Here is a 112873-nt window from a genome sequence, read left to right on the forward strand (position 1 = left end):
CACGGCTCTGACGACGCGCGGTCGGACCCGGCCGCCGACACGCGGTGGACGCGGCTGCTGCGCGGTCGCAGGGGAGGGGAGGCCTGATGGACTCGTTGACGTGGGGCGTCGTGGTCGTCGCGGTGTTGCTCGGTGTCGCCTGGTACCTGTCCTACAGCGCAGCCCGGCTCGACCGGCTGCACACGCGCGCAGAGGGTGCGCTGTCCGCCCTCGACGCCCAGCTGGTCCGCCGGGCCGAGGCGACGTTGGAGCTGGCCAACTCGGGATCGATCGACCCGGCCAGTGCGCTGATGCTCGCGGGTGCCGCGTCCGGGTCGTTGGAGGCCCACAACGAGCGGGCCCTCGAGGAGGACCTGCTCGACGGCCAGAGCTTCGGCGCCAGAGAGGTGCTCGAGAGCGACCTGACCGAGGCCCTCCAGGCGGCGCTCACGGCAGATGTGGTGGCTGACCTCCGCGGTGGCCACGCCGACGCCCTCGGGGCGAGCAGCCTCCAGCGGGTCGAGGCAGCCGGCGTGCGAGTGCAGCTCGCCCGGCGTTTCCTGAACGACGCGGTGACCGACGTGCAGCGGGTCCGGCGCAAGTGGGTGGTGCGGTGGTTCCGCCTGGCCGGCCACGCCGACCTGCCCCGCACCGTCGAGTTCGACGACGAGCTGCCCCCCGCCGTTCGCGACTGACCCCTGCCCTTTCCCGACTTGTTGCCGCCTGGTGGTCACCAGACCGCCGAAACGGGGGTCTGGTGACGTGCAGGAAGCAACAAGTCGCAGGTCATCGCGGCCTCGTCGGGCGGGGGCTGAGGCGCGGTCGGGGGCCCGCGGCATACCAACTAACATTGGTGCTGAAGCGCGTTCCCTGCGCTGCGCCCTGAACAGATCTGGAGTAGGTCCGCCATGTCCGCCGAGAGCAACCCCGTCGACAACATAGCCACGCAGCCCACCACCGGCACGTCACGCGTCAAGCGCGGGATGGCCGAGATGCTCAAGGGCGGCGTCATCATGGACGTCGTCAACGTCGAGCAGGCCAAGATCGCCGAGGACGCCGGCGCCGTCGCCGTGATGGCCCTCGAGCGGGTCCCCGCCGACATCCGCGCCCAGGGTGGCGTGTCCCGCATGTCCGACCCCGACATGATCGACGGCATCATCGACGCCGTCTCGATCCCGGTCATGGCCAAGGCCCGCATCGGTCACTTCGTCGAGGCACAGGTGCTGCAGTCCCTCGGTGTCGACTACATCGACGAGTCCGAGGTGCTGACCCCGGCCGACTACGCCAACCACATCGACAAGTGGAACTTCACGGTCCCCTTCGTCTGCGGTGCGACCAACCTCGGCGAGGCCCTGCGTCGGATCACCGAGGGCGCGGCGATGATCCGCTCCAAGGGTGAGGCCGGCACCGGCGACGTCTCCAACGCCACCACCCACATGCGCCAGATCCGCCAGCAGATCCGCAAGCTCGCCAACCTCCCCGAGGACGAGCTGTTCGTCGCGGCCAAGGAGCTCCAGGCTCCCTACGACCTGGTCAAGGAGGTCGCCGAGCTCGGCAAGCTCCCCGTCGTGCTGTTCACCGCCGGTGGCATCGCGACCCCGGCCGACGCGGCGATGATGATGCAGCTCGGCGCCGAGGGTGTCTTCGTCGGCTCCGGCATCTTCAAGTCCGGCAACCCGGCGCAGCGCGCCGAGGCGATCGTCAAGGCCACCACCTTCTTCGACGACCCCGACGTGATCGCCAAGGTCTCCCGTGGCCTGGGTGAGGCCATGGTCGGCCTGAACGTCGACGAGATCCCCGAGCCGCACCGGCTCTCCGAGCGCGGTTGGTGACCCACCCCCTTTATCGGGTTTAGCAGGAAGGTTGACCTTCACCCGACTTCGCAAGTCGGGTGAAGGTCAACCTTGTCCCTAGACCCGATAAAGGTAGGGAAGTGGCGGGGTCAGGTGACCTGGCTGCGGGCGCGGAACTCCTCGCGCTCGAACTCGCGTCCCTCGAGGACCGCCGCCAGGTGCTCCGCCGCCGCGACCACGTCGGCGTGCGACAGGTAGAGCGGGCTGAACCCGAGCCGCACGATGTCGACCTCGCGGAAGTCGCCGATCACGCCGCGCGCGATGAGGGCCTGCACCACGGCATACGCCTCGGGGTGCCGCAGGCTCACCTGGGAGCCGCGCCGCGCGTCCTCGCGGGGCGTCGCGAGGGGGAGGTCGACGCCGAGGGCGTCGAGCGCGTCGATGAACAGGGCCGTCAGCGACAGCGACCGCGCCCGCACGTCCTCGATCGACAGGCCGTCGTATGCCGTGAGCGCACCTTCCAGCGTGAGCAGGCTGAGCAGCGGGGCGGTGCCGACCCGGGCCCGGGTGATCGTGGCCGCGGGGTCGTAGTCGGTCGACATGCCGAACGGGTTCGCGTGGCCCTGCCACCCCGCGAGGGGGTTGTCGAAGGCGGCCAGGTGCTCGGCCCTGACGTAGATGAAGGCCGGCGCCCCGGGGCCACCGCTGAGGTACTTGTAGCCGCACCCCACCGCCAGGTCGGCGCCACCCTCGTCGAGCCCGACAGGCATGGCTCCGGCCGAGTGGCACAGGTCCCAGCAGACCAGTGCGCCGACGTCGTGCGCGGCTCGGGTCAGTGCGGGCAGGTCCCACTGCTCACCGGTGCGGTAGTCGACCTGGGAGTAGGCGGCCAGGGCGAGCGACTCGCCCAGCTCGTCAATGCGCGCGGGAGCCTCGGGGGTCGGGACCAGCTCGAGGGTCAGACCGAGCAGGTCGCACGCCGAGCGGGCGATGTAGACGTCCGTCGGGAAGGAGTCAGGGTCGGTCAGCACGGTGCTGCGACCGGGGCGCATCCGTGACGCCGCGACGATGGTCTTGAAGAGGTTGACCGAGGTCGAGTCGGTGACGACGACCTGGCCGGGAGCGGCACCCACGAGTGAACCGATGCGGTCGCCGACGCGTTCGGGGGCACCCCACCAGTCGGAATCGTTCCACGCCCGGATGAGCTGCTCACCCCACTGCCTGGACACCACGTCAGCAGCCGTCTCTGCCGCGGCGACCGAGAGAGCGCCGAGGGAGTTGCCGTCGAGATAGATCACGCCCTCGGGAATGCGGAAGGCGCTGCGTCGGTCGGTGGCGGAGTGCTGCGCTTCGAGGTCGCGAGCGCGGGCGGCGAGGTCGGTCATGTCCGCAACCTATCGGGGCGGCGGCCGGCGACGTCAGGGCCCTGCGGCACCTTTCTCAGGTCAGCCGGGCAGCACCATGAACAGCACCGGCAGGTGGTCGTCGGGGAGCCACCAGGGACGGCCCTCGCCGACCACCTGCCACCCGGTGCGTCGGTACAGCTCGACTGCCGAGGCGGTCTCCTGCACGACGTCGAGGACGGGCGTGCGGCCGGACGCACGGATCGCAGCAACCGCCTTCGCCAGCAAGGCCTTGCCGACACCCTGGCCGGCCACCGTGTGGTCGACGAACAGGACCGCCACCGCCGCCAGCTCCTCCCGGGGTCGGCCGGTGCCAGCGATCCAGATGTCCGCCTCCAGGCCGGGCTCCACACGCGCGACTGCGACGTGCCCGACGACGCGCCCGTCGAGCTCGGCGGCCCACGCGGCGTCCTCGTCCGAGCGCGCGATGAAGTCCGCCACGGAGAAGGGCAACGGCCAGTTCTGGGGATAGCCGGAGTGCGGCCGTTGGGCGGCGAGCACGTCGGCCAGCACGGGGATGTCCTCCCGGGTGCGCTCCCGCACCACCACCTCATTGAGGGCGCCAGTCATGGCGCCACTGTAGGTCGCGGGCGGGCCGGGGCGGAGCGACCGTCCAGCCGGTCGTAGCATTCCGGGCGTGACCGACCAGCCCACCATTGGTGTCCTCGCCGTCCAGGGCGACGTGCGCGAGCACCTGTATGCCGTGCAGCAGGCGGGCGCGCGCGCCACCACCGTGCGTCGCACCAAGGAGCTGGACGCGGTCGATGCCCTCATCATCCCCGGTGGCGAGTCGACGACCATGGACAAGCTGGTCCGTGCCTTCGACCTGCGCGACCCACTGCGCGAGCGGCTGGGAGCCGGCATGCCGGCATACGGGTCCTGCGCGGGCATGATCATGCTCGCCGACCGCATCGCCGACGCCCGACCCGACCAACAGACGCTCGGCGGCCTCGACATCACGGTGCGTCGCAACGCCTTCGGCCGGCAGGTGGACTCCTTCGAGGAGGACCTGCACATCCGGGCCATCGGCGGTGCGCCGATGCGGGCCGTGTTCATCCGTGCGCCGTGGGTCGAAGAGGTGGGCGAGGGGGTCGAGGTGCTGGCCCGCGTCGAGGACGGACCCGCCGCAGGTAGGATCGTCGCCGTTCGTCAGGGGTCGCTGATGGCCACCTCCTTCCACCCGGAAGTGACCGGTGACCACCGGTTCCACCAGTTGTTCGTCGAGATCGTGAGAGGCAACGCATGAGCGGCCACAGCAAATGGGCAACCACGAAGCACAAGAAGGCTGCCATCGACGCGAAGCGGGGCAAGCTCTTCGCCAAGCTCATCAAGAACATCGAGGTCGCGGCGCGCACCGGTGGCGGTGACCCCACGGGCAACCCGACGCTCTACGACGCCATCCAGAAGGCCAAGAAGACCTCGGTCCCCAACAACAACATCGACAACGCGGTCAAGCGCGGGTCCGGTGCGACGGCCGGTGGCGCCGACTGGGAGACCATCACCTACGAGGGCTACGCGCCCGGTGGTGTCGCCGTCCTCATCGAGTGCCTGACCGACAACCGCAACCGGGCCGCTGCCGAGGTCCGCACCGCGCTGACCCGCAACGGTGGCCAGCTGGCCGACCCCGGTTCGGTGTCCTACGTCTTCGACCGCAAGGGTGTCGTCGTGGTCCCCAAGGGGGACAAGACCGAGGACGACATCCTCGAGATCGTCCTCGAGGCCGGCGCCGACGAGGTCAACGACCTCGGCGACGCATTCGAGATCATCTCCGAGGCGACCGACTTCGTCGCCGTCCGCAAGGCCGTCCAGGACGCCGGGATCGACTACGACTCGGCCGAGGCCTCGTGGGTGCCGAACCTGAAGGTGCCGCTGGACGCCGACGGCGCGCGCAGGATGATCCGCGTCATCGAGGCGCTCGAGGACTCCGACGACGTGCAGGACGTCTTTGCCAACGGCGACATCAGCGACGACGTGCTGGCCGAGATCGAGGACGACGACGAGTAGTGGCGTGTTGCTGCGCTCGCAGGTGCGGACCGGTGTGTAGCGTTCTACCGAACACCTGTTCGGACATGAGGGAGCTGCAGTCGTGCGCGTACTCGGGGTCGATCCCGGCCTGACCCGGTGTGGCGTCGGGGTGGTGGAGGGCGGTCGTGGTCGCCAGGTCCGTCTCGTCGCCGTCGGTGTGGTGCGTTCCCCGGCCACCGAGCCCACCGCCGAGCGGCTGCTCTACCTCCAGACCGAGCTCGACACCTGGCTCGACCGGTTCGAACCTGATGCGATCGCGGTGGAGCAGGTCTTCGCCGATGTCAACGTCGCCAGCGTCATGCACACCATGCAGGCCTCGGCGATCCCGCTGCTGGCCGCGGCTCGCAGGGGGCTTCCGGTCCAGCTGCACACGCCGACCTCGGTCAAGGCGGCGGTCACCGGCTCCGGCCGGGCCGACAAGGCCCAGGTGACAGCCATGGTGATGCGGATCCTGCGGATGGAGTCCGCGCCGAAGCCCGCCGATGCCGCGGACGCCCTCGCCATCGCGATCTGCCACCTGTGGCAGGGCGCAGCCGCCAACCGGCTCGAGGACGCCGCCCGCGCGGAACAGGCGCGCCTTCGCKCGGCCGGCCGMGCGGCGGTGGCCCGGTGATCTCCTCGGTCCGCGGACCGGTGCGGCACATCGGTCTGGACCGCGTGGTCGTCGAGGTCGGGGGAGTCGGCATGCTGCTGCACACGACCCCGGCCACCGCGTCCTCGCTGCACCTCGGTCAGGAGGCGCTGCTCGCGACCACGCTCGTCGTCCGCGAGGACTCACTGACCCTCTACGCCTTCACGTCCGACGACGAGCGTGACATCTTCGAACAGGTGCAGACCGTCTCCGGCGTCGGACCTCGGATCGCCCTCGCGATGCTCTCGGTCCTGGCCCCCGACCGGTTGCGGGCAGCGGTCAGCAGCGCCGACCTCGCGACGCTCACCAAGGTGCCCGGCATCGGCCGCAAGGGTGCCGAGCGCATCGTCCTCGAGCTGCGCGACAAGCTCGGTATGCCGTCCGGAGCGCCCGGTGCCGCGGCGGCTGGCCCGGCCGTGGGCGCCACCGCCTGGCGTGACCAGGTGGCCGAGGCGCTCGTGGGGCTCGGCTACTCCGCCAAGCAGGCCGACGACGCCGTGTCGCGGGCCGCCGAAGCAGCCCCGGCCGGGGCTGACGTCTCCGCGATGCTCCGTGCGGCCCTGCGAGAGCTGGGGCGATAGGAATGGCTGACGGGTTCTCCTCAGAGATGTTCGAGGACTCCTCCATCGACGCCACGGCGCGCGTGGTCGACGCCGAGGGCGATGCCGACGAACGCACTGTCGAAGCAGCCCTGCGACCCCGCAGGCTCAGCGAGTTCACCGGGCAGACCCGGGTGTGCGACCAGCTGTCCCTCGTGCTGGAGGCAGCCCGGCGACGCGGGACCCCGCCCGACCACGTCCTGCTGTCCGGGCCGCCAGGACTGGGCAAGACCACCCTCGCCATGCTGATCGGCACCGAGCTCGAGCGCCCGATCCGGATCACCAGCGGCCCCGCCATCCAGCACGCAGGCGATCTCGCGGCGGTGCTCTCCTCGCTCATGGAGGGGGAGGTGCTCTTCCTCGACGAGATCCACCGCATGTCGCGTTCGGCCGAGGAGATGCTCTACCTCGCCATGGAGGACTTCCGGGTCGACGTCATCGTCGGCAAGGGCCCGGGCGCCACGGCCATCCCGCTGGAGCTCCCGGCCTTCACGGTGGTGGGCGCCACCACCCGGGCGGGGCTCCTGCCCGCGCCGCTGCGCGACCGGTTCGGCTTCACCGGACACCTCGACTTCTATGCCCCCGAGGAACTGGTCACGATCCTCGAGCGGTCGGCGCGACTGCTCGAGGTGTCGGCCGACACCGACGGCATCACCGAGATCGCCCGGCGGTCCCGTGGCACACCGCGCGTCGCCAACCGGCTCCTGCGACGGGTTCGCGACTGGGCCCAGGTGCACGGACGCCACGTCGTCGACGAGGAGGCGGCACACGCCGCGTTGGCGCTCTTCGACGTCGACGACCGCGGCCTCGACCGCCTCGACCGCGCCGTCCTCGACTCCCTCTGCAGGCGGTTCGGAGGGGGACCCGTGGGTCTGTCGACCCTGGCCGTCGCCGTGGGGGAGGAGGCCGACACGGTCGAGACCGTCGCCGAGCCGTTCCTCGTCCGTGAGGGCTTCATCACCCGCACGCCCCGTGGCCGCGCCGCGACCGCCATGGCGTGGGAGCACCTGGGCCTGACGCCTCCCCACGGCCACCAACCCCAGCCCAGTCTGCCCCTCGACACCGGTGAGGGTCGCTTCGGCGGGTGACCCGCTCGTGCGGCGTGCCCACGGCATACCCGCGAGGTGCTCGCCGTGCGCGAGGCTCGGCTGGCGAGGGGAGAGCAAAGGTCACAATTGGAACGCAGCCACGGTGGGGCACGTTGGTCGGTATGCCGTGCGTCACCTACACTCGGGCGGTCCCCCGGCTGGAGCCGGGGACTTGCGCGTGCCCGACTGCGTGGCGCCGCACCCAGACTGCCCCAACCGTGAAGGGACTGCTCCATGTCGAATGGCGGCTCGCCGATAGCCAGCCTGCTGATCTTCGCGCTGCCGGTGCTGCTCATCATCTTCATGGTGTTCAGCCAGCGTCGGCGCCAGCGCGAGGTGCAGTCACTGCAGGCAGCCCTGGCTGTCGGCGACGAGGTCTGCACGACCTCCGGGCTGTACGGCACGATCATGTCCCTCGACGACAGCACCGCCACCCTGGAGATCAGCCCCGGGGTCACCGTCCGCTTCGACCGGCGCGCCATCGGCACCAAGACGGTGTCCAGCGGGCCGGCCGCACCCAGCACCACCGAGTAGAGGTCCCCGCACGTGGCAATCAATCCACACAATCGCAAGCCGCTGAAGGTCCTGTCGGCGCTGGCGGCTCTCAGCCTCGGCCTCTACGGCCTGCTCTTTGCCGTGACCACCTGGGGTGACGCCCAGTGGCAGCCCAAGCTCGGTCTCGACCTCGACGGGGGCACCCAGCTGGTGCTCAAGCCCGTCCTGGTCGGCAACAGCAAGGTCACCAACGAGCAGCTCACCCAGGCGCGCGACATCATCGTCCAGCGCGTCGACGCCAACGGCGTCGCGGGCGCCGAGGTCACCACGCGCAACGGCGAGGACATCGTCGTGAGCGTCCCGGGCACGAGCCTGGACAAGACGACCGAGGACGCCATCCGCAAGTCCTCGCAGATGCGCTTCCGCCCCGTGCTCGCTGCCGCGCCCGGAGTGAACCAGCCGACCCCCACGGACACGGCCACCGGCACCGCCACGCCGAGCAGCAAGGCGCCCAGCCCCTCCGCCACGGCCACCGGCTCGGCGACCTCGGCCGGCTCGGGCCTGCCCGGGGCGTTCGTCAAGGCCACCACGCCCCCCACGCCGACCGACTCGACGACGGCCGGTGCGACGGGTACCTCGACGGCCCAGCCCACGGGTTCGACGGCCGCGCCAAAGAACGGCAGCGACCTCGCCTGGGTCACCGACGACATCTCCAAGGCCTTCCGGGCGCTGGACTGCTCCGACCCCGCCGTGGTGGACAAGATCGTGGACGACCCCGCCAAGCCGCTCGTGACCTGCAGCGACGACGGCGCCGAGAAGTACATCCTCGGGCCGGTCGTGGTGAACGGCGACCAGATCAAGGACGCCGCAGCCGGTTACCGACCGCTGTCCAACGGGCAGCCGTCCAGCACGGTCGAGATCACGCTGAGCTTCAAGTCCGAGGGCACCAAGGCCTACGCCGAGGCGAGCAAGCGGATGGTCACCCTCGAGACCCCCCGCAACCAGATGGCCGCCACCCTGGACTCGCGCGTGATCGTCGCGCCGTACTTCCAGGCGGCGATCCTCGACGGACAGGCCAGCATCTCCGGCCAGTTCACGATCCAGTCGGCCCGCGACCTGGCCAACCAGCTCAAGTTCGGTGCCCTGCCGCTGTCGTTCACGCTGCAGACCCGTGACCAGATCAGCCCGACCCTCGGCAGCGAGCAGCTCCGGATGGGTCTGATCGCCGGCGTCATCGGGTTCGCGCTGGTCTTCATGTACTCCCTCGCGCAGTACCGCGCCCTCGGCCTGGTCACGGTGCTGTCGATCGTCATCGCAGCGCTGCTGACCTACGTCGCGATCGCCCTGCTCGGCTGGTCGCACAACTTCAGACTCGACATGGCGGGCGTGACAGGGCTGATCGTGGCCATTGGTGTCACCGCCGACTCCTTCATCGTCTACTTCGAACGCATCCGAGACGAGGTGCGTGAGGGCAGGCCGCTGCGTGCCGCCGTCGACACCGGGTGGCGCCGGGCTCGGCGCACCATCCTGGCCGCGGACGGCGTGAACTTCCTGGCCGCGTTCGTCCTCTACCTGCTGGCGTCCTCCAACGTGCGCGGGTTCGCCTTCACCCTCGGCCTCACGACCTTGATCGACCTGCTCATCGTCGTGCTGTTCACCCACCCGCTCGTGGCGATCCTGTCCGGCACCAAGTTCTTCGGTGGTGGCCACAAGTGGTCGGGTCTCGACCCGGAGCGGCTCGGGGCCAAGGCCCACAAGCCCAGGTATGCCGGGCGCGGACGGGTCGCGATGCCGACCACCGCCTCTGCCGTGAGCGATGGGAGCGCGCTGTGATCAACTTCGCCGCACTGGGCAACGACCTCTACACCGGCAAGCGGTCGATCGACTTCGTGGGTCGCTACAAGCGGTGGTACGCCCTGTCCGGGGTGTTCTTCCTCATCGCGATCATCGGACTGGTCTGGCACGGCCTCAACCTCAGCCTCGAGTTCCGTGGGGGCTCGGAGTTCCGGGTCTCGTCCGTGGCCAACTCCGCGGACTACGAGGCCCGGGCCAAGGACGCCGTCGGCAACATCCCGAACGCCGGCGCCGCCGAGGTGACCAAGGTCGGCACCGGCACGATCAGGGTGCAGACCGAGCAGCTCGGCGAGTCCGAGATCCGCGCGGTCCAGACGGCCCTGGCCACCGAGTTCAAGACCGACGTCAACGACGTCTCGGCGTCGTTCGTCGGTCCCTCGTGGGGTGCCTCCGTCAGCCAGCAGGCGCTCCAGGCCCTGGCCGTCTTCCTCGCGCTGGTGTCGATCGTGATGGCGATCTACTTCCGCACCTGGAAGATGGCCGTCGCCGGGCTCGTCGCGCTGCTGCACGACCTGTTCATCACCGTGGGTGTCTACGCGTTGGCCGGCTTCGAGGTCTCGCCGGCGACGATGATCGGCTTCCTCACGATCCTCGGGTACTCGCTCTACGACACCGTCGTCGTCTTTGACAAGGTGCGCGAGAACACCACCGAGGCACTCGGCAACGGCCGCCTGACCTACTCCCAGGCGGCGAACCTCGCGGTCAACCAGACCCTGGTGCGCTCGATCAACACCACGATCGTGGCCCTGCTGCCGATCGCGTCCATCCTGGTCATCGGGTTCCTCTTCCTCGGCCCCGGCACCCTGCTCGACCTGGCCCTGGCACTGTTCGTGGGCATTGCCGTCGGCGCCTACTCCTCGATCTTCATCGCCACGCCACTGCTGGTGCACCTGCGCCTGAAGGAGCCGGCCGTCATCGACCTCGAGAAGAAGGCGACCCGCTACCAGGCGCGTCATGGCGGCGCCATCTCCGCCTCCGATGCCGCTCCGGTCCCGCACGAGCCAGATGCCGAGGAGCTCGCTGCAGCCGACACTGAGCGCGAGTCCGTCTCGGCAGCGACCCGTTCCGGTGGCGTGGTGCGTGAGACGCACAAGTACGCCACCAGCGGACCGCGCAACCAGCCGAAACGCCCCCCGAAGTCTCGTCGATGAAGGCAGTCTCATCGGTGATGGCAGCTCGTCGATGAACACCCTCGCCGAGCGGGTCTCGGCACGGTTGCGGGACGTCCAGGACTTCCCCAGCCCGGGGATCCTGTTCAAGGACGTCACGCCGGTCCTTGCCGATCCTGAGGTCTTCGGTGCCGTCATCCGCGACATGGCTGACCGGCGCAGGGGCAGCATCGACCTGGTCGTCGGTATCGAGGCGCGCGGCTTCATCTTCGGTGCCGCCCTCGCCTACGAGCTGGGGGTCGGCTTCGTCCCGGTGCGCAAGGCGGGCAAGCTGCCCGGCGACACGGTCGGACTGACCTACGACCTCGAGTACGGCACTGCCACGATCGAGATCCATGCCGACGCCTTCGTGAGTGGTGAGCGGGTCCTGCTCGTCGACGACGTGCTCGCGACGGGCGGCACCGCCGAGGCGGCTTGTCGGCTGTTGGAGCAGGCCGGTGCCACGGTCGTGGCTTTCGAGACGCTGGTCGAGCTGGCCTTCCTGCCCGGCCGTGAGCGGTTGGCCGGGCGTGAGATCCACGCCACCGTGGTGGTCCCGTAGGCTTTCGGCATGACCGAGGACGTCGTCACCGGACCGGTGCCCACCGGTGCCTCCTCGGCGAACCGCGTCCGCGCCCGCCTGGCCCGTTTCGGCAGCCGCGGTGGTCCGATCAACCCGGTTCTCGAGCCCCTGCTCCAGACTGTCCGAGCCACCCACCCCAAGGCTGACCTGACGGTCATCGAGCGGGCCTACGTCGTGGCCGAGGAGGCGCACCGGGGCCAGACGCGCAAGTCCGGCGACGCCTACATCACCCATCCGCTCGCGGTGACCACCATCCTCGCCGAGCTCGGCATGACGCCAGCCACCCTCGCGGCGGCCCTGCTCCACGACACGGTGGAGGACACGGAGTACAGCCTCACGCAGCTGGAGAAGGACTTCGGGCGCGAGGTCGCGATGCTCGTCGACGGTGTCACCAAGCTCGACAAGGTGACCTATGGCGACGCGGCGCAGGCCGAGACGGTGCGCAAGATGGTCGTGGCCATGGCCCGCGACATCCGGGTGCTGGTGATCAAGCTGGCCGACCGGCTGCACAACGCCCGCACCTGGCGCTACGTCTCCGTGGAGTCCGCACAGCGCAAGGCTCGCGAGACGCTCGAGATCTACGCACCGCTGGCCCACCGGCTCGGCATGAACACCATCAAGTGGGAGCTCGAGGACCTGTCCTTCGCGACCCTCTATCCCAAGGTCTACGACGAGATCGTGCGACTGGTGGCGGAGCGGGCCCCCGCACGAGAGGAGTTCCTCTCAGGGGTCCGCGACCAGGTCAGCGAGGACCTCAAGGGCGCCAAGATCAAGGCGACGGTGACCGGTCGGCCCAAGCACTACTACTCCGTCTACCAGAAGATGATCGTGCGCGGCCGCGACTTCGAGGACATCTACGACCTCGTGGCGGTGCGGGTCCTGGTCGACTCGGTCCGTGACTGCTACGCCGCTCTCGGTGCCCTGCACGCGCGCTGGAACCCCCTGCCGGGGCGGTTCAAGGACTACATCGCGATGCCCAAGTTCAACATGTACCAGTCCTTGCACACCACCGTGATCGGGCCCGAGGGCAAGGCCGTCGAGATCCAGATCCGCACCCACACCATGCACCGCAGGGCAGAGTACGGCGTCGCCGCACACTGGAAGTACAAGGAGGACGGCACCGCCCCGGCCCAGGGCGCCAAGGACGGCGAGACCGGCCCCATCAACGACATGGCGTGGCTCCGCCAGCTGCTCGACTGGCAGAAGGAGACTGCCGACCCGGGGGAGTTCCTCGACTCGCTGCGGTTCGAGATCAACGCCCGCGAGGTCTACGTCTTCACGCCCAAGGGCGAGGTCGTGGCCCTGCCGGCCGGCGCGACTCCCGTCGACTTCGCCTACGCCGTGCACACCGAGGTCGGGCACCACTGCATCGGCGGTCGCGTCAACGGCAGGCTCGTCCCGCTGGAGTCCACCCTCGAGAACGGCGACGTCGTCGAGGTGCTCACGTCCAAGGCCGACGGCGCCGGACCGTCGCGCGACTGGCTGACCTTCGTCAAGTCGCCACGGGCCCGCAACAAGATCAAGCAGTGGTTCTCCAAGGAGCGCCGCGAAGAAGCGATCGAGACCGGCAAGGACGCGATCGCCCGCGCCATGCGCAAGGAGGGGCTGCCGCTCCAGCGACTGCTCACCGTCGAGACCCTGACCGGCCTCGCTTCCGAGCTGCGCTACCAGGACATCGACGCCCTGTATGCCGCCGTGGGCGAGGGGCACGTGTCCGCCCAGCACGTGGTGGGCCGACTGGTGGTCTCGCTGGGAGGCGAGGAGGGCGCGTCCGAGGACCTCGCGGAGGCGACGACGCCGACCCGGTCGATGCGGCGACGCACGGGCGATCCCGGCGTCGTCGTGGTCGGCACGGCGGACGTCTGGGTCAAGCTGGCCCGCTGCTGCACTCCAGTGCCTGGCGACCCGATCATGGGCTTCATCACCCGGGGCAACGGCGTGTCCGTCCACCGCACCGACTGCACCAACGCCGAATCCCTTCTGTCCCAACCCGATCGGATGATCGAGGTCGAGTGGGCGCCGTCGTCCGCGTCGGTCTTCCTCGTCCAGCTCCAGGTCGAGGCGCTCGACCGCAACCGCCTGCTGTCCGACGTGACTCGGGTGCTGTCCGACCAGCACGTGAACATCCTGTCGGCCTCGGTGCAGACCTCGCGCGATCGGGTGGCCATCAGCAAGTTCACCTTCGAGATGGGTGACCCGAGCCACCTCGAACACGTGATGAAGGCCGTCCGCAAGATCGACGGGGTGTTCGACGTCTACCGGATCACCGGCACCAAGGCCACCGCCGCCAAGGCCTAGCCCCGCGGCATACCCGCGAGACAGAACAACCGCGGTCTAGGAACCGAACTCGTCGACGTTGCCGCGAGCCTGGGCCAGCCACTGCTCCTGGGCCTCGAGCTTGGCCTGGGCGTCCTTGACCTTCTTCTCGTTTCCGGAGGCCTGCGCCTTGGCCAGGTCGTCCTTGAGCGAGGAGACCGAGGCCTCGAGCTGGTCGACCATGCTCTGGGCCCGTGCCGCGACCTCGGGGTTGGACTGCTTCCAGCGCTGGTCGTCGGCGTCGCGGACGGCCTGCTCGATCCGGCGCATCCCCTTCTCCATCCGGTCGACGTCACCGCGGGGCACCTTGCCGGCTGCGTCCCACTTGTCCTGCAGCGTGCGCAATGCAGCCTTGGCGGTCTCGAGGTCCTTGACGGGCAGGATGCCCTGACCCTCCTTGAGCAGCTCCTCCTTGACGGCGAGGTTGCCGCGGAACTCCTCGTCCTCCTTGGCCGCGATCTCGTCCTTGGCAGCGAAGAACGCGTCCTGGGCGGCCTTGAACCGCTCCCATAGCGCGTCGTCGTCGGATCGGGAGGCCCGCCCCGCCTGGCGCCAGCGGTCCATCAGTCGCTTGAAGGCGCCGGCCGTCTGGCCCCAGTCGGTGCTGGCCGAGAGGGCTTCCGCCTCCTTGACGAGCTCCTGCTTCGCGGCCTTGGCCTCGGCCTGGGTGCCTTCGAGCTGGGCGAAGTGGACGCGGCGTGCCTTGTCGAAGGAGTTGCGGGCCTGACTGAACCGCTGCCAGAGCGCGCCCTCGGTCTCGCGGTCGAGCCGCGCACCCTCGCGCTGGTGCTTCTTCCAGCCGTCGAGCAGCTCGCGCATCCGGGCGCCACTGCTCTTCCACTGGATCTTGGCTTCGGGCTGTCCCGCGATCTTCTCGGCCTCGGCCACGATGGCCTCGCGTTCAACCGTCGCCGCGGCCCGGGCTGCGCTGCGTTCGGCGGACTCGGCTGCCTTGCGCGCCCCGACCAGGGCCTCGATCTCGCCCACCTTGGCATCGAGCCCGGCGAGGTCGCCGACGACGTTGGCCTCGGCGCAGTGCTCCCGCAGCTTGGCCAGGCCTTCGGCCGCGTCCTTCGCGGACAGGTCCGTGGTGGTCAGGCGCTGGTGCAGCAGGTCTGCGGAGGCGTAGAGCTCGTCGTACTTGCGGGCGAAGTAGTGCAGGGCCTCGTCGGGGGTGGCTCCCGGATAGGCACCAACCTCCCGCTCGCCGTCTGCGGTCCGGACGAACACCGTGCCGTCCTCGGCCGCGCGACCGAAGGTCTCGGAGGGCGGTCCGGGCGGCGCCGCGACGGTCAGTGCGGCGGGCTGGGCGTGGGCCACCTTGCGGACCGCTGCGGGAGTGGGCACCGGGCCCGGCTTCGGAGCCGGTCGGGGGACCGGCTTGGGTGCGGGTGCGGCTTCGGGCGCCGCTTGCGGCTCGGACGCAGCCTCGGCTTCGGACGCAGCCTCGGCTTCGGGCTCTGACCCTGCCTCGGGCTCGGGCGCTGCCTCGGGCTCGGGCGCTGCCTCGGGTTCGGGTGCAGCCTCGGGCTCAGGTGCAGCTTCCGGCTCGGGCGCCTTCGCCTCGGCTGCTGCGACGGGCTCGTGTGCAGGCTCGGGCTCGGGCTCGGGCGCCTTCGGCTCGGGCTCTGCTTCAGTCGGCGTCGCTGCCTGTGGCTCGGCTGCGGCGACGGTTTCGGGCTCGGGAGTGGGTGCGTCGGCGATGGTGCTGGGCTCGGAGTCGGGCTCGGTTTCGGCCGGGGGCATCTGCTCGGTCACGGGTCAGGCCTTCTTCTCTGTCACAGCAACCTTGAGGATGCTGATGGGTGCAGCCGGGGCGCCATCTGTGGCGCCTCCGTTCACACCTGCTGCGGCGATCTTGTCGACAATATCGATTCCACCGGTCACCGTGCCGAAGATGGAGTAGCCCGCGGGCACACTGCTCAGGTCGGTGTCCTTGTACACGATGAAGAACTGGTCGGCGTTGGAGTTCGGGTCGGTCGTGCGTGCCATGGCCAGGCTGCCCCGCGGGTACTTGCCGTCCTTGGGGGCGTTCTCGATGCCGTAGCTGTAACCGGGGCCGCTGCCGGCGCCGCCCAGCGGGTCACCGCACTGGAGCACGAACAGCGGGTCCTGCGTGGTGATGCGGTGGCACGGTGAGTCGGCGAAGTAGCCGGCCTTGGCCAACCCGACGAAGGACGCCACGGTCTGGGGCGCCTTGGCACCATCGAGCTGCAGCGTGATGTCGCCGCAGTTGGTCGTCACGACGGCGGTGAAGGTCTTGCCGGCCGCGGTCGCCTTGTCGGGCTTCGCGACCTTCTTGGCCGAGCTCGGGGGAGTGGGTGGCGCGGTGCAGCCTGCGACGGTCGGCGTGGTGGCGGTGGTCGTGGCTGCCGGAGGAGTGGCGGTGGGAGTCGGGTCGTCCTTGAGCTGGGCAGCCAGGAACACGAAGCCGGCAACCACGGCCAGCACGGCGAGCACGACCACCACGACCTGGCTGTTGCGGGCTGCCTCACGTTCCTTCTGGGCCTGCTTGGCCTCGAGCTTCACGGCACGGCGGCGCGCAGCGGCGCGTTCCTGTTCCCTCGTCACGCGCGCCAGTCTAGGCAGCACGGCGCTGTGGCTAGGCTGCGGGCCGTGCTCACCGTTGCATTTCCTGCCGCTGCGTTCGACACCAACTGCTATGTCCTGGCCCCTGCGGCCGGCGAGGAGTGCGTCATCGTCGACCCCGGCATCGGGGTGGAGGAGACCCTGCGTGAGGTGCTCACCCAGCACCGGTTGCGCCCAGCCGCGGTGCTGCTCACCCACGGCCACATCGACCACGTGTACTCGGTGACGCCGGTCTGCGGAGCCGACACCGCGGCATACATCCACGCGGACGACCGCTATCGGCTCGTGGACCTGCTCGGGAACGTCAACCCGGGTCTGCTCGGCATGCTCGAGCAGCAGTTCGGCACCAAGGCGACGTGGAGCGAGCCCAGCACCGTCGTCGAGATCGGTGACCGGGCCACGCTCGAGCTGGCCGGGCTGGGCTTCGAGGTGCTGCACGCGCCCGGCCACACGGAAGGGTCGGTCATGTTTGCGGTGGATGCGGTCCCAGACGGGATCGCCAACCAGGTGGACGTCGATCGCACGCTCGTCAGCGGCGATGTGCTCTTCGCCGGGTCGATCGGTCGCACCGACCTGCCCGGCGGTGACCCGGCGGCGATGAACCGCTCGCTGCGCGACGTCGTCCTGCCCCTCCCTGACACCACCCTCGTGCTCCCGGGGCACTACCAGGCCACGACGATGGACCGCGAACGGGCGACCAACCCCTATTTGCAAGGATTGGCCCCGTGAAGATCACCCCGATCAGCGGCTTTCCCGAGTACCTCCCGGCCCAGCGGATCATCGAGCAGCACTTCCTCGACGTCATCCGCGAGACCTTCGAGCTGCACGGGTTCCCCTCGATCGAGACCCGCGCCGTGGAGCCCGTCGACCGGCTGCTCGGCAAGGGCGGCGACGCCGACAAGGAGATCTACGCCGTCACCCGGCTCGCCGACACGTCCGAGGGGCGCGCCGAGACGGATGCCGAGCTGGGGCTGCACTTCGACCTCACCGTGCCGTTCGCGCGCTACGTGCTGGAGAACGCCGGGCACCTCGCCTTCCCGTTCCGCCGTCACCAGATCCAGAAGGTGTGGCGCGGCGAACGACCCCAGGAGGGCCGCTACCGCGAGTTCACCCAGGCCGACATCGACGTGGTGGACGTGGGCGAGCTCGCGCCGCACTTCGAGGTCGAGATGCCCCTGGTGATCGCCGAGGTCTTCCGCAAGCTGCCAGTCGGCCAGATGGTCATCCAGGTCAACAACCGCAAGATCCCCGAGGGTTTCTACCTCGGGATGGGGATTGGTGCGGACGACGTCACCGAGATCCAGCACACCCTGCGCATCGTCGACAAGCTCGACAAGATCGGTCCGGCCAAGGTCAAGGACCTCCTCGTCGAGGCCGGACGGACCCCCGAACAGGCGGACCAGTGCCTGGCCCTGGCCGCGATCCGCACCGAGGACCTGTCCTTCGTCGGGCAGGTGCGGGCGCTCGGAGTGGAGCACCCCACGCTCGACGAGGGACTGGACGCTCTGGCAGCCGTGATCCAGGCCGGGCTCGACAACGCCCCGGGAGCACTGGTGGCCGAGCTCAAGATCGCACGCGGCCTGGACTACTACACCGGCACCGTCTACGAGACCCAGCTGGTCGGCTACGAGTCCTGGGGCTCCTTCTGCTCCGGCGGGCGCTACGACTCACTGGCCTCGGACGGCAAGACGACCTACCCGGGCGTGGGCATCTCGATCGGCGTCTCCCGCCTGCTGGGGCTGCTCATCGGCAAGGGGTTGCTCCGGTCCAGCCGGTCGACTCCAGCCTGCGTCCTCATCGCGGTCAACGACGAGGCGAGCCGCGCGGGCTCCACCCAGGTGGCGACGCAGCTGCGCGCACGCGGCATTCCGTGCGAAGTGGCGCCGAAGCCCGCCAAGTTCGGCAAGCAGATCCGCTATGCCGAGCGGCGGGGGATCCCGTACGTCTGGTTCCCCGGCGCAGCGGGCGACGAGGGCAGCGCGGGAGGCGACCAGGTCAAGGACATCCGGTCGGGCGACCAGGTCGACGCCGACGCCGCGTCGTGGGAGCCTCCGACCCAGGACCTGCGCCCGCAGATCATCCGCGCGGAGAGCTGAGCACCCATGGACGCCACCCGACCGCTGACCGACACCCGCGCCAGCGGCGTGCAGCTGCACATCACCTCACTGCCCGGTGGCCGTCTCGGCCAGCCGGCCCGCGACTTCGTGGACTGGCTCGTCGAGGCCGGCCAGTCGGTGTGGCAGGTGCTGCCGGTGTCGATCCCCGACAAGCACCGATCGCCCTACAAGTCCCCCTCGGCCTTCGCCGCGTCACCGGCGCTGCTGGAGGACCCGGACGCACCGGTGAGCCAGCAGGAGATCGAGGACTTCGCCGCCCGGGAGGCCTACTGGGTGGATTCCTGGACGTCGTTCGGTGGAGACCTCGCCGACCAGGTGCGCTTCGACCGCGAGTGGTCGGCGCTGCGCGAGTACGCCCACGACCGCGGGATCAGGATCCTCGGCGACGTCCCCATCTACGTCGCCCCCGACGCGGCGGACGAGCGCGCGTGGCCGCAGTTCTTCCGCTCGGACGCCGTGGCCGGCTGCCCCCCGGATGCGTATGCCGCGACCGGCCAGCTGTGGGGCAATCCGCTCTACCGCTGGGACGTGCTGCGTGACGACGGCTATGGGTGGTGGATCGAGCGGCTGCGACGGACGTTCGCGTTGTTCGACCTCGTCCGCGTCGACCACTTCCGCGGGTTCGCTGCCTACTGGGCGATCCCGGCGGGCGCCGAGACCGCGCTGGGTGGGCAGTGGGAGCAGGGGCCGGGACGAGAGGTGTTCGACGCGGCGCTCGGCGCCCTCGGCCCCCTGCCCGTCCTCGCCGAGGACCTCGGGGACATCGACCAGCCCGTGATCGACCTGCGCAAGGCGCTCGGGTTCCCGGGGATGGCGGTCCTGCAGTTCGCCTTCGAGCCGGCCTACGAGTACAACGCCCACGACCCCCAGAACCACGAGCCCAACCAGGTCGTCTACACCGGCACGCACGACAACGACACGGTCTGCGGCTGGTGGTGGGACCTGCCCGACCACCGTCGGCAGCTGGCCCGAGACGCCTGTCGTCAGGCCGGGGTCGGCGTCGACGTCGACGCCGAGCCGTCATGGGGGTTCATCGAGCTCGCCCTGCGAGGACCATGCGGGTTGTCGATGATGCAGGCCCAGGACGTGCTCGCCCTCGGCTCGCAGGCGCGGATGAATGCGCCCGGCATCGAGGGCGGCTGGTCGTGGCAGATGGCGCCCGGCGCGCTCACGTCGGACCATGCTGCCCGGTTGCGCGCCCTGACCGAGTCCTCAGGCCGCGCTGCTCGCTGAGGCGGGAGGACGCAGGCCGGTGTCCCGCAGCTCGAGCAGGGCCAGCGACCGGATCGTGGCCTCGTCGCCACGCCGCCAGGCACCGGTGGGGTCCGACGAGATCGCGGCGAGCTTGCGCATCGGCTGACCTGCCATGGCACGCAGGGCGAACAGGTCGAGGTCGGCCGCGTTGTCGATGAACCGTTGCGCGGCGCTCGCCCGGCGAACGAAGCGCCCGCGCAGCACCAGCCACACCAGCCCGACGATGAGGATCGGGACGAGGGCGGTGACCCAGCCCAGGATGTTGGCGAGCTTCGTGACGGCGTCGACGAGGTCGGTACCTGCCTGCTCGATCGTCGTGCCCGCGCCGCTGACCTGCCGGAACGGCGCCGCGATCTTGTCGCCCACCAGCGGCAGATCGCGCACGGAGTCTCCGGCGCTGGTCATCTGGTCACGGAACCCCGAACCCGCCGTCTGCAGCTGCCGACCGGGCGCAGCGAGCTCCAGGGTCGTGTCGTGCACGAGCCGTCCCACCCACCCCCACAGGCACACCCAGGCGAGGATCCCGAGGTCGGCGAGGATCTGGACGGTGCGGCGGCCCGGCAGGTCTGCATAGAGCTTCATGCCGCCTAGACTCCCATCCGTGCCACCCTCGAGCGCGGTCGAGCGCGCCGTCCGCGGCTGGCTCAACCACCTGGACGTCGAGCGCGGCGTCGCCGCCAACACCCTCACGTCCTATCGGCGCGACCTGGCCCGCTACGCGGCATACCTTGCTGCACTGGGGGTGAACGACCCCGGCGCCATCACCGAGGCGCACGTCGCCGAGTTCCTCGCCACGCTGCGCGAGGGGACCGCCGACCACCCCCCGCTCGCAGCCTCCTCAGCCGCGCGGACGCTGGTCGCGGTGCGTGGCTTCCACCGGTTCCTCGTCCTCGAGGGCGACCTGCCCACGGACCCGGCTTCGGCGGTCAGCCCGCCCCAGCCTCCCGCGCGCCTGCCCAAGGCAATCAGCATCGAGGACGTCGAACGCCTGCTCGAGGCCGCCAGCGTGGGGGACACGCCCGGGGCGCTGCGCGACCGGGCCCTGCTCGAGGTCCTCTACGGCACCGGCGCCCGCATCTCCGAGGCCGTCGGCCTCGATGTCGACGACATCGACACGCAGGAGGGCGTGGTGCGGCTGTTCGGGAAGGGCAGCAAGGAGCGCATCGTCCCCCTCGGTTCGTATGCCGCGCAGGCACTCGGCGCGTACCTCGTCCGGGGGCGCCCCACCTTCGCGGTCAAGGGGAAGGGGACGCCTGGGGTGTTCCTCAACCAGCGGGGCAGCAGGCTCTCCCGCCAGTCGGCCTGGGCCGTGCTGCGCGCCGCGGCCGAACGCGCCGACCTCGGCGGACACCTGTCGCCGCACACCCTGCGGCACTCGTTCGCGACCCACCTGCTCGACGGCGGTGCGGACGTCCGGGTGGTCCAGGAGCTGCTGGGGCATGCTTCGGTGACCACGACCCAGATCTACACGCTGGTGACAGTGCAGCGTCTGCGTGAGGTGTATGCCCAGAGTCACCCCCGTGCCCGCTGATAGGGTCGTGCCGATCAGCGCGAGGCTGACCGACGAACGCCAACTCACCGGGAGTGAAACGCCTGTGGAATCTGAGGTGACCACGCAGGAGCAGTCGCCGCCCACCTATTCGGGCGCCACCTCCGAGTCGGCCCCCAACGGTGCTGAACGCGACCACGTCCACCTGCCCGGCACCGAGTCCGCAGGCGCCGGACAGCTCGGTCCGACAGGGCGGCCGATGCCGGTCTTCCCTGACCCGCAGCCGCTTGCCGCCCACGGCCCGGCCCGCATCATCGCCATGTGCAACCAGAAGGGTGGCGTCGGCAAGACCACGACGACCATCAACCTCGGTGCGGCACTGGCGGAGGTCGGCCGACGCGTCCTGCTCGTCGACTTCGACCCGCAGGGTGCCCTGTCGGTGGGGCTCGGCGTCCGCGCCAACGAGCTCGACGTGACCATCTACAACCTGCTCGTCGAACGTGGCCACGACGTCCGCGACGTCATCCAGCCCACGGCGACCGAGAACCTCGACGTCATCCCGGCCAACATCGACCTGTCCGCCGCCGAGGTGCAGCTCGTCGGTGAGGTCGCCCGCGAGCAGATCCTGGCGCGGGTGCTCCGGCCGGTCATGGACGACTACGACGTCATCATGATCGACTGCCAGCCCTCGCTCGGGCTGCTCACGGTCAACGCGCTCACGGCGGCGCACGGTGTGGTGATCCCGCTCGAGTGCGAGTTCTTCGCCATGCGCGGTGTCGCCCTGCTCGTCGAGACGATCGACAAGATCACCGACCGCCTCAACCCGCGCCTGCAGGTCGACGGCATCCTGGCGACGATGTATGACTCGCGCACCCTGCACAGCAAGGAGGTCGTGCGCAGCGTCGTCGACCACTTCGGCGACCAGGTCTTCCACACGGTGATCAGCCGCACGGTGAAGTTCCCGGACGCCACGCTCGCTGCCGAGCCGATCACGACCTACGCCTCGACGCATGCCTCCGCCGCGTCCTACCGGCAACTCGCCCGAGAGCTGATCGCCCGTGGTGGGGCGGCCTGACGAGGTGAGCCAGGAGGCCATCGCCACTGCCCCGGGCGGCGCGGTGCAGCTCGACCACGCCGACGATCAGGCGACCATGACGCCGGGAGGCGTGATCACCCGACGCGGGGGGTCCACGCCGTTCCAGGTCCACCTCGACAACTTCTCCGGGCCCTTCGACCTGCTCCTCGGCCTGATCAGCAAGCACAAGCTCGACATCACCGAGATCGCCCTCGCCAAGGTCACCGACGAGTTCATCGCCCACATCAAGGCGGCGCAGTCGTCGCACACGGAGTGGGACCTCGGCCAGGCGTCGGAGTTCTTGCTCATCGCCGCGACCCTGCTCGACATCAAGTCCGCGCGGCTGCTCCCACAGACCGGTCCGCAGGACGAGGAGGACCTCGCCCTCATCGAGGCGCGCGACCTGCTCTTCGCCCGGCTGCTGCAGTACCGCGCCTTCAAGGACATCGCCTTCACCTTCGGTGAGCGGATGGCCACCGCGGGCCGGATGACGCCACGGCAGGCGGGTCTCGAACCCCAGTTCGCCAGGCTGCTGCCCGAGCTGATCATGGGCATCACGCCCGAGCAGCTGGCCATGATCGCAGCCAGGGCGATGGTGCCCAAGGTGGCGCCGAGCGTCGGTCTGGACCACCTGCACGCCCCTCAGGTCAGCGTGCGCGAGCAGGCGGGCATCCTCGGGGTCCGGCTCCGCGCCGAACGCGTCTGCTCGTTCCGGGCGCTGGTGGCCGACGCCGACTCGACGCTGGTCATCGTGGCCAGGTTCCTGGCGCTGCTCGAGCTCTTCCGCGAGGCCGCGATCGCCTTCGAGCAGGCCGAGGCGCTCGGCGAGCTGACGGTGCGCTGGACGGGCGACGACGAGGGCGAGATCGAGGTCAGCGACGAGTTCGACGAGTTCGACGACGTTGAAGCCGCTCATGAAGCCGACGAGACTGATGACGTAGCAACCGATGGGAAGGCCGACGATGAGTGACCTGGAGGTCGTGCCCGACCGCAACCCAGACAGCGATCCTGAGCTCGAGCACGACGAGGGCGTCGTGGTGCCGGACGGCGGTGCCGCGGACGAGCAGTTCGCCTTCGACGTCAACGACTTCCCCGGTGGAGCGCGCAGTGCCATCGAGGCGGTCCTCATGGTCGTGGACGAGCCGATCACCGAGATGTCGCTCGCCTCGGCGCTGGAGCTGCCCGTCGACGACGTGCTCGGCCACCTCACCCACCTCGAAGCCGAGTATGCCGCGCAGCAGCGTGGCTTCACCCTCCGGTCCGTGGCGGGCGGGTGGCGGATCTACAGCCGGTCCGACTACGCCCCCGTCGTCGAGAAGTTCCTGCTCGACGGACAGCAGGCCAAGCTGACCCAGGCGTCGCTGGAGACCTTGGCCGTGATCGCCTACCGCCAGCCCATTTCGCGGTCACGCGTCAGCGCCGTCCGCGGCGTGAACGTCGACGGGGTGGTGCGCACCCTGCTCAACCGCGGGCTGATCGAGGAGCTCGGGTCAGACGGCGACGGTGGCGCGTTCCTCTACGGCACCACCGACTACTTCCTCCAACGCCTGGGTCTCGGCAGCATCGACGACCTGCCCGCCCTCGCGCCCTACCTCCCCGAAGTCGACGTGCTCGACGAGATCGCAGAACAAGGACGCCGATGACACCCCCACGCAGCAGAGGCCCCGCAGGATCCGGCTCGGACCGAACTGGGGGTGGGCGTGGTCGCGCCGGTGGCCAGGGCGGGTCACGCGCCGGTGGCCAGGGCGGGTCACGCGCCGGTGGCCAGGGCGGGTCACGCGCCGGTGGCCAGGGCGGCAGCGGCCGCCCCGGCGCACCAAGAGGCGGGGGCCCGACCGCGTCCGAGGGAGGCCGCCCCGAGCGGCCCCAGCGCGGAAGCTCAGGCACGACCAAGAAGAGCCAGCCGACCCGGGTGCCCCGTGAGCGGGTGACCCCAGAGGTCGACATGCACGACCCCGACGGCATCCGGCTGCAGAAGCTCCTCGCCGCTGCCGGCGTGGGGTCGCGACGGGTGTGCGAGAACCTCATTACCGCTGGCCGCGTCGAGGTGGACGGAAACATCGTCACCGAGCTCGGGGTACGCATCCGTCCGGACCAGACCGTCCACGTCGACGGTGTCAAGGTCCAGCTCGACGAGACCCGCGTCTACTTCGCCTTCAACAAGCCGCTGGGCGTCGTCACGACAATGAACGACGAGCTCGGGCGGATCAGCATCGGCGACTACGTGGGGGACCGCAACGAGCGGCTCTTCCATGTCGGCCGCCTCGACGCCGACACCGAGGGCCTGTTGATCCTCACCAACGACGGTGAGCTGGCCCACCGCCTCCAGCACCCGCAGTACGGCGTGCTCAAGACCTATCTCGCCCAGATCCGTGGGCCCGTGCCGCGTGACATCGGCAAGCAGCTGCGCGAGGGCGTCCAGCTCGAGGATGGACCGGCGTCGGTCGACTCGTTCAAGGTGGTCGACTCGCAGCCGGGCAAGGCGCTCGTCGAGGTGATCCTCCACGAGGGACGCAAGCACATCGTGCGTCGTCTGCTCGACGCGGTCGGCCACCCCGTGATCAGCCTCGTGCGGGTCCAGGTCGGGCCCATCTACCTCGGCGACACCAAGCCGGGCAAGATGCGCAAGCTCAACAAGGCAGAGGTCGGCCAGCTCTACTCCGCCGCTGGAATGTGAGCGCACGGCGTCCCAGCCGTCGGTAGCCTTCCCGTCGTGACCACCAGCGTCCGCATCGTCGGCACCGGCCTCATCGGCACCAGCCTCGGCATCGCCCTGACCCGAGCCGGCTATGCCGTGGTCCTCGCCGATCCCTCGCCCACGGCGGTGGCCCTCGCCCGTGACCTCGGTGCCGGTGTCGTGGCAGGCCAGGACGACGCTGCCCCGGACGTCGTCGTGGTGGCTGCTCCGCCGGACGTGGCGGGTGCGGTGGTCGCCGACGAGCTCGGCGCGTGGCCCGACGCCGTCGTGACGGACGTGGCGTCGGTCAAGGTCGCCGTGCTCGAGGACGTGCGCCGACGCGGCGCAGACCTGGCTCGGTATGCCGGGTCGCACCCGATGGCGGGCCGCGAGCGTTCCGGTGCGGTGGCCGCCCGGGGTGACCTCTTCGACGGGCGTGCCTGGGTGGTCGTGCCGAACGACCTCTCTTCCGGCACCGCGGTCGCCGCGGTCAAGGAGCTCGCAGCGGCCGCCGGTGGCACCGTCTCGACGATGAGTCCTGAAGAGCACGACGCTGCAGTGGCTGTGGTCTCCCACGTGCCCCAGCTGGCGTCGTCGCTCGTCGCCGGTCGGCTGCGAGACCTCACCGATCCCGCGGTGGCGTTGTCAGGTCAGGGAATTCGCGACGTCACGAGGGTGGCTGCCAGCGACCCACAGCTGTGGACCCAGATCCTCGCCGGCAACGCCGTGGCCGTCCGCGAGGTCCTTGCCCAGGTCCACGCCGAGCTCACGGAGGTCATCGGAGCCCTCGACGTCCTGGCGGACGGCGACGGCGTCGGCGCCCGTGAGGTGCTGGCCCGGATCGTGGCCCAGGGCAACGCCGGCCACGCCCGGATCCCGGGCAAGCACGGCGCTGCCCCCACGGCATACAGCGTCGTCGTGGTGCTGGTGCCCGACCAGCCCGGCGAGCTCGCCCGGTTGCTGCACGACGTCGGCGACGCAGGCGTCAACCTCGAGGACCTGCACCTCGAGCACGGCATGGGGCAGCCGTTCGGGCTCGCGGAGATCTCCGTGCTGCCCGCAGTCGCCGAGAGGCTGGGCCACGAGCTGACCACTCGAGGGTGGCGACTGCACGGCTGAGGGGTGAACGACTTCGCGGGCGAGGGCGGGTGGCCAATAGGCTTGCCCGTCATGAACAGCAAGCACCTCGTCGTTGCCGTCGACGGGCCCTCGGGTTCGGGCAAGTCCAGCGTGTCCCGCGCGGCGGCCGAGGCCCTGGGAGTCGGCTACCTCGACACGGGTGCGATGTACCGCGCCGTCACCTGGTGGTGCCTCGAGCAGGGCGTGGACCTCGTCGACCAGGAGGCGGTCGCGCAGGCCACCCGCGACATCCCGCTGGAGATGGGCACCGACCCGACCAGTCCGAGCGTGCAGGTGAGCGGTCGCGAGATAGAGGACGACATCCGCACGACGCGCGTGAGCGAGGCCGTGTCCAAGGTCGCCACCAACACCCTGGTGCGCCCGATCCTGCAGCAGCTCCAGCGCGACCTCATCGACCAGGTCGCCACCCGCACCGGGGGAGTGGTGGCGGAGGGGCGCGACATCACGACGGTCGTCGCCCCGGACGCCGATGTGCGCATCCTGCTGACCGCCAGCGTCGAGGCGCGGCTGCGCCGACGGTCCAAGGAGCTGCACGGCCACGCCGCCGACCACGCGGTCGAGGCGACCCGCGACCAGATCGTCCGCCGCGATGCCGACGACTCCACCGTGTCCGACTTCATGGAGGCTGCCGAGGGCGTGACCTTGGTCGACACCTCCGACCTCGACTTCGGGCAGAGCGTCCAGGCCCTGCTCGACGTGGTGCGCAGCGAGGCGCCGGACAAGGTCCCCGCGTGACCGATGCCGGGCGCCGGACTGGTTCCGGGGCACGGGTCGATTCACGACCGCCGGGGCCACCGCCGTCCTGGCGGGTCCGCATCAACATGGTCGTCGGGCGGGTCCTGTTCGGGGTGCTCTACCGCGTTGCCGTCGTGGGGCGCGATCGGGTGCCCGCCGACGGGCCTGTCGTCTTCGTCGCCAACCACGCCGGCTTCCTCGACGGGCCGATGCTCCCCGCCCTGGCTCCGCGTCCCACCTCCGTCCTCGTCAAGCGGGAGATGTTCACCGGCCCGCTGGGGGCGTTCCTGACCTTCGTCGGCCACATCCCCGTCACCGGGAACTCCGGTGACCGGCAGGCCCTCCTGGCGGCTGTCGCGATCCTGCAGGCCGGGGGAGCGGTGGGCATCTTCCCGGAGGGGACTCGCGGGCGCGGCGMCGKCGCCGCCGTCCAGCAGGGGGCCGCGTGGCTGGCGCAGCAGGGTCATGCCCAGGTGGTCCCGGTGGCGTTCCTCGGCACCCGGGCCACCGGCGCGTCCAAGGGCTCGCTGCCGCGGCTGCGCACCCGCATGGTGGTCGAGTTCGGGGAGCCGCTCGAGCTGCCCGCGGACCCAGGCCGCACCGGACGGCAACGGCTTGCGGGCGCCAGCGACCGCGTGCAGACCGCCCTCGCCACGCACGTCCGGGAATCCGAGCAACGGCACCAGGTGTTCCTCCCTGCGGACGACGGCCGGCGAGGCGCAGAACCCGCGGCCTGAGGCTGCTGTCCCGACCCACCTCAATTGTGCGCGACAATGGATGGCGGCCACGCGGCATACCTGCTCGCGGTCCGGCCCCCACGAACAACGCAAGGAATCCCTGAAGTGAGCGAGAACCTGACCGACGACTCCACCGTCGAGCGCGCCCTGCGCGTCGGACTGGACGAGTTCGACCTCAGTGAGGAGGACCGCTCACTCATCGACGGTGAGTACGACGAGGACGGGTATGCCGTCGTCGACGGTCCGCTGCCGGTCGTCGCCGTGGTGGGTCGCCCGAACGTCGGCAAGTCCACCCTGGTCAACCGCATCCTCGGCCGGCGCGAGGCCGTCGTCGAGGACGTCCCCGGCGTGACCCGCGACCGCGTGGCCTACGACGGGGAGTGGACCGGTCGCCGGTTCACCCTGGTCGACACCGGTGGCTGGGAGATCGACGCCACCGGCATCCACCTGCGGGTCGCCGAGCAGGCCGAGGTGGCCGTGGACCTGGCCGACGTCGTGATGTTCGTCGTGGACGCCACCGTCGGCGCCACCGACGACGACGAGGCCGTGGTCAAGCTGCTGCGCCGTTCCGGCAAGCCGGTCATCCTCGTGGCCAACAAGGTCGACGACCAGCGCACCGAAGCAGACGCCGCGGCCCTCTGGAACCTGGGCCTCGGCCAGCCCTGGCCCGTCTCCGCCCTGCACGGGCGCGGGAGCGGCGACGTGCTCGACGCCGTCCTCGACGTGCTGCCCTCCATCTCGGCCAACGCCGACGCCTACCAGCGCGGTGGCCCCCGTCGGGTCGCCCTGGTCGGCCGGCCCAACGTCGGCAAGTCCTCGCTGCTCAACAAGCTGGCGGGCGAGGACCGCGTCGTCGTCGACAACGTCGCCGGCACCACGCGTGACCCGGTGGACGAGTTCATCGAGCTCGGCGGCAAGACCTGGCGCTTCGTCGACACGGCCGGCATCCGTCGTCGCGTGCACCAGGCCCGTGGGGCCGACTTCTACGCCTCGTTGCGCACCCAGACCGCGCTCGAGAAGGCCGAGGTGGCGGTCGTCCTCATCGACGCCGAGCAGTCCATCGCCGAGCAGGACGTCCGCGTCGTGCAGCACGTGATCGACGCTGGTCGCGCCCTCGTGGTGGCCTACAACAAGTGGGACCTGCTCGACGAGGAGCGTCGCCACTACCTCGAGCGCGAGATCGAGCGCGAGCTGGTCCAGGTGCCGTGGGCGCCGCGCGTCAACATCTCCGCCAAGACCGGGCGTTCGGTCGAGAAGCTCGTGCCCGCGCTGGAGCGTGCCCTGGAGTCGTGGGACTTCCGTGTGCCCACGGGTCGGCTCAACGCGTTCTTCGGCGAGATCGTGGCCGCCCACCCGCACCCGGTGCGTGGCGGCAAGCAGCCCCGCATCCTGTTCGCGACGCAGGCCTCGACCCGGCCGCCGCGCTTCGTGATCTTCGCTTCCGGCTTCATCGAGGCGGGCTACCGACGGTTCCTCGAGCGCCGGTTGCGTGAGGAGTTCGGTTTCGAGGGCACCCCCATCGAGGTGTCCGTCCGGGTCCGCGAGAAGCGCAAGCGCCGATAGCCGGCAGCACGGCATACCGATTTCAAGCGGAGGTATGCCGTGCGCTAAGGTTTCGTTCGCTCCCGCGGTCCTGCTTCGGCTGGATTCTGCGTGGGCAAGCCACGGGCTGTGGCGCAGCTTGGTAGCGCACTTGACTGGGGGTCAAGGGGTCGCAGGTTCAAATCCTGTCAGCCCGACTAACGGGGTCCGACTTGTCCACACACTTCGGGCCCCGTTTTCATGCCCCAAGCCCCTCGGCCCAGGCACCTCGAGACCTAGGACTGCTGGCTGATTCGGGTTGCCCTGAACGGAGCAGCCACGAGCTCGATGATCGGGGCATACACACCGGTCTCGGTGGCCTGTCGCACCGCGGCCGCCTGTGCCTCTGCGGACTCCCACTCGGCAATCTCGACCAGTCCGTCGGGGCTGTCGAGCATGTCGTACTGCGTGCTGCCGAGGAAGCCGGATACCTGCGGCCCAAAGGTCGCCGAGATGTTCGCGAGCAGGCTCTTGAGCTCGGCCCTGGCGCCCGGTTTGGCCTGGAACTCGACGACGACCTTGATGGGCATGAGTGCCTCCTCCGGTTCCAGGCTCCGTCGGGACGTCCGGGAAGGCTGGGCGGGAGGGCTCGGCGGGATCCCGTCGCTCCCGAGGGGTCAAGTCTGCTCCTGTCACTGACGCAGTGGCAATGTGCTCGAGGGTCTACGGTCAGCCCATGAAGGCGGCGGTCTACACGGAGTACGGCGGACCGGACGTCGTTCGCGTGGTCGAGGTCGAGGCGCCCACGCCGGGACCACACGACCTGTTGGTCCAGGTCCACGCGACGACCGTCAACCGGACCGACTGTGCCTTCCGCGCCGGGACGCCCACGCTGGCCAGGGTCGTCTACGGGATCCGCGGTCCCAAGGCAAAGATCCTCGGGTGCGAATTCGCCGGGACAGTGGTCCAGACGGGTGGCTCGGTCTCTGCGTTTGCGGTGGGGGACCGGGTGTTCGGCTACACGGAGGGCCCGTTCGGCGCCCATGCCGAGCTCCTCGTCGTGGGGGAGCGCGCCTCCGTCGCCCGGGTCCCACCCGGCCTCACGTTCGAGCAGGCCGCGGCAGGCACCGAGGGTGCGCACTACGCCCTCGGCATGATCAAGGCTGCCCGGGTGCAGGCGGGCGACCCCGTGCTGGTCAACGGCGCAACGGGAGGGATCGGGTCGGCCGCGGTCCAGCTGCTCCACGCGATGGGTGCGGTCGTGACCGCCGTCTGCTTCGCCGAACACGGCGACCTCGTGCGCGGGCTCGGTGCGGACCGAGTCATCAACTGCACCACGGACGACTTCACCCGCGACGCCTCCCGCTTCGACGTCGTCCTCGACGCAGTGGGCAAGAGCACCTTCACTGCAGCGCGCCGAGTTCTCACGCCACGGGGCACCTACGTCTCCTCCGAGCTCGGTCCGTGGTTGCAGAACCCCCGGCGGGCCGTCGTCGCACCGCTGAGCCGCGGCCGGCGGGTGCTCTTCCCCATCCCCTCCCACAACCAGTCGATGATCGAGGAGCTGGCCGGGCTCATGGCCACCGGCGCGTTCCGCCCCGTGGTCGACCGCACCTATCCTTTTGCCGAGATCGTGCAGGCCCACCGGTATGCCGGCAGCGGCCGGAAGGTGGGCAACGTCATCGTCAGCGTCATGATGCTCAGGTCATCGGACGGTGGCGGTGACGCACCAGGCTGACGCATCGACCGTGAAGGCTCCGTCGGGCACCCTGCGTCGGCACTCGTCTCGCAGCGCCTCGCGACGCGAGTCGTCGAGACCGAGGACGTACTGCCCCGCCGGTCCCACGCCCAGCGTGTAGGGCTCCCACCACTGGTCGAACGACTCGAAGGGAACGTGCACGGTCAGGATGGACTCCTCGAGCGCATCCAGCCCGGCGGCGACGAACAGTCTGGCGAGGTCGCCCTCCCTCACGCCCGCGAAGTCGCCTTCTCCCTCCGCCTGGGGATCCACCGCGCGCACCGCTCCCCAGAACAGCGACAGGGGACCGGCACTGGCGGCGTGGTTCCACACGGCGGCCGCGACCACTCCTCCCGGCCGCGTCACCCTGGCCATCTCGCGAAGGCCGGCGACCGGGTCGCGCATGAAGTGCACCACGAGCTGGGCCAGCGCCGCGTCGAAGGTGTCGTCCTCGAAGGCGAGCGACTCCGCGCGACCCACCTCGATGTCGACACCGGGAAAACGTTCCTTGGCCGCCGCCACGAAGGGTTCGGAAGGATCGACGGCACTGACGCCCCCTGCGCCGACAACGCCCACCAGGCGGGCCGTGAGCGCCCCCGGCCCACACCCGACATCCAGGGCGCGCTGACCGTGGGCCAGTCGTCCGACCTCGACGAACTGGTCGGCCAGCGGCTCGGAGAACCGCCCCATGAAGCTTCCGTAGGCCTGCGCCGGTACCTGGAAGCTCATCTCCCCCTCCCGCGAGGCTCATCGATGGGAACGTTGGTCAGCACCCACTCAGTGAGCGGGCGAATCGCCGTCCAGGCCGACCGCACGTGATCGAGGGCGGCGGGTTTCGACAACCAGTCAGGCGAACCGACGCGGTTCAGCGCCATGATCTCCTTGCGACGCAACAGCTCCAGCCGCGGATGGTCGGCGTCGAATCCCTTGGGCCGCGTCTTGAGCGTGGCGCCCTCCAGGTCGAAGCCCGCACGGACGAGCTCGCCCACGATGCCTTCGAACTCGACACCTGACCCGTCAGCGGCGATGGCCCGGCGGAAGGACTCCGTCTGGGCAGGGGAGTGGCTGCGGAAGCCGCCACCGACCGCGAGGCCGTCACCGCTGAGCTGGACGTAGTAGCCCACTCCGGCAGCCGGACCAGCGATCGCGCCCAGGTGGGTCTTGTAGGGCGACTTGTCCGCGCTGAACCGGATGTCGCGGTGGGGCCGGAAGAGCTTTGCCGGCCCGAACTCGTCCTCGAGCGCATCGACGAGGGCGAGCATCGGCTCCCGCACCTCGCGTTCCCACCGAGCCTTGTTGGCCGCCCAGAACTCCTTGGTGTTGTTGTCTTCGAGCTCCTGGTAGAAGGTCACACCCCAGGGCGGAAAGCCCTCGAAACCCGCATGGTCAGCCATGGGGCCAACTCTGGCACACGCCGTCCGCCATGGGGCCGGCAAGACAAGCAGCCCGGGAATGGGAGGCTGGGGGCATGTCCGTGCGTGTCAGCGTCGTCATTGCCACCTACAACAGCGGGTCGGACCTGGACCGCACAGTCGAGTCCGTCCGGAGCCAGAGCCTGGGTCTGGACGCCCTCGAGCTCATCCTCGTCGACGACGGGTCGACCGATGGACAGACACCGCAGCGGGTCCGCGCGCTGGGACAGGAGCACTGGATCACGGCCCTGGAGATCCCGAACTCGGGATGGCCCAGCCGACCACGCAACACCGGGCTCGACGTCGCCCGCGGTGACTACGTCCTCTTCATGGACCACGACGACCTCCTGTATCCCCGGGCCGTCGAGCGCATGCTGGCCGCAGCCGACGCCAACTCCGCGGACATGGTGCTCGGCAAGGAGGTTCGGACCGGTGCCCGCACGATGGGGCTGGAGTCGTTCCGCGCCAACGTGTCTCGCGCGCACGTGATCGACGACCACGTGATCGACATCCTGACGCCCCACAAGATGTTCAGGACGCGGTTCCTGCTCGACCACGACGTGAGGTTTGCCGAGCACCTCAGGCGCCTGGAGGACCACCACCTGCTGGCTGCGGCCTTCGTGCACGACCCGGTGGTGTCCGTGGTCGCCGACTACCCCTGCTACCGCTGGGTCATCCATGACACGAACAACTCGATGCGGCACCCTGACCCGGGGGAGTACTTTGCCGCCGTCCGCGAGGTGCTCGACCTCGTCGACAAGTGGCCGTACGGCGAGCGCGTCCGCGAGGACGCCTACCGGCTGTGGGAGCTGTCGGTGGTGCTCAACAGGTTCGGCGCCAACGGGTTGCGCACCTGGCCGGCGGAGTACCAGCGCGAGTTCTTCGCGGCGATCGCGGCGGTGATGTGCGAGCGGTTCGACGAATCCCTCGACGCGGGACTGGCGGCTGCCGATCGGGTCCGTGCCGCGCTGGTCCGAGCGGGCGATCTGGGCGCGGTCCTGCGCTACGTGGATGCGGACAGCGCGGTGACCACGAGGGCGGAGGTCGTCGAGGCGACGCAGGACGGGCAGGCCCTGACCTTGCGGTTGCGGGTCCGTCTGGAGGGTGCCGCGGGCCCCAAGACCTTCCACGAGCGGCAGGGACGTGTCCTCATGGATCCCTCGTCACCACTTGCCGACGACGTTGCCCTGAGGGCCTTGGACGTCACGCCGGACGTGGGCGACGCAGGGGTCGAACTGCTCCTCACGCATCGCTCGACGAACGCCGAGTGGTTCCAGCCGACGGCGGTGAGCGGTGGACTGACAGATTCTGGTGACGGGCTCGTGTGGGCTGCGGAGGGGTCGGCCACCATTGCGCCTGCCACCGCACTCCTCGGGGGAGCCGTCACCCCCGGGACCTGGGACGTCAAGGCCCGGACCACCGCCTTCGGGTACGACTCCAGGGTTGCGGTGCGCATCGACCCCGACCACGTGCCGCAGCCCTTCACCGACGCTGGGGTCGTCATCAGCCCTTACGTCACCAAGGGTGGCCGTCTGGCGCTCAAGATCACCAAGGCACCGTCCCCGGCCCGCAGGAGCCTGGCACGCAAGCTCGCTGCGCGGGTGCGCAAGAGGCTGTCCTGAAGCCGCCACGCGGCATACCCTCGCGGTCATGGAGTTCACCGCGCAGGTGCAGCAGGGAGGCGGCACGGCCACGGGTATCGAGGTGCCGCCGGAGGTCGTCGAGGGACTCGGTGGCGGCAAGCGCCCCAAGGTGTCCGTGACGATCAACGGCAAGACCTACCGCAGCAGTGTCGCCGTGATGGGCGGGAAGTTCATGGTCGGTGTCAGCGCGGAGAACCGCGCCCTGACGGGGGTCAGCGGCGGAGACGTCGTCGAGGTGACCCTCGAGCTCGACACGGCACCCCGCGAGGTCGAGGTGCCGGAGGACTTCGCCGCGGCGCTCGAGGTCGTCCCCGATGCCAAGGCGGCCTTCGCCCGACAGTCCTACAGCCACCAGCGGGCGCACGTGGACGCCATCAACGGCGCCAAGACTCCCGAGACGCGCCGCCGACGCATCGACAAGGCCGTGGAGATGTTGCAGGCGAGGACCTAGAGCGAGGCGGCGATCCGGCGCACTGCCTCATGCAGGATGTCGGGTGAGGTGCCGAAGTTCAGTCGGGCGTGGCCGGCGCCCCCCTGGCCGAAGCCGGGCCCGGGATGCAGCGCCACCCGAGCCCGCTGCCGCAGCACCGCAGCCGGATCGGCGCCGAGCCCGAGCTCACCGAAGTCGAGCCAGGCCAGGAACGTCCCCTCCGGGACGCGGTAGCCGACCTCCGGCAGGTGCTCAGCCAGGAGGCTGGCAAGCAGGCGACGGTTCTCGTCCAGCCCGGTCAGGAGGGCGTCCAGCCAGGCCCCGCCGTCGAGGTAGGCGGCGCGGTGCGCGATCACTCCGAGGTGGCTCGCTCCGTGCGACACCTCCTCGGGCATCCGAGCAAGGTCGGCGACCGCGTCCGGTCCGGGCACCGCCATCGCGGCCTTGAGCCCGGCCAGGTTGAACGCCTTCGAGGCCGACATGACCGAGATCGACCGCGACCCCGCAGGCAGTGAGGCCACCGAGGTGAAGCTCGCGCCGGCCGGGACCACTGGTGCGTGGATCTCGTCGGCCACCACCCGCACGTCGAGGGACTCCGCCAGCTCGAGGGCGGCCGTGAGCTCCTCGGGAGTGTGCACGGCGCCTGTCGGGTTCTGCGGGTTGCACAGCAGGTATGCCGCGCGGCCACCACCGCGCGTGGCCTCCGCAAGGCCCTGCTCCAGGGACGCGAGGTCGATCCGGCCGTGGGCGTTCAACGGCGCTTCCACCACGCGACGGTCCAGGTGCCTCACGAAGTCGAAGAACGGTGGGTAGACGGGGGAGTTGACCACGACCGGATCACCGGGACCCGTGACCAGCTTGAGCACCTCGACCACACCGAGCATCACGTCGGGGACGATCTGCATCGTGGCCGGGTCCGGCTGCCACGCCCACCGCTCGGAGGCGAAGGAGGACAGCGCCTCGGCGTAGTCGGCAGCCCACGGGTAGCCGGTGTCGCCGCGCTGCATCGCCTCGGTCACGGCTCGCTGGATCGGCTCGGCCGGCACGACATCCATCTCGGCGACCCACAGGGGCAGGATGTCCGGGTCGTAGAGCCGCCACTTGACGCTGCGCCGCTCACGGAGGTGGTCGAGGCCGGGACCGAGGAGCGGGTTGTCGACAAGCGGGTTGCCCATGCCTGCGAACTCTACGACGGGCTGGCAGTTAGGCTGCCTGCGTGCCAGCACAACGCAATCGGGGGAGGCGAGATCAGGGGAGGCTCGTGAGTGAGCCCGTCGTCTCCGACCGTGTGGTCACCCTGCCCAACGTGCTGTCGGTGTTGCGACTCGTCGGCGTGCCGATCTTCCTGTGGGCGATCCTGTCCGAGCACGACGTCATCGCCCTCGTCACGCTCATGCTGTCGGGCGTCAGCGACTACCTCGACGGCAAGATCGCGCGTCGCTTCGGGCTGGAGTCCCGTCTGGGGCAGCTGCTCGACCCGTTCGCGGACCGGCTCTACATCGCCACCACGCTGCTCGGTCTGGCCCTGCGCGACATCATCCCGTGGTGGCTCGTCGTGGCCCTGGTCGGCCGCGAGGTGTTGCTGGCAGCAGTCCTGTGGCGGATCCGTCGCTACGGCCAGACCGGTCTGCCCGTGCACTTCGTCGGCAAGGCGGCCACGTTCAACCTCCTCTACGCGTTCCCCTTCCTGCTCCTGGGGGAGGGCACCAGCACGTTCGCCGAGTGGGCGCTCCCCATCGGCTGGGCGTTCGCGTGGTGGGGCACCGTCCTCTACTGGATCGCCGGGGTCATGTACATCGTGCAGGCCCGGCAGGTGGTCGCCGCACACACGGTGCCGGCCAGATGAGCCCCGGACCCACGTCGCACCGCGGCGAGCCGCCACCGGTCACCACACCCGGCAGGCGCCCCGACGAGTCGATGACACTGCTCATCTCGATGATCGAGCGGCCCCTCGACCCCGGGTATGCCGCCGCGGCGGCCGAGCGCGAAGCCGCCGGACTTCCGCCGAGCACCGGCACGCGGACCCCGACCGTCGTCGCCGCCGCGGTCGTGGCCGGACTTCTGCTCACCCTCGGTGCGGTAGCACTGCGCACGCCGTCCTCGTCCGCCATCAAGGCCAAGGCCAACCTGGTCAGCCAGATCGAGACCCGGCGCGCGGCGGTCGAGAAGCAGGGGGCTTCCCTGCGCGCCGTGCAGGCCGAGGTGGACCGGCTCCAGGCTCAGGCTCTCGGACAGGACGAGTCGTCGCTGCAGACCCGGCTCGCGGCGCTGACCCTGGCCTCGGGTGCCCAGCCCGTCACGGGCCCGGGGATCACGGTCCAGCTGGACAACGCCCCGGGCAGTGGTGACACCAGCGCCGACGGCAACCCGCGCACCGATGCGAAGAAGGACGACGGCATCGTCTTCTCCAAAGACCTGCAGATCGTCGTCAACGGCCTCTGGGAGGCAGGTGCCGAGGCGATCTCGGTCAACGGCCAGCGGCTGACGTCCACGTCGGCCATCCGATTCGCGGGCGAAGCGATCCTCGTCAACTACCGCCCGCTGGCCAGGCCCTACACGATCAGCGTCATCGGTGACCCCGACGACCTCCAGGTGGAGTTCGCGGACAACGACGGCGGTGCCTACGCGCGCGCCCTCAAGGACAACTACGGCATCCGTGTTTCCATAGACGCGGTGGACAAGCTCGCCCTGCCCGCCGCCACGTCCCTCACCGTGCGTGAGGCGACGGTCCCCAAGCCCCAGACCGGTTCACCGGCCCCGACCGGTTCCAGCTCGCCCAGCCCGACCGGTTCCAGCTCGCCCAGCTCGACCAGATCGTCCACCCCGTCCACGTCGGAGAGTTCACCGTGATACCCCTGCTCGGCCTGATCGGCGGCGTGCTGGTGGGACTCCTCTGGGGTCCCGACGTACCCGTCGCCCTGCAGCCCTACCTGCCCATCGCGGTCATCGCGGCGCTCGACGCGGTCTTCGGAGCGGTCCGGGCCGTCCTCGACGGCATCTTCAACGACAAGGTCTTCGTCGTGTCGTTCCTGGCCAACGTGGTGGTCGCCGCGTTCATCGTGTTCCTGGGGGACCAGCTGGGCGTGGGCTCACAGCTCAGCACCGGTGTCGTCGTCGTCCTCGGGGTGCGGATCTTCTCCAACGTCGCCTCGATCCGCAGGCACCTGTTCAAGGCATGAGTGCTGACCGTCCGGAGACCCCGGACTCGTCGTGGAGGACGCTGTTCCGGATGGCCCGACCGCGGGCGACCCGGGCGAACGCCTTCGCCGCGCTGCTGGCGATCGTGCTGGGCTTCGCCATCGCCACCCAGGTGCAGCAGACCAACCAGAGTGGCCTGGAACAGCTGCGCGAGGACGAGCTGGTGCGCATCCTCGACGACGTCAGCCAGGAGCAGGACCGGCTCGCGTCGGACTCCCGCGAGCTCGAGGTGAGTCGCGACCGACTGATCTCGGGGGTCGACTCCAGCGCCGAGGCGCTGAAGTCCGCCCAGGAGCGGCTCGACACCCTGGGCATCCTCACCGGCACGTCGCCGGCCACAGGTCCGGGCGTCGTCATCACCATCAACGACCCGGACCACAAGATCACCGCCGCCAGACTGCTCGACGCCCTGCAGGAGCTGCGCGACGCCGGCGCCGAGGCGGTGCAGATCGGGGACGTCCGTGTGGTGGCCGACACCTGGTTCGCCGACGTTGACGGTGCCATCGAGGTCGGGGGAGAGCGCGCCGCGCCGCCCTACGTCATCAAGGCCATCGGCGACAGCGCGACGATGGCCTCGGCGATGGAGATCCCCGGGGGCGTGAGCGAGTCGGTCCGCGGAGACGGTGCGCTGCCCACCGTGCGGCAGTCCGACGATGTCGCCGTCACCGCATTGCACAGTCTGAGCGAGCCTCGTTACGCTCGGCCCGTCCCGGCGCCGTCACCCTGAGTAGCACCAGCGTGGCCCGCTGGCACCGCAGTCGCCGACGGGTCCGTCCCACCATCATCCACCGAGGAGCATCATGAGCGAGCTGGAGTACCCCCAGGACCTGCGTTACACGGCCGAGCACGAGTGGGTGCGGTCGGGCGACGACGGCACGGTGCGGATCGGGATCACCTCCTTTGCGCAGGACTCCTTGGGTGACGTCGTGTACGTCAGCCTTCCGACGGTGGGCGACACCGTGGCCGCCGGAGACGCGTGCGGCGAGGTCGAGTCGACCAAGTCGGTCAGTGACCTGTACGCGCCGCTCGCCGGTGAGGTGACGGCAGTCAACGACTCCCTCGACGCCACCCCCGAGCTGGTCAACAGCGACCCCTATGGTGAGGGCTGGATGTACGAGCTGCGCCCGTCGGACGACGCAGCCGTCGCCGCCCTGCTCGATCCCGCGGCATACCAGGCTCTCCTCTGACACGCGCGACGCTCGTTCAGACAATTCGCTGCAGACGACACCGGCGTCCCTTAGGGTTTGTGCTTTGCTAGAGGGGGCGGACAGAACCACCACGAGGAGTGCGGACCTGATGAACGGCACCGAGAACGACGACCAGACGTCGCGTCCGCACGAGCCGACGACGATGCGGTTGCCCGGCATCCACGACCTCGAGCAGGTCGACACGAGTGCCGAGGTGGAGATCGCCCTCAGCAAGGCCGACCAGGCCACCGTGGACGCGCTGCGCCCCGGGACCGCGCTCCTGGTGGTCCTGCGTGGCCCCAACACCGGCGCCCGGTTCCTCCTGGACGACGACGAGGTGAACTCCGGTCGGCACCCCGACAGCGACATCTTCCTCGATGACGTCACGGTGTCGCGCAAGCACGCGAACTTCCGGCGTGAGGGCAACACCTTCGTGGTCCGCGACGTCGGCTCGCTCAACGGCACCTACGTCAACCGCGAGCGGATCGACGAAGCCACGCTGCAGACGGGCGACGAGGTCCAGATCGGCAAGTTCCGACTCGTCTTCTATGCCGGCAAGGCCTGAGCGAGCCTTCCCGACGAGGAACCCAGGCTCCTGGTGAGTGCTCGCACGACGCGACAGTCCATGACCATCGGTGCGGTCCTGGCTGCCCTCAAGCAGGACTTCCCTGGCGTCACGATCTCCAAGATCCGCTTCCTGGAGGCTGAGGGGCTGGTCACGCCGGCTCGCACCGGGTCGGGCTACCGCACCTACGCCGTGCAGGACCTCGACCGGCTGCGCTACATCCTCACCGCCCAGCGCGACCACTTCTGGCCGCTCAAGGTGATCGCCGCCGCGCTGGATGCCATGGACCGTGGTCTGACACCCGAGCGCACGGACACCGGTATGCCGCGTCCCACGGTCCCGGCTCCGGTCGCCGACCCTGAGGTGCCGAGCGCCGAGGCGCTCACGTCGGTCGGGTCGCTGCGACTCACCCGGGCCGAGCTGGCGACGTCCTCGGGGCTGGAGGCCGCCACCGTCGACGCCCTCGAGAACTACGGCCTGCTGCACCCTGACGTGACCGGACACTTCGGGGACGCGGCACTCACGGTGGCGCACGCGGCTGCCGAGCTGGCGGCATACGGGCTCGAACCCCGCCACCTGAGGCCGTTCCGCACCGCGGCCGACCGCGAGATCGGTCTGGTCCAGCAGGTCGTGACTCCCCATCGTTCGGCGTCCACGAAGGCGGCGCGGGGTGGCTCCACGACCGATCCGACCGGTGAGGTCCTGCGCCTGTGCATCGCCTTGCACACTGCACTGGTGAGGGACGGGCTCCAGCGCGGCTGAACCGGGTTAAGGTGGAACGGTGAAGGTGCTCGAGGTCCTCGGCGTCCGGGTGGAGATGCCCACCAACCACCCCATCGTGCTGCTGCGCGAGCGCGATGGCGACCGCTACCTGCCCATCTGGATCGGCGCGGCGGAGGCCACTGCCATCGCCTACGCCCAACAGGGCATCGAGCCGCCCCGACCGCTCACCCACGACCTGATGAAGAACGTCATCGAGGGACTGGGCCACCGGCTGACCGAGGTGCGCATCGTCGAGCTCCGCGACGGGGTCTTCCATGCAGCCCTGATCCTCGACGGCACCACCGAGATCTCCTCCCGCTCGTCCGACGCCATCGCCCTGGCCCTGCGCACCGGCACCCAGATCGTCGCGGGGGAGTCCCTGCTCGAGGAGGCCGGGGTCGCGATGTCCGGCGAGGAGGACAAGGACGACGAGGTCGAGCGGTTCCGTGAGTTCCTGGACCACGTATCGGCCGAAGACTTCGAGACCAAACCGGACGAAACCGGGACAACTGGCTAGGCACAAGTGTCGTGTTCGTGCTCACAACCATCACCCTCAACTGAACATCGAGAGTATGCCGTGAGGCCGCGACACGCCGAAGGGCGAAGGTCGAGTGGTTGTTGACCTTTGGTTCCGCACGGCCGTACCTTCGGCACAGACCCGTAATGCGATCGGTGTAACTACACCGGCTCGGCATTGCCCGCAGAGGTATCAAGTAGAAGTTTCCAGGAGGTGAGCGCTGTGAACCCGAGCAACGAGGCTCAGCACGGCCACACGAGCGTGCCGGCTTCGGCACAGGGGCTGTTGTTCACGGACGACCTTCCTGAGCTGAGCGACGACATCGGCTACCGCGGCCCGACCGCGTGCAAGGCAGCCGGCATCACCTACCGTCAGCTCGACTACTGGGCCCGCACGGGTCTGGTCGAGCCATCCGTGCGTGGGGCCACCGGCTCCGGCACGCAGCGGCTCTACGGCTTCCGCGACATCCTCGTGCTCAAGGTCGTCAAGCGCCTGCTCGACACCGGCGTGTCACTCCAGCAGATCCGCGTGGCGATCAACCACCTGCGCGAGCGCGGCGTGGAAGACCTGGCCCAGATCACCTTGATGAGTGACGGGGCCTCGGTCTACGAGTGCACGTCCGCCGACGAGGTCATCGACCTCGTCCAGGGTGGTCAGGGAGTCTTCGGCATCGCCGTCGGTCGCGTCTGGCGCGAGGTCGAGGGAGAGCTCGCCTCCCTCCCCAGCGAGCGCACCGATGACGACGTGCCCGCAGACCACCCCGGCGATGAGCTGCGCGAGCGTCGCGCGGCCCGCCTGGCCTGACTCGTCCGAACGTCCATCACTGCCGCCGTTCCCTCGGGAACGGCGGCAGTGTTGTAGATTGGCGGCGCTGAACATCCCGCGCGGGAGAGTCCCCGCGTGCACCCTCACGGGTCGCACGGCGGGGCGCCGAAGGGGCAAACTCCCCGGAACCTCTCAGGCGCCAGGACCGCGTGGGACAGGCACCTCTGGAGCGTCCATGGCGTGACAGAAGGGGAGGCGATCCGAGCATGCCGACGTTCAGGAGCCTCATGTCCGCCCAGTTCACCACCGACCTGCCCGAGTTCGCCGGGCGCCACATCGGCCCGTCCGATGCCGATGTCGACGCCATGCTCGCGGCCGTCCGGCACAGTTCACTCGATGCCCTGGTGGACCACGCCCTGCCGGGTGCGATCCGCACCGACGGCCCGCTCCGCGTGGAGCCTGCGGCGTCCGAGGCGGCCGTCATCGAGGAACTGCGGGCCCTGGCTCGTCGCAACCAGGTGATGACCTCCATGATCGGGCTCGGCTACTACGGCACGCTCACCCCGGCAGTCATCCAGCGCAACGTCCTGGAGAACCCCGCCTGGTACACCGCCTACACGCCCTACCAGCCCGAGATCTCCCAGGGCCGGCTCGAGGCGCTGCTGAACTTCCAGACGGTCGTCAGCGACCTCACCGGGCTGACCACGTCCGGGGCATCGCTGCTGGACGAGGGAACCGCGGCCGCCGAGGCCATGACGCTGATGCGTCGCTCCAGCAAGGCAGCGGCCGACGCCGTGCTCGTTGTCGACCGGCACGTCTTTCCCCAGACGCTCGCCGTGATGCAGACCCGGGCCAAGCCGCTCGGCCTCGGCGTCGTCGTGGCCGACCTCGACGGGGTCGACACCGCCGACGCCCTGCGCGCGGCGGCGGGGGACCGCGCCGTCTTCGGCGTCCTCGTGCAGTACCCCGGCGCGGACGGCGAGCTGCGCGACTGGCGCGCGCTGGCCTCGGCCGCCCACGACGCCCGTGCGCTCGTGACCGCGGCCGCGGACCTGCTCGCCCTCACCCTGGCGACCGCACCGGGGGAGTGGGGAGCCGACGTCGCCGTCGGCACCAGCCAGCGTTTCGGCGTGCCCATGGGCTTCGGCGGTCCCCACGCGGGTTACATGAGCGTGCGCGCCGGTCTCGAACGCTCCCTGCCCGGCCGACTCGTCGGGGTGAGCGTGGACACCGAAGGTGCCCCGGCCTACCGGCTCGCCCTCCAGACGCGGGAGCAGCACATCCGGCGCGAGAAGGCGACGTCGAACATCTGCACCGCCCAGGTGCTCCTGGCCGTGATGGCCTCAATGTATGCCGTGTACCACGGTCCTGCGGGACTCGCGGCGATCGCGCGGCGAGTCCACGGCCACGCCGAGACCCTGGCCGCCGGACTGACGACTGCCGGCATCGACGTCGTGACCACGAACTTCTTCGACACCATCACGGTGTCGGTGCCCGGTCGGGCCGACGAGGTGCTCAGCGAAGCGGCACAGCGAGGGGTCAACGTCTGGCGCGTCGACGCCGACCACGTCTCGATCAGCCTGGACGAGACCACCGACCTGCGCGACCTCGAGGCCGTCTGGAGCGCCTTCGGCGTTCCCGGACCGACCCAGGTCACCATCGCCGAGCTCTCGTGGCCGGAGCACCTGGTCCGGACCAGCGACTACCTCACCCACCCGGTGTTCAGCAGCCACCACAGCGAGACCTCGATGCTGCGCTACCTGCGGCGACTGTCCGATCGTGACTTCGCCCTGGACCGCGGCATGATCCCGCTGGGGTCGTGCACGATGAAGCTCAACGCGACCACCGAGATGATCGCAGTGACCTGGCCCGAGTTCGCCCACCTGCACCCCTTCGCCCCGGCCCACCAGACAGAGGGCATCCGCGACCTCATTGCTGAGCTGAGCGACTGGCTCTGCGAGATCACCGGCTACGACGCGGTGTCACTGCAGCCCAACGCGGGTTCGCAGGGCGAGTTCGCCGGACTCCTGGCCATCCACGCCTACCACGCGGCGAACGGCCAGTCGCAGCGCGACATCTGCCTGATCCCTGCCAGCGCCCATGGCACCAACGCCGCCAGCGCGGTGATGGCCGGCATGAAGGTGGTCGTCGTCAAGACCGCCCCAGGCGGTGACATCGACATGGACGACCTGCGGGCCAAGGTGGACCAGCACCACGACAACCTCGCGGCCATCATGGTGACCTACCCGTCGACCCACGGTGTCTTCGAGGACACGATCACGGACCTATGCGCCCTCGTGCACGACGCGGGTGGCCAGGTCTACGTCGACGGTGCCAACCTCAACGCCCTGGTGGGGCTGGCCCGACCTGGCAAGTTCGGTGCCGACGTCTCGCACCTGAACCTGCACAAGACGTTCTGCATCCCCCACGGTGGTGGCGGTCCCGGCGTCGGTCCGGTGGCGGTCCGCGCGCACCTCGCGCCGCACCTGCCCAACCACCCGCTGGCGGCCGAGGCCGGACCGGAGACGGGGGTCGGACCGATCTCGGCCGCACCCTATGGCTCGGCGAGCATCCTGCCGATCTCGTGGGCCTACGTGCGCCTCATGGGCGGCGCCGGCCTGACCCGCGCCACGCAGGTGGCCGTGCTCAACGCCAACTACATCGCCGCCCGGCTTCGCGAGCACTACCCGGTGCTCTACTCCGGTCACGACGGCGTCGTCGCCCACGAGTGCATCCTCGACCTGCGCGACCTCACGAAGCGCAGCGGCGTCAGCGTGGACGATGTGGCCAAGCGACTGATCGACTACGGCTTCCACGCACCGACGATGTCCTTCCCCGTGGCGGGGACCCTGATGGTCGAGCCGACCGAGAGCGAGGACCGCTACGAGATCGACCGCTTCTGCGATGCGATGATCGCGATCCGTCACGAGATCGCCGAGGTCGAGTCCGGTGAGGTGGCCGTCGTGGACAGCATGCTGCGCAACGCTCCGCACACTGCCAAGGCGCTGGCCGGCAAGTGGGAGTACCCCTACGAGCGGTCCGCGGCGGCGTTCCCGGTCGGGGTCGAGGCGGCCGACAAGTACTGGCCTCCGGTGGCTCGGATCGACGGCGCCTACGGCGACCGCAACCTGGTCTGCAGCTGCCCTCCGCCCGAGGCGTTCGAGAGCTGACGCTCAGGAGGCCTGTCGCGACTTGTTGCTCTCCGGAGGTCACGAGAGCGCCGACTGGTGCTCCGGTGACCACCAGTCGGCAACAGGTGGCGGCGGCTGGCTCGCCTCGAGCCACCTAGGCCGCGGGCGCGGGTTCGTCGGTGCTGGTCACCTGCACGTTTGAGACCAGCACCGACGAGCCGCGCTCGGTCTTGCGAACCACGATCTGGCTGGGGATGCGGGTGCGCAGCTCGGCGACGTGGCTCACGACCCCCACGGCGCGACCACCCTCGCGCAGGTCGTCGAGGACCGACATGACCTGCTCGAGGCTCTCGTCGTCGAGGGTGCCGAAACCCTCGTCGACGAAGAGGGTCTGCAGGTCGAACCCACCGGACTCTTCGCGGACGGCGTCGGCCAGTCCCAGAGCCAGCGCCAGCGAGGCCATGAACGACTCACCGCCCGACAGCGACGCGGTGTCGCGGGCCTGCCCGGTCCACAGGTCGAGCACCTCGAGCCCGAGGCCGCTGCGTGCCCCGCGGGCCGCCAAGTGGTCCGTGTGCCGCAGCTGGTAGCGACCCTCTCCCATGCCGGACAACCGTTCGTTGGCGAGGGTGGCGACCTTCTCCAGCCGGGCCGCGAGGACGAATGCCGACAACCGCATCCTCAGGGCGTTGTTCGCGCTCGTGCCGGCCACGGTGTCGGCGAGCTCACGGAGCACCTGATGCCTCGCCTCCGCCGTGACGATCTGCCCACACCGGCGGGCGATGGAGCCCCGGACCCGGTCCAGTCCGGCCAGGGTGCGCCGCACCAGGGTGTCGGCGGCCACTGCCGCCGTGTATGCCGCGTGCGCCGCGTCGCGGGCCCTCGCCAGGGTGGCCACGTCAGGCTCCGGCGCCTCCATGGCTTCCTGGACGCCGGGTTCGGCAAGGGTGGTCTGGGCCACGAGGACGGCCTTGTCGTGAGCGACCACCGCGCTGCGAAGGCGGGTGACCTCGGCCGCCGTCAGGCGTCCTGACCGCGCCTGCTCGGGGTCAGGGAAACCGGCTGCCCGGAAGGACTCGTCCGTGGCGGCGACGACGTCCGCGTGGTCGCGGGTCGCCCGGTCGAGCTCGCGGACACTGGCAGCGTGCGCTGTGGCCGCGGCGGCTGCCTCGGAGTGGGCCGCGGCCGTCAAGTCCAGCTGATCAGGGTCGCGCAGGGTCCGGCCCAGCGACTCGAGCGCTCGACCCCACTGTGCGCAGGGACACGAGTCGGCGTGCTGGGAAACCGCTGATGCCAAAGCTTCGCGCTCGGTCTCGAGCTCGGACTCGAGCGCGCCGATGCGTGACCCCACGGTGACCGCAAGCTCGCGCAGTGCCGTCAGCTGCGCCGACACCGAGTCCACGGCCAGCCGCACCGCCTCCGCACGGTTGCGGGCTCCGTCGAAAGCCGCCGCCGCCTGACGGGCCGCCGCGAGCTCACCCTTCGCCTCCGCAACAGCCACGCCCAGGGCCACCTGGGTGCGGCCCTCGTCGCCCAGCCGGTCGCGCAGCTGCGCGGCGGTGGCCTCCAGGGCGGCGACGGTGCGCTCGGTGGCGCCGAGCGCGGTGGCGGCCGCCTGCCACGCCGCCTCGGCCTTGGAGACCTCAGTGGGTGTGACCAGGTCGCCTGTCGGCGCAGGGGCCGGGTGTTCGGCGGCGCCGCAGACGGGGCACGGCCGGTCCTGCTCCAGCCCTGTGGCCAGCTCGCCGGCCATCGAGTCGAGCCTGGCCTGGCGTCGGTCCTGGTAGAGGTCGCGCAGGTCCTGTGCATGGGTGCGCTGGGCGCCCACCGCCGCCTCGCACTCGGCGAGCCGGACCAGCGTGGCGTCGAGCGTGGTGCGCGACTTCAGCAGCGCCGAGATGCGCTCCAGCGTGGCTGTGGCGGTCTCGAGCTGGGCGGCGCCCTGCTGGGCCAGGGCGAGAGCCTCGGCTGCCTCGACCGCCTCGGTCCGGTGCGTCGACAACGTGGTCGTGGCCTCGTCGAGCCGGCTCGTTGTGGCGGCGAGCTCGTGCACCAGCCTCGCGTGGGCACGGTCGCGCTCCGTCACGGAAGCCCGCAGACGCGCGGCGGTCGTCAGCGTCCGGTCGCCGGCGGCCAACCGGTCCACGACACGGTCGATCGCCGCCGCACTGGCCTCGGCCAGGGCCCAGCCCGCGACGTCGGGCTCCGTCGACGCCACGCGTCGCCGGGCGGCCGCCAGCGAGAGCGCGACGCGTTCCAGCGCCTTGAGGTCACCGGCGACGGACCCCGCACGCTCGGCCAGCTCGACGCGGACCAGGGCGGCACGGTGGGCTGGCTGCTCGGCCTCGAGCGCGCTCAGGGCCTCCTGAGCCCGCACGCCACGCAGGCGCCGGGCAGCCGTCTCCGCTGCTGAGGCGTAGGTGGTCGTCGCGGCGGCGTCGGCGAGCCGGGTGGCGTCCACGGTGGTCAGCCTGGCGACGGATCCCGCCTCCAGCGCTGCGCGGGCGGCATCGAGCGCGGACGGCAGCTCCGCCAGCGGCAGGTCGGACCAGTCCTGCGCACCGCCCTCGATCGTCGGGGCGTCGGCCAGCACGTCCGCCAGCACGGCAAGGTCGGCGTTCAGGGCCGCCCTGTGCTCGGCCACGACCATCGCGGAGTCCTTGCGCTGCACGGCGAACCACTCCTCGATGCCCGCGAAGGCCGACACGTCGAAGAGCCGCCCGAGTAGCTCGCGGCGCTGCTCGGGCGTGGCGCGCAGGAACGCCGCGAAGTCACCCTGGGGCAGCAGGACGACCTTGCTGAACTGCTCGAGCCCCATGCCGAGGACGTCCCCGACAAGGTCGGCGATCTCGTCGTGCCGGGTGCTGAGGGCCACCCACTGACCACCGCGGCGTTCCCAGAGCACCGCTTTGGCCTGCACCTTGGTTTCGCCGCCACCGCGGGACCTGGGGCGGTGGAACTCCGGCGAGCGTTCGATCCTGAGCCGCCGCCCGGTGGCGGTGAACTCCAGGGTGACCGAGGGGACCGTGCCGCGCTCGGCATGGTCACTGTGCAGCTGCTTCTTTGAGCGGGCTCCGGGGACATCGGCGTAGAGCGCGAACGCCACTGCGTCGAGGAGACTCGTCTTGCCCGCGCCCGTGGCACCACGGATGAGGAACAGGCCACCGGCCGACACCGCGTCCAGATCGACCTCGACGGTGCCGGCGAACGGCCCGAAGGCGGTGACCTGGAGTCGGTGCAACCTCACGCCGCACCCTCCCGCTCGGTCGGGACAGCCAGCGGCAGCTGCCCCTCGTCGTCGCGGTCTGCGCGCTGGACCCGCACTGCCTCGACCGCCGATGCCAGGACAGCCTGCTCCTCGATAGTGGGCCCGTGCCCCGCGCGGACGTGGGTGAGGAAGGAGCAGCACACATCGAGGTCGGACTCGGAGGTGGTTCGTTGGGCATAGCTGCGCACGGACACCGGCGCGCCCTGGGGGTCGAACTGCAGGACCAGCGTGTGTGGGAAGCGTCGCCGCAGCTGCTCCATCGCGCCCAGTGGTCGAATCGGGTCGGTGAGGGTCACCTGGCACCACGCCTGCTCTGCCCGTGTGTGGGCAGGGTCGGAGAGCAGCGCCTCGAGGTCGCCCCTGAGCACGGCCAGCGGCCGCTCCACCGGCGAGTCCACGCCCTCGACGTGCAGTCCCGCGTCACTCAGCTCGACCAGCCAGGAACCCTTGGTCTGGGTGGCCTCACTGAAGGACAGAGCCACGGGGGACCCGCTGTAGCGCACTCTGTCGCTGACCTCTTGTCGTCCGTGCAGGTGGCCCAGGGCGACGTAGTCGGTGCCGGCGAAGACCCTCGGGTGGACAGCCGACACCCCACCCACGGAGATGTCGCGTTCGGAGTCACTGGTCGCCCCGCCGGTCACGAAGGCGTGCGCCATGACCATCGAGCGCCCACCACGCCGGGCCCGGTCGGCTTCCACCCTGGCCATCGCGGCACGCAGCACACCGGCATGCGAACGCTCACCGGTGCCCAGCGGGTCTGCCGCCACGGCGGGCTCGAGGTAGGGCACGGGGTAGACCGCGACGTCGCCGACCATGACAGGCACGCCGATCGACTGAGCCGCCGTGCGGATGTGCAGTCCCGAGCGCGCGAGCAGGTCGCTGGCGAACCCCAGCCGGATGGCCGAATCGTGGTTGCCGCTGGAAAGGACCACCGCGGAACCTGCGTCGATCAACCGGGTGACGGCCTGCGAGAGCAGGTCGACGGTGTCGGGCGAGGGGAGGGCGCGGTCGTAGACGTCTCCGGACACCAGCACGGCGTCGATCCGCTCGGCGCGAACCGTTTCGACGAGGTGGTCGACGAAGCTCGCCTGGGCGCCGAGCAGTCCCACCTGGTGGAACGAACGCCCCAGGTGCCAGTCGGAAGTGTGGAGAAACCGCACCCCTGCAGGCTAGGAGTGCGCACCGACAGCCGTTGGCAGGCGCGCCCTGCACGTGGTTAGGTCATCACAACACAGAGGAGGTGCCGTGGGCGAAGAGGTCAACGCGCAGAGCTACACGCGCGAGCAGCGCCAGCGTTACCGCGAGAAGGTGCGCCAGAACCTCGACGTCTTCGAACGGATGCTGGCGACCAGCCAGTTCGAGTTCGACCGGCCGATGACCGGCATGGAGATCGAGCTCAACCTCGTCGACGACGCCTACCAGCCGAAGTTCGCCAACGCCGAGGTGCTCGAGGAGATCGCCGACCCCGGCTACCAGACCGAGCTCGCCCAGTACAACATCGAGCTCAACGTGCCGCCCCGCCCGCTGCCGGGTGACTCGGCCATCGAGCTCGAGGACGAGATGCGGGCCTCGCTCAACGCCGCCAGCGCGGCCGCGGAGAAGCGCGGCGCCCACATCGTGGCCGTGGGCATCCTGCCGACCATCATGCCGGAGCACTTCGAGGGCGACTGGATCAGCGCCAACAACCGATACACCGCCCTCAACGACTCGATCTTCTACGCGCGCGGCGAGGACATCTACCTCGACATCGAGGGCCCGACGGGGGAGCGGATCGCCACGTACTGCGACTCGATCGCCCCCGAGTCGGCGTGCACGAGCGTGCAGCTGCACCTTCAGGTCGCACCTCAGGACTTCGCCGGTCACTGGAACGCCGCCCAGGCCCTCGTCGCGCCGCAGATCGCGCTGGCCGCCAACTCGCCCTACTTCTTCGGCAAGCGGCTGCACGCCGAGACCCGCATCGAGCTGTTCAGCCAGGCCACCGACACCCGCAGCATCGAGCTGAAGAACCAGGCCGTCCGTCCGCGGGTCTTCTTCGGCGAGCGGTGGATCACCTCGATCTTCGACCTCTTCGAGGAGAACGTCCGCTACTTCCCGGCCCTGCTGGCCGAGGTCAGCGACGAGGACCCGGTGGCCAAGCTCGCGGCGGGCGAGGCGCCCAACCTGGCCGAGCTGCGCCTGCACAACGGCACCGTCTACCGCTGGAACCGGCCGATCTACGACGTCGTCAACGGTACCCCGCACCTGCGCGTCGAGAACCGCGTCCTCCCGGCCGGCCCCACGCTGGTCGACGTCCTGGCCAACGCCGCCTTCTACTACGGCGTCATCCGTAAGCTCGCCTCAGACGACCGGCCGATCTGGAGCAAGATGAGCTTCGCCGCCGCCGAGCAGAACTTCCACAACGCGGCTCGCGACGGCATCGAGTCGCGGCTGTACTGGCCCGGCTTCGGTGAGGTGCGCGCCGAGGAGCTGGTGCTGCGCCACCTGCTGCCGATGGCCCACGAGGGACTGGCCGACTGGGGCGTCTCGGAGGCGGTCCGCGACCGCTACCTCTCGGTCATCGAGGGCCGCTGCAAGACGAGCACCAACGGCGCCACCTGGCAGACCGACGCCGTGGAACGCTTCGAGCAGGCGGGGATGGACCGCCAGAAGGCCCTGGCCGAGATGCTGCGCCTCTATGCCAAGCACATGCACAGCAACGAGCCCGTGCACACCTGGCCGTTGCCCTGACCAGAAGGCCGGTGTGGGCGTGCGCTGGGCCGAGGTATGCCGCGCGCCCCGCCCGACGGCATACCTCGCCTCCCGCACCCGCCGAGCTCGGCGCTGTCCGTCCGGGACGCTATGGTGGTGGTCGGACTTGACGCCCTTGACGCACTGGGAGGCACCGGATGACACCACGGACGCGCACCACGACAGAGGTGGACGCGCTCACCGAGGCGGTGCGCACGAGGATCGAGCTGCGCGCCGCTGAGCTCGCGGCCCAGGGGCGGCTGCTCGACCTCGGCGATGTCGACGAGCTCGCGGATCGCATGCTCGCCGCCCTGCCCACGGTCCATCCGCTCGACCGGCCGCTCGGCCCGTTCTACGACACCGCTGGGCTCGTCGCCTGGCTCGGCATCTCTCGCCAGGCCCTGTTCGACAGGATCCGGCGTGGGACCGTGCTCGCCTGCCGCACGGCAGACGGTCACCTCCTCTATCCCTCGCTGCAGTTCGGTCGCAACGGTGCCGTCCGACCCGGGGTGCAGGACGCCGTCGGCGCGTTCAGCCGCAGGGGAGTGGACGGTTGGTCGATCGGGGCCTGGCTCACGACCCCGTCCGCCGTCTTCGACGGGCACAGCGCGGTCGACTACCTCGTCGTGCACCGGTCGTCACCGACGGCCGTGTCCAGAGTGGCTTCGGCTGCGATCGCCGACGCGTCCCAGTGGGCCGCGTGACGCCGCGGGAGCGCACGGCACTGGGCCCCCCACCGGCGTCGCTGGCCGGCTTCCCGACCTACCTCGTGGACACCGAGACCGACCTGTTCCGCGCCCACGGCGTCGACCTGGGGCCGTGGTGGTTCGGCAACGACGGCGGCGGGCGGTTCGACCTGAGGCCGCCGCGAGGCACCTGCTACGTCGCCCTCGACCCGCTCAGCGCACTGCGCGAACGCCTGGGTCCGGTCCTGGGCGGCTCGCAGGCGGTGCCCGAGAGCCTGCTCGAGGCGTCTGTGGTGTCGCGGTTGCGGCTCACGGCGCCTCGTGAGGTTGCCGACGTGCAGGATGGTCGAGCAGCCGCCTTCGGCGTCACCCGTGAGCTGGAGTCGATGGTTCCGTATGCCGTGCCCCAGGCCTGGGCGCGCGCGTTCGACGAAGCGGGCAGTGGGGGAGTGAAGTACGGACCGCGCTTCACGCCCGGCGGCTCCAGTGCCGTCGCGCTGTTCGACGACGAAGGCGCGGCGGACTGGCCAGTCGATCCCGATCCCGTTCCAGCGCAACAGGTTTCGGGTGCCCCGAGGGCATTGCCGACTCCGCGTCGAGCGGATCTCACCGTCGTTCGCCCGCCGCGCACACGCACCACGCGCGACTGACGCGGCCTCCGCCGTCGTCAGCGCCGTCAGCGCCGTCAGCGCCGTCAGTGGCCGCTGACAGCCGGGCCGTGGTTCCACACCCGGATGGCCGGCTGCTCACGCTCGAACTGCAGGACACTGACCGATCCGGCGTCCAGGAGCAGCTGGGCGCCCAGCCGAGGCTCCTGGCGCAGGAAGACGCTGGCCAGCACCCGCAGGCAGTGGCCGTGCCCGACCAGGGCCACGTCGCCCTCGGCCATCGCCGCCACGGCGCGCTTGACCACGCGCGACGCGCGGGCGGCGACCTCCTCCACGGTCTCGCCGGGGGTTTCCCCGGCCGGCACACCGTCGCGGAACACCGTCCAGTCATAGCCGAGCTGCTCGCGGATCTGCGGCGTCGTCAGGCCCTCGTAGCCGCCGTAGTCCCACTCGAGCAGGTCGTCGTCCACCTCAGGCGTCAGGCCGGCGAGCTCGGCGGTGCGGCGGGCCCGCTGCAACGAGGAGCTGAGGGACAGCACGAAGTCGTAGTCGGCGACGAGTCGGCCCGACTGGCGGGCCAGCTCCTCGCCGTGCGGTGTGAGCGGGATGTCCGTCCGTCCGGTGTGGCGCCCGGACTTCGACCACTCGGTCTCGCCGTGGCGCAGCAGGACGAGCCGGCCGGCCGGTGGCGCTGGCGGAGAGGTCACGGGGCAAGCATGACAGAGTGTGCGCATGCGCCTGAGGTACCGGTTGCTCAACGTCTTCGCCCTGACCTCCGACCCGTTCTCGGGCAACCCTTTGTGCGTCTTCGAGGACGGCTCCGGCCTGTCGGATGACCAGCTGCAGGGACTGGCTCGGCAGTTCAACCTGTCCGAGACGACCTTCCTCGTCCCACCGCGCGACGGGGCGGACGCGGGGGTTCGCATCTTCACGACGACGTTCGAGATGCCGTTCGCCGGGCACCCGACGCTCGGCACCGCCCACGTCGCGCGCGATCTCCACCGACTGGGTGACACGCTCGGGCTGTCCATGCCCGCCGGGGTCATCCCTGTCGAGGCGGACGGGAACCGGTGGACGCTGACCGCCAACACCGGCCGGATCGAGGCCGAGCTGGCGATCGACGACCTGGCGCAGGCCATCGGACTCGCACCGGACGAGCTGGTGGGACCCGTGCAGCAGGTGAGCGTCGGCACGTCCCAGGTCATCGCACAGGCGGTCTCGGTCGACGCAGTGCGGCGGGCCCGGGTCCGACCCGAGCTGCTCGCCCGGTATGCCGGCATGGGCGCCAGCGGCGGCGAGACCCTCGTCTACGTGTGGTCACCGGCAGGGGAGGGGCGGATCGAGGCGCGGGCCCTCATCAGCGACGGGCACGCCGTCTCGGAGGACCCCGCCACGGGTTCGGCGTGCTCCAACCTCGGCGCGTGGTTCGTGGGCCAGGGTCGATCAGGTCGGTGGACGGTGAGCCAGGGCGCCCAGGTCGGGCGGCCGTCGCTGCTCGACCTGATGGTCGAGGACGACGGCACGGTCCGCGTGGGTGGGCTGGTGCGTCCGGTGGGTGCTGGCGAGGTCGAGCTCTGATGCCCGGCTATGTCGTCTTCCTGCGGGCGGTGAATGTGGGCAAGCGGCAGCTGAAGATGGCTGATGCCCGAAAGGTGCTGTCCGACAACAGTTTTGACGATGTCGAGACCTACATCCAGACTGGCAACGTCTTCGTCACGACTCCCATGCGAAGCGTCCCGAAGGTCGAGGCGGAGGTGGGTCGACTCCTCGGTGAGCACGCGGGCTTCGACGTCGTCGCGATCGCCAGGAAGTCCGCGGAGCTGCCGGCACTCGTGCAGGCGATCGACGGCATACCGGAGCAGTTGCCGCACGAGGCGAGCCGTTATGTCAGCTTCTGCGTCACCGCGCCGACCGCCGCCGCCACCGCCGAGCTGCAGGCGTGGGAGGTCGACGGAGAGCGCGCCACCGTCATCGGCAAGGATGTCCTCCTGGAGCTTTCCGTGCCGTTCAACGAGGTCAAGCTGACCGGCGCCCGCATCGAGAAGATTCTCGGGATCCCGGGCACGGCCCGGAACCTGACCGTCGTCCGCGCCCTGGCGCAGAAATGGGGAACCTGAATGGCCGAAGAGACTGGTGGCACCGGACTGGGCCACCGCTCGATCAGCATGGAGCGGGTCTCCAAGGGTGTCTTCGAGGTGACCAACGTCCGTGGTGGCACGATGCGCATCGGGGGAGGGGACGACGCCGACTTCACCCCTGTCGAGCTGCTGCTGACCGCCATCGCGGGGTGCAGTGCCGTCGACGTCGACTTCATCACCGTCAAGCGGGCCGAGCCGGAGAGCTTCACCGTCACCGCTGAGGGCGACAAGCTCCGGGACGAGAACGGCAACCACCTGGGCGACATCACGGTCCGCTTCTCGGTGGACTTCCCCGAGGGGGAGTCCGGCGACTCGGCGCGCGACATGCTGCCCAAGGCGATCGCCATGTCGCACGACCGGTTGTGCACGGTCAGCCGCACCGTGGTGATCGGCACGCCGATCGACAGCGGCGTCGCGCAGGACTAGCTCAGGCGAGGCTGTCGCGAGCTGCCGTGAACGCCGACACGCAGGTGCGGACGTCGTCCTCCGAGTGCCCGGCAGACAGCTGGACGCGGATGCGCGCCTTGCCCTGTGGCACCACGGGGTAGGAGAAGGCGATGACGTAGACGCCCTGCTCGAGCATGGCGTCGGCGACCTGGGCGGCCAGTCGGGCGCCGTCCTCACCGGGGAACATGACCGGGGTGATCGGGTGCTCGCCGGGGAGCAGGGTGAACCCTGCATCGGTCATCAGGGTGCGGAACAGGGCCGTGTTGGACCGCAGCCGGGCGCGCGCCTCCTGGGAGCCCGCCGCGATCTCCAGCGCCTTCAGGGAGCCCGCGGCGACGCTGGGAGCCACGGCGTTGGAGAAGAGGTAGGGACGGGAGCGCTGGCGCAGCAGGTCGACGATCTCCTGGTGCGCACTGACGTAGCCACCGGAGGCGCCTCCGAGAGCCTTGCCCAGGGTTCCGGTGATGATGTCGACCCGGTCCATCACGCCGAACCGCTCGGGGGTGCCCCGCCCCCCGTCGCCGACGAACCCGACGGCGTGGCTGTCGTCGACGAGCACCATGGCACCGAACTCGTCGGCGAGGTCGCAGATCTGGTCGAGCGGGGCGAGGAACCCGTCCATCGAGAAGACGCCGTCGGTGACGATGACGGTGCGTCGCGCACCGCCCTCAGCGGCAGACTCGAGCTGCGTGCGCAGGTCGGTCATGTCGGCGTTCTTGTAGCGGAACCGCTTGGCCTTGGACAGGCGGATGCCGTCGATGATCGAGGCGTGGTTCAGCTCGTCGGAGACGATCGCGTCCTGTGCCCCGAAGAGCACCTCGAACACTCCGCCGTTGGCGTCGAAGCAGGACGAGTAGAGGATGGTGTCCTCCATCTGGAGGAAGTCCGAGATGGCCCGCTCGAGGTGCTTGTGCAGCTCCTGAGTGCCACAGATGAATCGCACGCTGGCCATGCCGAAACCCCAGTCCTGCAACGCCTTTGCGGCGGCAGCCTCGACCTCGGGGTGGTCGGCCAGGCCGAGGTAGTTGTTGGCGCAGAAGTTGAGCGACGCGGACCGCAGCCCATCGGCTCTGGCCGTCGTGATGTGGGCGGACTGCGGGGAGCTCAGCTCGCGCTCGTGCTTGTAGAGCCCGGCGTCGGCGATCTCCCGCAACGTCGTGGCCAGCTCGTCCTTCACGGTGCCGTACATCGGGTCAGCTCCAATCCATGATGACCTTGCCGCACTGGCCCGAACGGGCCGCGGCGAAGGCGTCCTGCCACTGTTCGGCAGGGAGGCGGTGGGTGATCACCGAGGCGATCCGGTCGCGCAGCACCGGTGAGTTGCCGAGCATCGAGCTCATGGCGTACCAGGTGTCGTACATCTCGCGGCCGTAGATCCCCTTGATGGTGATCATGTGCGTGATGACCCGGCCCCAGTCGATCGGGAAGGGATCCTTCGGCAGACCGAGCATCGCGACCCGGCCGCCGTGGTTCATGTGCGCCAGCATGTCCTCGACGGCGCTCGGCACTCCAGACATCTCGAGGCCGATGTCGAACCCCTCCTTCATGCCCAGGGACTTCATCGCCTCGCCCAGGTCGGAGGTGCGGGCGTTGACCACGAGGTCGGCTCCGGCGTTCTTGGCCAGGTCGAGGCGATAGTCGCTCAGGTCGGTGACGACGACGTGGCGGGCGCCGACGTGGCGGGCCAGCGCGGCGGCCATGACACCGATCGGTCCGGCGCCCGTGATGACGACGTCCTCCCCGGCCATGGGGAACGACAGGGCGGTGTGGGTGGCGTTGCCCAGGGGGTCGAACACCGCACCGAGGTCGGGGTCCAGGTCATCGGGCTGGATCCACACGTTGGAGGCCGGGATCACGACGAAGTCGGCGAAAGCACCGTCGCGGTTCACGCCGATGCCCTTGGTGTGGATGCACATGTGGCGCCGACCAGCCCGACAGTTGCGACAGGTCCCGCAGACGATGTGCCCCTCTCCGGAGGCCCGCTGCCCGACCCGCACCGAGTCGACGTCCTCGCCGACCTCGACCACCTCGCCGTAGAACTCGTGCCCGATGGTCATGGGTGCCTTGACGGTGGAGGCGGCCCAGTCGTCCCACTGCTCGAGGTGCAGGTCGGTGCCGCACAGGCCCGCCCGCAGGACGCGGATCTTCACATCCGTGGGTCCGGGCTGTGGTTCGGGGACGTCCTTGAGCTCGAGTCCGGGGCCGGCATGGGTCTTCACGAGTGCGCGCACGCCGAACAACATAGTCGGCCGGGGGAGAGGGGAGGTATGCCGTGGCGCTGCGGCGCGTGCGCGCGGCCGCGACCCCGCGGCATACAGTCACCACATGGCCCGCTATCTCGACGTCCACCCCGTTGACCCGCAGCCACGGGCGATCGGACAGGCCGTCGCCCTGATCCGGGACGGCGGGCTGGTGGCCTACCCGACGGACTCGGGCTACGCGCTCGGGTGCGCCCTCGGCAACCAGGAGGGCAAGGAGCGGATCGTGCGGATCCGGCACCTGGACGACAAGCACCACTTCACCTTGGTGTGCGCCGACTTCGCCCAGCTCGGGCAGCTGGTGCACATCGACAACCGCGTGTTCCGGGCCATCAAGGCGGCCACACCGGGGCCTTACACGTTCATCCTCCCGGCGACCAAGGAGGTGCCACGGCGGCTGCTGCACCCGAAGAAGAAGACGGTCGGCGTGCGCATCCCCGACAACCGCGTCGTCCAGGCCCTGTTGGCAGAGCTGGGCGAGCCCATCCTCTCGAGCACCCTGATCCTGCCCGGTGAGGAGGCTCCGATGACCGAGGGGTGGCTCGTCAAGGAAGAGCTCGACCTGCAGGTCGATGCAGTCATCGACGCGGGGGAGTGTGGCACCGACCCGACGACGGTGATCGACTACTCCGACGGGACGCCTGAGGTGACCCGCGTCGGCGCGGGGGACCCGGCGCCGTTCGAGTAGCTACATCTCCTCATGGGTGTCGGGGTCGCCGCCGAACAGGCGCCCGTCGTCGCGCCCCAGGGCGGTGATGGCAGCCATCTGCGCCTCGGTGAGCTCGAACCCGAAGACGTCGAGGTTCTGCCGCTGCCGCTCAGGCGTGGCGGACTTGGGCAGTGGGAGCGAGCCCAGCTGGACGTGCCAGCGCAGGATCACCTGACCCGGGGTGACATCGTGCGCACCTGCGGCGTCGGCCACTGGCGGCTCGTCGAAGGGTGCCTGTCGCTTGCCCATCGGGCTCCACGCCTGCGTGCGGATCCCGAGCTCCTCGTGGACCGCCCGCATCGCCTGCTGGGGAAAGTACGGGTGCAGCTCGATCTGGTTCACCGCCGGCGTCACGCCGGTCTCGTCGATGATGCGGCTCAGGTGATCCGCCGAGAAGTTGCTGACACCGATGGTGCGGACCAGGCCCTCGCGTTGGGCGTCGACCAGCGCCTGCCAGGCCTGCGGATAGAGGTCGTGGCTGGGGTTCGGCCAGTGGATGAGCGCGACGTCGAGCCGATCGACACCCAGACGGTCGGCTGAGTCCCGAAGGGACTGCAGTGCAAGGGATTTCGAGTGGAAACGGCCGGGGATCTTCGTGGCCATCGCGATGTCGTCGCGGGGGACTCCGCACCGGCGAACGGCCTCGCCGACCTCCACCTCGTTGCCGTAGTTGACGGCCGTGTCGAGCAGCCGGTAGCCCGCCTGGAGTGCGCTCACCATGGCCTCGATGCCCTGGTCGCCCTTGAGCGGATAGGTGCCGAAGCCGATGGCCGGCAGCGACGTGCCGTCGTTGAGCGCGTAGGTCAGGTCGCCGGCTGCCGATGTGTCAGTGCCCATGCCACCACCGTAAGGGAGGCTTCCAGAATCGCTAGATTGACATAATGTCGATTATCGGCGTTTATTCACACCGGAGTGACGGCCTGCCAAGACGACAACGTGGAAGAGCGCAACGCTCCCTTCCACTCTCAACGTATAACGCACCCACCAGGGGCTTGCGGCAAGGCCCTGGGTGTGCCGCAGAATCGTCGGCCGATGACAATGACCAGCGCCTTCGACCTGTCCGCCCACCTCACCGCCAAGGCCGATCCGAGCCTGATCGCCGGCGACGAGCAGCATTTCGCTGCGATGGCCGCGAGCCTCGAACAGGCGATCGAAGACCTGTCCCACCGAGAGCGACCCGATCGTGGCCGGCCTCAAGTCGTCGGCAGACCTCGTAAGGGCGATCGAGACCGCCGTCCGGTTCTACGAGGAGGCGCCCACCACAGGGATGACCGTCACGACTCCCTGGTCCGATGTCTGGGTGGGGGCCGACGACTGGGCGGCGGCGTTCGAGGCCCCCGATCCCGGCACTCCGCACAACGAGGCACGCGACCAGATCTGGGAGGAGCTGCTGACGATCCTGGTCGACCGACTGGACGCCGACCCCGAAGGTGACCTTGACGACGGCGAGGTCTCCCCCGAGCTGCTCCGCGGTTCGCTGCAGCAGAACCGGGAGCTGCTGACGATCCTCAACAGCGCGTGGCCCTTGATCGAGGCGGCCGACCTCGTCGGTGACCTCTGGTCGGTGCCCGCCTACCTGCGGATGTGCGCGCCGTGGCTCAGCCCGGACGAGATCCGGGCACTCCAGCGCGCGGATGCCCAGGCGTGGACCGTGTCCGACCTGCCCCTGCTGGACGCGGCACGTCAGCGGCTCGGCGACCCGGAGGCCTCACGCCTCAGGCACCGGCACGACGCCGCTGTCGCCGCCGAACGCGAACGGATGGCCCGGGTCGTCGACGAGCTGATTGCTTCGGACGACTCGGAAATGCATGTGATGTCGATGCTGCGTGGCGAGGACCTCCAGGGAGCGATGGTCGACGAAGCGGCCCTCCCCCACGCCGATCCCGACCTGCTCGCGGGGCCGTTCGCCCACATCGTCGTCGACGAGGCCCAGGAGCTGACCGACGCGCAGTGGCAGATGCTGCTGGCGAGGTGCCCGTCCAAGAGCTTCACGATCGTCGGGGACCGCGCCCAGGCCCGGCACGGGTTCACCGAGACGTGGCAGCAGCGGTTGGAGCGGATCGGGCTCGAGCGGTTCGACGTCGCGTCGCTGAGCATCAACTACCGCACCCCGGTAGAGGTGATGGCCGAAGCCGAGCCGGTCATCCGGGCGGCCATCCCGGACGCGAACGTGCCCACCTCCATCCGCAGCACCGGTGTCCCGGTCGTCCACGGCGCGGCGTCCGAGCTGGCCGCGACCCTCGAGGGCTGGCTCGACGCCAATGCCGAAGGGATCGCCTGCGTCATCGGCGCCACGACGCTCCGGGCGACCTCCCGCGTCCAGTCCCTGACGCCGGAGCTGTCCAAGGGACTCGAGTTCGACCTCGTCGTCCTCGTCGACCCCGAGTCGTTCGGCACGGGTATCGAGAGAGCGGTCGATCGCTACGTCGCCATGACCCGAGCCACGAGGCAGCTCGTCATCCTCACGAGCTCCTGACGTAGGACGCCAGGTGCTCGCCGGTGAGGGTCGAACGGTCGGCGACGAGCTCGGTGGGCGTGCCTTCGAACACGACCCGGCCACCGTCGTGGCCGGCACCCGGGCCGAGGTCGATGATCCAGTCGGCGTGCGCCATGACCGCCTGGTGGTGCTCGATGACGATGACCGACTTGCCTGAGTCGACGAGCCGGTCGAGCAGCCCGAGGAGGTTCGCGACGTCGGCCAGGTGCAGACCGGTGGTCGGCTCGTCGAGGACGTACACGTCGCCCTTCTCGGCCATCTGCGTGGCCAGCTTGACGCGCTGCCGCTCACCGCCGGACAGGGTCGTCAAGGGCTGGCCGAGGGTGAGGTACCCCAGGCCGACATCCACGATCCGGTCGAGGATCTTGTGCGCGGCCGGCGTCTTGGCCGCGCCGTCGCCGAAGAACGCCTCCGCCTCGGTCATCGACATCGCCAGGACCTCGGCGATGTTGCGACCGCCCAGGGTGTACTCCAGCACGGACGCCTGGAAGCGCCGACCCTCGCACTCCTCGCAGGTGGACTCGACGGTGGCCATGACGCCCAGCTCGGTGAAGATGACTCCCGCACCGTTGCACGTCGGACAGGCGCCCTCGGAGTTCGAGCTGAAGAGGGCAGGCTTCACGTCGTTGGCCTTCGCGAAGGCCTTGCGGATCGGTTCCAGGAGCCCGGTGTAGGTCGCCGGGTTGCTGCGGCGTGACCCCTTGATCGCGCCCTGGTCGACGACCACGACGCCGTCCCGGCCGGCGACGGAGCCATGGATCAGCGAGCTCTTCCCCGAGCCCGCGACGCCCGTGACGACGCAGAGCACGCCGAGCGGCACGTCGACGTCCACTCCCTGGAGGTTGTGCGTCGAGGCTCCCCGGACCTCGAGCGTGCCCGTCGCGGATCTCACGGCGTCCTTGACGGTGGCCCGGTAGCCGAGGTGGTGGCCCGTGATGGTGTCGCTCCCCCGCAGTCCTTCCACGCTGCCCTCGAAGCAGACGCTGCCGCCCTCAGTGCCGGCCCCAGGACCGAGGTCGACGACGTGGTCGCCGATGGCGATCGTCTCGGGCTTGTGCTCGACGACGAGCACGGTGTTGCCCTTGTCGCGCAGCTGGAGCAGCAGCTCGTTCATCCGCTCGATGTCGTGGGGGTGGAGTCCGATCGTGGGCTCGTCGAAGACGTAGGTGACGTCCGTGAGGGACGACCCGAGGTGACGGATCATCTTGGTGCGCTGGGCCTCTCCCCCGGACAGCGTGCCCGCCGGCCGGTCGAGGGACAGGTAGCCCAACCCGATCTCGGCGAACGAGTCGAGCAGGTGTTGCAATCCCTTGAGCAGCGGGGCGACCGAAGGCTCGTCGAGCCCGCGGACCCACTCGGCCAGGTCACTGATCTGCATCTCGCAGAGGTCGGAAATGTTCTTGCCCTGGATCCTGGAGGAACGGGCTTCCTTGCTCAGCCGGGTGCCCTCGCAGTCCGGACAGGCCTGGAACGTGATGGCGCGTTCCACGAAGCGCCGCACGTGCGGCTGCATGGCCTCGACGTCCTTGGAGAGCATCGACTTCTGGATCTTCGGGATGACCCCTTCGAAGGTCAGGTTGATGCCCTCGACCTTGATCTTGGTCGGCTCGGCATACAGCATCGTCTCGAGCTGCTTCTTGGTGAACGCGGCGATCGGCTTGTCCATCGGCAGGCCCATGCCCTCGAACAGCCGGCCGTACCAGCCGTCCATCGAGTAGCCGGGCACCGTCAGTGCACCCTCGGCGAGAGACTTGGTCTCGTCGTACAACGCCGTGAGGTCGAAGTCGCTGACCGCTCCCATGCCCTCGCAGCGCGGGCACATGCCACCGAGGTAGACCACGTCCCTGACGACGTTCTTCTCGACCCGGCCGCCGGCCTTCTCGGTGCTCATCACCCCACTCGCCTTGCGTGTCGGGACGTTGAACGAGAACGCGGTCGGCGGCCCGAGGGAGGGCGCGCCCAAGCGGCTGAAGAGGATCCGGAGCATCGCGTTGGCATCGGTGGCGGTGCCGACGGTCGAGCGGGGGTTGGCGCCCATCCGTTCCTGGTCGACGATGATCGCCGTGGTCAGCCCCTCGAGCACGTCGACGTCGGGCCGAGCGAGGTTCGGCATGAATCCCTGCACGAACGCGCTGTATGTCTCGTTGATCATCCGCTGCGACTCCGCGGCGATCGTGGCGAAGACGAGCGAGCTCTTCCCCGAGCCGGAGACCCCGGTGAACACCGTCAGTCGTCGCTTGGGGATCTCTACGTTCACGTCCTTGAGGTTGTTCTCCCGAGCACCCACCACGCTGATCGTGTCGTGGCTGTCGGCTGCGTGCGGCGCTGTCGGCTGGGTGTCCTTGGCTGTGGCCATGCTCGTTCGGGTCTCCGTCCGTGGGGGGATGCCCGGCGTCCGTGTCCGTGCGCGGGCCGGGGCGAGGTGCGGGCTTTGCTGCGGGAGCCTGCGGGGCGGCTCAGCCCTGCTGGATGCGCAGGAGGTTGCCGGCGGGGTCGCGGACCGCGCAGTCCCGAACGCCGTACGGCTGGTCGGTGGGTTCCTGGACGATGTCGGCGCCGCTGGCCGCCACCCGCTCGAAGGTGGCGTCGAGGTTGGCGGTGGCCAGGAGCATGGTGGCATAGGTGCCCTTGGCCATCATCTCGGCGATCGTGCGACGTTCCTCGTCGGTGATGCCCGGGTCGACGGCCGGCGGGTGCAGCACGATGGAGGTGCCGGGCTGGTCGACGGGGCCGACCGTGATCCATCGCAACCCGTTGTAGCCGACGTCGCCGCGGACCTCGAAACCGAGGGTGTCGCGGTAGAAGGACAAGGCAGCGTCCGGGTCGTCCTGCGGCAGGAAGCTCGCGTGAATGGTGATGTCCATGTCGTTCAGGCTAGTTGCGCCTCAGGGGCCTGCGCTTCTCGATTCCTGATCGGCCTTGTCACCTGTTTCGAGACACATGAAGGCATCTCCGGCGTGGGCGTCGCCATCTGCCGCCGGTAGGTGCTCGGTGGGACGCCGACCAGCTCCGTGAAGCGTGTGCTGAAGGTGCCCAGCGATGAGCAACCGACCTCGAAACAGACCTCGGTGACGCTGAGCTCGCCGAGACGTAGGAGCGCCATGGCGCGCTCGACGCGCCGGGTCATGACATAGCTGTAGGGCGACTCCCCGTAGGCCTGCTTGAACTCACGGCTCAGGTGCCCGGCCGACATGTGCGCGCCACGGGCAAGCGCCTCGACGTCCAGCGGCAGCGCGTACTCGCGGTCGATCCTGTCGCGGACGCGGCGCAGCCTGGCAAGGTCGCGCAGGTGCTGCTCGGCGGCGGGACTACTGGTCACCTCGAGATCGTGCCACCTGGCGCGCGACCCTGCCTAGCGTGTTGGGGTCAGGGCCTATTCGCCGCATTGCGCCCGACTCCCCGATCCCCTCCCCCGATCCCTACCCCGGTGCACGACGCATCCGGGTCAGCTGGTGCGCCTCGACCTCGTAGCGGCTCGCGGTGGCCGCCCCGGCCCGGAAGAAGCGGCGTCGCAACGCACCCGCGACCTCGACCTGGTCCCCAGCGGCCAGCCGTCGAGCAACCTGACGGGTCCGTCCCGTCCAGCAGGCCACGTCGATCGTGTCGACGGTGGCGCTCCCACGACCTCGACCCGCCGGACGCGGCACCACGAGGCGGAGCGCGGCGACGACGTCGCCACTGGGCAGCTCGCGCTCGTCCACTGCACCGCTGACCTTGCCGACGAGTCGCACCTCGTTGACCCACTCCCCTGTGTCATCCATGCGACCACGCTGCCCCGAGCCCTCCATCAGGTCGAGGGTCCAGGCCGCCGGCTGTGGACGACGGCATCGGCGGCCTGCGGGAGTGGACACGGCGGGCCGTCACCGGGCCGAAGCGGCGCGGAGCTCACCTCCGCGCCGCCTCAGATCGTGGGTGGGCGTACTGCCAGGGCGGTGGGACTAGGGCAGGTAGTACGTCGGGTTGGGCAGCTTGATCGCGCGGTCCGCGGATCCTCCGATCAGGTCGCTGTACTGGTCACCGAAGTTGGCGATGATGTCGAAGCCCTGAGCCTCCACGTGCGCTCGCGTCTGCGACTTGTACTCGATCGTCGTGCACCGAGGCGCCAGGACGCAGGTCGCGTACGACGGGATCGGCTCGGTGGACGTCCACTTCGTGTAGTAGTTGTCCGGGCTGAAACCGGTGTACCCGACCTTGGCGAGGTTGCCTAGCGTGGCGTCCCGCTGGGTCGTGTTGCGACCGGTCAGACCGACCAGGGTGCAGCCGGCCTCGGCCGCCGCGTTGGCGAAGGACACCATCCCCGGCGTGGCGGGGAAGCGCTGCGGCTGGACCCACTCCCGGTCCTGGACGGTCGGGTTGAACACGAAGTGCATGGCCGCGACCTCCATGTCGTAGGTCCACAACGTCGTGTCATCGGCATCGAGCACGATGGCCGGGTTGCGGCCCTGCTTCGTCTCGGTGCGGCACTGCTGGAGCAGCTGGCGACTGTGTCGGTCGATGAGCCGGGTGAACTCCGAGATGTAGGGCGACGAGACCTTGTTGGAGATGCCGCTGCCGGTGTCGCCGTAGTAGACCGCAATGGTCTTCTTGACCACGTCGATGTTGGGGATCGCTTCGCCACCCGCGGTCAGCCCGCTGGACCCGTCAGGTTTCATCGTGAAGCGCGTGCGCGCCAGGCGCGGCTCGCTGACACCGGGAAGGTTCGGCGAGGGCAGGTAGTAGGTGGGGTTGGGCAGCTTGAGTGACCGGTCGGCATACCCGCCCTGCAGGTCTGACCACTGGTCACCCACGTTGAGGACGATGTCGTAACCGAGGTCCTGCTCGATGTGCTTGCGCGTCCCCGCCTTGTACTCGACGGTGTTGCAGGTGGGCGCGGCCGCGCAGGTGAGGTAGCTCGGCGGAGTCGTGCCAGAGTTGTACTTGGTGAAGAACCGGTTCTCCGGGAAGGCGGTGTAGCCGACCTTGGCCAGGTTGCTGACGGTGTGCGCCTTCTGGCTGTCGCTGCGCCCGGTGAGCCCGAAGACCGTGAAGCCCATCGCCTGGGCGTCGTTGACGAAGGCCACCATCCCGGGGACCGCAGGGAATCGTTCCTCGTTGACCCACGGAGCCTGGGCGGCGGGCGTGAACACGAACTTCATGTCCCCGACCTCCATCTGGTAGGTCCAGAGGGTCGTGTCGTCGGCATCGAACACGATGGCCGGCCTCTGGTGGTGCCGTTCGGCGTCGGCCAGCAGGCGCGGCAGCGCGCGGCGTTGCGCGTCCAGGATCGAGGTCAGCTCCGAGATGTATGGCGAGCTGGTCGGGTTGGCTGCGCCGGTGCCGGACGGGTCGCCGTAGTAGGCGTAGATGGTCTTCTTGACCGAGTCGATGTTGGGGATGCCCTCTCCTCCGGCGGTCAGCCCGCTCGAGCCGTCGGCCTGCATGGTGAAGTGCGTGCGCGGGGCCAGCCGGCTGTCCGTCCCGTGGGCTGTGGCCGAGCCTGCGCCCGCGAGGGTGGCAGCGGCGAGGGCCAGCACTGCCACCCCTGCCGTCACCGCCGTCCTCCGGACCTGGGTGGCGATGGGGCCACCCCTTCTGCTGTGGACGGGAATGGCCATGGACGCACGCTCCTGGAGATGGGGGTGGTGACTGCGGGAGGTTACGTAACCCCTGACCTCGGCGGAAGTGACAACTGTCATGGGTGGCAGACTCTGCCCATGGCGGCTCCGGAAGTGCTGCGCCCGATGGCCGACAGCGACGTGCCCGACGTGCTCCAGCTCAACGCAGACCACGTCGAGCTCCTCTCGCCCCTCGCCGCGGCTCGTCTCGGCGAACTGCGCCGGTGGGCCTCGCGCGCGGACGTGATCGTGTGCGACGGGCAGACGGCCGGCTTCGTCCTCGTCTTCGGACCGGGCACCGACTACGACTCCGCGAACTACCGCTGGTTCGGCGAGCGCTACGGGGACGCGTTCGAGTACCTCGACCGGATCGTCATCGACGACCGCTTCCGGCGTCGCGGACTGGCGACGGCGGTCTACGACGCGGTCGAGGATGCTGCCCGAGTCCGGGGGCGACTCGTCCTCGAGGTCAACATCGATCCCCCGAACCTTCCCTCCCTGGAGTTCCACCGGCGCCGGGGCTATCGCGAGGTCGCCCAGCTGGGCGATCCGGGTCATCGGGTCAGCCTGATGACCCAGGTGCTCTCGCACTAAAGGACGAGAGAAAACGTGACCTATCGCGGTTATGGTGCGTTGAGGAGTTCAGAGCTGCCCTGAGGGTGGCAGGAGAGGGAGTTGGCTTACCGTGCTTGGGCTCGCAGGAAGAGCTGGCGTAGCCGCAGGCGCCCTGACCGCCGCGGTGCTGGCAGGGTGGACACCGGCCTACGCCAGCAGCACGGCCCCACCCGCACCATCGGCCACTTCGTCCACACCCGCCACCTCGTCGACGCCCGCTCCTTCGACCACGTCGAGCAAGGCTTCTACCTCACCAACCGACCCGAGCGACGGCCTGTCCGGGCACCCGACGGACGGCCTGACAGCGGGCAGCGGGACGGTCACTGCGGGAGCGACGGCGACCCCCGGCGCTGGCGGCGAGGCAACGCTCAGCCCCGCTGAGCTGGCCGCGCAGATCGCCGCTGCCGATGCGCTCACGAGGGATCTCACCGCCTCGAACGCCGGCATCGCGGCCGCCGCGACCAAGCTCGACAGGCTCGCCCTCGAAGCCAACACCCTCCTGCAGGAGTATGCCGCGGCACGCGACGCGGAGCGCGCAGCGCGCGAGGAGGCCAACCGCAACGTGCTCCTCTACCAGCAGCTCAGCACCCGCCTGGGCGAGGACCGGCGGGCCCTGGGCCAGTGGGCCTACCTCGCCTACGCCGGAACGGGCGGCACCATCAGCGACATGGGCACCCTCCTCGACTCCCTCGCGAAGTCGGCGAGTGAGGCGAGCGACACCGCCGCCCAGCTGTCCTACCTCACCGACCAGCGCACCGGGCAGATCGAACGAGTCCAGAACCAGACCCAGCTCCAGCGCACCATCGCGATCAAGGCAGTCGAAGCCAGCACCAGGGCCACGGAGGCTGCGACCCAGGCGGCGGACGCCAAGGCGAAGCTCGACGTGGTCGTCCAGGAGCAGAAGGCCCAGCTGGACGCGACCAGGCAGCTGCACGCCGAGCAGGTCGTCAAGGCTGGTCCGGTGGCCGGTCTGCTCCTCGGCAGCGGCAACGCCGCCGCGCTGGAGGCGTCCAGGCGACTGCGCGCTGCGCTCGTCGTGCCGGGCGTACTGGCCGACGGGTCGGTCAAGGCCTGCAGCACCAACGAGACCGAGTACCCCAATGGCAAGATCCCGGTCGCCGGTCTGTGTCCGCTGGTCGGCGCGGCTGGGCAGAGCCTTCGCCCGGGCGCTGCCGCGGCCTTCAACGCGATGAGTCTCGCGTACGAGAAGGACACGGGCTCCCCCATCTGCGTCACCGACTCCTACCGCTCGTACGCCGAGCAGATCGCGGTGAAGGAGGTCAAGGGCAAGTGGGCTGCCACCCCAGGGCGCAGCGAGCACGGCATGGGGCGGGCCGTGGACCTCTGCGGTGGCATCAACAGCTTCGGCACGCCCGCGCACCTGTGGATGAAGCAGAACGCGCCCCTCTACGGGTGGTTCCATCCGGACTGGGCCGAACCCACCGGTGGGCTGCCCGAGCCGTGGCACTGGGAGTATGCCGGCTAGTCACCGCGAGGCCCCGACTCGCCATCGCTCTTGGGTAGGAATACCCATCTGCACGACTGCTCGTTATGCCACCCTTCACGCATGACAACAGAGGCGGCCGCGGCCCAGTCGACGTGGGCTGAGCACGAGCACTACAAGAAGCCCTGGTACTGGTACGACTGGGCGAACTCCGCCTTCGTCACGACCGTCGGCACGGTTCTCTTCGCGCCCTACCTCACGACGGTCGCCAAGGAGGCGGCCTGTCCCGGACTCGACGACGACGCGAGCTGCCACGTCGACCTGCACGTCGTCCCGGGTGCGGCCGACCTCCCGAGCGGGGTCTGGCAGGTCGCGCTGGCACTCACGCTCCTCGGCCTTGCCGCGCTGGTGTTCACCGTCGTCCAGATGGTCCGCAACAAGCCGGCGCTGATGCCGACGGCCATCCCGCTGGCGGTCGCCGCCGTGGGTGCCCTCGTGCTCGTCCTGACTGCTCCGCTGGACCCTGGGTCGGTCGCGTCCTACACGGTGACCCTGGCGACCATCATCTCGGCGGTACTGCTGGTCTTCGTGGGAGCGATCGCCGACCGCACCCCGCGCCCGGCCAGACTGCTCGGTGGCTTCGCCTGGGCGGGTGCCGTGGCCGCGTCCCTGCTGTTCTTCCTGCACGGGTCCAACTGGCGCTTCGGTGCGCTGATGATGATCCTGGCCACCATTGCCCTCGGTTCGTCCCTGGTCGTCTACGACGCCATCCTGTGCCGGATCGCCTCCCCCGACGATCGCGACGCCGTGTCGTCGCGCGGCTGGGCGCTGGGCTATCTCGGCGGTGGGCTGCTGCTCGCGGTCAACCTGGTCATCGTCTCCAAGCCCGACCTCATCGGCGTCGACAAGGGCATGGCGGTGCGGATCAGCATGCTGTCGGCGGGGCTGTGGTGGGGGCTGTTCACCCTCATTCCCGTGCGTGGCCTGTGGGACCTGCGCGGTGGGGAGATCGCCCGCGTCGACCAGCCCTCCTCCGGCATCGTGCGCGGCAGCTACGCCCAGCTCGGTCACACCTTCCGCGACCTGCGGACCTACCCGCACACCCTGATGTTCCTGTTGGCCTACCTGTTCTTCAACGACGGGATCCAGACCGTCATCTCCTCGAGCAGCCTCTACGGCGCCGAGGAGCTCAAGTTCGCCCAGGAACAGCTGATCGCGTTGATCCTGCTGGTGCAGTTCGTGGCGTTCGGCGGGGCGCTTCTCTTCGGCCGGTTCGCCCGCAGCTACGGGGCGTGGCGCACGATCCTCGGGTCGCTGGTGGCCTGGGCAGGCATCGTCATCGCGGCCTTCTTCGTCCCGGAGAAGGCGTTCATCCCGTTCATCGCCCTCGGCGTCCTCATCGGAATCGTCCTGGGTGGTAGCCAGGCGCTGAGCCGGTCGCTGTTCAGCCAGCTCGTGCCCAAGAGCCGGGAGGCCGAGTTCTTCGCCTTCTACCAGGCCATGGAGCGTGGCACGTCGTGGTTCGGCACGCTGCTCTTCGGCCTGGTTCACCAGCTGACTGACTCCTACCGGCCCGCGATCGTCGCGTTGATCGTCTTCTTCGTCCTTGGCTTCGTGCTCCTGCGCTGGGTCAATGTGCGCCAGGGGATCCTCGACGCGGGCAATGAGGTCCCCGCGATCGTCTGAGTGTGATTTGCGTCACAACTGCCAACGAAACGGACGTCTCCAACGTCGGAACATTGCACGGGTCTACGGCGTTATGCCGAGTGAATCCCCGAGCCCCCACCCGAGCGGGCAGGGTACCAAGCACGTTGGGAGAACCCCGTCATGGCAGAGCGCACCCTCCGGGGCAGCCGAATGGTTTCGCACAGTCTCGAGACAGACGACCACGTCGTCCCGAGCGAGCGACAGATCACGTCCTACGTGTGCCCACTGGGCCACCGGACCGAGCTGCCCTTCTCGATCGAGGCGGAGATCCCGTCGACCTGGGAATGTCGTTGCGGCGAGGAGGCCCGTCTCGTCGACGGCCCCGAGCCCGAGGTCAAGCAGGTCAAGCACGTCCGCACCCACTGGGACATGTTGCTGGAGCGTCGGTCCATCCCTGAGCTCGAGGAGCTCCTCGAGGAGCGTCTGGTGCTCCTGCGCGAGTCACGCGGCGAGAAGCCGCGCCGCAAGCGCACCGCCTGAGCCGCAGAACCACGAAGGCCGCGKCCCGATCATGGGACGCGGCCTTCGTCGCGCCCGGTATGCCGCGTGGTGAGGGCTAGAGCACCTCGCCCTCGATGACGTCCGGCCCGCTGGGTGGCTGTCCCCCAGCGCCACCGGAAGCCCCAGGGCCACGCCCGCCGAAGACGCCCCCGAGGAGCCTCTTGGCGACCACGGCCTCGAGCAGGTTCCGGGCGATGGGCCGCGTGAACGGCAGGATGAAGAAGAACCCGACGAGGTCGGTGAGGAACCCCGGGGTGAGCAGCAGGGTCCCGCCCACGAGGACGAGCGCCGCGTCCGCGAGCTGCCGGCTGGGCATCTGCCCCGTGGTGAGAGCCGTGGTCAGCGCCCTCCAGGCGCGAGCCCCTTCGCGTCGGACCAGCCAAGCGCCCAGGGCCGACTCGACCAGCAGCAGGACGAGGGTCTGCCAGCCACCGATGACTTTGCCGACCGCGACGATGGCCGCGATCTCCAGGACCGGGACGACGAGCAGGAGCACGAAGGCAACGGCCAGCCAGCGCGGCCGCCGTCGCCGCGCATAGGGCGTGCGTCCTACAGCCGGTGCCACGTGGGTTCCCTGCGGCCGAGCCGTCGCACCTGCTCGGCTCGGTGCGCCAGTCCCCAGGACGTGATCCGGTGCAGGGACTCGCGCATGATGTCACCGCTCATCTTGGAGTCACCAATCTCACGCTCGACGAAGGTGATCGGCACCTCGACGACGCGCAGCCCGAGCCGGACGGCCCGCTGCGTGAGGTCCACCTGGAAGCAGTAGCCCTGCGACGCCACGTGGTCCAGCCCGATGGCCTGCAGGGCGCTGGCGCGGTAGACGCGGTAGCCGGCGGTGGCGTCGTGGACCGGCATACCCAGCAGGGCCCGGGTGTAGATGTTCGCGCCGACGCTGAGCGCCTTGCGGTGCAGCGGCCAGTTGACCACGCTGCCACCACGCACCCACCGCGCGCCGATCACCAGATCTGCGTCGGTGAGGGCCGCCAGCAGAGCGGGCAGCTGCTCGGGCTGGTGCGAGCCGTCGGCATCCATCTCGACGATCGCGCCGTAGCCCTGTTCCAGGGCCCAGGCGAAGCCTGCCAGGTAGGCATTGCCGAGCCCCTGCTTGCCGGGTCGGTGGAGGACGTGGACCTGCGGGTCCGCTGCGACGATCTCGTCCGCGACCTGGCCCGTACCGTCGGGAGAGTTGTCGTCGAGCACGAGGACGTCTGCAGTCGGAACTGCGGCCCGCACACGCTCGACGATGCGCGGCAGGTTCTCGCGTTCGTTGTACGTCGGGATGCACACGAGCACCCGGTCGATCTGGTCAGACAACACGATCTCGTCAGACAACGACAGGATCCCTTCGTGGTTGTGCCGGTGCGGTGGGCCCGTCCGTGGCGCGATCGACCCTAGCGGTCCGACGCCGCAGCCACAGACCGAGCGCCAGAAGTGTGACGAACGCCAGCCCCGCGGCATACTCCGGCAGCGGTCCCAGGCGATCGGACACGGTGACCTCGGTGCGCACCACCGGCGACCCGTATCGGGCCGCTGGCGTGAACAACGTCGTCTTGTCGACGTACGTTCCGTCGGGGTTGATGAACCCGCTGACGCCGACGGTGGAGACGTGCACGACGGAGCGGCCGTGCTCGATGGCGCGGATCCGGCTAATCGCGAACTGTTGCTCGGACTCTGCGGTGTAGCCGAACGTCGCGTTGTTGGTCTGCACGGCGAGGATGCTCGCGTCCCGACCGGGCTGCAGGGTCGAGTCGCGCATCAACCCGTCGTAGGCCACCTCGAAGCAGATGGTGGGGATGATCCAGTAGGACCGCTCCCCCACCACCGGCACCTCGAAGCCGCCCGCCTTGTTGCCCTTGGTGAAGTCCCGGGTGACGAGGTCGACCTTGTCGGAGAAGTTGCGGAAGAAGTCGCGGTAGGGGATGTACTCCGCGAACGGAACAGGGTGTTGCTTGACGTACCGCTCCGGGTCCGGGTCGCCGGGGCGGTAGAACAGGCTGGCGTTGGAGATGTAGGGGTCGGGGCCGTTGAGGACCGCGCCGACGAGGATCGGCGCCTTGACGGTCTCGACGGCGAGTCGGATGTCGGCGGCCGCGTCTGCGTTCTCGAACGGGTCGATGTCAGAGGAGTTCTCCGGCCACAGGACCAGGCTCGGCGCCGGATGTCCCGTGGCGACTGCCCCGAGGGTGCCCTGGACGTGGTTGTCGAGGACCTTGCGGCGTTCGGCGTTGAAGTCCAGGCCCGGCTTGGGCACGTTGCCCTGGACGAACAGCACAGACACCTTCCGCCCGTCCGTGGGGGGTGTCGTCGCGACGGCGAGCGCGAGTGGCGCGAGCGCCACGAGCGCGAGGCCCACGACAAGAGGCCGGTATGCCGCGGGCTGTGCCCGGCGGGGTCGGCCCAGCCGGTGGGTGAGCTCGCGGGCCGCCAGGTGCAGCAGGACGCCCAGGGTGGCCACGGCGAAGGTGAGACCGGGGGCCCCTGCGTACCTCGCCAACGGCGCCAACGGGCCGTCGGCCTGGCTGAAGGCGAGCCGCGCCCACGGGAAGCCGCCGAAGGGCGTCGTCCCGCGTGCCCACTCCTGCAGCACCCAGGCCAGGGGAACGGCGGCATACGCGAGAGGGCGGAGCCTGGAGACGAGCAGGGGACGCTGCGCCGCGGCCGTCATCGCGCACATGGCTGCGATGTAGAGGGCCTCCAGCGTGGCCAGGGCGATCCACGGGAGGTTGCCGACGTAGACGCCCGTCCACGACAGCGTGGGGAGGAAGAAGCCCAGGCCGTGGGCCAGCCCCAGCACCAGGGCCAGTCGCCATCGGGCGCCGAGCACCGCCGCGGACAGCAGTCCGACGCCGACGGGGGCGAGCCACCAGAGATCGTGCTCGGGGAAGGCGTACGACGTGAGCAGGCCGGAACCCAGAGCGGCGAGGAGTCGCGCTCCCCCGCGGAGGCTGATGGTCGGCTTCGGCACGGGACCACGGTAGGACACGGAACGGCCCGCACTGCCGTTGGGACCAGCAAGGGGTCGACTGGGTGCCGACATTCTGCTGTTGTCTACTAAGCGCGCGGGCCGAGCCGCCGTCCACCACCGCCGAGAGGCGGGGCACCAGTTCGGTCATACGTCACTGCTGGCAAGCGGTGGCTGCGCGCGCTAGCCACCGGGCAATGCGTACGTCTCCGGTCTGGATTCCCCCTGGTCGACGGTCTTGCGGTGATACAACCGTGGGCAAACTTACCCCCGACGCGAGGGCTGTCAACCCCGCGCTCACCGGTGTGAGACGCCGTTTGGGCCGGTTGCGTGCTCATGCCAAATCCGTTGTGCTGCAAGGCAACATCGGGCAATCGGCGAACGGTCGGCGTGTCGCGCGCGACACGCCGAAGGCGCGTCAGGCGGTCGATGCCGGAGGCGGAACCACGACGACCCCACAGGCCGTGGTGGCCACCACTGGCGGGTCCAGCAGGTCGGCCGCGGACTCGCCGCGTTCCGGGGCGCCCCGGCCGACGACGCGCACCTCGAACTCCATCTCTCGGCTGCGCGTGCCGGCCCGAACCAGCCGGGCCTCGATCTCGATGACGTCGCCCGCCCGGACCGGCGCCCTGAACTGCACGTCGGAGTACGACGCGAACAGCCCTTCGTCGCCGTCCGTCCGGATGCACATCTCGGTGGCGACGTCGCCGAACGCAGCCAGCGAGTAGGCACCGTCGACGAGGTTGCCGGCGTAGTGCGCGTGGCTATAGGGGACGTAGCGCCGGTGGGTGACAGTGAGGCCGACGGTCGCTCCGGTGGGGGCGGTCATCACTTCTCCTTCGGGCTGGGGTTCTGACGGGAGGGCGCGGGGGCCAGGGCGTGGACGAGGTAGCTGGCGACCTCGCCGGGGGTGGTGCCGCGGCCGAAGATGCGGTCCACCCCCAGCTTGGGAGCCGAGCCCTCCTCGAACCGGGGGCCACCGACGACGAGCAAAGGGACCTGACCGGCAGGGTAGGCCTCACGGAAGGCGGCGCTCATCGTCGTCGTGTTGTGGATGTGGGCGTCGCGCTGGGTGACGACCTGGCTGACCATGACGGCGTCGGCCTTCTCGGCCCTGGCGCGGGCAACGAGCTCGGGGACGAGGACCTGGGCGCCGAGGTTCACGACCTTGATCTCGCGGTAGTACTCCAGGCCCTTCTCCCCCGCGAAGCCCTTGATGTTGAGGATCGCGTCGATCCCGACCGTGTGGGCGTCGGTGCCGATGCAGGCGCCGACCACGACAAGCTTGCGTCGCAGCCGGGACTTGACCGCCTTGTTGACCTCGGTGGGGCTCAGCAGGGGGAACTCGCGTTCGACGACGACCACGTCGCGCAGGTCGACGAGGTGGGTGGCGCTGCCGTAGACCACGAAGAAGGTGAAGTCCGGACCCATCGGCTTGGCGTGGACGAGCAGGGCCGGCTCGAGACCCATCTTGGCCGCGAGCTGGAGCGCGGCGCCCTCGGCCCGCTTGTCGTGCGGGACGGGCAGCGTGAACGACACCTGCACCATGCCATCGCCGGTGGTGTCGCCGTAGGGCCGCACGATGTCGGGGGTCTTGCGCGCTGCCTTGGCCCCCTTGGTGGCGGCCTTGGCGGGCATGGGGTCGAGCGGCATCGCCTTGTCCGTCGTCCGGGGGTCCTGGGCCGGGGTCATCGCGTCTCCCCCGTCTCGAGGAGGGTCGTGGCGGGGTTGTCGTAGCCGTCGGCACGGACCACCACGCCGTCGAGGCCCTTGCCGGCGTTGGCGGGGCGCTTCATCAGGCCGAACGTGCCGTCCGCGATGGCCTCGAGCAGCGGGGCCTTGCCGGGCTCCTCGGTGATGGCGGTGAGCAGGTCGATGGCCTCGCCCAGCACCTCTCTGGCCCGCGTCTGGATGAACCCGTCGCGGGGCGGGTGGAAGTCCTCGGTGAGACCGCCGGCTGCGTTGAGCACGTAGCGGACGTTCTGCAGGGCGAGGTCGCGGTCGGACAGGAATGGCGTGACCACGGCCTCGGTCATCATGCCGACGAGCAGGATGCCCTGGCCGGTCATCGCCCCGACCAGGTTGAAGAACCCGTCCAAGAGGTAGCCGCGGAACACGTCGCCGGTCATGTGCTTGGTCGGCGGCATCCACTTCAGCGGAGCGTCGGGGAAGAGCTGGCGGGCAAGCAGCGCGTGCGCGAGCTCCAACCGGAACGAGTCGGGGATCTCGGGGTTGATCTCGAACGCGTGGCCCAGGCCGAGCTGCCAGTCCTCGAGACCGGCCTCCTTGGCGAAGTACTCGTTGAGCAGCTGGCTCACGGTGACCGTGTGCGCGGCCTCGACGGCGTCGGCGGTGGTGAGGTAGTTGTCCTCGCCGGTGTTGATGATGATCCCGGCGCGGGCGTGGATCTGCCGACTGAAGCGCTGGTCGACGAAGGTGCGGATCGGGTTGATGTCGCGGAAGAGGATCCCGTACATCGAGTCGTTGAGCATCATGTCGAGCCGCTCGAGCCCGGCCAAGGTCGCGATCTCGGGCATGCAGAGGCCGGACGCATAGTTCGTCAGCCGGATGTAGCGACCGAGCTCCTTGGAGGTCTCGTCGAGGGCCGCCCGCATGAGCCGGAAGTTCTCCTGGGTGGCGTACGTGCCGGCATACCCCTCGCGCGTGGCGCCCTCGGGGACGTAGTCGAGCAACGACTGCCCCGTGGAGCGGATCACGGCGATGATGTCGGCGCCCTCGCGGGCGGCGTTCTGCGCCTGCGGGATGTCTTCGTAGATGTCGCCGGTGGCGACGATCAGGTAGATCCACGGGCGCTGCTCCGGGTCGCCGTGCCGCTTGATGAGGCGGTCGCGGTTGGCACGTTGCTTGTCGATGGCGCGGATGCCGCGGCTCACCTCGCGGCGCGCGTCCTTGGCTGCAGCGGTGACCGCCTTGCCCTCGGGGAGCCGGAACTGGACCGAGCCGCTGGCGGCCTTCTGGGCCAGGGTGAGCAGGTCGGGAGCCTCTCCCCTGCGCAGCGCATCGAAGACGGGGCTGGTGATGCCGTGCTCGAGCCCGACCTCCGCCCGGACCGCGTCGACGAGGTGGTTGACCCATGGCACCCGCTCGTGGTCGGCGCCGGCCAGGCCGGCGAGGCGCAGGGTGGCGCGTTCGACGCTGACGGTCGTGTGGCTCTGGGCCAGGGTGACGACGGGTCGGCCGGCCTTGCGAGCCAGGGTGCGGGCCCGGCGGACGTCAGCCGGGTCGAGGTCGAGGAGGGGTTTCACACGCGAAGACACGCGGCAAATCTAGCAGCGTGAGAGAGAATTTCCGGCCCATGCCCTCCCGTGCCGCAAATCCTCCCTTCGCGCCCGCCGAGGATCACGGGCCGAGCGCACCCGAGTCGAAGACCGTCCGGCCGCGCACCACGGTGCGCTGGCACGTCGGCGAGGGGCTGCCCTGTGAGAGGTCGGGCAGGCCGGGCGTCCCGGATCGCGGGTCGGTGGACCAGGTCTGGATGCGGTCGTCGGGGGCCTGCACCACGAGGTCGCCCACCTCCCACACGGCGAAGCTCGCGGGCAGACCCAGGTCGAGGTAGCCCCGGTCGTCGTAACCGGCCGCTCGCCAGCCACCGCGCGTGTGCGCCAGGAACGCCGAGCGGGCGGACACCCGTTGGCTCTCGTCGTGGTGGTTCACGGCGGCCCGCACCGCCTCCCACGGGGCGAACGGGGTCACCGGCGAGTCCGAGCCCAGGGCGACGATCATCCCGGCAGCCATCATCGATGCGATCGGGTTCATCGGGGCCGAGTCGCCGCCCCGGCGCCCGTGGACGCGGTCGGCGCCCAGCCGGGCGGCATACATGCCCTGGTCTCCGCCCCAGAAGGCGTCGAAGGCGGGCTGGACGCTCGCACTGACGCCGAGCCTGACGAGGCGCTCGATGCCGTCCCGCGAGATCATCTCGAGGTGCTCGAGCCGGTGCCGGGACCTGGTCACGACGGGCGCCCCCACGAGCTCGGCAGCGGCCTCGAAGCCCGCGATCGCGGTGTCGACGCCAGCGTCGCCGATGACGTGGAACCCGGCCTGGACGCCCGCGAGTGAGCAGGCCGCGACATGGTCGCGCACCTGCTCGACGGTGAGGTAGGCGTTGCCGGTGTGACCGGAGGCATCGGAGTAGTCCGCGCGGAGGTGGGCGGTCCGTGACCCGATCGAGCCGTCGATGTTGAGGTCGCCGGCCAGACCCCGGGCGCCGCGCAGGGTGGCGACGTCGCGAGCCTGCGCCTCGTCGGCCACGAGCTGGGCCCAGTAGCCGATGGTCTGAGGACCGTCACCGCGCTCCCCCGCCGCGAGGACCTCGGCGAAGTCGTCGGTGCCCGAGAGGGTGCGCCCGCCGTTCTCGTGGACCAGTCCGATTCCGGCGGCTGCTGCGGCCTGGAGCGCGAGGTCGATGTCGGCCCGTCGCTGCGCCGGGGTGACCGCGCCGTTGAAGGCCTCCCGGGCTGCGTGGTGGGCGTCCTTGGTGACCAGGCCGTCACCCTCCCAGCCGGGCAGCTCGCGGGCACCGGAGGCAGCGGCAAGGGCGGAGGAGATGACGGCGGAGTGGCCGTCGACCCGCGTTGAGTAGACGACTCCGCCGTAGGTCGCGCGGTCCAGCTCTGCGCCGGTGTGCGCACGACGCTCCGCCCAGCCGCCCTCGTCCCAGTTGGGGGCGTAGACGGGGCGGCCCTGGTTGGCGCGCGCGGCGTCCTCGATGCGACTGAGAGCCTGGACCACCGAGCGCGTGGCGCCGAGGTCGACCCCGCGCAGACCGGCCCCGGTCTGGGACGTGTGGGCGTGGGCATCGACGAACGCCGGGGTCATCAGCGCACCGTCGAGCTCCACCACCTCGTCGACGGCGTCGACGTGCACGGCAGCCGCGTCGTCCCCGCCGATCCACGCGATCGTGCCCGTCGCGTCGTCGACCACCATCGCGTTGGCGAAGGGGTCGATGGGGGTGTAGACGAAGCCGCCGCGGTACAGGGTGGTCACGCCAGCACCCTAGACGGGACGGTCCTGCCCCAGGACGGCGAGGCAGGCGCGGGCGATCTCCAGCTCCTCGTTGGTCGGGACCACGTAGGCCGCGATGCGGCTGCGGGCCGTCGTGACCAGCCGGGTGGGCTCCCCCGCGACGTTCGCCAGCGCGTCGACCTCGACCCCGAGGACCTCGAGCCCGGTGAGCACGGCGTGCCGCACCTCCGCGCTGTTCTCACCGATGCCACCGGTGAAGGCGATGGCGTCGACGTGGCCGAGCGCCACGGCATACCCACCGATGTACTTGCGCAGCCGGTAGACCATCACGTCGAAAGCCAGGTCGGCGTCCGCGTCGCCAGCGGCACGCCGCTGTTCGAGCTCGCGCACGTCGGAGATGCCGGCCAGCCCCAGCAGGCCACTTCCCTTGTTGAGCGCCTCGTCGTATGCCGTGGAGTCAAGGTCCGCGACGCGCTCCAGATAGGCGCCGAGCGCCGGGTCGACGTCCCCCGAGCGAGTGCCCATCACCAGGCCTTCCAGAGGCGAGAGACCCATCGAGGTGTCGATGCTGCGCCCACCCTGCACCGCGCAGGCGCTGGCGCCGTTGCCGAGGTGGAGCACGATCACGGTGCAGTCGGCGGGGCTGCGCCCCAGGAGCTCCGCCGTCCTCCGGGAGACGTAGCGGTGGGACGTGCCGTGGAAGCCGTAGCGCCGCACGTGGTGGCGCTCGCGCCACTCCGCGGGCACGGCATACGTGTAGGCCTGCGCGGGAAGGGTCTGGTGGAAGGCGGTGTCGAAGACGGCAACCTGCGGCACGTGGGGGAAGGAGGCCCGGGCGCTGAGGATGCCTTCGAGGTTCGCCGGGTTGTGGAGGGGTGCCAGCGGCACGAGCTCGCGGATGGCTTCGATGACCTCGTCGTCGACGGCCACCGGCTCGGTGAACCGTGGGCCGCCGTGCACGACCCGGTGCCCCACGGCGAAGAGCCCCACCTCATCGAGGTCCGGTCCGTGCTCGCGCAGCGCCGCTCGGGCCGCGTCGAGGGCGGCCCGATGGTCGCTGCAGGTGACGTCCCGCTCGTGGGTCGCATCGCCGGTGGTGTGCTTGAGACGTCCTGGTCCCCCGATCTTCTCGACCAGCCCTGAGGCCGCGGTCACCCCTGTGTCGGCATCTAGCACCTGGTACTTCAGCGACGAAGACCCGGAGTTGACGACCAGGACCGGGCGCGACGTCGGCATCAGGCGCCGGCCTGGATCGCCGTGATGGCGATCGTGTTGACGATGTCGCGCACCAGCGCTCCGCGGGACAGATCGTTGACCGGTCGGTTGAGGCCCTGGAGGACCGGACCGATGGCGACCGCCGAGGCGCTGCGCTGGACGGCCTTGTAGGTGTTGTTGCCGGTGTTGAGGTCGGGGAACACCAAGACCGTCGCGCGCCCCGCCACCGGGCTGTCCTTGAGCTTCGTCGCCGCGACGTGGGGGTCGACCGCCGCGTCGTACTGGATGGGACCCTCGACGAGCAGCTCGGGAGCGCGCTGGTGGACCAACGCGGTGGCCGCGCGGACCTTGTCGACATCCGCGCCCGTCCCCGACTCACCCGTGGAGTAGGACAGCATCGCCACCTTGGGCTCGATGCCGAACCGCTGCGCCGTGCGGGCCGAAGAGATGGCGATGTCAGCGAGCTGCTCGGCGGTCGGGTCGGGGTTGACGGCGCAGTCGCCGTAGACCAGCACGCGGTCGGCCAGGCACATCAGGAAGACGCTCGAGACCACGGACACGTCGGGCGCGGTCCGGACGATCTCGAGTGCCGGTCGGATCGTGTGTGCCGTGGTCGTGATGCACCCTGAGACCATTCCGTCTGCCAGCCCCTGGTGCACCATCATCGTGCCGAAGTAGGACGGGTCGACGACCCGGTCGCGGGCCTGGTCGAGGGTGACCCCCTTGTGGGCCCGGAGCCCTGTGTAGTCCGCTGCGAATCCTTCGCGCAGGGAGCTGGTGGACGGGTCGATGATCGCCGCCCCGGAGATGTCCGCACCCAGGCGGGCGGCGTTGGCGCGGATCGTCACCTCGTCGCCGAGGAGGGTCAGCTTCGCGATGCCTCGTGCCAGGACGGTGTCGGCCGCGAGCAGGATCCGGTCCTCGGCGCCTTCGGGGAGCACGATGTGGGCGGCAGCCGCCCGAGCGTCGTCGACCAGCCGGTGCTCGAACATCAACGGGGTGACGGCACCCTCCCCCGTCGTCGCGACCGGCCCGAGCAAGGCCTCGGCGTCGAGTCCGCGCTCGACCATGGCCACAGTCGCCTCCAGCTTGCGAGTGGACCCCGGGGTCAGGCGGCCGCGCGCCGCGCCCAGCCGCGTCGCCGTCGTCATGGTGCCGCTGTCGGTCGCGATGATGGGCAGGACGACGTCGAGGCCCTCGATGAGCCGCTGGACCTGCGGCGAGAGCGGGAACCCACCGTTGAGGACGATCCCCGACAGCGTCGGGAAGGTCTTGGACCGGTGCGCGAGCAGGACACCCAGGACCACGTCCTCACGGTCGCCGGGCACGATCACGACGCCACCCTCGATGAGCCGGTCCAGGACGTGGGGCATGGTCATGGCCGCGACCACCAGGCCCATGCACTCGCGGTCGAGCCACCCGGCCTCGCCGTGGACGAGCCGGCCCGAGCACGCGTCGACCAGGTCCTTGACCGTCGGGGCCCGAAGCAGTGGCGTCTCCGGGAGCGCCTGCACGGGGAGCCCGACCCGGTCGGCCACGGCTGTCGTGGTGGCCGCCAGGAGCTCACGTGCCACCTGGTTGGCCACCACACCCGTCACGTGGGCGTGGGCCTCCCGCGCCGCCGCCACCGCCATCTCGGCGGTGGTGGCCACCTCCACGGGGTCGTGCCCCTGTGCCGGAACGACCAGGAGCAGCCGGGAGCCGAGGTTGGCGGCCACCGCGGCGTTGACCGAGAACTCCGTCGGCGCCGCGACGTCGGTGAAGTCGGATCCCACGACGAGGACGACGTCGTGGTGGCGCGCGATGTCATGGAAGCGGTCGACGATCACGCCCATGGCCCGCTCGGGCGAAGCATGCAGGTCGTCGTAGGTCACGCCGCACGCCTGCTCTGCCGAGAGGTCGCCGGGCAGCTGGGACAACAGCGTCAGGACCAGCTCGTCCGCACCCCCGGCGCGGACGATGGGGCGGAACACGCCCACCCGGCCCGCGCGCCGGCTCAGCTGGTGCAGCAGTCCGACCGCCACCGCCGACTTGCCGGACCGGGCTTCGGTGCCGGCGATGTAGATGCTGGTGGTCACGGGGTCGAAACTACCGGCCCGACTCGTCCGGCGCGCTGGGGTGGACAGGTCCCCTCCAGGTCCAGTCCGCGATGTCCGGCATGTCCTCGAGGTGCTCCTCGATGTAGGGCCGGTGCTCGGCGAGCCGGCGCTCGCAGAGCTCGGTGAGGGCGTCCCACCCGGCCACCCGGCGGTCAGCGCGGCGCAGCACCTCCTGGGCGAGGTGGAACCTGCTCATCCGGTTGAGCACGACCATGTCGAACGGCGTCGTGGTCGTGCCCTGCTCGTTGAACCCGCGGACGTGGAAGCGCCCCGGGTCGCTGCGCCCGTGGATGAGCTGGTGCACGGCACGCGGGTAGCCGTGGAATGCGAACACGACGTCTTTGTCGGCCGTGAAGAGGTCGTCGAACGCGCTGTCGGCGAAGCCGTGGGGGTGGTCGTTCTCGGGAAGCAGGGCCATCAGGTCGACGACGTTGACGAAGCGCACCCTGAGGTCTGGCACGTGCTCGGCCAGCAGCTCGGCGGCGGCGAGCGCCTCCTGGGTCGGGACGTCGCCGGCACAGGCGAGCACGATGTCGGGCTCGTCGTCTCGCCCGCACGTGCTGGCCCACTCCCAGACGCCGGCGCCCGCCGCGCAGTGGGCGTGGGCCTCCTCGAGCGAGAGGTACTGCAGGTGCTTCTGCTTGTCCACGACGATGAGGTTGACGTAGTTGGTGCTGCGCAGGCAGTGGTCGGTGACGGACAGCGTCGTGTTGGCGTCCGGGGGCAGCCAGACCCGCACGACCTCCGGCGACAACGGGATGAGGCAGTCGATCAGGCCAGGTCCCTGGTGGGAGAACCCGTTGTGGTCGTTGCGCCAGCACGTCGAGGTGAGCAGCACGTTGAGCGACGACACGTCGGCCCGCCAGGGCAGCTCCTGCGCGTGCTGCAGCCACTTGACGTGCTGCACGGCCATCGACGCCGACACCATCGCGAAGGCCTCGTAGGTTGCGAACATCCCGTGCCGGCCGCTCAGCACGTATCCCTCGAGCCAGCCCTGGCACAGGTGTTCGCTCAGCACCTCCATCACCCGGCCGTCCGGCCCGAGGTGGTCGTCGGTCTCGCGCAGCTGTCCCATGAAGCAGCGATCCGTCACCTCGAACACCGGTTGCAGGCGGTTGCTCGCCGTCTCGTCCGGCGAGAACAGCCGGAAGGTGCCGCCTCCGTCGGGTTGGGTCGTCGCGGCATACAGGTCGCGCATGAGGCGACCCGACGTGATGGTGTTCTCCACCGAGTCCTGTCCGCGCGTGGTGGGCGTGATGGGGACTTCGTACTCCGTCAGGTCCTGCGCTGGAAGCTCCGTGCGCAGCCGTCCACCGTTCGCGTAGGGCGTCGCCGACATGCGCTTGTCCCCTCGGGGCGCGAGCTCCCGCAGCTCGGGCACGAGCCGACCATCGGCGTCGAACAGCTCGTCGGGGCGGTAGCTGCGCAGCCACTCCTCGAGCAGGCGCAGGTGTTCGGGGTCCTCGGCGAGGCCGGCCAGCGGCACCTGGTGGGACAGGTTGGTCCCCTGCACCTGCACGCCGTCGACGATGTCGGGGCCGGTCCAGCCCTTGGGGGTGCGCAGCACGATGGCGGGCCACGGGTGCCGCACCGGCTCGGCCGGCCCCTCGCCGTTGCGTGCGGTGGCCTGGATGGCCAGGATCCGGTCGTGAGCTGCCGCCAACGCCGTACGGAAGGCAGGAAACACCTTCTCTGGGTCGTCGCCACTGACCGTGACCGGGTCCCAGCCCTGGCTTCGCAAGTAAGCCTCCACGTCCGCGTCGGACGTGCGTCCCAAAACGGTGGGCCCTGCGATCTTGTAGCCGTTGACGTGCAGGATCGGCAGCACCGCGCCATCACGACGCGGGTTCAGGAAGTTGGGCAGCCGCCACGACGCGGCCAGCGGGCCGGTCTCGGCCTCCCCGTCGCCGACGACGCACGCCACCACCAGCTCCGGGTGGTCGAACGCCGCGCCCGCCGCGTGCACCAGCGCGTATCCGAGCTCGCCCCCCTCATGGATCGAGCCGGGGGTCTGGACGCTGACGTGGCTCGGCACGCCGCCGGGAGCGGAGAACTGGCGGAAGAGCTGGAGGACGCCAGCCCCATCCTCGCCGACCTGCGGGTAGATCTCGCTGTACGTGCCTTCGAGCCACGCGGCCGCCACGAGGGCGGGGCCACCGTGGCCGGGGCCGGTGACATAGAGCCAGTCCGAGTCGGTCGCCCGGATTCGCCGGTTCAAGAGGGCGTAGATCATCGACAGGCCGGGACTGGTCCCCCAGTGACCGAGCAGGCGGGGCTTGGTGTGCGCCACCGTCAGGGCCTCCCGCAGCAGCGGGTTGTCCCTCAGGTAGATCTGCCCGACCGTCAGGTAGTTGGCCGCAGCCCACCAGCGCAGGTCCAGCGCGAGGTCCTCCGGGGCGTAGGACACGGTCTCCGGCACGGCGGACGTCTGCGGCATGCGCCCACGACACCACGGTTCGACACCCGAGCGGAAGGCCTTTGGTCCCGTGGCTACTCCGCGAGGCGACCTTCGAACAGACTCCTCACCGCGGTGTTGCCGCGGATCAGGTCGAGGGCGTATGCCGCGTGGCCGGGGACGTAGCCGTTGCCCACCAGCATTCGCACGTCGGCGGCCACGCCCTCGGCGCCGAGTGCCGCCGACGCGAAGTGGGTGGCCATGGAGAAGAAGATGATGGTGCCGCCCTGTGCGGTCGACAGGATGGCGGGCTGTTCGCATCCGGGGACGTCGACACAGACCACGGTGATGTCGGCTGGCCCCCCGGCGGCAACGACGGCTTCGGACAGCCCGAGCGGGCTGCGGGCGTCGGCGATGACCACCTCGTCCGCCAGTCCGGAGCCCGACAGCAGGTCGGCCTCCCTGTCGAAGGGCACCACGGCGATCCGGCGGCCGGCACCCGCCTGCGCCGCCGCGGCGAGGGACAACGAGCCGGACTTTCCGGCCCCGCCGAGCACGCACACGGTGGGGCTGACGCCGCGCGCGGCATACTCCCCCACCACGCGCGCCACGAGCGCTGGTGCGCCGCACACGTCCATCACCATGAGGGCGAGGTCGGGGCTGAGGTCGTCGGGCAACCTGGCCGCGATCGAGCGGCCGAAGAGGATGGCGTGCCCCTGGGCAGGCACCCGCTCGGAACGGCCGTCCCAGCCGGCCAGCTCGTCGGTGATGACCAGCGGCGTGAGCGACAGGGAGACGAGCGTGGCGACATGGTCGCCGACGGACAGACCCAGGGTGGACTGCGGTCCGACCTCCTCGACGGTGCCGATGAGCATGCCGCCGGAGCCGGTGACGGGGTTCTGCATCTTGCCGCGGGTGGAGACGATGTCGAGCACCTCGGCGCGCACTGCCTCGCCGTCGCCGGCGTGCTTCTCGGTCAGCTGACGGTAGGACGCCGCGTCGAGGTTGAGGGTCTCGATGCTGATGCGGACCTCGTCCGGCCACAGGTCGGGCGAGGCGTCGAGCCGCTGGGCCGCCTGGGGCAGCGAGGTGCCTGCGGGCTCGAGGACGCGGTGCAGACCCACCGGTGAAGAGGGGGTGCGAGACACAGAATCTCCCATCAATTGCGACACGGGGCGCAAATCTTGCGGTCGTATGTCGATTTCATCGGAACCTGTCCCGTATCCTGCCACGTATGAGCACCGCGATCGAGCAGCCCTACGTCTACCGCCACCGCGAGCTGGTGGAGCCCGACTGGACCCGTTTCGCGGGGTGGCGCGACGTCACTGCCGAGGACTGGGCCAGCGCGCAGTGGCAGCGAGCGCACTGCGTCAAGAACATCAAGCAGCTGCGCGAGCTGATGGGCGACCTGCTGACCGACGCCTTCTATGCCGACCTCGAGCGTGACCAGGCCGAGCGCGCCACGATGTCGATGCTCGTCCCACCGCAGATGATGAACACGATGGTCAGCGAGATGACCTGGACCGACGGGCGGATGCCCGCGGCCGGTGCCGAGTTCACCCGCGCCTTCTACGCCGACCCGATCCGGCGCTACATGCTCCCGGTGTTCTCTGACCGCCGCACCGACTGGCCGTCCCACCCGCACGCGACCCGCGACAGCCTGCACGAGCACGACATGTGGGTCGCCGAGGGCCTCACCCACCGCTACCCCACCAAGGTCCTCGCCGAGCTGCTCCCGACGTGTCCGCAGTACTGCGGACACTGCACGCGGATGGACCTCGTCGGAAACTCGACGGCCGTCATCGACAAGCTCAAGCTCACCGGCAAGCCGGTCGACCGCTACGCGGCGATGCTCGCCTACCTGCAGCAGACGCCTCAGGTGCGTGACGTCGTCGTCTCGGGTGGCGACGTCGCCAACATGCCGTGGAAGAACCTCGAGGGCTTCATCGACAAGCTGCTCGACGTCGAGAACATTCGTGACATCCGGCTGGCGACCAAGGCGCTCATGGGCCTGCCCCAGCACTGGCTGCAGCCCGACGTCGTCGACGGTGTCGCCCGCGTGTCTGCCAAGGCCCGCTCGCGCGGCGTCTCCCTGGCGATCCACACCCACGTCAACAACGCCCAGTCCGTGACGCCTCTGGTCGCCGACGCCTCCAAGGCGATGTTGGAGGCCGGCGTGCGGGACGTGCGCAACCAGGGCGTTCTGATGCGTGGCATCAACGACTCGGTGGAGCAGCTGCTCGACCTCTGCTTCGCCCTCCAGGACGACGCCATGATCACGCCGTACTACTTCTACATGTGCGACATGATCCCGTTCTCCGAGCACTGGCGCCTCTCGCTTGCCGAGGCGCAGCACCTGCAGCACTCGATGATGGGCTACCTGCCCGGGTTCGCCACGCCGCGCATCGTCTGCGACGTCCCGTTCGTGGGCAAGCGCTGGGTGCACCAGGTCGACAGCTACGACACCGAGCGCGGCATGTCGTTCTGGCGCAAGAACTACCGCACCTCGATCGAGAACGCCGACACCGACGCCCTGTCGCGCGACTACGTCTACTACGACCCGATCTACACCCTCCCCGAGACAGGTCAGCAGTGGTGGCGCGAGGAGGGCGACCACGAGGCCGCCCACGCGGTCGCCGTCGAGCGCGCCGCGGCCAGCCGCGAGGCCTCACTCGTCTGAGTGCACGTCGCGCCGGCGCCGGTGTGACGTGCGGGTGTGACGTGCCGGTGTGATGTTCCCGACGTGAGGGCCTGTCATGCCGCCCGGCGGGCCTTCGCTAGGTTGCTCCCGTGACTGCTATCGCCCTCCCCCGCAAACGCGTTCTGGCCGACTACGTCCCCGCCGTGGTGGGCGTCCCCGCCTGGGTCGGTTCACGCGCCCGTGACCTCGTGCTCATCGCGGCCGGTGCCGGATTCATCGGCCTGTTGTCCCAGTGGCACGTCCCGCTCCCGGGCACCCCGGTTCCACTCACCCTCGGTACGTTCGCCGTCCTGCTGACGGGGGCCTCGCTGGGCGGCCTGCGGGGCCTGCTCAGCGTCGGCACCTACCTGGTCGCCGGTGGTCTGGGCGTGAACTGGTTCGCTGACCACAAGGAAGGCTGGGGCGGTGCGACGTTCGGCTACGTCATCGGCTTCGTCCTCGCGGGCGCGCTCGTCGGCTGGCTCGCCGAGCGCGGCGGGGACCGCACGGTCGCCAAGACGGCGATCACCATGGTGCTCGGCAACCTCGTGATCTACGCCGTCGGCGTGTCGTGGCTGATGAGCTCCACCGGGATGGACCTCGAGGCCGGCCTGGCGGCGGGCTTCACCCCCTTCCTGATCGGCGATGCCATCAAGGTCGCGGCCGCGGCCGGCCTCTTCCCCGCCGCCTGGGCGCTCGTCCAGCGCGTCGAGAAGCGCTGACCGACCTACTCGCGCGGCACGGCATACCGACACCCGCATGGGCAAGCGTCGCGAAGCCAGCGCAGGCACCCCAGCCACCACGGCGCTGACCCGTCTCGGGTTGGCCTTCGAGGTGCACCCTTACGACCACGACCCGGCAGCGGCCTCCTACGGACTGGAGGCCGCTGCCGCGCTGTCGGTGCCGCCGGGAGAGGTCTTCAAAACCCTCCTGGTCGACTCCGAGCGCGGACTGGCCGTCGGGGTGGTGCCGGTCGACCGGCAGCTCGACCTCAAGGCCATCGCGGCCGCGCTGGGCCTCAAGAAGGTCACGATGGCCCAGCCCGCAGACGCCGAGCGGTCGAGCGGTTACGTCGTCGGCGGGATCTCCCCCATCGGGCAGAAGAAGGCACTGCCGACTGTCGTCGACGAGTCGGCGCTGGCGTTGCACCGGGTCTATGTCTCGGGAGGCCGTCGCGGCCTCGACCTGTCCCTCACCCCTGTCGACCTGGTCACCGCCACGAGGGCCAAAGTCGCGCGGATCGCGCGCTGACGTACTGATCGCAGCCCGGATCTCCAGCCGAACGGCCGACTCCGCCAAACGTGGTGTGCGTCGGTCTCCAGGCCGATCTACCGTGGGATGACTGGCCCACCACTGGGGGGTGACACGTGAGCGCAACGCGGACACGGCCGCTCGGCATCCTGCTGCTCGCGGTCGTCCTGGTCGGTGCCGCCGCGGGACCCCGGGCGCACCTCCCGGAGGCAGACCTCATCACCGCATCCGGATACCGCTCACCCGAGGTGTATGCCGCGGGCGGGCACAGCAGGGCCGACCAGCTCTGGCTGGACACGGGGACCGTGCCCGGCGAGGGCACCCGTTGGGAGGACATGGCTCGGTGGGCGCTGGTCGACATCCGCTCGTTCCTGTCGTCGAACGGAACGGTGGCCGCCGGGCCTGGCGGGCCCTGGGGACACTTCTGGCCGCGAGACGGGTCGTTCGCGGCGGTCGCCCTGAGCATCAGCGGCCACGATCAGGAGGCTGCGTCGATCCTGGACCGTCTGGCTCGACTGGAGTTCGACCCGCTGCAGGGGTTCCAGGCTCGCTACGGGCTGGATGGGTCACCTCTGACCGACCGCCCCCGCCAGTCCGACGGGTGTGGCTGGGTGCTCTGGGCGATCGCGGGGGTGCGAGCCGCCGGCCCTACCGGCGTCCCGGCCACGGCGACCGGCCTCAGAGACCGCTGTGTGCGAGTCCTCACCACGTTGGTGGACTCGGGAAGCCGGCTCCCGCCTCCGTCACCGGACTACTGGGAGCTGCCGGTCGACCGCACCTCCCTGGGGACGGTGGCGCCGATGCTCGCCGGTCTGGCTGCCGCAGCCGATGACTACCGCGCCACAGGACAGCTGACCCAGGCCGTCACCACCGGGTTGGTCGCCTCCCGCTTGGGCCAGGTCGTCGCGCGCAGCTTCGGACCGGACTACGAGCGCTTCGGCCCGGAGGGGGGAGGCGTCGACGCGGCGGTGGCGATGCTGCTGCCTCCCTTCCAGCGTCCACCGGGAAGTCAGCTGGCCGACCATGCCGTGAGCCAGGCCTGGCTGCGCTACCAGCGCACGGCCCTGCGCCCGGCCGGCGGTCTGGCACCCGGCGCTGACTGGCCCAAGGACGACGGAGCGTCGTGGACGCCCGAGACCGCTCTGGTGGCGCTCACGGCCGCGGCCACCGCACGCGACGAAACAGCCACACGGTGGTTGAACTGGCTGGATGACCACCGCACGTCCTACGGATCCCTGCCCGAGAAGGTCACTCGCACCGGGCGCCCAGCCGGCCCCGCTCCGCTCGTGTGGACCTCGGCGCTGGCGCTGTTGACCCTCGACGAGCTGGACCCGCACTGAGGCGGCTACTCCCAGGGGGTCGAGAGCACCACCGTGGTGCGAGTGGCCACGTTGGCTGCAGAACGCACGCGAGCCAGCAGCACCTCGAGGTCGCCCGGAGTGCGGACCCTCGCCTTGAGGATGTAGTTCTCCTCCCCCGCGACCGAGTGGCAGGCCTCGAGCTCGGTGATGTCGCGCAGCCGGTCCGGGATGTCGTCGGGTGCAGCAGGATCCAGTGGTGAGATCGAGATGAAAGCAGTGAGCGGCAGGTCCAGCGCCGTGTAGTCGACGAGGGCGGCATACCCCTTGAGGACGCCGCGCTCCTCGAGCCGGCGCACCCGCTGGTGCACCGCCGAGGTGGACAGGCCCATGGCCTTGCCCAGGTCGGTGTAGCTCATCCGACCGTCAGCGCGCAGCAGGTCGACGATGCGTCGATCGAGGTCTTCCACGCCCACACCCTACTGAGGACTGAGGTGGGGAGTGGCAGCATGTCCGCCATGACCTCGCCCGACAGCTCCGGCCGTCTCATGCTGCTCGATTCCGCCTCGCTGTACTTCCGCGCGTTCTTCGGGGTGCCGGACCAGCGCAGCGATCCCTCGCAGCCACCGACCAACGCGATCCGGGGCTTCCTCGACATGATCGCCTCGCTCGTCACCACCCACCAGCCAACTCACCTTGCAGCCTGCTGGGACAACGACTGGCGACCGCAGTGGCGGGTGGACCTGCTGCCCAGCTATAAGGCCCACAGGGTGACCGAGGAGTCCCCGGCACCGGTGCCCAGCACCGTGCCGGACCAAGCCCACCCGGCCTCGGACGACACCGTCGCCGAAGAGGTCCCGGACGACCTGGCCCCCCAGGTGCCGGTCATCGTCGACGCGCTGGCGGCTCTGGGTATCGCCCGGCTGGGGGCCGACGGCTTCGAGGCCGACGACGTGATCGGCACTTTGGCCACCAGGTGGGGCGGCACCATGAAGGTTGACATCGTCACGGGAGATCGCGACCTCCTGCAGCTCGTCGACGACGCCCGAGGCGTCCGTGTTCTGTACACCGGCAAGGGCGGGGTGCGTGACCCCGACCTCGCGACCCAGGACTACCTGCGGGAGCGCTATGCCGTGGAGAGCGGTGACGCCTACCTGGACATGTCCGTCCTGCGCGGCGACACCAGCGACGGACTGCCCGGCGTCAAGGGCATCGGCGACAAGACCGCGGCTCAGCTCATCGCCGAGTACGGCTCGCTCGCCGGTCTTCGCGCGGCAGTCGACTCCGGAGCACCGGCCATCAAGGGAGCCCGTCGGACGAACCTCGAGGCGGCCGCGGCTTACCTCGATGTGGCCCCCACGGTGGTCCGGGTGACTCGCGATGCACCGGTCGACGGGGTGGACCTGGCGCTGCCGACAGAAGTGGCCGATCCGGTGCTGATGAGCAGGGTCGCCAGCGAGTTCGGGGTGACCAGCTCGTTCAACCGGGTGTTGTCGGCGCTGCGCATCGAGTAGTCGCGGCGTCAGGTGCGCCCTCCGTCCCGGAAACGGGGCCAACTGGCCGAGAGTCCGCGGGCAGGCGCGCTCAGTCGAGGCGGTCGGCTGCGACGACCCCACGCATCACGGCGTCGATGGCCCTGCGGGCGGTGGTGCGCAACGTGGGTTCCGGGGCAGCGTCGCCTATCTGGCCGAGCAGGTCGACGACCTGCTTGCACCGGCGCACGAAGTCACCGGCCGCCATGTCGGATCCTCGCAGCACCTCCTCCAGCTGACGACCGCTCGCCCACCGGTGCATCATCCAGACCATCCCGGCGTCAGGGTCACCAGTGAGTGGGAGCCCCAGCTCGCGTTCCCGGTCCTCCAGCACCGACCAGAGCCGGTTCATCTCGCGGACCGCCTCGGCGACGTCCTCGTTGGGCATCCGCGGCGATGGGTCGGTCTCGTCGCGTCGCGGCTCATGGATCAGGGCCGACACGATCGACGCCAGGCCTGCCGGGTCGAGCCGCTTCCACACCCCCAGCCGCAGGCACTCGGCGGCCAGCAGGTCCTTCTCGGTGTACAGCCGGCGCAGGTTCTCCCCCTGGGGCGTCACGAGGTCGCCGCTGTCGGACAGGTAGCCCATCTCCCCGAGCAGGGTGCAGATCCGGTCGAAGGTCCGGGCCACCGAGTTGGTGCGTCCCTCCACCTTGCGCTGCAGCCCGACCGTCTCGCGCTTGAGCCGCCACCACCGCTCAGCCCACCGGGCGTGGTCCTCGCGGTCGGGGCACTGGTGACAGGGGTGGGCCTTGAGCTGGCGGCGCAGCTCGGAGATGCGTTCGTCCTCGGCGCTGCCCGCGTATGCCGCGTGGTCGCGCGAGCGGCCGGGCGGCGGGTCGTAAGGGACGGCGATGCGCAGCGAGGTGGCCAGGTCGCGTCGGGCCTTGGGGCTCTTGGAGTTGAAGTGGGGCGGCACCTTGACGTGGGCGATCGGCTCCACGGGGGTCGGCACATCGACCAGTGACAGCTTGAGGAGCTGCTTGTCCTCGGTCACCACCGTCGGAGCCGGCACCTCGCCACGGTAGGACTTGGAGGGATGGACGACGACGGCATAGCCGGCCCGTCGGCCCGACGGGATCTTGATGACGTCACCGATCTTCAACGACTCCAGCGACACCGCCGCCTGCGCCCGGTTGCTCGCGGACCGGACCTTGGCGCCGTCCTTCTCGAGGCGCGCGATCTCGTGCCGCAGGGCGGCATACTCCTTGAAGTCGCCAAGGTGACAGGCCATCCCCTCGCCGTAGCCCTCGAGGCCCTCTTCGTTCTTGCGCACTGCCCGAGCCATGCCCACGACGGCGCGGTCGGCCTGGAACTGGGCGAAGGACGTCTCAAGGATCTCGCGGGCGGTCTCGCGCCCGACCTGGGCGACGAGGTTGACCGCCATGTTGTAGGTGGGCCGGAAAGACGACTTCAGCGGGTAGGTGCGGGTGGACGCGAGACCGGCGACGGCCAGCGGGTCCATCCCGCGGTTCCACTGGACCAGGGCATGGCCCTCGACGTCGATCCCGCGACGCCCGGCCCGTCCGGTCAGCTGGGTGTACTCGGCTGGGGTGATGTCGGCATGGGTCTCGCCGTTGAACTTCACGAGCTTCTCGATGACGACCGTGCGCGCCGGCATGTTGATGCCGAGCGCGAGGGTCTCCGTGGCGAAGACCGCCCGGATCCGCCCTGCCGTGAAGAGCTCCTCCACGATCTCGCGGAACGTCGGCAGCATCCCGGCATGGTGTGCGGCGAAGCCACGGGTCAAGCCGTCGACGAAATCCCAGTAGCCGAGCACCCCGAGGTCCTCGTCGGCCAGCGCCGAGACGCGCTCCTCGACGGTACGCCGGATCCGGTCGCCCTCGGCTTCGGTGATCAGCCGGACGCCGTCGCGCAGCAGCTGGCCGACGGCGGCCTCACACCCCACGCGGCTGAAGATGAAGGTGATCGCCGGCAGCAGCCCCTCGCGCTCGAGCCGCTGGACGACCTCGGAACGGGTCGCTCCCCCACCGGGACGACCGCCCGAGCTGCGTGCCATGCCGTGTCCGCCATGACCGCCCCCGGGACCGCGCGGCCCGCGGCCGCGTCCGCCTCGGCTGTGCCGGTCCGACTGCGAGCCGTGACGGGCGCCGTCGTCCCAGCGCCCGCGCTGCTCGAAAGTGCGAATCGCCTGCAACAGCTCGGGATTCACCCGGGTCGCGTCGACCCCGGTCACCGGCGCCGACGCCTCGTCGACAAACAGGTCATACATCGACTGGGACACCATCATGTGCTGCCACAGCGGCACGGGACGGTGTTCGGACACGATGATGTCGACCCCGCTGCGCACCTCCGACAGCCAGGCACCGAACTCCTCGGCGTTGCTCACCGTGGCGGACAGCGACACCACCTGGACGTCCTGCGGCAGGTGGATGATGACCTCCTCCCACACGGCGCCGCGGAACCGGTCGGCGAGGTAGTGCACCTCGTCCATCACCACGAAGCCGAGCCCGTGCAGGGTGGAGGACCCGGCATACATCATGTTGCGAAGCACCTCCGTCGTCATGACGACGACGGGTGCCTCACCGTTGATCGAGGAGTCACCGGTGAGCAGACCCACGTTCTTGGAGCCGTGCCGCTTCACGAGGTCGTTGTACTTCTGGTTGGACAGCGCCTTGATCGGGGTCGTGTAGAACGCCTTGCGCCCCGCGGCCAGGGCGAGGAAGACCGCGAACTCGCCGACGATCGTCTTGCCGGCCCCGGTGGGCGCCGCCACGAGGACACCACGGCCGGCCTCCACCGCCTCGCAGGCCTGCACCTGGAAGTCGTCGAGGGGAAAGTCCACCGTCGCCGCAAAGGCGGCCAACCGAGACTTCTCGTATGCCGCGCGGCTGGCGCTTGCGGCGAATCGCTCAGCGGGCGTCGACATGCTCCCGAGCCTACGTGGCGGCAGGCGCCAGCACCGTCACCGCGCCGGGGACCACCTCGACGGTGATCGGCAGCGGGGCGAACCGCTCCCCGTCGGCGTAGGCCATGATGCCCTCCGCCTCGAGCGTGACCGAGCGCCCCTGGATGATCTCGACGGCCGGGTGCGTGACGTGGGCGCCCTTGAAGACCTTCGGGAAGACCTTGAGGAACTCCACCGTGCTGATCTGGTGGAGGATCAGCACGTCGAGCAGTCCGTCGTCGAACCTGGCAGCGGGCAGGACCTGCATCCCGCCGCCGTAGCTGGGTCCGTTGCCCACCGCGACGAGCATGGCGCGGGTCTCGTGACGCACGCCGTCGACCGTCACGACGTAGGGAATCGCCTTGAACAGCGGGAGCTCGCGCAGGATCGCCAGGTTGTACCGCATGTTGCCCTTGGGCCACGGCCAGGTGTTGGCGCGCTCGTTGACGACCGAGTCGAAGCCGGCCCCGAGCACCCCCACGAACCAGTGCCGTCCCCCGTGGGCGTCGACGTGGCGAACGGCGTCGATGGTGCGGGGGATCCCCGTGGTGACCAGGTCGGCCGCACGCACCGGGTCGTGGACCGGGAGACCCAGCCCGCGGGCGACGTCGTTGCCGGTCCCCGCGGCGATGATGGCCAGCGTCGTCTTGGTCTCCGCGGCGAGGTCGACACCGAGGTGGACCATGCCGTCCCCGCCGACCACAGCGAGCACGTCCAGGCCCTGGGAGATGGCCCCGAGGGCGCGGTCACGCGCGGCGGCATACGACTCGTCGGACAGGTCCAGCACCTCGTGCCCGGCCGCCCGCATCCGGTGCGCCACCTCGATGCCGAGGGCCATCCCGCGGTTCTTGCCGGAGGTCGGGTTCACCACCAGGCCGATGCGCTTCTTGACGGTGGAGCTGTTCGGACTCACGCGCGGAGGCTACAGGGCCGAGGCCTCGTCGTCGGGCACCTCGGTCCACTTCGGCCGGTTCTTGCTGCGTCCACGCTCGATGAGCTTGCTGACCCCGATCGCGGCGACATAGAGGACGCACAGCGGGATGGCGAGCAGGAACATCGTGAAGGCGTCCGGTGTCGGCGTCGCGATGGCGGAGAGGACGAAGATCCCGAAGATGGCGGGGCGCCACGCCTTGATCATCGCCCTGGCCGGGAGGATGCCGATCGCATTCAGCGCGACCAGGAAGACGGGCAGCAGGAAGGCGAGCCCGAAGACGAGGATGAACCGGGTGACGAACGAGAAGTACTCGCTGACCTGCTGGATGTTCGACGCCCCAGGGGGCGTGAACCCGTAGAGGACCTCCAGCACCTTGGGCAGCACGTAGTAGGCCATCGAGCAGCCGGCGAGGAACAACGGCACCGTGGCACCGATGAAGGCCAGCGAGATCCGTCGCTCCTTCTTGGTGAGCCCGGGCACGATGAACGCCCACAGCTGGAACAGCCACACCGGGCTCGACACGACGATCCCGACGAAGATCGACAGGCTCACCTGCTGGGAGAAGGCGGCAGTGGCCGTGCCGAAGTTCAGGTCGATGACGCTCTCGGGGTTGGCTGCCTTGTAGTTGTTGAACGGTGCGGCCAGCCTGCCGTAGACCTGCGGGTAGATGATCCAGCCGAGCACGCCACCCAGGAGGATGGTCACCGCGGAGATCAGGAAGCGTCGTCGGAGCTCGCGCAGGTGATCGCCGAGCGACATGCGCCCGTCGGGGTTGCGGGCACGCCGGAACGCCATCGTCGAGGTGACTGGTGCGGTCGTCGGTCCGGGCTAGGAGGCGCCGGAGGAGTTGTCCGTGCGGGGACTGTTGTCCTCACGGATCGGGCCGGAGGGCTCGGGGGCGGTGGGAGCCTCAGGATCCTTGATGGCCTCGCCCTTGACGGTGTCGCTGCTCGCCGCGGACTTGCCGTCGGTCTTCATCTCCTGCACCTCGGACTTGAAGATGCGCATCGACCGGCCGATGGAGCGGGCAGCGTCGGGGAGCCGCTTGAAGCCGAAGAGCACGACGAGGAGCACGAGCAGGATGATGATGTGCCAACCCTCAAACAATCCGCGACCCATGTGACTCATTCCTCTCGACCACGTCGTGGCCACTGTGACGGTGCTGCCCTGGCCTGTGCCGGGCGTGTTGTCCTCAGTCTAGGTGTCTGGCCCAGCTGGGGCGGCGCGCGGCCTGACGGGCGCGCCGCTGCTGCTTCAACGAGGCGCGGGTGGCATCGCGTTCCCTGCGCAGCTGGCGGGGGTCCCCGAACACGTCGGGTTGCGGCGCAGGAGGGCTCTGTCCGAGCCTGCTCGTCTCCGCCTGGAGGGCGGCAACGGTCTCGGAGGAACGGCGCACCTCAGCGGTCAGTTCCTTGAACTGTCCCCAGACACCCCACGCCCGGGTCGCCAAGTAGGCCGCCGCGATCACCACGAGCAGCACCCAGATGAGGACCCACCACCACACGGCGTCGACCCTACCCGCCCGTGGTGGGTGGGTCCGCGTCCGCACCGTATGCCGCGAGGGCGGCCTCGGCGCCTTCGCTCACCGCCTGGGCGACCTCGGGAGGCGACACGACGGTGCCGCGTCCGCCCAGCCGCCAGAGCAGTCGGCGAAGCCAGAGCGTGTCGGCGGTGCGCAGCGTGACGGTCTGGGACCCGTCGGCGGCCGTCTCGACGGACTCGGTCGGGTAGTAGTCGCTGACCCACGTGGCCCCGGGCTGCAGTCGCAGCGTGACGAGCGTGTCGTCGGGTCGCGGGGTGAATGCGCCGGCATCGAGGTCGCGCAGCTGGGCATCGGCAGGGGGTGTCCCGTCGACATCGAGGACGTCAAGGCGCGAGATGCGGTCCATCCGGAAGGTGCGCGTGTCCTGGGCCAGGTGGCACCATCCCTCGAGGTACCACCGCGAGTCCAGGTTGACCACCCGCATGGGGTCGACGTCGCGCTCGGTGGCCTCGTCGCGGCTCGGCACGAGATAGCGCAGGTGCACGCGACGGTGCCCCTCGACGGCCCGGCGGGCATCGGCGAGCAGGTCCGCCTCCACGCCCTCGCTGATCGCGACCTCGACCCGGGCAGCGGCCTCGGCGCTGGCCCCTGTGGCCTGTTCGAGCTTGGCCATGGCGCGCTCGATGGCGTCACGCTCCCCCAGCCCGGGCACGGCGGCCAGGGCACGCAGTCCGACCATCAGGGTCAGTGCCTCGTCGCGCCCGAGCCGCAACGGGCGGGCGATGGTGTCGGCGTTGGTGACGAACACCCTGCCGCTCTCCCACTGCGCGTCGATCAGCTCGTCGGGCATCTGGCCGTAGCCGCAGAGGTAGAGCAACCGGAGGTCGGTCTCGAGCTGGTCCACGGTGATCCCCAGCTCGGTGGCCGCCCGGGAGAGGTCGATCCCCTGTCGGGCGACCAGCCAGGGCACCATCGTGAGCAGTCGCGCGAGCCGGTCGGTGGCGGTCTCGGGGACGGTCCTGGCCTTCTTGGGCGGAGGGGTCATGCGGCACCGCCGACGTGGGCGGCCAGCGCGCCGCGCAGCTGTTCGACCACGAGCTCACGCACCTCGGGTGGCGACAGCACGACGACGTCGGCGCCGTAGCCGCTCACCTCGTCGGCCAGCGCGTCGTCGTCGGTGAACGGCACCTCGAGCTCGGTCCACTCCCCCGCCTCGGCCGTGCTGGTCGCCCGCCGACGAAGCGAGTTGCCCCTGTCAGCGCGGACCGTGACAGCCGCGGTGCGGGTGGGCTGGTCGCCCACAGTGGCGCGGATCATCTCCTGCGCGCGGTGGTCGGCCGGCACGGCATACGGCTGGGCCTTCTTGACCTCGGCGACGTCGCCGTCGATCCGCGACAGGCGGAAGACCCGCGGCGCCTCGCGGTCGAGGTCGAAACCGGTGAGGTACCAGCGGCCGTGCCAGGAGGCGAGTCCCCACGGTTGGACGGTGCGCGCGTTGACGTCGCCCTGACCACCGGTGCGATAGCCGAAGGTGATGGTGCGCTGACCGACGACAGCGTTCTTGACCGGCTCGAAGGCGGGTTCGCTGGTGCCCAGGCGGGGTTCGATCCCGATGAGGGAGTCGCCGTCGCGTTCGATCCCCGCCGCCTTGAGCTTGCGCAGCGCCTGGGCGGCCGGACCGGCCAGGGAGGCGTGCGCCCAGGTGCGGCTCGCCAGGCCGAGCACGGCGAGCTCGTCGGGTTCGAAGGAGATGTCCGGCAGGGCGTACTCACGCTGGTCGATCCGGTAGCCGACCTCGTCGTCCCAGGCCCCGCCGATGTCCTCGGTGACGAGGGGGATGCCGAGCTCGCGCAGCTCGTCCTTGTCGCGCTCGAACATCCGGTCGAAGGCCTCGTCGCTCGTGGCGTCGCCGTACTGCGGGACGACGGCCCGGATCCGCGACTTGGGCAGGGGGCGGCGGGTGTAGAGCAGGCACAGCACGAGGTTGAGCAGGCGCTCGGTCTTGGCCGCCGGACCGGTGGGTGAACTCACCCGCCCGACGCTACCCGAGTGCAAGGCACGCCCCGTGGCTAGTCTGCGTGTCGTGATGCAGTGGCGCGAGGGAACGGTCGAGCAGGTGCGTGGCCGGTGGCCGGGCGCGGTGGAGTATGCCGTGCGGCTGGGTGGCGGCGACCCCGGCACCAACGCCGATGGCACCCTCGTGCGGGCGCTGGCCTACACCGCGCTGGTGGGCGAGCCAGAGGTCGGTGATCGGGTGCTGCTCAACGCCTCGGCGCTGCTGCGCGGTCTCGGGACCGGTGGGCTGGCGTTCATCGTCGCCGCGCCGGAACGCTTGCCCAGCGATCCAGAGACGTCCGCCGGACACATCGTCAAGGCCCGCTACACGCCCCAGCAGCAGATGTTCATGGCTGTCGACGAGCAGGACAGCCCGCACCACGACGTCATGACCGGCACGCTGGCCGCCGCGGGCGACCTGCTCGGCATGCCCGTGGTCGTGGCCGACCTCCACTCGGCGCTGCCCGCGATCCTCGCCGGGATCAGGGTGGACCGACCCGAGGCGCGGGTCGTCTACCTCATGACCGACGGTGGTGCCCTGCCGATCGCGTTCTCCCGCAACGTCGCGACCCTCACCGAGCACGGCTGGCTGGCCGGCACCGTGACCGTCGGCCAGGCCTACGGCGGCGAGCACGAGGCGGTCACCCTGCACTCAGGTCTGCTCGCGGCCAAGCACGTTCTCGGCGCCGACATCGCCGTGGTCATCCAGGGGCCGGGCAACGTCGGCACGGGCACCCCCTGGGGCTATACGGGGGTCGCGGCGGGCGAGGCGCTCAACGCCGTCAGCACGCTCGGCGGGCGTGGCGTGGCCGCGCTGCGGGTCTCGGACGCCGATCCCAGGGAACGACACCGCGGGATCTCCCACCACAGCACCACGGCCTACGGACGCATCTGCCTGGTCTCCGCGGATGTTCCGCTTCCCACGACGGGCGACGAGTTCGGTGCCCTGGTCGCCGACCAGGCGCACACCCTCGCGCGCACCGCGCAAGGGGCCCTCACGGTCCGCGGCGTCGACCCGGACGGGCTCGATGCGGCCCTGCGAGCCACTCCCGTCCGGCTGTCGACGATGGGCCGTGGCCTCGACGAGGACCACGCAGCCTTCCTGTACAGCGCAGCAGCCGGCCGCCACGCCGCGCACCTTTATCGGGTTTAGGGACAAAGTTGCGCCTCACCCGAGTTCGGTTCCGGGGTGAGGCGCAACATTGTTGGGTGAAGCTGCGTCTGGCAGCGACCGGGTTGGTCAGCGGACGTCCACCAGGTCGACGACGAAGACCAGGGTCTCGCCCGGCTTGATCGCGCCGCCGGCGCCACGGTCGCCATAGGCCAGGTGCGCGGGGATGACGAGCTTGCGACGGCCGCCGACCTTCATGCCGACGATGCCCTCGTCCCAGCCGCGGATGACCTGGCCGACGCCGAGGCGGAAGTCCAGGGGTGCGCCTCGGTTCCACGAGGCGTCGAACTCCTCGCCGGTGGAGTGGGCCACTCCGACGTAGTGCGCCGAGATGGTGTCACCCGCGCCGGCCTCCTGGCCGTCGCCCTCGGCGAGGTCCTCGATGACCAGCTCGGTCGGGGCGGCGTCGCCGGGGAAGTCGATCTCGGGCTTGGTGGTGTTGGGGTCAAAACCCATGGGACTGCTCCTTCGGAGGTGGGAACTAGGGGTGGGTGGTGCGGTGGTGCGTGGCTCAGAAGGCCGCGAGGATGTCGACCACGAAGACAAGCGTGTCGGTGCCGCTGATCTTCGGCGGGCTGCCGGCCGCGCCGTAGCCGTCGGCCGGCGGGACGATCATCAGGACGCGGCTGCCGACGGTCTTGCCGACCAGCTGGGTGTCCCACGCCTTGATGACCTGCTGGGTGCCGATCGAGGTCTCGAAGTACTTGTTCGGTGCCTTGGCGGAGGAGTCGAAGACCGACCCGTCCTTCCAGAGCGCGCCGGTGTAGGTCACGCGGATCGTCTGGCCCGCCTGTACCTTCGCGCCGGAACCCTCGATGAGGAGCTGACCGACGGTCTTGGTCGGCGGCTTGGCGCCCTTCGGGATCGTGATCTGGGCGGTCTCGTTGCCCTCGACCTTCACCGTGGGCAGCCCGGCGGCCGGCTTGACCTCCTTGCCCTCGGCGGAGGCCAGCGGCTTGGTCGCCGACAGGACGTCCATGAGGAACACGACGGTGTCGGTCCCGCCGACCTTGATCTCGGTGTTGCCCTGGGTGCCGAAGGCGTCCTTGGGCGGCATGGCGACGAGGACCCGTGATCCGATCTTCTGGTTCAGCAGCCCCTTCTTGAGGCCGGGCAGCAGGTCAGCGGCACCGAGGTTGAGGCCGAGGTTCTGCTTGCCGAAGTTCGTGTCGAGCACCGATGAGTCCTTGCCGTTGAGCAGGACGTACTTGAGGCTGACGATCTCGTCACCCTTGACCGGTGCTCCGGTGCCGGCCTTGACGACCCGGGTCGTGGTCTCGGTCACCGAGAGGGGCTTGGGGTTGACCGTCACCGTGGGGGCCGTGGTGTCGCTGCCGCCTGTCACCGTGATCTTGTCGAGCACGGACGGCTGGGCGTCCTTGGAGTCACCGCAGCCGGTGAGGGCCAAGGTCGCGGCCAGGGCGACCGCCGTGAGGGCGGGAAAACGACGCAGATGCACGATGAAGAAACCTTCGCTGGGAGCGGGAACCAGCGACCACCATAACCGTGGCCGCTGGCAATGCCCGATTCGTCGGTATGCCGCCCAGGGCGCCATCCGGTGCGCGCCGGGTATGCCGCCAACGCGGCATACCCCACGGTCACCCGCGCATGCCCTCGATCAGGCGGTCCACACGGGCGTCCACCGCCGCGAACGGGTCCTTGCACAGCACGGTGCGCTGGGCCTGGTCGTTGAGCTTGAGGTGCACCCAGTCGACGGTGAAGTCGCGGCGGTGCTCCTGCGCGGCCCTGATGAAGTCGCCGCGCAGCTTGGCCCGGGTGGTCTGCGGGGGCACGGTCTTGGCCTCGAAGACCTCCGGGTCGGTGGTGATGCGGGCCGCGCGACCGTGCTTCTGCAGCACGTAGAAGACTCCCCGCTCACGGTTGACGTCGTGGTAGGCGAGGTCGAGCTGGGCGATCCGGGGGTGTTCCATCGGCAGGTCGTGCTTGGCCATGTAGCCGGCGATCAGCTTGTGCTTGATGACCCAGTCGATCTCGGTGTCGACCAGGCCGAGGTTGCCGGTGTCGACGGCCCGGATGGTCCGCTCCCACAGGTCGAGGACCTGCTTGTGGATCGGGTCCTCGAGACCCTCGCGGTCGGCGAAGGCCTGGGCCCGCTCGAGGTACTCGGTCTGGATCTGGAGGGCGGAGAGCTCACGACCGTTGGACAGCCGAACCGTCTTGCGCCCGGTCATGTCGTGACTCATCTCACGGATCGCCCGGATCGGGTTCTCGAGCGTCAGGTCGCGCACGACCATGCCGGCCTCGATCATCCGCAGCACCAGATCGGCGGACCCGACCTTGAGCATGGTCGTGGTCTCGCTCATGTTGGAGTCGCCGACGATGACGTGCAGGCGGCGGTAGCGCTCGGCGTCGGCGTGCGGCTCGTCGCGCGTGTTGATGATGGGGCGGCTGCGGGTGGTCGCCGACGACACGCCCTCCCAGATGTGGTCGGCCCGCTGGCTCACGCAGTAGGTCGCGCCCTTGGACGTCGTGACCACCTTGCCGGCGCCACACGTGATCTGACGACTGACGAGAAAGGGGATGAGCACGTCGGAGAGCTGCTGGAACTCCCCTGCCCGCCCGACGAGGAAGTTCTCGTGGCAGCCGTAGGAGTTGCCCGCGGAGTCGGTGTTGTTCTTGAAGACGTAGATCTCGCCCTCGATGCCCTCCTCGGCCAGCCGGTCCTGGGCGTCGGCAACCAGGCCCTCGATGATCCGCTCCCCCGCCTTGTCGTGCACGACGAGCTGACGGACGTGGTCGCACTCCGGGGTGGCGTACTCAGGGTGCGAGCCGACGTCGAGGTAGAGCCGACTGCCGTTGGAGAGGAAGACGTTCGACGAGCGCCCCCACGAGACGACCTTGCGGAACAGGTAGCGCGCCACCTCGTCCGGGGTGAGGCGGCGTTGACCCTCGAACGTGCACGTGATGCCGTACTCGTTCTCGATCCCGAAGATCCGCCGGTCCATGACCACACTCTAGGCTTCCGGGGTCTCGGGCTGCGGGTGACGCCACGCGTGGGAAGATGGGCACATGCCCGACGCCCACGCAACGGACGCGGGGACCCGTGTCGCCGGTACGGCCACCACCCAGGTGGGCGACCTGACGCGGCACACCCAGTCCATCCTCGAACGTGCCCAGGCCTATGCCGACGCGATGCGAGCCGAGACCGACCAGGTCCTGGCTGCTGCGCGCGCCGAGGCCGCCAGCATCCGCGAAGAAGTCCAGCGCCTCCTCGACGACGCCGAGCGCCAGCACGCCGACGCCGTCCGTGACCGCGAGCAGGCCGGTCGTGCCCTCGCCGAAGCGACCCGCGAGGCGGAGTCGCTGGTCGAGGACGCCACCGAGCAGGCGTCCATGCTGACGCAGTCCGCGACCCGCACCAGTGACGAAGCCGTCACCTCTGCACGGGCCGAGGCCTCCGCCGCCCTGGACGAGGCCCACGCTCGTGCCGATGCACTGCGGGCCGGCGCACAGACCGACTACGACGCAGCGATGCAGCGGTATGCCGCGCACGAGGCCGAGCGCGACGCAGCGTTCGCTGCGGGCGTGGAGAAGATGGACGCGCACTTCGCGGAGCGCGACGAGCGGGAGAAGGCCGCCCGTGCCGCCTTGCTCGAGGAGGCCACGGCTGCGGCCGCGAAGGTTCGTGAGGATGCTCAGGTCGAGGCGGAGCGCACGATGGGCGCCGCCGCGATCCACCAGGAGGAGACCGCTGGCCAGGCCGCGGCACTGCTCGAACAGTCCCGCGCCGACGCCCAGGAGCGTGTGGACCGCGCCCACTCCGAGGCGGGCGAGATCATGACCCAGGCCGAGGAGCACCTCAAGTGGGGCCAGGACACGGTGCGCCGGATCCTCGACGAGGGCGAGGCCGAGGTCAGCCGGATGCGCAAGGAGACCCACCGCGAGCTGGCCGCACGGATGCGCTCTCGCCGTCAGCTGATCCAGACAGCCCTGGCCCAGACCGCCCACCGTGCCCGGTCCGAACGCGAGTCAGCCCGACTCGAGTCCGACAGCCTCCGCGCCCAGGCCGAGGCCGTGATGGCTGCGGCCCAGTCCCAGGCCGAGCGCACCACTGCGGCAGCCGCCGCGGAGGCCGAACGCGTGCGGGCGAGCGCGGCCGAGACCGAACGCGCAGCCGACGAGCGTGCAGCGCGCCGGCTCGACGAGGCGGACAAGGCGGCTCGCCTCGTCCGGGAGCGCACCGCCCAGGAGATCGAGCGCCTCCAGCGAGAGACCCACGAGTCGCACCGCCAGGCGCGAGAGGAGCTCGTGACCACGACGGCTGCAGCACGCGCCGATGCCGACCGGGTGCGTGAGGAGGCACGGGCCATGCTCGAGCGCGCCCGCTCCGAGGTCGCAGCCCTCGCCTCCCGACGGCAGGACATCACCACGCAGCTCGGTCACCTCTCCGGGGTGATCGAGGCGCTCTCCGTGCCGGAGCGGGTTGCCGACACCCCCTCCGAACCACCCACGACCGACACCCCTGACCGCGACGCCCCCGACGCCTCTGATACGTCTGAGCCCGACACCCTCGACACCGACACTCCCACCGACGAAGACCCCTCCCCCCACCAAGAACGGACCGACCATGAGTGACACCAGTTCCTTCCGCAGCGTCCTGCGCGGCTACGACCCGGCCCAGGTCGACCAGTGGCGTGCCGAACATGCCGGCGCGCTGGACCAGGCGCGGCAGGAGGCCGCCGAACGCACCGTCGAGGTCAGCGAGCTTCGCGCGGCGCTCGCTCGCGTCGAGGAGGAACAGGCCGGGACCGCCCGGACGCTGGCCAGCCTCAAGGAGGAGCACAACAAGGCGGCGGCTCCCACCTATGCGAACCTCGGCGAGCGGATCGGTACCATCCTCGGCCTCGCCGACGAGGAGGCAGCCGAGATCCGCAGCAATGCGAAGACCGACGCCGACACCCTCAAGGGCACGACCACTCTCGAGGCCGACCGGGTCCGGGCCGAGGCAGACCGCTACGCCGAGGACGTCCGGACCAAGGCCGAGGCCCAGGCCACCCAGGTCGTGGAGAAGGCCAAGCAGCAGGCCGACGCCATCCTCGACGATGCCGACCGTGAGGCCTCCGCCCGTCGCGAGGAGGCCGAGGCGTTCTACGAGCACCAGCGCGCCCGGGCCGCCTCGGCCGCCGCGGACTTCGAGGCCACCCTCGGCCAGCGCCGCGACAAGGCCGCAGCAGAGTTCTCCGCACAGATGGCCGCGCACGAGACCGCACTCACCCAGGCCCAGGAGCGTGCCGAGACCCTGGCCAGCGAGAGTGAGCGGGCCCACGCCGACAGCCTCAGCGAGAGCCAGCGCGCCCTCGACGCCGCCAAGGCCGAGGCTGAGCAGCTCGTCAGCGCTGCCCGTGAGCAGGCCGAGCGCATCCGTCGCGACTCCGAGCGCGAGCTCTCCGCCGCGACGGCGCGACGCGACAGCATCACGGCGCAGCTGAGCAACGTCCGGCAGATGCTGGCAACCCTCGGTGGGGGCGCCATCGCCGAGGCGTTCGGTGACCACGACGAGCCGGCCGCGCAGCCGGCCCCCGTGGCTGACGAATCCGGTTCCGCGAACGAGCAGGGCGACGCCGACACCACCGACGACGAGCTCGACCCGGCCGCCGAGGGTGCGGTCGACCAGTCCGACTCGGAAGACGCCGACGCGGACGAGGACACCGCCGACGACCAGGATGACGCGGACGAGGCGGACGCCGACGCCGACCTCGACGAACGCGCCAGCACCCGCGCCTGAGTCGGTGCGGGGCTCCCCCGCTACGCCGTCAGCACAACTTCTCGACATGCCCCCACGCCCGCTGGTTGCGTGGGGGCATGTCGCTGCTCGTCCTCGGTGGGACCGCCTGGCTCGGTCGTGAGGTGGTCGCTGCTGCCCGCGCCCTCGGGCAGGACGTCACCGTCCTGGCTCGGGGGGTTTCCGGCGCCCCGCCACCCGGCGTCGAGGTGGTGCAGGCAGACCGTGGCAACCCCGCGGCATACGACCGCGTGCGTGATCGCGACTGGGACGTCGTCGTCGACGTCTCCCGGCAACCCAGCCACGTCACCAGCGCCCTCGGTGCGCTGGCTGCGCACGCGGCCTCGTGGGTGTTCGTGTCCTCCGCGTCGGTCTACGCCACCCAGGACGTCACGGGAGCCGACGAGAGCGCCGAGCTGGTGCCGCCTCACCCGGCCGACGACGAGGGCTGGGAGACCTATGGCGGGCGCAAGGTCGCCTGTGAGCGCAGCATCCTCGAGCAGGTGGGCGACAGAGCGCTCGTCGCGCGGTCGGGGTTGATCGCCGGGCCCGGTGACCACACCGACCGCACCGGCTACTGGCCCCTACGGTTCGCCCACCCGGCCAGTCCCGACGGAGCCGTGCTGGTGCCGGACAGTGAGGTGCCCACCCAGGTCCTGGACGTCCGCGACCTGGCCGGGTGGCTCGTGCGGGCGGGCCTGGACCGGGCCACCGGGGTGGTCAACGCGAGTGGCCCGGTGATCCCGCTCGGCGACCACCTCGAGACGGCCCGGGCCGTCGCGGGTCACGGTGGCGAGACCGTGCGGGTGGACCAGGACTGGCTCGCTGCCCACGAGGTGGAGCCGTGGTCCGGGGAGCGGAGCCTGCCCCTGTGGCTGCCGGTGCCGGAGTATGCCGGGTTCATGGCTCGCAGCACCGTCGCCGCCGAAGCCTTGGGCCTCACGAGCCGACCCCTTGCCGAGACGCTCACCGACACCCTCGCGTGGGAGGTCGCGTCCGGCCCGGGCCGGGTCCGCAAGGCTGGCCTGAGCGTGGTGGACGAGGTCAACCTGCTCGCCGCCGCACGCGCCTAGTCCGACCAGGCCGCGGCGGGTGGCCGGCGCCTCCCTGTAGGTGGTGCGTGGGCACACCCGCGCCCCGTCGATGTGGGCAGGGCCGCCATGTCGCCCGTGACCCTGCCTGCGTAGCGTCGCTGCCCCGACGTACCACTGGACTGGGGGGACCGTGCTGGACCAGCGCACCAAACGCGTTCCCGTCGACGGCGGCGACCTCGTGGTGCACGTCCTCACCGAGGCTCCTCCCGCAGCGCCCACCGTCGTGGCCCTGCACAGCATCTCCTCGAACGCGCTGGCCTGGGTGCCCGTCGCCCGCCTCCTGGCCGGACGGGTCACCCTGATCGCACCGGACATGCGCGGCCGTGCCGAGAGCGCAGCCCTGCGGTCGACCGGGCTGGCCGACCACGTCGTCGACGTCGTGCGGGTGCTCGACCACTTCGGTCTCGAGTCGGCGACCCTCGCCGGTCATGCCATGGGTGGCTTCGCCGCCGCACTGACCGCGGCCACGCACCCCGAGCGGGTGGGCGGCGTGGTGCTCGTGGACGGGGGTCTCGCGTTTCCCTCCCCCGGCAACGTTGTTGATGCGATCGGTGACGTCGACGAGGTGCTGCACAGCATCATCGGGCCCGCGATGGACCGCCTGTCGATGACCTTCGAGGACGAGGCGGCCTACCTGCGCCACTGGGCCGCCCATCCGGCCATGGGACCGCTGCTGGACTCCCCGGCCGGCGCCGACCTCACCGCCTACTTGCTGCACGACCTGGTCGGACGGCCGGGGGCCATGCGGTCGACGAGCTCGCTGGAGTGTGTCCGAGCGGACTGGGCCGACCTGATGAGCGACCCCGCGACGCTGAGCGCCGTGCACACCCTCCAGTGCCGAGCCCACCTGCTCTGGGCCTCCCGAGGACCGCTCGACCAGGACCAGGGCCTCTACTCGACCGAGCAGATCGCACGCGCCCGGCTGCCCGACGACATCGCGGTCACCGGTCTGGCTGGAGACCACTACGGCGTCCTGCTCGAACCCGCCGCCGTGGGCGTGATCGCCGAGGCTGTCCAGCGCCTTGCTGGTGCCGCCGGCGTACCAACATCCGGACGGGACATCCACACCTCGGTCAAGTAACGGCATGTTTGGTCTCGACAAACTTCGCGTTACCGTTGAGAGGACCGTCATGGCCACGCTGCGACTGGGCGACGACGCCCCCGACTTCACTGCCGAGACCACCGAGGGCGAGTTGACCTTCCACGACTGGAAGGGGGACGGCTGGGCCGTGCTGTTCAGCCACCCCGCCGACTTCACCCCGGTGTGCACGACCGAGCTCGGCCGCGTCGCCCAGCTCAAGGACGAGTGGGCCGCCCGCAACACCAAGGTGCTCGCCGTGTCGGTCGACGCGCTCGAGGACCACACCGCCTGGAAGGCCGACATCGAGGAGGTCTCCGGTGCCGCCGTGGACTACCCGATCGTCGCCGACAAGGACCGCCAGGTCGCCGAGCTCTACGACATGATCCATCCCGGCGCTGGAGACACGTCCGCCGTCCGCTCGGTCTTCCTCATCGACCCGGTGGGCAAGGTGCGCCTCTCCCTGACCTACCCCAAGAGCGCTGGCCGCAACTTCGACGAGATCCTGCGCGCGCTGGACGCCTTGCAGGTCAACGACTCCGGCCCGTTCTCCACCCCGGCCGACTGGAAGGCCGGCGAGCGGATCATCGTCGCGCCCACCGTCACCACCGAGGACGCGCAGGCCCGGTTCAAGGGCGTCGAGGTCGTGAAGCCCTACCTGCGCTACGCCGAGGCACCCAGCACCTGAGCGCCTGTTCGCGAGCACGGATGCCGCGTCGACCCTTCTCGGGGTCGGCGCGGCTGCTATTCCTGGGGGCGCTGCGTCTGCGGGTTGCTGGACTCGTCGCGGGGCGTCCCCTCACCCGTCAGGGTGTCGTGGCGGCCCGGCGTCGGGTCGTCCTCGGCGGGGGCGTCGCTCGTCGGGTCCTCGGTGCTGAGCAGCGCATCCAGCAGTCCCCCGCCGATCCGGCGGAAGGTCCGCCGGGGCCGCTCGCGGTCGAGCACTGCGACCTCGAGCTGAGCCGCCGTCAGGGTCCGCGGAGTGCCACCGGCTGGGCTTGCCGCGCCGGCCGGGTCCTGCCCGAGCAGCTCGACGGCGAGACTGAGGGCGTCGGCGAGCGACAACCCGGGAGTCCAGCGATCCTTCAGCGCGGTCTCGATGGGCTCCGCCGCGCCACCCATGGCGACGAAGCCGAGCTCGTCGGCCACCGAACCGTCGTAGGTCAGTCGGTAGATCTGGTCCTCGTCCGCGGTGCCGCCCACCTCCGCGACGACGATCTCCACCTCGTAGGGCTTGGACTCCTGGGTGAAAACCGTCCCCAGAGTCTGGGCGTAGGCGTTGGCCAGACCGCGAGCGGTCACGTCGGTGCGGTCGTAGGAGTAGCCGCGCAGATCGGCATACCGGACACCGGCGACGCGGAGGTTCTCGAACTCGTTGTACTTGCCAACGGCAGCGAACGCGATGCGGTCGTAGATCTCGGAGACCTTGTGCAGGGCCCGCGACGGGTTCTCGGCGACGAACGCGATCCCCTTGTCGTAGCCGAGCACGACGACCGACCGACCGCGCGCGATTCCCTTGCGGGCGTAGTCAGCCCGGTCCTTCATGAGCTGCTCGGGCGAGACGTAGAACGGCATGCTGCTCATCGGGCACCTCCCGGGTTGCCCTGACGGGCGGCGATGACGGCTTCGACGACCGTGCGCAGGTCGTCGTCGCCGACGAACCGCACACCCTCGGGTCCCACGACGGCAACGGTCGGCCAGATCCGCCGGCCGACATCGGGTCCACCGGTGGCGGAGTCGTCGTCGGCGGCGTCGTAGAGCGCCTCGACGACCACGCTCACGACCGCGTCGGCCGACAGCCCCGGTCGCCAGACCTTCTTGAGCGCGCCGCGGGCGAACAGCGATCCCGAGCCGACGCTGTGGTGGTCGTGCTCCTCGTAGCAACCGCCGGTCACGTCGTAGGAGAAGATCCGGCCGAGCTGGCGGTCGAGGTCGTAGCCGGCGAACAGCGGCACCACCGACAGGCCCTGCATGGCCATGCCGAGGTTGGACCGGATCATCGAGGCGAGCCGGTTGGCCTTCCCCTCGAGCGACAGCAGCGTCCCCTCGATCTTCTCGTAGTGCTCGAGCTCGACCTGGAAGAGCTTGACCAGCTCGATCGCGATGCCGGCAGTCCCCGCGATGCCGACGGCGGAGTACTCGTCGCCGGCGAAGACCTTCTCCATGTCGCGGTTGGCGATGATGTTGCCCATCGTCGCCCGGCGGTCACCGGCCATCACCACACCACCGTCGAAGGTGGCCGTGACGATGGTGGTGCCGTGCGGGGCCTCGAGCGTGCTGCCCGGGGGCAGGACGCGTCGTGAGGGCAACAGCTGGGGGGCGTGGGCACCGACGAAGTCGGTAAACGAGGACGACCCCGCGCTGAGGTATGCCGCGGGGAGCTTCCCCGCGTCGCCGCCAGTGGTCACTGCCCGCCCTTCTGGACGAAGCCGCGGACGAACTCCTCCGCGTTGGACTCCAGGACGCCGTCGATCTCGTCGAGGACGCTGTCGATGTCGGAGTCGAGGTTCTCCTTGCGGGCCGTGGCCTCGGGCGCCGCGGGAGTGGGCTCAGGGGCCTCGTCGGGAGCATCGTCGCGTCGCTGTGGTCGGCTCTGCTCTTGGCTGGGCATTGGCGGGACCTCTCACTCGTGACTCTCGACAGACTGCTGCACTTGAACCTAGTCCGAACCTATCCCGATGCGGACGCCAACTCACGCAAGAGGGTGGCAGCGTCCGGACTGCGGTCAAGCAGCGGACCGACGGTCGCCTTGGTGCCCCGCAGCGGTTCGAGCATCGGAACCCGCTGGAGCGAGGTCTGGCCCGGGATGTCGAAGATGACCGAGTCCCAGGACGCGGCCGCGATCTGGTCGGGGTACTTCTCCAGGCACTTCCCGCGGAAGTAGGCCCGGGTGTCCACCGGCGGCTCGTGGACGGCGTCGAGCACGACGTCCTCGGTCACCAGCTCCTCGAACCGACCGGCGGCCCGCAGCTTGTGGAAGATCCCCTTGTCCGGGCGCACGTCGGACCACTGGATGTCGATGGCCCGCAGCCGCGAGTCCGTCCAGTCGAGCCCATCGCGGTCGATGTAGCCCTGCAGGACCTGCTGCTTGGCCACCCAGTCCAGCTCACGCGAGGCCTCGCGTGGGTCACGCTCGAGTCGGTCCAGGATGATCGCCCACCACCGCATGACCTCGGCGGTGTCGCTGTCGAGCTCACCGGCATACCGCTGTCGCAGGTAGCGCTCTGCGAGCTCGTGGTAGCGCCAGAGCAGCTGGACCGCGGTGAGCTTGGTGCCGTCGCGGAGCTCGATCATGCTCGTGCAGGTCGGGTCGTGGCTGACCGCCTGCAGGGTCGCGACCGGCCGGGCCACCGTGAGGTCGAGGTCGATGGCACGGTCCTCGATCATGGCGAGCACCAGCGACGTGGTGCCGAGCTTGAGCAGGTTGGCGACGTCGCAGTGGTTGGCGTCCCCGATGATGACGTGCAGACGCCGGTAGAGGTCGGCCACGGCGTGCGGCTCGTCACGGGTGTTGATGATCGGTCGCTTGAGGGTCGTCTCCAGGCCCACCTCGACCTCGAAGAAGTCGCTGCGCTGGCTCAGCTGGTAGCCGGCGGTGCGCGAGTCCTGGCCGATGCCGACCCTGCCGGAACCGGTGATGACCTGACGTGCGACGAAGAACGGCACGAGGTGCCGGACGATGTCGGTGAACGGTGTCTCGCGACGCATCAGGTAGTTCTCGTGGGTGCCGTAGGACTGGCCCTTGCCGTCGGTGTTGTTCTTGTACAGGTTCACCCCGGGCGGGACGTGGGAGAGCCGGCGTACCGACTCGGCCATGATCGCCTCGCCGGCCCGGTCGAAGGCGACCGCAGCCCGGGGTGAGGTCACCTCGGGTGAGGAGTACTCCGGGTGCGCGTGGTCGACGTACAGCCGGGCGCCGTTGGTCAGCACGACGTTGGCCAGGGTGGGGTCCTCCTCGTCCGTGAGCTGGCTCGCGTCGGCGACGCCTCGCCCCATCTCGAAACCACGCGCATCCCGCAGTGGTGCCTCGTCGGCGTAGTCCCACGACGCATGGGCGGCCCTGATCCCCTGAGCCGACGCATAGGCGTTGACCACCTGTCCCGACAGGATCATCGGGTTGGCGGCCGGGTCCCCGGGCACCGAGATGCCGTACTCGGTCTCGATCCCCATCACCCTGCGGACCGTCATACGTGGCTCACGCTCATGGACTCACCCTAGGTGAGACGCGTCCGACCAGCCCCGCAGCCACAGGTATGCCGCGTGGGCGCGCCACGGCGGGCGCGGGAGGGTTACGCTCGGTCCAGACCTCATTGCCGGACACCCAGTCACCAGGAGTGCCATTTGCGCGACATCGTGGTCTTCAGCGGGAGCGCGCACCGCTCCCTGGCCCAACGCATCTGCGAGGCCCTCGGGGTGGCTCTGTCGCCAGCCGAGATCAAGCGCTTCAGCAACGACTGCCTCCAGGCCCAGCTGCTCGCGAACTGCCGCCAGCGAGACGTCTACATCGTGCAGCCCCTCGTGCCGCCGACCCAGGAGCACCTCATGGAGCTGCTCCTGATGATCGACGCCGCCCGTGGAGCCTCGGCCGCCCAGATCACCGCCGTCATCCCCCACTACGCGTACGCCCGCTCCGACAAGAAGGACGCGTCGCGCATCTCCCTCGGTGGGCGACTGGTCGCCGACATGCTGGTGGCGGCCGGTGTCGACCGGGTCCTCACGATGACCCTGCACGCGCCGCAGGTGCACGGGTTCTTCTCGGTGCCCGTGGACCACCTCACCGCGATCGGCGTGCTGGCCGACCACTTCCGCGGGGCCAACCTGGAGAACTCGGTCGTGGTCTCCCCCGACCTGGGCAACGCCAAGACGGCCACCCAGTTCGCGCGGCTCCTCGGACTGCCTGTCGCCGCCGGCTCGAAGCAACGCCTTGCGGACGACCGGGTCATCATCGACTCCATCGTCGGTGACGTGGCCGGCAAGCGCGCCATCATCCTCGACGACGAGATCGCCACGGGCGGCTCGATCGTCGAGCTGCTGGACCGGTTGGCCGACCTTGGTTGCCCGCGGGCCGACGTCGCCTGCACGCATGGCCTGTTCGCCGGCAAGGCGGTGGAGCGCCTCCGGGAGCACCCGATGATCGGTGAGGTCATCACCACCGACACGGTCCCCGCGCCCGGTCGCTGGCCCGAGCTGCGGGTCCGTTCGGTGTCTCAGCTGTTCGCCGAGGCGATCAAGCGGATCCACGCCGGCGAGTCGGTCAGCAGCCTGTTCGACGGTGTCGACCCCACCCACGCGCCGCCCCAGGCCTCGCTGTTCGACAAGGTCCATGTCTGAAGCACGCGTGAGGTCCGCCGGGATTGCCCTCCTCGTCGACGTGGCGTTCGTCCTGCTCTTCGCCACCGTCGGACGGATCAGCCACGCGGAGGGGGTCACCGTCGCAGGCGTCCTGGGTGTCGCCTGGCCTTTCCTCGTGGCGCTCCTGGCCGGGTGGGCGGTCGCCCGTCGACGCACCGGGTGGCCGGTCCGGATGCAGGGGTCCAAAACCGTCTGGCTGGTCACGGTGGTGCTGGGCCTGGTGCTCCGCGTCGCCACGGGCGGCGGCTTCGCCTGGAGCTTCGGCGTGGTGACCCTGCTCACGCTGGGCCTGTTCCTGATCGGCTGGCGCTGCGCCGGCGAGGTGTTCCGGTTCGTTGCCGAGGGCCTGAGCCGCTGGGCCGACAAGGCCGCCGCCCGACGCTGAGGGTCCGACCCGCACGCCGACGACCGAGGCAGTCGGGTCTGTGCGGACCCTGTGCAGGGCATTTGAGTTTGGTAAGCCTTACCTAATACCATCCACCGCGTGACCGCCGACCTCCTGTCTGCCCCACAGCGCCACCGCGTCGACTTCGTCGCGACACTGGCGGACCGGGGCGACGCGACTGCGGTCCTCTCCCCCGACGCCGCCCTGACCTACGCCGACCTCGCGGCCCGGGTGGTCGAGGCCGGCGCGCGGTTGGGCACGGGGAGGCGGCTGGTCCTCATCGCCGCGGAGAACTCGGTCGAGGCACTCGTCACCTACCTCGGCGCCCTGCATGCCGGACACGTGCCCCTGCTGGCGCCCGGGGACCGCCTCCAGCACCTGGACGGACTGATCGATGGCTACGACCCCGACGTCGTCGCGGGGCGGGGGGACTCCGGGTGGCAGGTGACGTCCCGTC

Annotated in this window: 110 protein-coding genes, 1 tRNA gene and 1 riboswitch (2 of these 112 running past the window's edge); of the genes, 65 read left to right on the forward strand and 46 right to left on the reverse strand. The window is 70.1% G+C overall.

Going from position 1 to position 112873, the window contains the following annotated elements; all coding sequences use genetic code 11:
• The 3 genes from AC1DYG_RS02825 to pdxS form a co-directional block, all read left to right on the forward strand.
• Positions 1 to 87, forward strand: the final stretch of a protein-coding gene (locus tag AC1DYG_RS02825) for a glycosyltransferase family 4 protein (protein ID WP_477638384.1). Its footprint begins 1101 nt before the window's first position; only the last 87 of its 1188 coding nucleotides appear in the window; its start codon lies beyond the left edge, outside the window; the stop codon is at positions 85 to 87.
• Positions 87 to 674 (forward strand): hypothetical protein, encoded by a 588-nt coding sequence (locus AC1DYG_RS02830; RefSeq protein ID WP_477638385.1) that lies wholly within the window; start codon positions 87 to 89, stop codon positions 672 to 674. Before AC1DYG_RS02825 ends, AC1DYG_RS02830 begins: the two co-directional genes overlap by 1 nt.
• 213 nt (positions 675 to 887) lie before the next feature.
• Positions 888 to 1811, forward strand: a complete 924-nt coding sequence (pdxS, locus tag AC1DYG_RS02835; RefSeq protein WP_477638386.1) for a pyridoxal 5'-phosphate synthase lyase subunit PdxS — start codon at positions 888 to 890, stop codon at positions 1809 to 1811.
• A 110-nt stretch (positions 1812 to 1921) separates the two neighbouring features.
• On the opposite strand, the gene kynU is transcribed toward pdxS, so the two are convergent.
• Together kynU and AC1DYG_RS02845 are read right to left on the reverse strand one after the other, a co-directional pair.
• Positions 1922 to 3157, reverse strand: a complete 1236-nt coding sequence (kynU, locus tag AC1DYG_RS02840) for a kynureninase (RefSeq protein WP_477638387.1) — start codon at positions 3155 to 3157, stop codon at positions 1922 to 1924.
• Between the two features lie 60 nt (positions 3158 to 3217).
• Positions 3218 to 3745, reverse strand: a complete 528-nt coding sequence (locus tag AC1DYG_RS02845) for a GNAT family N-acetyltransferase (protein ID WP_477638388.1) — start codon at positions 3743 to 3745, stop codon at positions 3218 to 3220.
• A 67-nt stretch (positions 3746 to 3812) separates the two neighbouring features.
• On the opposite strand from AC1DYG_RS02845, the gene pdxT reads away from it, so the two are divergent.
• From pdxT to AC1DYG_RS02895, 10 genes are all read left to right on the forward strand, one after another.
• Complete coding sequence (pdxT, locus tag AC1DYG_RS02850) at positions 3813 to 4421, forward strand: pyridoxal 5'-phosphate synthase glutaminase subunit PdxT (protein WP_477638389.1); 609 nt, start codon at positions 3813 to 3815, stop codon at positions 4419 to 4421.
• Positions 4418 to 5179 carry a YebC/PmpR family DNA-binding transcriptional regulator gene (locus AC1DYG_RS02855; protein WP_477638390.1) on the forward strand — a complete coding sequence of 254 codons (762 nt, stop codon included), beginning with the start codon at positions 4418 to 4420 and terminating at the stop codon, positions 5177 to 5179. The genes pdxT and AC1DYG_RS02855 overlap by 4 nt, the downstream gene beginning before the upstream one ends.
• 82 nt (positions 5180 to 5261) lie before the next feature.
• Entirely contained in the window at positions 5262 to 5813 is a 552-nt protein-coding gene (gene ruvC / locus AC1DYG_RS02860) for a crossover junction endodeoxyribonuclease RuvC (protein WP_477638391.1), read from the forward strand.
• On the forward strand, positions 5810 to 6412 hold the full coding sequence (ruvA, locus tag AC1DYG_RS02865) for a Holliday junction branch migration protein RuvA (RefSeq protein WP_477638392.1): 603 nt from the start codon (positions 5810 to 5812) through the stop codon (positions 6410 to 6412). Before ruvC ends, ruvA begins: the two co-directional genes overlap by 4 nt.
• Positions 6413 to 6414: 2 nt before the next feature.
• Positions 6415 to 7518: a Holliday junction branch migration DNA helicase RuvB gene (gene ruvB, locus AC1DYG_RS02870; protein ID WP_477638393.1), complete on the forward strand. Its 1104-nt coding sequence runs from the start codon at positions 6415 to 6417 to the stop codon at positions 7516 to 7518.
• A gap of 234 nt (positions 7519 to 7752) precedes the next feature.
• Positions 7753 to 8052 (forward strand): preprotein translocase subunit YajC, encoded by a 300-nt coding sequence (gene yajC / locus AC1DYG_RS02875; RefSeq protein WP_477638394.1) that lies wholly within the window; start codon positions 7753 to 7755, stop codon positions 8050 to 8052.
• A gap of 12 nt (positions 8053 to 8064) precedes the next feature.
• Entirely contained in the window at positions 8065 to 9846 is a 1782-nt protein-coding gene (secD, locus tag AC1DYG_RS02880; protein ID WP_477638395.1) for a protein translocase subunit SecD, read from the forward strand.
• A complete protein-coding gene (gene secF, locus AC1DYG_RS02885; protein WP_477638396.1) occupies positions 9843 to 11018 on the forward strand; it encodes a protein translocase subunit SecF in 1176 nt (391 codons plus the stop codon). The genes secD and secF overlap by 4 nt, the downstream gene beginning before the upstream one ends.
• A 31-nt stretch (positions 11019 to 11049) precedes the next feature.
• A complete protein-coding gene (locus tag AC1DYG_RS02890) occupies positions 11050 to 11577 on the forward strand; it encodes an adenine phosphoribosyltransferase (protein WP_477638397.1) in 528 nt (175 codons plus the stop codon).
• A 9-nt stretch (positions 11578 to 11586) separates the two neighbouring features.
• On the forward strand, positions 11587 to 13896 hold the full coding sequence (locus tag AC1DYG_RS02895; RefSeq protein WP_477638398.1) for a RelA/SpoT family protein: 2310 nt from the start codon (positions 11587 to 11589) through the stop codon (positions 13894 to 13896).
• 36 nt (positions 13897 to 13932) lie between these two features.
• On the opposite strand, the gene AC1DYG_RS02900 is transcribed toward AC1DYG_RS02895, so the two are convergent.
• Together AC1DYG_RS02900 and AC1DYG_RS02905 are read right to left on the reverse strand one after the other, a co-directional pair.
• A complete protein-coding gene (locus tag AC1DYG_RS02900) occupies positions 13933 to 15672 on the reverse strand; it encodes a DUF349 domain-containing protein (protein WP_477638399.1) in 1740 nt (579 codons plus the stop codon).
• A gap of 3 nt (positions 15673 to 15675) precedes the next feature.
• On the reverse strand, positions 15676 to 16485 hold the full coding sequence (locus AC1DYG_RS02905) for a peptidylprolyl isomerase (RefSeq protein WP_477638400.1): 810 nt from the start codon (positions 16483 to 16485) through the stop codon (positions 15676 to 15678).
• Positions 16486 to 16530: 45 nt separating this feature from the next.
• Here AC1DYG_RS02905 and AC1DYG_RS02910 point away from each other — a divergent pair, with 45 nt between their 5' ends.
• Genes AC1DYG_RS02910 through AC1DYG_RS02920 form a run of 3 tightly spaced genes read left to right on the forward strand, consistent with a single transcriptional unit; the run spans position 16531 to position 19853 of the window.
• On the forward strand, positions 16531 to 17232 hold the full coding sequence (locus AC1DYG_RS02910; protein ID WP_477638401.1) for an MBL fold metallo-hydrolase: 702 nt from the start codon (positions 16531 to 16533) through the stop codon (positions 17230 to 17232).
• Positions 17229 to 18599 carry a histidine--tRNA ligase gene (gene hisS, locus AC1DYG_RS02915; RefSeq protein WP_477638402.1) on the forward strand — a complete coding sequence of 457 codons (1371 nt, stop codon included), beginning with the start codon at positions 17229 to 17231 and terminating at the stop codon, positions 18597 to 18599. The genes AC1DYG_RS02910 and hisS overlap by 4 nt, the downstream gene beginning before the upstream one ends.
• 6 nt (positions 18600 to 18605) lie before the next feature.
• Complete coding sequence (locus AC1DYG_RS02920; protein ID WP_477638403.1) at positions 18606 to 19853, forward strand: 4-alpha-glucanotransferase; 1248 nt, start codon at positions 18606 to 18608, stop codon at positions 19851 to 19853.
• On the opposite strand, the gene AC1DYG_RS02925 is transcribed toward AC1DYG_RS02920, so the two are convergent.
• Positions 19833 to 20456, reverse strand: coding sequence for a hypothetical protein (locus AC1DYG_RS02925; RefSeq protein ID WP_477638404.1), 624 nt, complete (start codon positions 20454 to 20456; stop codon positions 19833 to 19835). The two genes, AC1DYG_RS02920 and AC1DYG_RS02925, sit on opposite strands and share 21 nt — an antisense overlap.
• On the opposite strand from AC1DYG_RS02925, the gene xerD reads away from it, so the two are divergent.
• The 10 genes from xerD to AC1DYG_RS02975 all read left to right on the forward strand — a co-directional run bounded on the left by xerD (position 20455) and on the right by AC1DYG_RS02975 (position 29466).
• On the forward strand, positions 20455 to 21405 hold the full coding sequence (xerD, locus tag AC1DYG_RS02930) for a site-specific tyrosine recombinase XerD (protein WP_477638405.1): 951 nt from the start codon (positions 20455 to 20457) through the stop codon (positions 21403 to 21405). The genes AC1DYG_RS02925 and xerD overlap by 2 nt on opposite strands.
• A 217-nt stretch (positions 21406 to 21622) precedes the next feature.
• The gene (locus tag AC1DYG_RS02935; RefSeq protein ID WP_477619055.1) at positions 21623 to 22438 is read left to right on the forward strand and encodes a ParA family protein; all 816 of its coding nucleotides are present in this window, start codon (positions 21623 to 21625) and stop codon (positions 22436 to 22438) included.
• A 76-nt stretch (positions 22439 to 22514) separates the two neighbouring features.
• Entirely contained in the window at positions 22515 to 23408 is an 894-nt protein-coding gene (locus AC1DYG_RS02940) for a segregation and condensation protein A (protein WP_477638495.1), read from the forward strand.
• Positions 23401 to 24081: an SMC-Scp complex subunit ScpB gene (gene scpB / locus AC1DYG_RS02945; protein ID WP_477638406.1), complete on the forward strand. Its 681-nt coding sequence runs from the start codon at positions 23401 to 23403 to the stop codon at positions 24079 to 24081. Before AC1DYG_RS02940 ends, scpB begins: the two co-directional genes overlap by 8 nt.
• Positions 24078 to 25115, forward strand: a complete 1038-nt coding sequence (locus AC1DYG_RS02950; RefSeq protein WP_477638407.1) for a pseudouridine synthase — start codon at positions 24078 to 24080, stop codon at positions 25113 to 25115. The genes scpB and AC1DYG_RS02950 overlap by 4 nt, the downstream gene beginning before the upstream one ends.
• A 36-nt stretch (positions 25116 to 25151) precedes the next feature.
• A complete protein-coding gene (locus AC1DYG_RS02955) occupies positions 25152 to 26234 on the forward strand; it encodes a prephenate dehydrogenase (RefSeq protein ID WP_477638408.1) in 1083 nt (360 codons plus the stop codon).
• Positions 26235 to 26285: 51 nt separating this feature from the next.
• Complete coding sequence (gene cmk / locus AC1DYG_RS02960; RefSeq protein WP_477638409.1) at positions 26286 to 26990, forward strand: (d)CMP kinase; 705 nt, start codon at positions 26286 to 26288, stop codon at positions 26988 to 26990.
• Positions 26987 to 27727, forward strand: a complete 741-nt coding sequence (locus AC1DYG_RS02965; RefSeq protein ID WP_477638410.1) for a lysophospholipid acyltransferase family protein — start codon at positions 26987 to 26989, stop codon at positions 27725 to 27727. The genes cmk and AC1DYG_RS02965 overlap by 4 nt, the downstream gene beginning before the upstream one ends.
• Before the next feature lie 36 nt (positions 27728 to 27763).
• Positions 27764 to 29290 carry a ribosome biogenesis GTPase Der gene (der, locus tag AC1DYG_RS02970; RefSeq protein ID WP_477638411.1) on the forward strand — a complete coding sequence of 509 codons (1527 nt, stop codon included), beginning with the start codon at positions 27764 to 27766 and terminating at the stop codon, positions 29288 to 29290.
• A 102-nt stretch (positions 29291 to 29392) separates the two neighbouring features.
• Positions 29393 to 29466, forward strand: a tRNA-Pro gene (locus tag AC1DYG_RS02975).
• 78 nt (positions 29467 to 29544) lie between these two features.
• Here the strand turns inward: AC1DYG_RS02975 and AC1DYG_RS02980 are convergent.
• Complete coding sequence (locus AC1DYG_RS02980) at positions 29545 to 29838, reverse strand: antibiotic biosynthesis monooxygenase (RefSeq protein WP_477638412.1); 294 nt, start codon at positions 29836 to 29838, stop codon at positions 29545 to 29547.
• A 146-nt stretch (positions 29839 to 29984) separates the two neighbouring features.
• Between AC1DYG_RS02980 and AC1DYG_RS02985 the strand changes: the two genes are divergently transcribed.
• Positions 29985 to 30986: an NAD(P)-dependent alcohol dehydrogenase gene (locus AC1DYG_RS02985; RefSeq protein ID WP_477638413.1), complete on the forward strand. Its 1002-nt coding sequence runs from the start codon at positions 29985 to 29987 to the stop codon at positions 30984 to 30986.
• Here AC1DYG_RS02985 and AC1DYG_RS02990 read toward each other — a convergent pair.
• Together AC1DYG_RS02990 and AC1DYG_RS02995 are read right to left on the reverse strand one after the other, a co-directional pair.
• Positions 30954 to 31715, reverse strand: coding sequence for a class I SAM-dependent methyltransferase (locus AC1DYG_RS02990; RefSeq protein ID WP_477638414.1), 762 nt, complete (start codon positions 31713 to 31715; stop codon positions 30954 to 30956). The genes AC1DYG_RS02985 and AC1DYG_RS02990 overlap by 33 nt on opposite strands.
• Positions 31712 to 32380 carry a DUF2461 domain-containing protein gene (locus tag AC1DYG_RS02995; protein WP_477638415.1) on the reverse strand — a complete coding sequence of 223 codons (669 nt, stop codon included), beginning with the start codon at positions 32378 to 32380 and terminating at the stop codon, positions 31712 to 31714. The genes AC1DYG_RS02990 and AC1DYG_RS02995 overlap by 4 nt, the downstream gene beginning before the upstream one ends.
• A gap of 74 nt (positions 32381 to 32454) precedes the next feature.
• Here AC1DYG_RS02995 and AC1DYG_RS03000 point away from each other — a divergent pair, with 74 nt between their 5' ends.
• Positions 32455 to 34020: a glycosyltransferase family 2 protein gene (locus AC1DYG_RS03000; RefSeq protein WP_477638416.1), complete on the forward strand. Its 1566-nt coding sequence runs from the start codon at positions 32455 to 32457 to the stop codon at positions 34018 to 34020.
• Between the two features lie 28 nt (positions 34021 to 34048).
• Positions 34049 to 34492 carry a YdeI/OmpD-associated family protein gene (locus tag AC1DYG_RS03005; protein WP_477638417.1) on the forward strand — a complete coding sequence of 148 codons (444 nt, stop codon included), beginning with the start codon at positions 34049 to 34051 and terminating at the stop codon, positions 34490 to 34492.
• Here AC1DYG_RS03005 and AC1DYG_RS03010 read toward each other — a convergent pair.
• Positions 34489 to 35646: a MalY/PatB family protein gene (locus tag AC1DYG_RS03010; RefSeq protein WP_477638418.1), complete on the reverse strand. Its 1158-nt coding sequence runs from the start codon at positions 35644 to 35646 to the stop codon at positions 34489 to 34491. The genes AC1DYG_RS03005 and AC1DYG_RS03010 overlap by 4 nt on opposite strands.
• An 86-nt stretch (positions 35647 to 35732) precedes the next feature.
• Here AC1DYG_RS03010 and clsA point away from each other — a divergent pair, with 86 nt between their 5' ends.
• The 10 genes from clsA (at position 35733) to gcvP (ending at position 44635) form a co-directional block, all read left to right on the forward strand.
• Positions 35733 to 36317 (forward strand): cardiolipin synthase ClsA, encoded by a 585-nt coding sequence (clsA, locus tag AC1DYG_RS03015; protein WP_477638419.1) that lies wholly within the window; start codon positions 35733 to 35735, stop codon positions 36315 to 36317.
• On the forward strand, positions 36314 to 37321 hold the full coding sequence (locus tag AC1DYG_RS03020; RefSeq protein WP_477638420.1) for a DUF881 domain-containing protein: 1008 nt from the start codon (positions 36314 to 36316) through the stop codon (positions 37319 to 37321). Before clsA ends, AC1DYG_RS03020 begins: the two co-directional genes overlap by 4 nt.
• Positions 37318 to 37650: a small basic family protein gene (locus AC1DYG_RS03025; protein WP_056920954.1), complete on the forward strand. Its 333-nt coding sequence runs from the start codon at positions 37318 to 37320 to the stop codon at positions 37648 to 37650. Before AC1DYG_RS03020 ends, AC1DYG_RS03025 begins: the two co-directional genes overlap by 4 nt.
• Positions 37647 to 38396: a DUF881 domain-containing protein gene (locus AC1DYG_RS03030; RefSeq protein WP_477638421.1), complete on the forward strand. Its 750-nt coding sequence runs from the start codon at positions 37647 to 37649 to the stop codon at positions 38394 to 38396. Before AC1DYG_RS03025 ends, AC1DYG_RS03030 begins: the two co-directional genes overlap by 4 nt.
• A gap of 73 nt (positions 38397 to 38469) precedes the next feature.
• Positions 38470 to 38856, forward strand: a complete 387-nt coding sequence (gene gcvH, locus AC1DYG_RS03035) for a glycine cleavage system protein GcvH (RefSeq protein ID WP_477618768.1) — start codon at positions 38470 to 38472, stop codon at positions 38854 to 38856.
• A 109-nt stretch (positions 38857 to 38965) separates the two neighbouring features.
• On the forward strand, positions 38966 to 39421 hold the full coding sequence (locus AC1DYG_RS03040) for an FHA domain-containing protein (RefSeq protein WP_477638422.1): 456 nt from the start codon (positions 38966 to 38968) through the stop codon (positions 39419 to 39421).
• Positions 39422 to 39481: 60 nt separating this feature from the next.
• On the forward strand, positions 39482 to 40183 hold the full coding sequence (gene ftsR / locus AC1DYG_RS03045; RefSeq protein WP_477638423.1) for a transcriptional regulator FtsR: 702 nt from the start codon (positions 39482 to 39484) through the stop codon (positions 40181 to 40183).
• Between the two features lie 19 nt (positions 40184 to 40202).
• Entirely contained in the window at positions 40203 to 40700 is a 498-nt protein-coding gene (locus tag AC1DYG_RS03050; RefSeq protein ID WP_477618770.1) for a bifunctional nuclease family protein, read from the forward strand.
• Between the two features lie 213 nt (positions 40701 to 40913).
• On the forward strand, positions 40914 to 41504 hold the full coding sequence (locus AC1DYG_RS03055; RefSeq protein WP_477638424.1) for a MerR family transcriptional regulator: 591 nt from the start codon (positions 40914 to 40916) through the stop codon (positions 41502 to 41504).
• Positions 41505 to 41575: 71 nt separating this feature from the next.
• Positions 41576 to 41683, forward strand: a riboswitch (glycine riboswitch).
• Between the two features lie 48 nt (positions 41684 to 41731).
• Complete coding sequence (gcvP, locus tag AC1DYG_RS03060) at positions 41732 to 44635, forward strand: aminomethyl-transferring glycine dehydrogenase (RefSeq protein WP_477638425.1); 2904 nt, start codon at positions 41732 to 41734, stop codon at positions 44633 to 44635.
• Positions 44636 to 44750: 115 nt separating this feature from the next.
• Here the strand turns inward: gcvP and AC1DYG_RS03065 are convergent, their stop codons facing one another.
• Together AC1DYG_RS03065 and AC1DYG_RS03070 are read right to left on the reverse strand one after the other, a co-directional pair.
• Entirely contained in the window at positions 44751 to 47843 is a 3093-nt protein-coding gene (locus tag AC1DYG_RS03065) for an AAA family ATPase (protein WP_477638426.1), read from the reverse strand.
• Positions 47840 to 49024 carry an exonuclease SbcCD subunit D gene (locus AC1DYG_RS03070; RefSeq protein ID WP_477638427.1) on the reverse strand — a complete coding sequence of 395 codons (1185 nt, stop codon included), beginning with the start codon at positions 49022 to 49024 and terminating at the stop codon, positions 47840 to 47842. The genes AC1DYG_RS03065 and AC1DYG_RS03070 overlap by 4 nt, the downstream gene beginning before the upstream one ends.
• Positions 49025 to 49109: 85 nt before the next feature.
• Between AC1DYG_RS03070 and AC1DYG_RS03075 the strand changes: the two genes are divergently transcribed.
• From AC1DYG_RS03075 to AC1DYG_RS03085, 3 genes are all read left to right on the forward strand, one after another.
• The gene (locus tag AC1DYG_RS03075; RefSeq protein WP_477638428.1) at positions 49110 to 50591 is read left to right on the forward strand and encodes a glutamate-cysteine ligase family protein; all 1482 of its coding nucleotides are present in this window, start codon (positions 49110 to 49112) and stop codon (positions 50589 to 50591) included.
• Positions 50592 to 50749: 158 nt separating this feature from the next.
• Positions 50750 to 51295 (forward strand): hypothetical protein, encoded by a 546-nt coding sequence (locus AC1DYG_RS03080; protein ID WP_477638429.1) that lies wholly within the window; start codon positions 50750 to 50752, stop codon positions 51293 to 51295.
• Entirely contained in the window at positions 51292 to 51927 is a 636-nt protein-coding gene (locus AC1DYG_RS03085; protein WP_477638430.1) for an RES family NAD+ phosphorylase, read from the forward strand. The genes AC1DYG_RS03080 and AC1DYG_RS03085 overlap by 4 nt, the downstream gene beginning before the upstream one ends.
• 44 nt (positions 51928 to 51971) lie before the next feature.
• Here the strand turns inward: AC1DYG_RS03085 and AC1DYG_RS03090 are convergent, their stop codons facing one another.
• Complete coding sequence (locus AC1DYG_RS03090) at positions 51972 to 52592, reverse strand: histidine phosphatase family protein (protein ID WP_477638431.1); 621 nt, start codon at positions 52590 to 52592, stop codon at positions 51972 to 51974.
• Positions 52593 to 52617: 25 nt separating this feature from the next.
• Here AC1DYG_RS03090 and AC1DYG_RS03095 point away from each other — a divergent pair, with 25 nt between their 5' ends.
• Genes AC1DYG_RS03095 through AC1DYG_RS03105 form a run of 3 tightly spaced genes read left to right on the forward strand, consistent with a single transcriptional unit; the run spans position 52618 to position 54449 of the window.
• Positions 52618 to 53463: a PhzF family phenazine biosynthesis protein gene (locus tag AC1DYG_RS03095; RefSeq protein ID WP_477638432.1), complete on the forward strand. Its 846-nt coding sequence runs from the start codon at positions 52618 to 52620 to the stop codon at positions 53461 to 53463.
• On the forward strand, positions 53463 to 54002 hold the full coding sequence (locus AC1DYG_RS03100; RefSeq protein WP_477638433.1) for a DUF1697 domain-containing protein: 540 nt from the start codon (positions 53463 to 53465) through the stop codon (positions 54000 to 54002). The genes AC1DYG_RS03095 and AC1DYG_RS03100 overlap by 1 nt, the downstream gene beginning before the upstream one ends.
• Positions 54003 to 54449, forward strand: a complete 447-nt coding sequence (locus AC1DYG_RS03105; protein WP_477638434.1) for an OsmC family protein — start codon at positions 54003 to 54005, stop codon at positions 54447 to 54449.
• Between the two features lies 1 nt (position 54450).
• On the opposite strand, the gene AC1DYG_RS03110 is transcribed toward AC1DYG_RS03105, so the two are convergent.
• Together AC1DYG_RS03110 and tdh are read right to left on the reverse strand one after the other, a co-directional pair.
• Entirely contained in the window at positions 54451 to 55659 is a 1209-nt protein-coding gene (locus AC1DYG_RS03110) for a glycine C-acetyltransferase (protein ID WP_477638435.1), read from the reverse strand.
• Between the two features lie 4 nt (positions 55660 to 55663).
• A complete protein-coding gene (tdh, locus tag AC1DYG_RS03115) occupies positions 55664 to 56701 on the reverse strand; it encodes an L-threonine 3-dehydrogenase (protein WP_477638436.1) in 1038 nt (345 codons plus the stop codon).
• Positions 56702 to 56795: 94 nt separating this feature from the next.
• On the opposite strand from tdh, the gene AC1DYG_RS03120 reads away from it, so the two are divergent.
• A complete protein-coding gene (locus tag AC1DYG_RS03120; protein WP_477638437.1) occupies positions 56796 to 57416 on the forward strand; it encodes an L-threonylcarbamoyladenylate synthase in 621 nt (206 codons plus the stop codon).
• Here the strand turns inward: AC1DYG_RS03120 and AC1DYG_RS03125 are convergent, their stop codons facing one another.
• A complete protein-coding gene (locus AC1DYG_RS03125; protein ID WP_477638438.1) occupies positions 57417 to 58274 on the reverse strand; it encodes an aldo/keto reductase in 858 nt (285 codons plus the stop codon).
• Between the two features lie 346 nt (positions 58275 to 58620).
• On the opposite strand from AC1DYG_RS03125, the gene AC1DYG_RS03130 reads away from it, so the two are divergent.
• Entirely contained in the window at positions 58621 to 59913 is a 1293-nt protein-coding gene (locus tag AC1DYG_RS03130; protein ID WP_477638439.1) for a helicase domain-containing protein, read from the forward strand.
• On the opposite strand, the gene AC1DYG_RS03135 is transcribed toward AC1DYG_RS03130, so the two are convergent.
• The 5 genes from AC1DYG_RS03135 to AC1DYG_RS03155 form a co-directional block, all read right to left on the reverse strand.
• Complete coding sequence (locus tag AC1DYG_RS03135; protein ID WP_477638440.1) at positions 59900 to 62290, reverse strand: ATP-binding cassette domain-containing protein; 2391 nt, start codon at positions 62288 to 62290, stop codon at positions 59900 to 59902. The genes AC1DYG_RS03130 and AC1DYG_RS03135 overlap by 14 nt on opposite strands.
• 100 nt (positions 62291 to 62390) lie before the next feature.
• Complete coding sequence (locus AC1DYG_RS03140) at positions 62391 to 62798, reverse strand: VOC family protein (protein ID WP_477638441.1); 408 nt, start codon at positions 62796 to 62798, stop codon at positions 62391 to 62393.
• Positions 62799 to 62803: 5 nt separating this feature from the next.
• Positions 62804 to 63253 (reverse strand): helix-turn-helix transcriptional regulator, encoded by a 450-nt coding sequence (locus AC1DYG_RS03145; protein ID WP_477638442.1) that lies wholly within the window; start codon positions 63251 to 63253, stop codon positions 62804 to 62806.
• Between the two features lie 100 nt (positions 63254 to 63353).
• Positions 63354 to 63695, reverse strand: coding sequence for a single-stranded DNA-binding protein (locus AC1DYG_RS03150; protein WP_477638443.1), 342 nt, complete (start codon positions 63693 to 63695; stop codon positions 63354 to 63356).
• Positions 63696 to 63872: 177 nt separating this feature from the next.
• Complete coding sequence (locus AC1DYG_RS03155; RefSeq protein ID WP_477638444.1) at positions 63873 to 65528, reverse strand: HAD family acid phosphatase; 1656 nt, start codon at positions 65526 to 65528, stop codon at positions 63873 to 63875.
• A gap of 99 nt (positions 65529 to 65627) precedes the next feature.
• On the opposite strand from AC1DYG_RS03155, the gene AC1DYG_RS03160 reads away from it, so the two are divergent.
• The 4 genes from AC1DYG_RS03160 (at position 65628) to AC1DYG_RS03175 (ending at position 69774) form a co-directional block, all read left to right on the forward strand.
• Positions 65628 to 66122, forward strand: a complete 495-nt coding sequence (locus AC1DYG_RS03160) for a GNAT family N-acetyltransferase (protein ID WP_477638445.1) — start codon at positions 65628 to 65630, stop codon at positions 66120 to 66122.
• A gap of 145 nt (positions 66123 to 66267) precedes the next feature.
• On the forward strand, positions 66268 to 67629 hold the full coding sequence (locus AC1DYG_RS03165; RefSeq protein WP_477638446.1) for a M15 family metallopeptidase: 1362 nt from the start codon (positions 66268 to 66270) through the stop codon (positions 67627 to 67629).
• 81 nt (positions 67630 to 67710) lie between these two features.
• A complete protein-coding gene (locus AC1DYG_RS03170; protein ID WP_477638447.1) occupies positions 67711 to 69273 on the forward strand; it encodes an MFS transporter in 1563 nt (520 codons plus the stop codon).
• 141 nt (positions 69274 to 69414) lie between these two features.
• Positions 69415 to 69774 carry an RNA polymerase-binding protein RbpA gene (locus AC1DYG_RS03175; RefSeq protein WP_179423005.1) on the forward strand — a complete coding sequence of 120 codons (360 nt, stop codon included), beginning with the start codon at positions 69415 to 69417 and terminating at the stop codon, positions 69772 to 69774.
• Positions 69775 to 69850: 76 nt separating this feature from the next.
• Here AC1DYG_RS03175 and AC1DYG_RS03180 read toward each other — a convergent pair whose 3' ends face one another.
• The 11 genes from AC1DYG_RS03180 to kdd form a co-directional block, all read right to left on the reverse strand.
• Entirely contained in the window at positions 69851 to 70360 is a 510-nt protein-coding gene (locus tag AC1DYG_RS03180) for an FxsA family protein (RefSeq protein ID WP_477638448.1), read from the reverse strand.
• Positions 70345 to 71130, reverse strand: a complete 786-nt coding sequence (locus AC1DYG_RS03185) for a polyprenol monophosphomannose synthase (RefSeq protein ID WP_477638449.1) — start codon at positions 71128 to 71130, stop codon at positions 70345 to 70347. The genes AC1DYG_RS03180 and AC1DYG_RS03185 overlap by 16 nt, the downstream gene beginning before the upstream one ends.
• Positions 71123 to 72763, reverse strand: a complete 1641-nt coding sequence (gene lnt / locus AC1DYG_RS03190) for an apolipoprotein N-acyltransferase (RefSeq protein WP_477638450.1) — start codon at positions 72761 to 72763, stop codon at positions 71123 to 71125. The genes AC1DYG_RS03185 and lnt overlap by 8 nt, the downstream gene beginning before the upstream one ends.
• 415 nt (positions 72764 to 73178) lie before the next feature.
• Complete coding sequence (gene kal / locus AC1DYG_RS03195; RefSeq protein WP_477638451.1) at positions 73179 to 73589, reverse strand: 3-aminobutyryl-CoA ammonia lyase; 411 nt, start codon at positions 73587 to 73589, stop codon at positions 73179 to 73181.
• On the reverse strand, positions 73589 to 74452 hold the full coding sequence (gene kamE / locus AC1DYG_RS03200; protein ID WP_477638452.1) for a lysine 5,6-aminomutase subunit beta: 864 nt from the start codon (positions 74450 to 74452) through the stop codon (positions 73589 to 73591). The genes kal and kamE overlap by 1 nt, the downstream gene beginning before the upstream one ends.
• Positions 74449 to 76038, reverse strand: a complete 1590-nt coding sequence (gene kamD, locus AC1DYG_RS03205; RefSeq protein ID WP_477638453.1) for a lysine 5,6-aminomutase subunit alpha — start codon at positions 76036 to 76038, stop codon at positions 74449 to 74451. Before kamD ends, kamE begins: the two co-directional genes overlap by 4 nt.
• Positions 76039 to 76120: 82 nt before the next feature.
• Positions 76121 to 77764 (reverse strand): amidohydrolase, encoded by a 1644-nt coding sequence (locus AC1DYG_RS03210; RefSeq protein WP_477638454.1) that lies wholly within the window; start codon positions 77762 to 77764, stop codon positions 76121 to 76123.
• Between the two features lie 9 nt (positions 77765 to 77773).
• Entirely contained in the window at positions 77774 to 78979 is a 1206-nt protein-coding gene (locus tag AC1DYG_RS03215) for an acetate/propionate family kinase (RefSeq protein WP_477638455.1), read from the reverse strand.
• On the reverse strand, positions 78979 to 81036 hold the full coding sequence (gene pta / locus AC1DYG_RS03220) for a phosphate acetyltransferase (RefSeq protein ID WP_477638456.1): 2058 nt from the start codon (positions 81034 to 81036) through the stop codon (positions 78979 to 78981). Before pta ends, AC1DYG_RS03215 begins: the two co-directional genes overlap by 1 nt.
• A gap of 10 nt (positions 81037 to 81046) precedes the next feature.
• Positions 81047 to 83494: a phosphoketolase family protein gene (locus tag AC1DYG_RS03225; protein ID WP_477638457.1), complete on the reverse strand. Its 2448-nt coding sequence runs from the start codon at positions 83492 to 83494 to the stop codon at positions 81047 to 81049.
• Positions 83495 to 83547: 53 nt separating this feature from the next.
• Positions 83548 to 84600, reverse strand: a complete 1053-nt coding sequence (gene kdd / locus AC1DYG_RS03230; protein WP_477638458.1) for an L-erythro-3,5-diaminohexanoate dehydrogenase — start codon at positions 84598 to 84600, stop codon at positions 83548 to 83550.
• A gap of 86 nt (positions 84601 to 84686) precedes the next feature.
• On the opposite strand from kdd, the gene AC1DYG_RS03235 reads away from it, so the two are divergent.
• From AC1DYG_RS03235 to AC1DYG_RS03250, 4 genes are all read left to right on the forward strand, one after another.
• Positions 84687 to 86132 carry a KamA family radical SAM protein gene (locus AC1DYG_RS03235; RefSeq protein WP_477638459.1) on the forward strand — a complete coding sequence of 482 codons (1446 nt, stop codon included), beginning with the start codon at positions 84687 to 84689 and terminating at the stop codon, positions 86130 to 86132.
• A gap of 110 nt (positions 86133 to 86242) precedes the next feature.
• The gene (locus AC1DYG_RS03240) at positions 86243 to 86854 is read left to right on the forward strand and encodes a biotin transporter BioY (RefSeq protein WP_477638460.1); all 612 of its coding nucleotides are present in this window, start codon (positions 86243 to 86245) and stop codon (positions 86852 to 86854) included.
• Positions 86855 to 86891: 37 nt separating this feature from the next.
• Positions 86892 to 87383, forward strand: coding sequence for a Cys-tRNA(Pro) deacylase (gene ybaK, locus AC1DYG_RS03245; RefSeq protein WP_477638461.1), 492 nt, complete (start codon positions 86892 to 86894; stop codon positions 87381 to 87383).
• 116 nt (positions 87384 to 87499) lie between these two features.
• Positions 87500 to 88723, forward strand: coding sequence for a glycoside hydrolase family 15 (locus AC1DYG_RS03250; RefSeq protein ID WP_477638462.1), 1224 nt, complete (start codon positions 87500 to 87502; stop codon positions 88721 to 88723).
• Positions 88724 to 88728: 5 nt separating this feature from the next.
• Here the strand turns inward: AC1DYG_RS03250 and AC1DYG_RS03255 are convergent, their stop codons facing one another.
• The gene (locus tag AC1DYG_RS03255) at positions 88729 to 89151 is read right to left on the reverse strand and encodes an Lrp/AsnC family transcriptional regulator (protein WP_477638463.1); all 423 of its coding nucleotides are present in this window, start codon (positions 89149 to 89151) and stop codon (positions 88729 to 88731) included.
• Between the two features lie 48 nt (positions 89152 to 89199).
• On the opposite strand from AC1DYG_RS03255, the gene AC1DYG_RS03260 reads away from it, so the two are divergent.
• Positions 89200 to 90195: a 5'-3' exonuclease gene (locus tag AC1DYG_RS03260; protein ID WP_477638464.1), complete on the forward strand. Its 996-nt coding sequence runs from the start codon at positions 89200 to 89202 to the stop codon at positions 90193 to 90195.
• A gap of 70 nt (positions 90196 to 90265) precedes the next feature.
• Here the strand turns inward: AC1DYG_RS03260 and AC1DYG_RS03265 are convergent, their stop codons facing one another.
• The 7 genes from AC1DYG_RS03265 to AC1DYG_RS03295 form a co-directional block, all read right to left on the reverse strand.
• Entirely contained in the window at positions 90266 to 93103 is a 2838-nt protein-coding gene (locus AC1DYG_RS03265; protein ID WP_477638465.1) for a DEAD/DEAH box helicase, read from the reverse strand.
• Positions 93104 to 93113: 10 nt separating this feature from the next.
• Positions 93114 to 94034, reverse strand: a complete 921-nt coding sequence (locus AC1DYG_RS03270) for a diacylglycerol/lipid kinase family protein (RefSeq protein WP_477638466.1) — start codon at positions 94032 to 94034, stop codon at positions 93114 to 93116.
• Between the two features lie 9 nt (positions 94035 to 94043).
• Positions 94044 to 94850, reverse strand: a complete 807-nt coding sequence (gene tatC / locus AC1DYG_RS03275) for a twin-arginine translocase subunit TatC (RefSeq protein ID WP_477638467.1) — start codon at positions 94848 to 94850, stop codon at positions 94044 to 94046.
• Between the two features lie 33 nt (positions 94851 to 94883).
• On the reverse strand, positions 94884 to 95174 hold the full coding sequence (tatA, locus tag AC1DYG_RS03280; protein WP_477638468.1) for a Sec-independent protein translocase subunit TatA: 291 nt from the start codon (positions 95172 to 95174) through the stop codon (positions 94884 to 94886).
• A gap of 73 nt (positions 95175 to 95247) precedes the next feature.
• The gene (locus AC1DYG_RS03285) at positions 95248 to 95559 is read right to left on the reverse strand and encodes a hypothetical protein (protein WP_477638469.1); all 312 of its coding nucleotides are present in this window, start codon (positions 95557 to 95559) and stop codon (positions 95248 to 95250) included.
• 10 nt (positions 95560 to 95569) lie between these two features.
• Complete coding sequence (locus tag AC1DYG_RS03290; protein WP_477638470.1) at positions 95570 to 96583, reverse strand: helix-turn-helix transcriptional regulator; 1014 nt, start codon at positions 96581 to 96583, stop codon at positions 95570 to 95572.
• Positions 96580 to 97569 carry a helix-turn-helix transcriptional regulator gene (locus AC1DYG_RS03295; RefSeq protein WP_477638471.1) on the reverse strand — a complete coding sequence of 330 codons (990 nt, stop codon included), beginning with the start codon at positions 97567 to 97569 and terminating at the stop codon, positions 96580 to 96582. Before AC1DYG_RS03295 ends, AC1DYG_RS03290 begins: the two co-directional genes overlap by 4 nt.
• A gap of 52 nt (positions 97570 to 97621) precedes the next feature.
• Between AC1DYG_RS03295 and AC1DYG_RS03300 the strand changes: the two genes are divergently transcribed.
• The gene (locus tag AC1DYG_RS03300) at positions 97622 to 98746 is read left to right on the forward strand and encodes a DUF3866 family protein (RefSeq protein ID WP_477638496.1); all 1125 of its coding nucleotides are present in this window, start codon (positions 97622 to 97624) and stop codon (positions 98744 to 98746) included.
• Between the two features lie 87 nt (positions 98747 to 98833).
• Here the strand turns inward: AC1DYG_RS03300 and AC1DYG_RS03305 are convergent, their stop codons facing one another.
• From AC1DYG_RS03305 to pafA, 3 genes are all read right to left on the reverse strand, one after another.
• Complete coding sequence (locus tag AC1DYG_RS03305; RefSeq protein WP_477638472.1) at positions 98834 to 99220, reverse strand: FKBP-type peptidyl-prolyl cis-trans isomerase; 387 nt, start codon at positions 99218 to 99220, stop codon at positions 98834 to 98836.
• Positions 99221 to 99275: 55 nt separating this feature from the next.
• Positions 99276 to 100223, reverse strand: coding sequence for an FKBP-type peptidyl-prolyl cis-trans isomerase (locus AC1DYG_RS03310; RefSeq protein WP_477638473.1), 948 nt, complete (start codon positions 100221 to 100223; stop codon positions 99276 to 99278).
• A gap of 139 nt (positions 100224 to 100362) precedes the next feature.
• Positions 100363 to 101730 carry a Pup--protein ligase gene (pafA, locus tag AC1DYG_RS03315; RefSeq protein WP_477638474.1) on the reverse strand — a complete coding sequence of 456 codons (1368 nt, stop codon included), beginning with the start codon at positions 101728 to 101730 and terminating at the stop codon, positions 100363 to 100365.
• Positions 101731 to 101794: 64 nt separating this feature from the next.
• On the opposite strand from pafA, the gene AC1DYG_RS03320 reads away from it, so the two are divergent.
• From AC1DYG_RS03320 to AC1DYG_RS03340, 5 genes are all read left to right on the forward strand, one after another.
• Positions 101795 to 103360 carry a coiled-coil domain-containing protein gene (locus tag AC1DYG_RS03320; RefSeq protein WP_477638475.1) on the forward strand — a complete coding sequence of 522 codons (1566 nt, stop codon included), beginning with the start codon at positions 101795 to 101797 and terminating at the stop codon, positions 103358 to 103360.
• Positions 103353 to 104510 (forward strand): hypothetical protein, encoded by a 1158-nt coding sequence (locus tag AC1DYG_RS03325; RefSeq protein WP_477638476.1) that lies wholly within the window; start codon positions 103353 to 103355, stop codon positions 104508 to 104510. The genes AC1DYG_RS03320 and AC1DYG_RS03325 overlap by 8 nt, the downstream gene beginning before the upstream one ends.
• A gap of 77 nt (positions 104511 to 104587) precedes the next feature.
• Positions 104588 to 105580, forward strand: a complete 993-nt coding sequence (locus tag AC1DYG_RS03330; RefSeq protein ID WP_477638477.1) for an NAD-dependent epimerase/dehydratase family protein — start codon at positions 104588 to 104590, stop codon at positions 105578 to 105580.
• 151 nt (positions 105581 to 105731) lie between these two features.
• Complete coding sequence (locus AC1DYG_RS03335; RefSeq protein WP_477638478.1) at positions 105732 to 106682, forward strand: alpha/beta fold hydrolase; 951 nt, start codon at positions 105732 to 105734, stop codon at positions 106680 to 106682.
• 49 nt (positions 106683 to 106731) lie between these two features.
• Positions 106732 to 107367: a peroxiredoxin gene (locus AC1DYG_RS03340; RefSeq protein ID WP_477638479.1), complete on the forward strand. Its 636-nt coding sequence runs from the start codon at positions 106732 to 106734 to the stop codon at positions 107365 to 107367.
• 56 nt (positions 107368 to 107423) lie between these two features.
• On the opposite strand, the gene prcA is transcribed toward AC1DYG_RS03340, so the two are convergent.
• The 4 genes from prcA to dop are packed head-to-tail and all read right to left on the reverse strand — an operon-like array spanning position 107424 to position 110867.
• Positions 107424 to 108263, reverse strand: coding sequence for a proteasome subunit alpha (gene prcA / locus AC1DYG_RS03345; RefSeq protein ID WP_477638480.1), 840 nt, complete (start codon positions 108261 to 108263; stop codon positions 107424 to 107426).
• Entirely contained in the window at positions 108260 to 109087 is an 828-nt protein-coding gene (gene prcB, locus AC1DYG_RS03350) for a proteasome subunit beta (protein ID WP_477638481.1), read from the reverse strand. Before prcB ends, prcA begins: the two co-directional genes overlap by 4 nt.
• Positions 109084 to 109290 (reverse strand): ubiquitin-like protein Pup, encoded by a 207-nt coding sequence (locus AC1DYG_RS03355; protein ID WP_056914404.1) that lies wholly within the window; start codon positions 109288 to 109290, stop codon positions 109084 to 109086. Before AC1DYG_RS03355 ends, prcB begins: the two co-directional genes overlap by 4 nt.
• Positions 109291 to 109349: 59 nt before the next feature.
• On the reverse strand, positions 109350 to 110867 hold the full coding sequence (dop, locus tag AC1DYG_RS03360) for a depupylase/deamidase Dop (protein ID WP_477638482.1): 1518 nt from the start codon (positions 110865 to 110867) through the stop codon (positions 109350 to 109352).
• Positions 110868 to 111020: 153 nt separating this feature from the next.
• On the opposite strand from dop, the gene AC1DYG_RS03365 reads away from it, so the two are divergent.
• The 3 genes from AC1DYG_RS03365 to AC1DYG_RS03375 all read left to right on the forward strand — a co-directional run.
• The gene (locus AC1DYG_RS03365; RefSeq protein WP_477638483.1) at positions 111021 to 112010 is read left to right on the forward strand and encodes a ribose-phosphate diphosphokinase; all 990 of its coding nucleotides are present in this window, start codon (positions 111021 to 111023) and stop codon (positions 112008 to 112010) included.
• Positions 112003 to 112416: a DUF3054 domain-containing protein gene (locus AC1DYG_RS03370; RefSeq protein ID WP_477638484.1), complete on the forward strand. Its 414-nt coding sequence runs from the start codon at positions 112003 to 112005 to the stop codon at positions 112414 to 112416. Before AC1DYG_RS03365 ends, AC1DYG_RS03370 begins: the two co-directional genes overlap by 8 nt.
• A gap of 99 nt (positions 112417 to 112515) precedes the next feature.
• Positions 112516 to 112873, forward strand: partial view of an AMP-binding protein gene (locus tag AC1DYG_RS03375; protein ID WP_477638485.1) — the 5' end (the start) only. Its footprint extends 2339 nt past the window's final position; the window shows 358 of its 2697 coding nt (coding positions 1-358); the start codon lies at positions 112516 to 112518; its stop codon lies beyond the right edge, outside the window.

The organism is Pedococcus sp. P1_H8 (genome assembly GCF_056405175.1).

Coding starts and splice junctions, on each gene's coding strand:
- AC1DYG_RS03110 (WP_477638435.1), bottom strand. CDS start 55,659: ATGTACGGCACCGTGAAGGACGAGCTGGCCACGACGTTGCGGGAGATC.
- ybaK (WP_477638461.1), top strand. CDS start 86,892: ATGGGCAAGCGTCGCGAAGCCAGCGCAGGCACCCCAGCCACCACGGCG.
- AC1DYG_RS03100 (WP_477638433.1), top strand. CDS start 53,463: ATGCCCGGCTATGTCGTCTTCCTGCGGGCGGTGAATGTGGGCAAGCGG.
- pafA (WP_477638474.1), bottom strand. CDS start 101,730: ATGGACCGGCGGATCTTCGGGATCGAGAACGAGTACGGCATCACGTGC.
- xerD (WP_477638405.1), top strand. CDS start 20,455: ATGCCGCCTAGACTCCCATCCGTGCCACCCTCGAGCGCGGTCGAGCGC.
- AC1DYG_RS03325 (WP_477638476.1), top strand. CDS start 103,353: ATGAGTGACACCAGTTCCTTCCGCAGCGTCCTGCGCGGCTACGACCCG.
- AC1DYG_RS03290 (WP_477638470.1), bottom strand. CDS start 96,583: ATGACCCCTCCGCCCAAGAAGGCCAGGACCGTCCCCGAGACCGCCACC.
- AC1DYG_RS02925 (WP_477638404.1), bottom strand. CDS start 20,456: ATGAAGCTCTATGCAGACCTGCCGGGCCGCCGCACCGTCCAGATCCTC.
- AC1DYG_RS02830 (WP_477638385.1), top strand. CDS start 87: ATGGACTCGTTGACGTGGGGCGTCGTGGTCGTCGCGGTGTTGCTCGGT.
- ftsR (WP_477638423.1), top strand. CDS start 39,482: ATGACCATCGGTGCGGTCCTGGCTGCCCTCAAGCAGGACTTCCCTGGC.
- pdxS (WP_477638386.1), top strand. CDS start 888: ATGTCCGCCGAGAGCAACCCCGTCGACAACATAGCCACGCAGCCCACC.
- AC1DYG_RS03260 (WP_477638464.1), top strand. CDS start 89,200: ATGACCTCGCCCGACAGCTCCGGCCGTCTCATGCTGCTCGATTCCGCC.
- kal (WP_477638451.1), bottom strand. CDS start 73,589: ATGACCGCCCCCACCGGAGCGACCGTCGGCCTCACTGTCACCCACCGG.
- AC1DYG_RS02890 (WP_477638397.1), top strand. CDS start 11,050: ATGAACACCCTCGCCGAGCGGGTCTCGGCACGGTTGCGGGACGTCCAG.
- cmk (WP_477638409.1), top strand. CDS start 26,286: ATGAACAGCAAGCACCTCGTCGTTGCCGTCGACGGGCCCTCGGGTTCG.
- yajC (WP_477638394.1), top strand. CDS start 7,753: ATGTCGAATGGCGGCTCGCCGATAGCCAGCCTGCTGATCTTCGCGCTG.
- AC1DYG_RS03305 (WP_477638472.1), bottom strand. CDS start 99,220: ATGGGTTTTGACCCCAACACCACCAAGCCCGAGATCGACTTCCCCGGC.
- AC1DYG_RS03030 (WP_477638421.1), top strand. CDS start 37,647: ATGAGTGCTGACCGTCCGGAGACCCCGGACTCGTCGTGGAGGACGCTG.
- AC1DYG_RS02845 (WP_477638388.1), bottom strand. CDS start 3,745: ATGACTGGCGCCCTCAATGAGGTGGTGGTGCGGGAGCGCACCCGGGAG.
- gcvH (WP_477618768.1), top strand. CDS start 38,470: ATGAGCGAGCTGGAGTACCCCCAGGACCTGCGTTACACGGCCGAGCAC.
- AC1DYG_RS02935 (WP_477619055.1), top strand. CDS start 21,623: ATGCCGGTCTTCCCTGACCCGCAGCCGCTTGCCGCCCACGGCCCGGCC.
- AC1DYG_RS03010 (WP_477638418.1), bottom strand. CDS start 35,646: ATGGGCAACCCGCTTGTCGACAACCCGCTCCTCGGTCCCGGCCTCGAC.
- tatA (WP_477638468.1), bottom strand. CDS start 95,174: ATGGGTCGCGGATTGTTTGAGGGTTGGCACATCATCATCCTGCTCGTG.
- AC1DYG_RS03095 (WP_477638432.1), top strand. CDS start 52,618: ATGCGCCTGAGGTACCGGTTGCTCAACGTCTTCGCCCTGACCTCCGAC.
- AC1DYG_RS03105 (WP_477638434.1), top strand. CDS start 54,003: ATGGCCGAAGAGACTGGTGGCACCGGACTGGGCCACCGCTCGATCAGC.
- AC1DYG_RS03340 (WP_477638479.1), top strand. CDS start 106,732: ATGGCCACGCTGCGACTGGGCGACGACGCCCCCGACTTCACTGCCGAG.
- AC1DYG_RS03135 (WP_477638440.1), bottom strand. CDS start 62,290: ATGGCCACAGCCAAGGACACCCAGCCGACAGCGCCGCACGCAGCCGAC.
- AC1DYG_RS03330 (WP_477638477.1), top strand. CDS start 104,588: ATGTCGCTGCTCGTCCTCGGTGGGACCGCCTGGCTCGGTCGTGAGGTG.
- AC1DYG_RS02920 (WP_477638403.1), top strand. CDS start 18,606: ATGGACGCCACCCGACCGCTGACCGACACCCGCGCCAGCGGCGTGCAG.
- kamE (WP_477638452.1), bottom strand. CDS start 74,452: ATGACCCCGGCCCAGGACCCCCGGACGACGGACAAGGCGATGCCGCTC.
- AC1DYG_RS03355 (WP_056914404.1), bottom strand. CDS start 109,290: ATGCCCAGCCAAGAGCAGAGCCGACCACAGCGACGCGACGATGCTCCC.
- AC1DYG_RS02950 (WP_477638407.1), top strand. CDS start 24,078: ATGACACCCCCACGCAGCAGAGGCCCCGCAGGATCCGGCTCGGACCGA.
- ruvB (WP_477638393.1), top strand. CDS start 6,415: ATGGCTGACGGGTTCTCCTCAGAGATGTTCGAGGACTCCTCCATCGAC.
- AC1DYG_RS03370 (WP_477638484.1), top strand. CDS start 112,003: ATGTCTGAAGCACGCGTGAGGTCCGCCGGGATTGCCCTCCTCGTCGAC.
- gcvP (WP_477638425.1), top strand. CDS start 41,732: ATGCCGACGTTCAGGAGCCTCATGTCCGCCCAGTTCACCACCGACCTG.
- AC1DYG_RS03150 (WP_477638443.1), bottom strand. CDS start 63,695: ATGGATGACACAGGGGAGTGGGTCAACGAGGTGCGACTCGTCGGCAAG.
- AC1DYG_RS03040 (WP_477638422.1), top strand. CDS start 38,966: ATGAACGGCACCGAGAACGACGACCAGACGTCGCGTCCGCACGAGCCG.
- tatC (WP_477638467.1), bottom strand. CDS start 94,850: ATGGCGTTCCGGCGTGCCCGCAACCCCGACGGGCGCATGTCGCTCGGC.
- AC1DYG_RS03080 (WP_477638429.1), top strand. CDS start 50,750: ATGACACCACGGACGCGCACCACGACAGAGGTGGACGCGCTCACCGAG.
- AC1DYG_RS02985 (WP_477638413.1), top strand. CDS start 29,985: ATGAAGGCGGCGGTCTACACGGAGTACGGCGGACCGGACGTCGTTCGC.
- scpB (WP_477638406.1), top strand. CDS start 23,401: ATGAGTGACCTGGAGGTCGTGCCCGACCGCAACCCAGACAGCGATCCT.
- AC1DYG_RS03320 (WP_477638475.1), top strand. CDS start 101,795: ATGCCCGACGCCCACGCAACGGACGCGGGGACCCGTGTCGCCGGTACG.
- AC1DYG_RS02940 (WP_477638495.1), top strand. CDS start 22,515: ATGACGCCGGGAGGCGTGATCACCCGACGCGGGGGGTCCACGCCGTTC.
- der (WP_477638411.1), top strand. CDS start 27,764: ATGGATGGCGGCCACGCGGCATACCTGCTCGCGGTCCGGCCCCCACGA.
- kynU (WP_477638387.1), bottom strand. CDS start 3,157: ATGACCGACCTCGCCGCCCGCGCTCGCGACCTCGAAGCGCAGCACTCC.
- AC1DYG_RS03215 (WP_477638455.1), bottom strand. CDS start 78,979: ATGCCGACGTCGCGCCCGGTCCTGGTCGTCAACTCCGGGTCTTCGTCG.
- AC1DYG_RS03000 (WP_477638416.1), top strand. CDS start 32,455: ATGTCCGTGCGTGTCAGCGTCGTCATTGCCACCTACAACAGCGGGTCG.
- AC1DYG_RS03265 (WP_477638465.1), bottom strand. CDS start 93,103: ATGTCGACGCCCGCTGAGCGATTCGCCGCAAGCGCCAGCCGCGCGGCA.
- AC1DYG_RS02995 (WP_477638415.1), bottom strand. CDS start 32,380: ATGGCTGACCATGCGGGTTTCGAGGGCTTTCCGCCCTGGGGTGTGACC.
- AC1DYG_RS03155 (WP_477638444.1), bottom strand. CDS start 65,528: ATGGCCATTCCCGTCCACAGCAGAAGGGGTGGCCCCATCGCCACCCAG.
- AC1DYG_RS02990 (WP_477638414.1), bottom strand. CDS start 31,715: ATGAGCTTCCAGGTACCGGCGCAGGCCTACGGAAGCTTCATGGGGCGG.
- AC1DYG_RS03140 (WP_477638441.1), bottom strand. CDS start 62,798: ATGGACATCACCATTCACGCGAGCTTCCTGCCGCAGGACGACCCGGAC.
- AC1DYG_RS02980 (WP_477638412.1), bottom strand. CDS start 29,838: ATGCCCATCAAGGTCGTCGTCGAGTTCCAGGCCAAACCGGGCGCCAGG.
- AC1DYG_RS02855 (WP_477638390.1), top strand. CDS start 4,418: ATGAGCGGCCACAGCAAATGGGCAACCACGAAGCACAAGAAGGCTGCC.
- AC1DYG_RS03120 (WP_477638437.1), top strand. CDS start 56,796: ATGGCCCGCTATCTCGACGTCCACCCCGTTGACCCGCAGCCACGGGCG.
- AC1DYG_RS03235 (WP_477638459.1), top strand. CDS start 84,687: ATGAGCACCGCGATCGAGCAGCCCTACGTCTACCGCCACCGCGAGCTG.
- AC1DYG_RS03020 (WP_477638420.1), top strand. CDS start 36,314: ATGAGCCCCGGACCCACGTCGCACCGCGGCGAGCCGCCACCGGTCACC.
- AC1DYG_RS03170 (WP_477638447.1), top strand. CDS start 67,711: ATGACAACAGAGGCGGCCGCGGCCCAGTCGACGTGGGCTGAGCACGAG.
- AC1DYG_RS03125 (WP_477638438.1), bottom strand. CDS start 58,274: ATGGGCACTGACACATCGGCAGCCGGCGACCTGACCTACGCGCTCAAC.
- dop (WP_477638482.1), bottom strand. CDS start 110,867: ATGACGGTCCGCAGGGTGATGGGGATCGAGACCGAGTACGGCATCTCG.
- prcA (WP_477638480.1), bottom strand. CDS start 108,263: ATGAGCAGCATGCCGTTCTACGTCTCGCCCGAGCAGCTCATGAAGGAC.
- AC1DYG_RS03225 (WP_477638457.1), bottom strand. CDS start 83,494: ATGCCGCAGACGTCCGCCGTGCCGGAGACCGTGTCCTACGCCCCGGAG.
- AC1DYG_RS03160 (WP_477638445.1), top strand. CDS start 65,628: ATGGCGGCTCCGGAAGTGCTGCGCCCGATGGCCGACAGCGACGTGCCC.
- AC1DYG_RS03175 (WP_179423005.1), top strand. CDS start 69,415: ATGGCAGAGCGCACCCTCCGGGGCAGCCGAATGGTTTCGCACAGTCTC.
- AC1DYG_RS02895 (WP_477638398.1), top strand. CDS start 11,587: ATGACCGAGGACGTCGTCACCGGACCGGTGCCCACCGGTGCCTCCTCG.
- AC1DYG_RS03005 (WP_477638417.1), top strand. CDS start 34,049: ATGGAGTTCACCGCGCAGGTGCAGCAGGGAGGCGGCACGGCCACGGGT.